The sequence below is a fragment of the Pseudomonas baltica genome, assembly GCF_014235765.1.
Lineage (GTDB): Bacteria > Pseudomonadota > Gammaproteobacteria > Pseudomonadales > Pseudomonadaceae > Aquipseudomonas > Aquipseudomonas baltica.
Genome location: NZ_JACMYH010000001.1, coordinates 856,355 through 971,697 on the forward strand (window position 1 = coordinate 856,355; position 115,343 = coordinate 971,697).

Sequence of the window (115,343 nt, forward strand, 5' to 3'; positions counted from 1 at the left end):
TATACCGACCGATGGTACTCTAGCACACGCCTTAGAACGCATTATATTGATAAGCGGGCGCAACGCTCCCGGAAAAATACTGAAACTTCTCAACGGTCAGAGCGATATAGGGAAGCTGTATTTCGAACCGCAAAGGAATTATACCAAGTTAATAAATGAACATACTATCAAGGTCTTGTCCTTCTACCTGCCGCAGTTTCACCCTATCCCTGAAAACGACGAATGGCATGGCAAAGGGTTTACCGAGTGGACAAAGGTCAAGACCTCAACGCCTTTATTCAGTGAGCACTACCAGCAGCATGTACCACATGACGACATCGGTTATTATCTACTGGACTCCCCTGCCATCCTAAAAAAACAGGCTGAGCTTATGAGACTGGCTGGCGTGCATGGCCAGATCTTCTATCATTATTGGTTCTCGGGAAAATTGATTCTGGAAGAGCCCGCACGCATGTTGCTTTCTAACAAAGATGTGGACATGCCTTACTGCTTTTGCTGGGCCAATGAGAATTGGACAAAGCGCTGGGATGGAAACGACTCCGAAGTCCTGCTATCGCAAAATTATTCCCAAGAAGATGCTGAAGCATTTATTCGTTATTTAGTGCCATTTTTGAAAGACAGTCGCTACATCACGATTGATGGTCGGCCAGTCCTTTACGTTTACCGCCCATCATCTATTCCAAATCCCGAGCAGTACATTACTACCTGGAACAAAGTATGTGCAGAACATGGCATACCTCCCCTGTACATTACGGCTATTATGACCAGAGGGGCTACTGATCCAAGAGACTACGGCATGGACGGTGCCTTGGAGAGGGTATTGCACGACTGGACCGCCGGTAATGCGCCAGAGATTAGAGATACACTGCATAAATATTGGCCAGTAAATGGCAGTGTTCTCAAGTATGATGACGTAGCTAGCTACTACATGGATCAGAACAGTGCAAAAGATTTTCAATATTTCAGAAGTCTTGTTCCTGCTTGGGATAATACCGCCCGTTATGGTTCGGAAGCCCATATTGTACATGACAGCACACCTGAAAAATTTCAGAACTGGCTTGAAAGTGCTATTTCCTACACCAAAGAAAATCTTCCAACTGACCGCCAGATAGTCGTCATCAATGCTTGGAACGAATGGGCCGAGGGTGCGCATTTAGAACCAGATGAAAACTTTGGATACGCGTATCTGAATAGTGTAGGCCGAGCATTGTCTAATATCTCATATTCAGGAGATAACGGGCATAGCTCCAATCCAAAAACCGTAACATGCATCGAAATTGAGATCCCTGATTATCTTATCCAAGAACTGGATTCTGATTCTCTGACCAAACTAAAATTCTTCAAACAACTCGCTGCTTCTATTCGCAAAAGCAAACTGAAAATTGTGCTAAGTAACAAGTTCGCTGCCGAAGAACTGAATAAATTGAAATGCCCGATCGTTCAGCTTTCACACCACAAGCCATCCTTCAAGTTACAGTTTAGGAAACTGGCACTGATAACTGAAAGCTTCATAAACGAGATGCAAAGGGCTCACTCAATCAATACCGGGTCCGTTATCATATCGAATGAATACGGCGTATCACAAGAGCTACAGAAAGATGTTGGCCATTGCTCCGTACATTCCGAAAGCGCTTACAACAATTCTGTCATCCTTATCCCCGTGGGCCACAGAGACAAAACATTTAAAATATGCCACAAAGCCCGGGTATTTCCAACGAAAGTTACGACGTCAGACCCAGCCCAGAGAGCTGAGGTGACAACTATTATTAGATTTCACAAAAATGACAATTTGAGTGAGCTCAGAAATGCGCTGTTAAGCCTGGCAGCCATTCATTCGTGCATAGTCAAGCCTTTGATATGCGCCCAAGATCTATCTCAGCAGCAACTCAAAGCATTAACGTCGCTGTGCAATAGCTTTAACTATTCTCCGTACAGCCAAACATCTATTATGAAATTCAGCTCGCACAACAACTCGCAAGATATTCGAGCTAGGCTTTTGCATGATGGATTAAATGCGGCCACCTCGCATTATGTGGCCTTCCTGGACCATGATGACTTGATGCTCAGCGACTCCTACAGCTACTTGATAAATAGGCTTCAAACAACCAACAGCAGAGCTACGTTTGGAAGAGTGTATGATACGACATATGAATCCGAGTCAGAACGCTTCATCAAAAGGAATAAAACATACGAATACGGTTTTACGTATGAAGAATTCCTAGAGACAAACCACGCCCCACTCCATAGCTTTATGCTGGACAAGTCAAAGTTTGATTCCAGCGCGCTGGAATACTTTCCAGACCAGAAATTCATGGAAGACTATTACCTCACATTGCAAATTTTTGATCAGACGACGACTGACTGGGCTTCCTTGAGCGAAAATTTCTACATCGGTGATTATCTTCACTGTACCGATAGAGCACACACGCTTGCTATTACGAACGCTGAATCTCGAGACTCTGTTATAACGAACGAGCTCTTTGAGAAATGCAAGAGCCGCCTTGATGAGCTGAAAGAACAGGTTCGACAACGCACCTTTGGGGATCATTAATTTATGGCTACCCTCCGAAATTTTGTCCCGAGCACGGCCGAAAGTGTCTCTGAACTATTGCATGCTTGGAACATCGAAGAGCCGGCACCTAGCTTCGAAGCCCCGGTGGATAGATCTCCCTTCACCATCAGTGGATGGGTTTTAAGCGTTCACGAAGCTACGCATATCTTAATAGACATCGCCGGTCGGCGATTTAGTAGCCCTATTGACATTGAGCGAACTGATGTCGTGCAAGCTCTCTCAGAGGGTTATGAAGGTCTCCACGATGTGGTGAAATGTGGATTTAGCATTGTCACTGACATCCCCTTTTCAGATGTATCTTCTTTTGATATTGCTGTTGGGCATGAAGATAGTCCATCTTGGTTGGGCACATTCTTTTTTGAGGAAGGTTCCAAGGTGCAAGTAGGGCGGGAGGGATGGCTGTTCTTAGATAACGATACAAACAATAGCGTAGAGCAGTACACTGGAGACATAGCTTTAGCTGATCAACTCAAGCTTGACTGGTTAAACTATATTGAACACTTTTCAGTGGATGCTGATCAACGTTGTTCTAAATGGCGATTTCTGCTTGCACCAGGGAAGGAATATATACTACCTGAGTACTATCCGCATACATCCAGCCCACAAAGCACACCCAACCAGTTCTTCGAAATTTTCAAAGCGAATCCTAGGTTTATCTATCCGATTGCCGAACTGACTAAACACAAAGCTCTTACCTATTGGAAAGGCGATACCCACTGGACCGATTATGGTGCTTATGTGGCGTTCACGCAGGTTGTTTCGGGCTTCAACTTGGACATAGAAGCCTTTGAGCGCCATACGAAAATTACTTATACCATTGATCATAGCACCGGAGATTTGGCAGAAAAGCTCGCTCCCCCACCGTTGCACCCTAAAATCGCTTTCAACACTGCTGATTCAACGTCAACAGTGACTTTCAGCAATCATATCAACAACAATGGTAAAATTGTCATATTCGAAAATTCATCCGCGTTAATACATAGCACCCTAGTCATCTTTGGCAGTTCATCTTCGGACAGCTTAGTTAAGCCATTTACACTATTGTTTAGTCGCGTGGTACAAGTTCACAGCAGTGCATCAGTGGATACATCAATACTGAATCACGAGTGTCCTGACTATGTCTTGCTTCAGTCAAACTCACGGTTCATCTTGGAATGCCCCCAAGTGTTTGGTACTTATTCAATCAAAAGCGTGATAGCCGACAAACTCCAACGGCTTACAGATCTTGAAAAACAGCGACTAAAGGTTAAAGTAGCTAGTTACCAATTCGGGGTATCTCACAAGAACAATTTCTATAGAGCACTAAGTACAATATGACAAACCGCTAACAAATAGGCCGATTCGAGTTTCTGAGCCACCTTCCGACAACGTTTTATGTCGGAAGCCCGGCCGGTAACCATCAGCTCATACCGAGCACTCGTGTCTGATAGACCTACCTCGGACCGTGCGCACGCCTCTTAACGATTTAGTCCTAGAGAGCAGAAAATATATGTTATTAGACGAGATTTACGCTCAACACACAGGGCGAGTTTCAGATAAGTGGCAAAGTTATCTACACCACTACGATAGATTATTTAGCCCTATCAGACACAAGCCAATCTCAATTCTAGAGATCGGAATTCAAAATGGTGGCTCACTTGAGATCTGGGACCAATACTTTCCAAATGCTACCTCCATTACAGGCTGTGACATTAACGAAAAATGCGCCTCGATAACCTACGACTCTACCAAGATAAATATTGTTATTGGTGATATAAAAAAACAAGATACGCAAAATACAATCCTGGGGATATCTCAATCTTTTGACGTTATAATCGACGATGGATCCCATACAAGCCTGGATATCATCCAAACATTTTCCGATATGTTCGCTCATATCAAAGAGGGTGGAATCTTCATAGCTGAAGATCTTCACTGCAGCTATTGGGCAGATTGGGAGGGCGGACTTAATTACCCACTTTCCGCGATGGCTTTTTTTAAAAAACTTGCTGACATAATAAACTTCGAGCACTGGCAGGTCCGTCAAACCAGAACTGAGTACCTCGCGGCTTATGGCCTAACTCCGGCGCTCAGCGAAGCTCTACTATCAGAAATCCACTCTATCGAATTTGTTAATTCAATTTGCATCATTAAACGCAAGCATGCCTCTGAAAACTCATTGGGTCATCGGAATGTTGCGGGACTACATGAGCAGGTAGTTTCTATCAAAGCATCTGGCGGAACACTGTCTAGCCCCCCTGATCTATCTACTGCCGATTATTCGACCAAGATGAAGCTTCTTGAGGCTTCCAGACAGCATACGGCCTCGCAGCTTAGGCTCATTGAAGTCGAAATTGAAGCTCTACAGAAATCGAAGAATCCGACGATATAGCGCACCCAGCGGCGCCCTAGCCAAGTAATTCTCACAGTTGTTTGATTACTCTTTGACCATGAAGATCTCCTATGAGATTGAACGTATTTACCTGCGAAGCCCAGCAGCAGCCGCTGGGCCCTTTCTTTTTCCTTAAACGTAACACTTGAACTCTCAGCAACCCCCTAGTGCCTCTGCATTCTTCGACAGTCCACATCTAGGGCCTATTTAACGTTCGTGTCTTGCACGTCCAGATCTAGGAACCGCTTTTAACAGAGTTGTGTTTTCGCCCGAATGGAGATTATTTTCTCGGCGCGAACCGGTCCGTCGAAGTACACCTTATCGTCTTGGTGTATCTGAACGATTTGTTAGGCGAAGCGCTTTACTTGCAAGGTGGCGTTAAGGCTGGCCATAGCAGCACAGAGCTTTGCCAGGTTGCACGATAGGATAAATGTGGCGTCAGCGCTGGACGAACGAGCCAGCAACAGTGTGGGCGTGACGTAACCCTAAGCGCGGATTTGGCAATTGCTGAACGACGTGATTACTGCAATCACATCGCGTTGAGCTGTTCCGTACGGTGTTTGAGACAACTCTTTTCGCGCAGAGCGTACTTCAAGTTCTCGTACAGCTAGGGTTACCAAGGGACGTACCCTTTTTATGACCGACTTCCCTCGTTCCAAACCGGTTGATTCGGACTTCGGCTCGTTCTTTATCACCTGCTCAGGCATCAAAGATTTGCTTTCGCACGCCCTAACGGCAGCGCCAGATCACCCGGAAAGCCTCCTCCAGCGTCGTCCACGTGTATTTCGTCGACTCGAGGAACACCCCCCTTCAGTCACGAGAAAGCATGCCGATAAGGTCATCAGGAATGGGCATCGTGTGTCGTCGGACGTGCCGTGACCTACCTTCGCAAATAGCAGCACCGTCATTAAGACCAAGGCCGGTCAGACGTACGCGAAACACAACGCCAGTTTTCAAGCCAGGCTCAGCGGCTTGAACTCATTACCGATTCTTGCGTTCTTGACACGGCCAGACATGCCTGCCCTGGAGTTTTTTACATGTGTTCGATGTGCGATGCGCTCACCCAACTCTGGGTTAACGGAGCGACCAGCCAGGGTGTGAGCACACAGACACCCACCTCCCAAGCCCAGCTTCAGCATCTGACGCTGGACCAGCAAGCCAGCTATCTCACCGATGGCTTTTGGCACGACGCCACTGGCGGCTCCCAGCACCATTTTGACGTGCACGCTGGTGGCTCACTCACCGTCAACCTGGCCAGGTTGAGCTCAACCGCGCAGGTTGTTGCTAAGTATGCGCTGCAAACCTGGACAAACGTCAGTGGCATCAAATTCGTGGAAACCGCCGCCGCCGGCGCGATCAATTTTAGCGAAAACAAAAGCGGTGCCTACTCCAGCTCCAACTATGCAGGCAGCATCATATCGAACAGCAGCGTCAACGTCGCTTCGGATTGGGTGAAGTACGGTTCGTATTACGTGCAAACCTACATTCATGAAATCGGCCACGCGTTGGGGTTGGGCCATGCGGGCAATTACAACGGCAGCGCGGCTTTTACCAACAATGCGTTTTACCAGGAGGACAGCTGGAAGTATTCGGTGATGTCCTACTTCAGTCAGGACGAGAATACGTATTCCAATGCTTCTTTCGGCTACGTCGTGACCCCCATGCTGGCAGACATCGTGGCCATCCAGTCGCTGTACGGCACCGCCGTCACCCGTACGGGTGATGATATTTACCGTTTCGACACGGCTGACGCCACAACCGGAACCGACTTCATGCTTGGCCGGGTAGCGACGATCTATGATTCGGGCGGCAACGACACGATCAACGTGAGCACCTATGTCGGCGCCCAGACAGTCGATTTGAGAAGCGAAGCCTTTTCCAGCGTATACGGCGGTCTATCGAATATTGCAATCGCACGGGGGACGGTCATCGAGAATGCCGTCACCGGTGCAGGCGCAGATACGCTGATCGGCAATGCAATGGGTAATTTTCTTGATGCGGGCGCGGGCAATGACCAACTGCAAGGCGGCGATGGCAACGATCGGCTAATGGGTGGGACTGGCTCGGACATGCTTAATGGTGGTAGCGGCACGGACACAGCGATATATGCCGAAGCAGGCGCCAGATACTTTGCAACTTACAAAGTCGAGCTTTTAAGCCAAGGCACCCTCAGCGTTCACGATGCGCCAACTTCCGACGTGGACACGCTTTCAAGCATCGAAAAGCTGGCTTTCATGGACCAAACCGCCACTCTCGACGAAGTGCTGATGGCTTTCCGTAGCCGATACGGGACTTTCAACGCCGACAGTGACGCCACTGTCTCGTTAAGCTTCGGCTCGGAGCTTCATCACATCGCGCTCACCGAGAGTCAGGCTGACGTTGCCAGGCTCTACACACTCTTTGGACGCACGCCTGATTACCAGGGCTTGAATCACTGGCTGACGCAACAGGCGATGGGCAGTTCGCAGGCAGAGATTCGTGATGCCTTTCTGAATTCTGCTGAAGTGGTGCAGCGCTACAGCGGGCTTGATAATCGAGACTTTGTGCTTGACCTCTACCAGACCCTTCTGCATCGCACAGGCGATGACTCAGGTGTGGCGTACTGGAACACGCTGCAGCAGGCTGGTTTGAGTCGAACAGCGGTCATTGATAGCTTCCTGAATTCGCGCGAGAGCCGCGACCTGTCGCAAGGCGAGACGGGATTTATAAAGATCGTGGCTCATAACGCCTGGAACAATCTGGATATGGTGGTGGGCAAAGGCTTGGCCACCGGCACGGTTGGCGATGATCAGGTCAGTGAGCAGGAAGTCAGGCTTGATAGCAATGGGGTTTCCCATCTGGTCGGCAACTCTGGTATCGACACCTTCATTTTCAACGACGTTGCATCCGCCTACACGATCAGCGCACTCGATACCGACACGCTATCAGTCAGCCGGTCCTCGGGATCTACTGCGCAGTTCAATCTTGATAGCTTCAACGTGCTCGATTTCGCAGATCGCGAGCTGTTCATTCTCGACGCAGCGCAGGCAAGCATTGGTCGTCTGTACACCATTCTGGATCGTATTCCCGATACCGAAGGCCTGAAGTACTGGCTGTCTCAAGGCGCCGCGAGTGAGACCGGTACCCAGGTTGCGAATGCATTTGTGCAATCTGCCGAATTTTCCCGGGGCCTGCCCGATGACAGCAACGCAGCCTTTGTCGACCATGTTTATCACAAGGTGCTAAACAGAGGCAGCGATGCTGACGGTTTGGCCTATTGGGTCCACTCGCTGGACACAGGTACAAGTCGCGGACAGGTGGCATTTGATATCGCCAACGTGGAAGAGTCCGTCGCACTGACCCAAGGGGATGCCGGGTTCATTCAATTGATTGGGCATGCTGATTGGGTTTGATGAACTTGCGCTAGAGATTGGGCAAATCCTCGCAAGATTTCATCCGATCTGGCTGATCGGAAAACGCATGTGCAGCCCTGATCGCGTTCTTCGGGCATTTATCATACATAGCCTAGCGTCAACGCTAGGCTATGTATCTTTCCTTAAGGCAACAGCTCAACTCCTCGCAACCCTACGCCCAGCCGCCGGGGATCATCCGACAGCCCTCGCTCAAGCGCTGACTTCGCATTCTCTACATGCACATCCAGTGTCAGGATCGGGGTTTTGCAGCTATCCACCTTCACCTTGACCGGGATCAAGCCATCCGCAGGCAAAGCCCCGTCGAACAGAACATTGCCGTCTTGGCTGATCTGTACAGGTTGATCTGCAAAGCTTTCGACGTGCAGGTTCAGGCTGAGGCTCTCTTTCCCTGCATAGGGTTGCGCCGGGTTGCACGGCAATACCAGCGTAGCGTTCGCGCTCGACCACCGTCCCCACGGCTCTGTAGCAAACCAGCCATCACCTATCATGGGTGAGCCGGTGCCATTGGTGCCTACCTGATAGCTACCGGGGGCAATTATGAATGCGGCAGAAGCGAGTTGGTCTTTGCTGAGTTGGACATACTGGTCTTCGGTAACTCCCGCAAAGTCGGTCTCTACCAGATTCTCCAGCTTTTTGAGGTCTAGGGTGCATAACGACGGTGCTGTGACCATGCGCTCGCGTTGGCCTGCGAAGACGAACAGCTTGTGGCAGTCAGGCCCAAGCACCGCACGCGGCTTCAACACCTTGATGGCTTCGCCATACCCGGAGTAGCGTTCGGTGAACACTTCGGCTGGCGGGTAGTAAATGCCTGGGACGTTGGTCTGAATGACGTTGGACAACCACGAAGGAGACGAATATTGCTCGGGCTTGACGGGATTGTTTTGCTGTATGCCATAGATCCCAAGAGCCAGTAGCATCAAGGTCCACAGCGCTGTCATGACGCGCCCGAAGGGTAGGCAGCGTGCGACGAAATAGACAACCGGGAAGAATGCCGGCAGGTACCACAGCGAGTAACGGGCGACACCTGGGGTGCCTGCGGAGTTGAGGTTTATGGTCGATGAATGAGCATAGAAGTTGATGAGGAAGAAGGCGCCCAGGAAAACATAGAAGGCCCTGTCGCCACCCTCCCCGGCTCTGGGTTTCGCCCATTTCAACAGCGCCACAGCGGTCAGGATGAAGAACACACCTACCGGCCAGTTCGGCAACAGGCCCAGGTCCGGATCGAGGATCCAGATATAGAACGTCGACAGATTACTGCCTAAGGAAGCGCCACCGGCGAGCAGTTGCGGTGTGATCACACCGAATCTTAGAAAGTAGTAGACCGGGTGCGCCATTACGGCAAAGGCGGTGCCGACTACCAGGCACACTTCGAATAGGGTGAAACGTTGCGTGCGCAACAGCACGAAGCGATAGGCGAACGGAATGAACGCTACCAGCGCGAAACTCGGGTTTTGCGTGGCGGCAATGCCGATGGCCAACGCACCCGCCAGGTACAGCCTGGAAAAGACGAACATGATGCCCATCAAGGTCAGACAGTAGGTCAGCACTTCTGTGTGAACCTTGTCTGTGAACCAAAGCATGGGAGAGAAAAGCGTAAGCACCGTGAAGACGCCGATGCCGCGCTTTCCATACAACCGGTAAGCGGTCATACCGGTAATGCATAGCAAGAGCCAGTGCAGCGCCAGGAACGCTTGGTGGGGCACAAGAACCAGCCCTACGAGGCTTACTGCCTTGCTGACGACAAAGGCCAGGAAGCTGTAGAACCAGAAGTGGTTGAAATCAGCCATGTCACCAAGTTGGAGTGCAGGAAACGCGGTCTGCAGCCACTCCAGCGTGACCAGATCGGCGATGCCGTGTTCCGAATAGAGCTGCTGGTAGGAGGCGAACGATGCGGGGTTCATCCAAGGTTGCAGCGTATCGCGCCAGGCCAGGTACATGGCGTAGTACTCCGAGCCATCACCCACGCGCACGGGCGCCAGGCGGCTCAACAGCAAATAGAGGAACAGCAGGGCCAGGCAAATGCCTACGTAGACGCCCATATGACGTTGTTGCGGCTGGTGAAGTACGGTTTTCGTGTCACGCATAAAGTCGACTTCCGTGCATGCTTACCGCTGGGGCTGTCAGGCCGGCAGCGGCGGGTTGGAAATGTTTAAGGCGATACCCCGTTCTATCTCGCCCACGATGGATGTCGGCAGGAGTTGGCGAAGGACTGCTGTTACTCAAACGTCAATTCCTTAACCGAGAAGCTCAATTCTCGAGTGTCTTCACTCAATCCCAGTGCCTTGGGTGAGATGGCGTCGGGCGCGTCGAACTCGACCACGTAGCCACGCTCGGTGGGTGCCGGGATTGCAACCTGAATGGGTTCTACCAAGCCTTCATAGAGAAACTCTCCTTCATACACGCGCTGGCCATTGACCTTGATCAACAGTCTTTGTCGCGGATGAGCGGCGCTCAGGAAAGGCGTGATTTTTACCTTCAGGGTATTGGGAGCAACGCTGGGTCGAAGCCAAGTAAAGCGCCCGCGTGGGGTCTGCATCCAGCGCCCGTGTGCCTCTGGAACGCTGAAACCGTCGATGCTGCCCACAGGCAAGGTGCTGTCGGAGGTGAAATCGAAGGAGGTCTGCTGCTTTTCAACCTCTTGCGCCAACGTCGCCAGGCACGCGGCCGAGTTGACTACCAGTAGACGGTTGCTGTTGCGCCGGCACTGGGGGCTGTCATAACGGGGAGTACCGGGCGCGGTGATGACATTGTCGTACTTGCTGAAATCGGTAATGGCGTGGGTGTAGAAGATTTCAGGTGTGGCGTACTTGCGTGAGGTACGAGCGATCGCCAAGGTAAACATGTAGTCGAAGGTCGGCTCCTTGCTCAGACCTATCACCACATCCTGCTTGGGCGACACTGCCGGTGTGTACTGGCTGGCCAGCAAGCCGGTCATGCTTTTTTCGAGCTGTACGAGCTCGGACACGTCGAAATCACTCTTGCGCGGCGTGGCGTTGGTTGCGATACAGAAGAACAGTACGGCCGCGCTGGGTGCAAACAGCCAACCCGGCAACTGCAACGCTCGGATTCGGGGCCGACGCAGGACCAGAGCGCCCAAGCCGACACTGGCAAGCACCAAAAATTGCGTCAGCAGCCCGTTTCCGTACTTCTTGACTGCGTAATCGGAGCCATAGCCAAACTGCGCCAGAACCATCTGCAACAGGCAGAGCGTGGCCATGGCCATGCCTAGCGCCGACAGGTACTTGAGCACGGGCCAGGCGTACTGGCCATGAGGTCGCAAGTAGGCCCACGCGGCCGTAATGGACATCGCCATTACAGCCAGGCAAACGGTGATCAAACCCACCGGGTAGCTGATTCGATCAAAGCCCAGGCCGCCGTTGTTATCCGCGATCTGGCGCATGGCAGCGAATGCCGGATTGATCAGTACGCCAGCCAACGCACAGGCCGGGACGATGAGTGCGGGCAGCAACCAGACCCTCAGTCGCGGGTCCGAACGGCGAACCTTGATGCCATCTACAAGTAACACAAAACCAAGCACACCCAGCAGCTCAAGGGTGGGCAACAGGTGTATGCCGGTGTTGATGAAGATGCCCATGACCAGAACGAAGTAGGCGCACCAGCGGCCGGCCTTGCGCTCGGACAGCAGACCGATCGCGATGACCAGCATGGTCACGCTTTGCGCCATCAACTGAGAGAAGAAGTAGTTGTCGACCAGCTCTGCGCCGTGCACTTCCAGGTGGAAGACCCGCTTGTTGAGAGATGAGAGCACGGCAAGGCAGACGATGCTCGCAACCGCCAACGCACGCGGCAGCGTGCCCAGCAGGTAGACGTAGCAAAACCAGATCAGGAAAAGTGAAAGCAGCGCGGTCAGGTGCAAGCCGAGCAACGGCGAACCCACTATGAAGCCTGCGACCGCAGCCACGATGTGGCTCAGCCGAGGGTAGAAATTCATCTCGCCCATGGAGGGATCGGTGGGATTACCGAGGTTGAATTGCTCGCCTATCCTGAACACCAGTACGTAGTGGTGGGCCAGGTCAACGGCATGCCCCCACAGCGCGTCGATGTTGAGCGCTACCAATAGCGCCAAAGCCACGAACATCAAACAGACCATCAGCTTTGACGGCACATTTCCTGCGTGCATTTGCTTCTCCAAGATGAGCGTACCCATCATCCTTTATGGGACCCTTCAAAAACGGCTCCGGGCGTCTGCACTGGTCAGACACCCGGAGATTTACCCTACCTGTGCAACCGTATTTACAGCCGCTTGGCGATCGCTCGGCCTTCACGGATGGCGTAATTGGTACCACGGTCTTCCGGATAAATCTGCGCCATGGTCGAGATCAAGGCATTGTCGTACGGCGTCGACGCGTCTGGCACGTACTGGGAGTAGTTACGCTCGGTCACCGGCTGCGCGTATTCGGAGCGCCATACCTTGTAGTCGACTACCCAGTCCTTCTCGAACTTGGGGAACATACGCTTGAGGTGGCCCAAGGCGAAGTCCAGGTACTGTTCGTCGTTATAGCCCCACACCGGATCCTGGGTTGCCAGGTAGCGCGACAGGTAAGCGATGTGCGTGCCCTTGTAGTTTTCAGGGGTGTCGAAGTTGGTGTGCTCGATCACGCCCACGAACGGGAAGCCCGGGTCGTTGACGTTCAGCCAATAGGTGTCGGACAGGCTGTGCTTTAAACGCAGCACCAGGCACATGTTGCCCAGGTACTTGACGCGGCGCAGCTTGGCCAGCCACTGGTCGTCGGCCTTGCCTTCGAACAGGTCGGCGATTAACGGGAACGACGGCGTGAACAGGAACTTCTTGCCGGCGATTTCGCCCTTGTCAGTGGTCACGGCGGTGATCTGCTTGCCTTCGGTGACCAGGCCCTGGACCTTGGTGTTCAAGGTCACTTCGCCGCCGTGCTCGCGGATGGCCGAGACCAGCGCTTCGGCCAGGCGACCGAAACCGCCCTTGAAGTAGGCCAGCTCTTCGCCGCCCTTGTCGTTACGGGTGCTGCCGCGCAGTACCAGCTTCTTCCACATCCACACGGCGTTGACCGCTTCGGCGTAGACGGAGAACTTGGAGTCGATCAACGGCTCCCAGACCACCTTGTACACCGACTTGCCGCACATGCCTTCCAGCCATTCACGAATGCTCAGGTGCTCGATGGACTTCCAGTCCTTGATCTTGCGCACTTGGAACACCAGCAGGCCCAGGCGAATACGGTCGACGAAGGACAGTGCCTTGAAGCGCAGCAGGTCCAGCGGCGTGGAGAGTTTCCACATGCGGCCGTTGAAGTACATGCCGGTACGGGTCGGCAGCAGAATCACGTCGCCTTCCAGACCCAGTTCCTTGACCAGCTCAGGTACAAACACGTCGTTGTTGAACCAGTGGTGGTAGAACTTCTCTACGCGCACGCCATCGTCGAATTCGAAAATACCGGCCAGGCCGCCAGGGGTGGAGTCCGCTTCGATGACTTGTACGCTCTTGCCTTGCTTGGCCAGCACATACGCTGCGGTGAGGCCGGTGAAACCGCCCCCTACAATCACTACGTCGTAGTTATTCATTGATGATTACCAGAATGGATAGGGTCTTGATCACTTGCGGGCGGCCTTGAACAGAGCCGGCCGGGACCAGATGGCCAGAGCACCGACGATGGTGGTCGGCAGCCAAAGCGCCAGGTGTACGATCACGGCGTAACTGCCCGCTTGCGCGGAGGTACCGCCGATCAGGGAAACTGCAGTGAATGCCGCGAGGTGGAACGGACCTACATAACCGGGTGAAGACGGCGCAAGCGTGGACAGCGTGGTGATCGCCATGACCAGCAGAGCCATCAACGGCGTCGCCTCGAGGCCAAGACCTTGCAGGGCGAAATAGAACAAGCCCGCCTCGCCCATCCAGACCAGTACCGACAACAGCAGCATCGAGCCCAGCACGCGCGGGCGCGACATCACGTCGAAGCTTTCGAACAGGCCAGCGATGGTGCGGAAGATCTGCTGCAGTTTGGCCGAGCCCCTGCTCGCTTCAGTGCCGCCGCCCAGCTTGTTGAACAAGCGCGCGAAACTGCCGGAGAAGAAGAAGCCTACGGCCAGGGCGATACCACCCAGCAATGCCAGCACCACTGCGCTTTCGCGCAATGCAGGCGGAACTTGCAGCGTCTGAATGGCGAGCACGCCCAGGGCGAGGCAGGCCAGCAGTGTGACCAGGTCGATCAGGCGCTCGACCACCAGGCTGGTCGCCGCTGCCGTTTTGGTTACGCCCATGGCACTTGGGAATACCAATGCGCGAACAACGTCGCCCAGACGTAGCGGCAGCACGTTGTTGAGCGCAATCGCACCCAGAAACGGTGCGGCGCAATTCTTGAAGCTGACCTTGCTGCCCGTAGCCGAAAGCATCACTGACCAGCGGAAGATCCGCACGCAGTAGCCGAACGCCAGGGACAGCACACCCAGGATCAGGTAATGCCATTCGAACTGCTTGAGGGCGTCAACTACTTCGGAGAACTTCACCAGACGGAAAATCGCCGCCAGACAGATGAGCGTGATGCCGCCCCCTATCAGGTGCTTGATCCAACGCCTTTCTTTTACCGCTGTCGCTTGAGTCATGTGTTTGCTCAGATCCGCCACGGGGCTTTGTTGGCGGCCCACAGGGCTTCGAGCTCGCGCTTGTCACGCAGAGTGTCGCAAGGCTGCCAGAAACCTGTGTGGTGGAATGCTGAGAGTTGTCCGTCCTTGGCCAGGTTTGTCAGCGGCTCGCGCTCCCAGGAAATGCTGTCGCCATCGATGTATTTGATGACTTCGGGCTCAAGGACGAAGAAGCCGCCGTTGATCCAGCCAATCTCGTCGCTTGGTTTTTCCTCGAAGCTCGACACGGCATTGTGGGCGTCGATGTTCAGCACGCCGAAACGGCCAGGGGGCTGGACCGCAGCAACGGTGGCCAACTTGCCGTGCTGGCGGTGAAACTCTACTTCGGCACTGATGTTGATGTCGGACAGGCCGTCACCATAAGTCAGGCAGAACGTTTCGTTGTTCAAATAGGGAGCAACGCGCTTAAGACGGCCACCGGTCATCGTTTCCGGGCCAGTGTCGACAAGTGTTATTTTCCAGTCTTCGGCCTGGCTGTTGAGGATCTGCGTATCGCCGGTGGACAGGTCGATAGTCATGTCCGACATGTGGCGGTAGTAGTTGAAGAAGAACTCTTTGATGACATAGCCCTTGTAGCCCAGGCAGATGACGAAGTCCTTGATACCGTGGTTGGCGTACGAACGCATGATGTGCCACAGCAGCGGCTTGCCGCCGATCTCGACCATCGGTTTTGGCTTGGTGTCCGACTCTTCTGCGATGCGAGTACCCAGGCCACCGGCCAGAATGACAGCTTTCATATTACGCTCCTTATAATTTGAGATCGGAGGGATCGAAATTGAGACTTTGCTGGATCACCGCGACAGGGTCAGCGCGCAGGACCAGATAGATACGCAGAATGTATTCGCCGATGATACCCAGCAGAAATGAATTCAAGCCGATACCGAACAACACCAGGATGTGGATGCTGGCAAGACCAGGCGGCAGTTCAGGATGGAATAACCTGAGGACCACGTAATAGAGGGCGCCAATCAGGCTCGCTGCCAGGATCAGACTGCCGACGAAGGAAGCGGCCCGCAGTGGCACGGTCGAATGGTTGAACACCGCCGTAAGACCCAGGCGAACCAGACGGTTGACGTTGAACTTGCTCTCACCAGCCACTCGCGCGTCGCGGTCATAGGCGATGCCAGTCTGGTTGAAACCTATGCCTGCGATCATGCCCCGCAGGTACGGGTTGGCGGTCTTGGTCTTGAGCAGTACGTTGACTACCTTGCGATCGATCAGGCGAAAATCGCCGACATCGCGAGGAATGGGATGCTCGCTGACCTTGTCGATTGCCCAGTAGCCCACACGACGGAAGTTGTTCAGCAGCCAGCTCTCGGGGCGCTTGCGGCGCACGCCATAGACGACGTCGAAACCTTCCTGCCAGCGTTCGAAGAACGCCTCCAGCAATTCGGGCGGGTCTTGAAGATCGGCATCGATCTGCATGACGGCATCACCGCTGGTATGCATGTAGTTAGCAAGAATCGAACGCTGGAAACCGTAGTTCTTGGAAAACCGGATGGCGCGAACCCGCGGGTCGGTTGCGGCCAGTTCGGTAAGCATGTCCCAGGTTGCGTCATCGGAGTGGTTGTCAGAGAACACGAACTCCAGGTCGCAGCGACTTTCCATCTTCGTGCCTAGTGCAACCAGGCGCTTGTAGAGGTTCGCGAGATTGCCCGACTCGTTGAGGACCGGGATCGATATCGAAACCAAAGGCTTTTTGTTTGATTCAAGCATGTGCGTATCGAAACCTTGCATTAACCATTCATCCTTGACTTCATGTATTCAACGACCGCTGGCAGCGTGTCTCTGAACGTATGGGTCTTGAGTGATGCAGGGACGCTGAAGACCCTGTCGAAATTGTCCTGCGCAGGTTCCGGTATGGCGCCTACCTGCAGAAGATGAGACTTGCCCTGGGAGTCGAAGACGGCCTGCGCGAGGCTGCGCAGGGTGACTGGTTGGCCATGGGCCAGGTCTACCGGACCGACAACGTCGTTGGATACCAAAGCCTTGATGGCCCTCGCGTCATCTTCGACATGGTGATATTCACGCAGTTGCTTGCCCAAGGTCATGGCAAAGACAGTGTCACTGCGCAGCGCAGTCAATATCTGCCCCAGGAACATGAACGAACTGGGCTCACCCTCACCGTATTGCGTGTGGATACGAACATGCGTCGCCCTCGCACCGGCCGCGTTGGCCTGCTCGACGAATTCGCCGAGCCTGACCTTGCTCTTGACATAGCGATTGTCGGTCAGGCCATGTTCCATGGCCGTACCGAACGTGACGACTTTCGTTCCGAGAGCTTCAACGCCTTCGATCACCGTGCGCGGCAGGTGATAGTTGACTGCCAGCAACGCTTCGTCGCTCAGGCGCGGGTCCAGCAGACCCGAACAGACGTAGATAACCGAGGGTGCAGATTTAACTTGGGAAAAGTACGACCTGACAGCGTCGGCACCTGCTGTTGGCCAAGCCTCATAATCCGCCCTGGCGAGGCAGACGAACTCGGTCGGCTCGTAGAGCGCAGACAAAGCCTGACCCAACCTGCCCCGTCCGCCCAGGATATAGATCACTCCTGAATGCCCGCGCGCCATTCGTTGACCTGGGCCAACGTGATCTCGCGGGCTTTTTCTGGATTGGCGTAGAAATCGCGATACCAGATGGCTGTCTGCCGAACGACTTCCTCGGTATCCCACACGGGAATCCAGTTCAGCTGGTTTCGCGCGATGGAGCTGTCCAGCGCCAGCGAGCCCGCCTCGGGCAGTGGGTTGTCCATGTACTTGAGGTCGGGGCGCTGCCAGTGCTCGCTCATGAGTTCCAGAACGCTTCTGACCGAGTACTGCTTGAGTTCCTGAGGACCGAGGTTCCAGGCCTTGGCGACGCGCTGCGGGTTATCTGATGCCAGTTCACCGAGGATCACCAGATAACCATGTACCAGCGCCAGGACGTGCTGCCATGGGCGAGTCGCGTCCGGGTAGCGCAGGGTCATCGGCTGACCTTCGATAGCGGCGCGGACGAAGTCAGGCACCAGGCGATCTTCCGACCAGTCGCCACCTCCGATGATGTTACCGCCGCGGGCGGTGGCAATCGCCGGCCCCTGCCCTTCGGAGAAAGGATAGGAAGCCGCATAGCTCTGAATGATCATTTCAGCTGCAGCTTTAGAGGCGCTGTACGGATCCTTGCCACCCAGCGGGTCGTTTTCGCGGTAGGGCCAGGCCCACTCGTTGTTCTTGTAGACCTTGTCAGTGGTGATGCACAGCACACCACGCACGCTTTTGACCAGGCGTGCCGCTTCCAGCACATGAGCGGTGCCCTGGGCATTGACGAGGAACGTCTGAACCGGCTCGCGATAGGATTTGCGCACCAAGGGCTGGGCGGCCAGGTGGAGAATCAATTCAGGCTGAAAGGCTTCGACGGCCTTGTGCAATGATTCGAAATCACAGATGTCGCCCAGCGTACTGTCGACGTCCTGATCCAGACCCATTTGCTCATAGAGCGAAGGGGATGTATCAGGAGCCAGAGAATAACCGGCAACTTTCGCACCGATAGATGTCAACCAAAGGCATGCCCAACTTCCGGTAAAACCGGTGTGTCCCGTTACAAGAATTTTCTTGCCAACAAGTTGGTTTTCGATCTTCAGGCTGGATGTCATCACACGTGCACCGTCAATGGTTTAGTTCGGTCCTGACCCACGAACGGGAGAACGCATATAGCCGCCAATAATACCTTGGAAACAGCCATTTGGGTATCACAGGGGCCGGCCGATAGCCGCCCCGGCGCCCTGCCATTGCCCTGGTCATTGGCTATGAACGCCACCAGGGCAATGCTTTGAAGGACTGCAAGGGGCAACATCAGCGCCCCCTTTGACACCTCAGCATTCCTGCCGAGTGCGCTCCGTTTCCTGCGCGGTATCGAGCGCGGCATCGGCATGGGCGATCGTCGACGGCGCTGTCTGTTCGATACCGAACAGCGCTTTCTTCAATTGCTCCGCACTTTGCTTCCAGGTCAGCCACGGCATCTCGTCGGAACGAATGGTGTTGCCCTCGGCATCGTTGCGGACCCACTGGTGCACGGCATCGGCCAAGGCCCGCGGCGTATCCCCTTCGAAGAAGGCGGCATGTTCCCCTGCTACCTCACGGAACACTGGCAGAGCGCGCGCGAGGATCGGCAACTCGTGCTGGGCGGCCTCGATCAATGGCAGACCGAACCCCTCTCCTTCCGAAGCGGCAAGCAGGCACGACGAAGACTCGTACAGCTTCTCGAGGTATTCGTCGCTGATGCCTTCCAGCCAGAACAGGCGCTTGTTCAGCTGTGGATGCTTGCGCAGACTGGCCGCGAGCTTCTCGACCATCCAACCTTCCTTTCCGACGAAGACCAAGTTCAGCTCCTCGCCCTCGCCCCACAACAGGTCGAATGCCGCCAGCGTTTGGGCGTAACCCTTGCGCGGCTCGATGGTGCCTACCGAAAGGAAGCTCGGTGCACTGCGCAGGCGTGCGAGAATCTCGGCTGCCCCGTCCGGCATACCGCTGCTGGGCACCGACGAGTTCAGGTCGGCGCCCAGGTGGAACCAACTGGTTTCCAGGCGTTTGTGATCCGGACGCGGGGCGCCGTGTACAGCCAGCCAATACTGAAGGTCGTGAGCAACGGCCGCAGAAATGCACAGGGCAGAATCGGCTTGGGTGATTTCATACAGCCACTGGGCATGGGCATCCTTGGTACCTGGCGGGAAGTGCTCCTCGAACAGGATGGGGATCAGGTCGTAGACAACGAACGACGTTCTTACGCCCCGCTCGCGCATACGAGCAAAGACCTTGGCCTTGCCGCCTTCCACGGTGTACGAGCCGCAGAAATCCAGGCCTAGGAACTGCTCTCCAGGCTGCATGTCAACCGGGTCATCGCGCAGCCATTCGTTGGCGCAGCCCATGAGCGTCATCATGAAGCTGCGCGCGTAGCGCCAGTGCCATGCACCACCCACGTTACTCAGCAGCACAGGCTCGAACAGGTAGCCTGGCGGCGGCGACTCGATCAGTGCCAGCAGTAACGCGCGTACCACGCGCTGAATGCCGGTGCGCAAATCAACGCGCGCCATGGCAGATACATCGACATAGATACGACGCAGGCCGATGGTCGGTGGCTGGTTGAGCGCGATGCACTTGGAGGTTTCAAGGATATCGACGTTGGCTTCGTCGCTGGCGACGACGTTGGCCACCGACGCCACGAAGGTCTTGTAGCGGCTGTGTTCTTCGTAGTGAGCTTCGATTCGCTCCATGTACAGCTTGGCGCACTGTGCCGGGGCGTGATCGGCATGCACAAAGGCGGCAGCCCGGTCGCCCAACTTACGGCAGAACTGGGGGTGACCGCGCAGTTGCTCAAGGGCATCGGTCAACTGGCTGTCGCTGAACTGGTCAGGCAGTTTGATCAATACGTCATCGGGCAGATCTGCCATTGCGCCGTTCGCGTTGACTATCGTACCTAAGCCGTAGTTGAAGCAATCAAGCACGGCCGCCGATGTTTCGCCGCGTGACAGCTCACGTAGCTGCACGCCCACGTCCGCCGCAGCCAGATACAGCTCGTAGGTCGAGTTGTCGGTCCAGCCGACGATATTCACGCCTGAAGCTTGCCTGCGCGCCTTGAGCTGTTTCTCGATGGCCTGGCCGTAATCGGACGCTTCGTTCTGACCTACGAAGAACAGCTTGCACTTGCGGTCCTGGCTCAAAACCGCAGAATCTTCCCACGCCGTGAGCAAGCGATGGTTGAGTTTGGTTTTGCCCATGAAACCGAAGGTGCACACCACGAAGTCGTCGGGCTTTAAGCCCAGTGCCTTACGTGCTCTGGCCCGGTCGGGTGCAGCCGCAGGAACACGCAGCAGAGGAATCATGGAGCAGTGTTCCGAGTTGCCATACCAGTGCCGCGCCAGCAACAGTGAGTATTCGGAATGCACGATCACGCCAAGCGCCTTGCTGAGCACGCCCAGGCTGCCCGGATAGCGGGGAAGCGTGTCATGCACGCCGTCCTCGAAGAAGTCCGCTACCGCCTTGTAACCATGGCCTTGATACAGCTCCTGTACCCATGCGCCGGGTTTGAGCCCATGAGCCTGGCGATACCAATGCACGTTGCCCAAATAGAAATCGTGCAACACCACGATGCCTGGAATGTCCTCGAGCAACTCGAACATGAAGGCATGCATCGGGTTGTTGCCTAGGTGATAGATAACCCGCTGATAACATGTGGCATTTTCCCGGAACCAATCAACGGTGCGCAGTGTGCAGTTGTCCAGCACCCACGCGTCGGTTACTTCCAGATGGCCCGTCACCACGTCGATATCATAGTAAGCGCTGAGCTCGGGAAGCAGCTCGGCGCTGTACCCGGCAATGCCACTTTTCTGTGGTGGCAAAGGCGAAACATAAGCCAGGCGATGACGCAACGCCGGCTTCTCCAATGGGGGAACGCCACTTCGCTCCAACAGCGCGAGCACTGTCAACGCGTCGCTACGCAGGTCTTCTTCGTTGAAGTCGGTAGCCGAATCGGTGGTCAGCGAAATGATCCGCCCGATAGGTATGTCCAACGCCTGGCTGACGGTTCCAGCTTCCAGCGGGCGCAGCAGCAAGATGCTGTGAGTCTGATCTTCCCGTTCGAACTGATGCACCCACTGCGGGCGCGGCACGCCATCTTCGAACTCGCTCGCGCTTTCGACGATCACGCCGATCGACATACCGCTGGGCAACGCACTTATTAGCGACGCAGCTTCAATGCTGGTAGTGGCGCATGGGTGGGACAGCAGCAACAGGTCCGGCTCGAGATTGGCCAGGAAGGTTTCCCGCACCAACTCGGCTACCTTGGCGCGCCCGCCGTTTTCGCCATGCTGCAGGTCAATAGGCCCAGGCGCCGACCAGACACGAATGTTCTCGCTGGGTAATATACCGTGAAACTTCGCACGAATGGCTTCGATGGTCCCGTCGAGCAGGCTGCTCAGGGCCAGGAATATTTCGTGCTCTCCGCAATTTTCGACCAGGCTTTCTACAAGGTCCATGACGTAGCAAGGCGACTCGGAGGTAGCGCAATGAACCTGAGCGCCCTGCATGTCTATAACAATCCGCATTAGCCCCGGTCCTTTTGATCAATAGCTTTTTTCAGGTCGTGATAAATCTGACGTGCTTCGACCGACAGGCCCTCCAGGTGCGCAGGCACTGAACTGTCCGAAGGAAGACTGGACGCCAGCGCGGCATCGGGCATCATTCCATGGTTGTGCACGACGCTCTTGAGTGCCATGTACAGGCGCGGAGAACGTTTGAGGGCGGTGTTGAGCCGCTGATGCAGCATCGGGCGGCCCAGCACGAACTGGACAGCCGCGCCCAAGACCTTGCGACCAGAGCCGCGCACGATCCCCACCGCTGCACCGGGGGCGGTGCGGACCGTATGGACCGACCAACGGGCCGGACTGGTAACGCGCCAGAAGGTACTGCTCTGCATCTCCTGTAGTTGCTGCTCGTAGGCCACGGCGCGCAGATACCAATGATGGGCATGCCCCAGCGAAGCGTTGAGTTCGCTGCGAACCTGCTCCAGTTCCTGCACCGCGTTACTGTGGTGCTCGTGGGCTTGCGCCAGGCTGTTCTGCAAGTGGAAGCAACGCTGTTGCAGCTCGATCACGCTTTCGCTGAACCGATGCTGGTGCGCCTCCACTCCCTGGCTGAATCTTTGCTCCTGCGCGAAGGACGCTTCGATGATGCGCTGTTCCTGTGCCCCTAGCGCATCAGTGAAGCGTTGCTCCTGAGCAATGACCAGATCCTGGAAGCGTTGTTCCTGCGCCAGTAAGGCTTCGGTGAAACGTTCTTCCTGGGCCAGCACCGCACCCGCGAAGCGTGCTTCCTGGGCCTGGGCTTCCTGACTGAAGCGGTCTTCGTGAACTTCGGCCGAATGCTGAAAATTCTCGTGCAGCAGCTTCAATTGCTCCGCGTGGTGGGCATGGATACGCTCAATCGCGTCCTGCAGACCTGGATAGCTAACATACTGCTCGCCGGGGTCCTGGCCGGGATTTTCCGCCAGCTTGGTTTCCATCGCGCTCAAGCGCTGCTCGATCGCATGGTCGTAACGCATTGCCAACTCGTGCAGCGCGACGCCATAGGCCACGTCGAACGCAGACGCAAAGGTCTCGAGCTGTTCGGCAGCAGCTGGCTTTTGCGCAACTACGGCGTAATCCGGGCTAGTGCCCGAAATCACGTCCCACACCCCGATTTTCTGGTCTTCGGCGCGCAGTTCGGAGCGCTCTTGAAGGCGGACGATTTTAGCGCGGGCAAACCCCGAATGCTCGGCCAGAAACGACAGCAGCAAACCCGGCAGTGGCCGTTCGTGGGTCGGGTCAAGATAGAACGTATTGGTCCCCACGACGAGACTTTCGGCATTCGGCGTTTCAAGGATCAGCAGCCCGGCTGGGCGCAATACGCGCTGGGCTTCGGCCACCACTTCCTGAAGAACGGGAAAAGGAATGTGTTCGGCAATGTGAAAGCCCGTCACGGCCACCAGGCTGTTGTCCGGCAGCTCCTTGAGCGCGGCAAGGGCATCTGCGTTACGCGCAGGCAAACCCAACGCCTGGCAGGCCTGCAGCATCCCCTCATCCAGGTCTACACCCACGGGAGCGTAACCTTCACGCTGAAGCAACTCTAGCCATTCGCCACGACCGCAGCCTAGATCCAGTATCGGATAATCTTGATAAAGGTCTTTGAGCGGGTCGAGAAATGGCAAATAGACTCGCAGTCGCTCGGTGATCAAATCCCGAGATCCGCGATAGCGGTCTTCGAAAGCGCGATAGAAACTGTCGTCCATCACTTGCACTCCACAGTCGGAGGTATCCAGGCCAAGCCGACGAAGCTGCCTTTGGACATGTTGACTACGTTGAACAGCAGCGCTAGATCGCGCCATTCGTAATTGTCGGCGATATGACTATCGGTGGCGTGCAGTGCGACGGCCACGGAATACGAACCCACACCCAACATGGCCGGGAAGCGAAATTCATATGTCAAGACTTCGCCTTCCTGCAGGTCGGTTCGCACGCACTTGAGATGGTGAGTGTTGGTGCCGAAGACATCCTGACCCAAGCGATCCTTGATCACATAGCCAACAACCAACTCTGGCAGTTCAACGTTGATCTTGACCTTGATGGTCAGGCACACCTCCTCGCCCACCGCTATGTACTCGACCGGGGCACCTTCGGTGTTGTAAAGCGTTACGCTGTCGATAGACGCCTTGCCACTACCAGATTTGGTCTGGCGACCGCCATCGGCCAGCGTGTTGACTTCGACCACCGAGTTTTCTTTCTGGGCAATGATCGCGTTGTAGTAGTCCATGACTTCTTCAGGCGGGCCATCCTTGATGATGGTGCCGCCATCCAGCAGGATCGCACGACTGCACAGCGCCTGAATCGAGCCCCTGTCGTGGGACACGATCAGCAAGGTTGTACCCGCTTTCTGGTACTCCTTGATGCGCCCGAAGCTTTTGTGCTGGAAGTAACTGTCACCAACGGAAAGGGCCTCGTCGATGATCAGAATTTCCGGGCGGAATGCAGTCGCTACCGAAAACGCCACACGCATCTGCATACCGCTGGAATATGTCCGTACCGCGTGATCGAAGTACTCGCCGATTTCGGCGAAAGCCTCGATGTCATCGATCGCGCCATTGATCTGGCTGGCATTGAACCCCATCAGACCTGCGGCGTGATAGACGTTCTGCCGCCCTGTCAATTCAGGGTTGAAGCCCATCCCCAGCTCCAGAATGGCAGCAATGCGGCCATTCACCTGGACCGTTCCCTCACTGGGCTGCAGAGTGCCAGTGATCATTTTCAGCAATGTGGACTTGCCCGCGCCGTTCTGGCCCACCAAGCCAATGGCTTCGCCAGCGCCCAGTTCGAAGCTGATGTGCTTGAGGACCCAATGCTCTTCGGTGGGTTTCACAGGAAGGTAGAACCAGCGCGCCATGCGCTGCCACTCCGAGCGATAGGTGCGATACGCCTTGCCCAGATTGGTGACGGCTAGAAGTGTCATAGCGAATCCACCATTTCTGCCGATGCGCGACGGAACAGGAACAAGCCCACCAACATCAAGGCAGAAGCGATCAAGACGGTGATGCCAATTTGTTGGATGTCAGGCGGCACTTTGTAGACCAGTACATTGTGGTAGGCGGCAACGATGGGATACATCGGGTTGGCGTCCAGCGTGCCACGCAGGTACTCGGGCACGATGTTTATCGAATAGACGATCGGGGTGAACCAGAACCACACCTGCAGAATGATCGGCATGACCTGACCGATGTCGCGGACGAATACGTTCAGTACGCCCAATATCAGGCCAATGCCGACGGCCAAGGCAACGACGGTCAGCGTCAGAGGGATCAACCAGAACATCTGCATGTTCGGCGCATGACCCAGCGCAGCGAATATGATCAACACAGCAGCGAACAGCAGCAGATTATTGAGGATGGCAGAGCCAACAACGATGATCGGCAACGCAATGCGCGGAAAGCGCATCTTCTTCATCAGGTTGCCCTGCTCGATGAACACCGTCAGGCAGCGCCCGACGATTTCCGCGAACAGGTTCCAGGCCAGGATGCCGGCAATCAGGTACAGCGCGTAGGCGTACTTGTTGTCGATGCCCGGCAAGCGGGCGCCGAGCACGTTGGACAGGATGAGCGCGTAGATGGCGACCTGGGCCAGCGGATGAATGATCATCCAGAGGCCACCCAGTTTGCTGCGCGCAAAGCGCGCAACGAACTCGTTCTTAATGGAAGTTACAATGAAGCCTCTGTAGTCCCAGATGCCTCTCAACATGCCAAACATAATTATCCTTTGATCAAACGCTCTATTTCAGCAACACGCTGGGCCACCAATTCTTCGCTGCCGCGGCTTTCCACGTTCAGGCGCAGCAGTGGCTCGGTGTTCGAACCTCGCAGGCTGAAGCGCCAGTCGGCGAACTCGACGCTGATGCCGTCGGTGCGGTCGACGTTGGGGTTCTGTGCGGTGTAGAACGCGAGGATCTTCTCGATCGAGCCTTTGACGTCGGCGACTTCGTAGTTGATCTCGCCGCTGCACGGGAACGCCTGGATGCGTTCGTCCACCAGTTGGGCCAGGGTCTTGCCGGTGACGCTCATCAGCTCGGCCACCAGCAGCCATGGGATATTGCCGCTGTCGCAGTAGGCGAAGTCGCGGAAATAGTGGTGGGCGCTCATCTCGCCGCCGTAGACGGCGTCTTCGGCGCGCATGCGCTCCTTGATGAAGGCGTGGCCGGTCTTGCTCTGGATGGCGACGCCACCGGCGGCTTCGACCTGTTCGATGGTGTTCCAGGTCAGGCGCGGGTCGTGGATGATCTTGCTGCCGGGGTGCTTCTTCAGCAGCATTTCAGCCAGCAGGCCGACCAGGTAGTAGCCCTCGATGAAGCGGCCCTTGTCGTCGAAGAAGAAGCAGCGGTCGAAGTCGCCGTCCCAGGCGATACCCATGTCGGCGCCGTTTTCCAGCAGGGCCTTGCGGGTCAGCTCGCGGTTTTCCGGCAGCAGCGGGTTGGGCACGCCATTGGGGAAGTTGCCGTCTGGTTCGCCGTTGATGACGATCAGTTCCAGTGGCAGCTTGGCCTTGAGCAGTTCGATGGTCGGGCCGACGGCGCCGTTGCCGGGGTCGGCCAGCACCTTGAGGGGCTTGAGCGACTTGACGTCGATGTAGGTGAGCAGGTGCTCGATGTAGGCGCTCTTGTCGAACACTTCGCGCACGTGGCCAGCGGTGGCGGCCTTGTCGTCGAAGCTGCCGGCTTCAACGCGGGCACGAATGGCGTCGAGGCCGGTGTCGCCGCTGATCGGCTTGGAATGCTCGCGCACCAGCTTCATGCCGTTGTAACCCTTGGGGTTATGGCTGGCGGTGATCATGATGCCGCCATCGGCCTTGAGGTGGCTGGTGGCGAAGTAGACTTCTTCGGTGCCGCACAGGCCCAGGTCGAGCACGTCGGCGCCGGCCTCGGTCAGGCCCTTGATGAGGGCGGCGGCCAGGCCTGGGCTTTCCAGGCGCATGTCGCGCCCGACGACATAGGCTTTGCCGTGCAGTTCGGACACCAGCGCGCGACCGATACGGTAGGCGATGTCGTCATTGAGGTCGGCGGGGACTTGGCCACGAATGTCGTAGGCCTTGAAGCAACGGGTCTGGAGAGGGGGATACATGGCAATCGCTCGCTCTATGTGGCCGACGCGCGATGAGCGCGGACGTCGGTAGATTGGACGGTCGCTGACGAACGACCAGCGCAGTTCGGCCCCTGCGCATGCATTGGAGGCACGCGCAGAGGCCGAAGCGGGGTTTATCGGTCAGGCCTTGTCAACGCGGCCGTAGACGTCTTCGAAACGGACGATGTCGTCCTCGCCGAGATAGTCGCCGCTTTGCACTTCGATCAGCACCAGGTCGATCACGCCCGGGTTCTTCAGGCGATGCTGGTGGCCGGCACGAATGAAGGTCGACTCGTTGGTGTTGAGCATCAGCTCGCGGTCGTCGTTGACCACCACGGCCATGCCGCTGACGACGATCCAGTGCTCGCTGCGGTGATGGTGCATCTGCAGCGACAGCGACGCCTGGGGCTTGACCACGATGCGCTTGATCTTGAAGCGCTCACCCTCTTCCAGGGTGGTGTAGGTGCCCCACGGACGGTGCACGGTGCGGTGCAGCTTGTGCAGGTGGTGGCCGCTGGCCTTGAGCTGGCCGACGATGTGCTTGACGTCCTGACCGTGATCCTTGTGACTGATCATCAAGGCATCCGGGGTGTCGATGACCAGCAGGTCTTCGACGCCGACCAGTGCGGTCAGGCGGTCTTCGCTGTGGACGAAGTTGTTGCGCGCATTGTGCGAGAGCACTTCGCCTTCGAAACGGTTACCGTTTTCGTCGGCGCCGGTCAGTTCACTGACGGCGTTCCACGAACCGATGTCGCTCCAGCCGATGTCGCACGGCACGGTGGCGACTTTGTCCGAGCGCTCCATCAGGGCGTAGTCGACCGAAATATCCGGGACCTGGGCGAACGCGTCGGCGTCCAGTGCCAGGCAGCGGTAGTTCGGTGCTTCGGTCAGGCGCGAGGCTTCCTTGACGGCAACGGCGGCGGCAAGAACGTCCGGCGCGTGTTTTTTCAGTTCTTCGAGGACGCTGCGGACCTGGAAGCAGAACATGCCCGAGTTCCAGAAGTAGTTACCGGCGGCAACGTAGCCCTTGGCGGTTTCCAGGTCTGGCTTCTCGACGAAGCGCGCGACTTTCAGGGTACCTTCCAGGCCGGTGCCGACGCCGGCCTCGATGTAGCCAAAGCCGGTTTCAGGGTACTGCGGCTGAATGCCGAACGTGACCAGCCAGCCTTCGGCCGACAGCTTGACGGCTTTGGCGACGGCGGCGGAGAACGCGGCTTCGTTCTGGATCAGGTGGTCGGCCGCCAGCACCAGCATGTGGGCGTCGGGACCGTGGGAATCGTTGAGTTGCAGCGCGGCCATGGCGACGGCGGCGGCAGTGTTGCGGCCGAACGGCTCGAGGATGAAGCCCTGGGCGTGGCCGGTCTTGTTGACGGTGCGGTATTCGTCTTCGGTCTTGAACAGCAGCTCGCGATTGGTGACGGTGAGCACTTCGGACACACCTTCGAGCTTGGAGGCGCGCAGGAAGGTCTTCTGGATCAGGTTCTGGCCGTCAGGCAGTGCCATGAATGGCTTGGGATGGGCCTCGCGGGAAACGGGCCACAACCGGCTGCCAACGCCGCCGGAAAGAATAACGGGGATCAGGTTCATGCGTATTGGATCCTTTGTTTGCCGGTGTAGCGGCACTGTGAAAATCGATCTGTAGACCAGCTGTACATGGGGTGGAAACCACCGCTGCGCATCGAAGATCTGGCGGCTCCCTGCGCCGCAGACAACATATACGTCAAACCCTGAAGCCGCTCGCTGCTGATGAGTCAAGGAAGTGGCGGCTAGAATATCAGGAAATCCGGGGCCAAGCGCAAATCGTTCGCGCTTGGACACCTGGCCTGGCCCAGTAGTTCAGCGATCATTGCTTGGTGCTGATCTCGGCCAGCATTCGCTTCACGCCCACTTCCCAATGCGGCAGCGTCAGGCCGAAACGCTCGGTCAGTTTGGTCGTGTCCAGGCGCGAATTCAGCGGGCGCAGGGCGGGTGTCGGGTAGGCACTGGTGGGAATGGCCTCGACCGTTTCCACGGCCAGCTTGGTGCCTTGGCGGCGGGCGTTTTCGATGACCAGCTTGGCAAAGGCGTGCCAGGACGTTTCGCCCGTAGCGGCGAGGTGGTAGGTGCCGGCCAGGTCAGGGTTCGCCACGGCCATGGGAATGGCATGGGCGACGACGTCGGCCAGCAGCTCGGCGCCGGTGGGTGCGCCGATCTGATCGCTGATGACGCTCAGGCTCTTGCGGTCCTTGGCCAGGCGCAGCATGGTCTTGGCAAAATTGTTGCCACGGGCTGCGTAGACCCAGCTGGTGCGGAAAATCAGATGCTTGCAGCCGGACTTGCGAATGGCTTCTTCGCCGGCCAGCTTGCTCGCGCCGTAGTAGTTGACGGGGACCGTGGTGTCGCTCTCCTGCCAGGGCTTCTCGCCCGTGCCATCGAACACGTAGTCGGTGGAGTAATGCACCAGCCAGGCGTCCAGATCGAGCGCTTCACGGGCGAGCACGGCGCTGGCCTGGTGATTGATCAGGTCGGCGGTGTCCTTTTCGCTCTCGGCCTTGTCCACGGCGGTATAGGCGGCAGCGTTGACGATAACGTTCGGCGCGATGCGCCGCACCGTTTCGGCCAGCCCTTGAAGCGATGCCAGGTCTCCGCAGAGACCGGCTTCATCGATGTTCCTGCCCAGTGCGACTACCTTGCCCAGCGGCGCCAAGGCACGCTGCAGCTCCCAACCCACCTGACCGTTCTTGCCCAGGAGCAATATTTTCACAGTTCACGCCCTTGATAATTCGTATCGATCCATTGCTGGTAGGCGCCGCTCTTCACGCGGTTGACCCATTCGGGATTATCCAGATACCACTGCACGGTCTTGCGAATACCGGACTCGAACGTTTCTACCGGCGTCCAACCCAGCTCGCGCTGGATCTTGCTGGCGTCGATGGCGTAGCGAACGTCATGGCCGGGGCGATCTTGTACGTGGGTGATCAAATGCGCATGAGGACGATGGGGTGACTGCGGGCAGAGCTCGTCGAGCAAGGCGCAGACCGTGTGCACGACTTCGATGTTCTGTTTCTCGTTGTGGCCGCCGATATTGTAGGTCTCCCCTACCTCACCTTCGGTCACCACTTGATACAGCGCACGTGCGTGGTCTTCGACATACAGCCAGTCGCGAATTTGATTACCTTTGCCATAAATGGGCAAAGCCTTGCCTTCCAGGGCATTGAGGATGATCAACGGAATGAGTTTTTCCGGGAAATGGCACGGCCCATAGTTGTTCGAACAGTTGGTGATCAACGTCGGCAGCCCGTAGGTGCGCTGCCAGGCACGGACCAGGTGATCGGAGCTGGCCTTGCTCGCGGAATACGGCGAGCTGGGCTGGTAAGGCGTGGTTTCGGTGAAGAGGTCTTCCGGGCCTTCGAGGTCGCCATACACTTCATCGGTGGAGATGTGGTGGAAGCGGAAGGCGGCCTGGGCCTCGGCGTCGAGTTGCGACCAGTATTGGCGCGCGGCTTCGAGCAAGGTGTAGGTACCGATCACGTTGGTTTCGACGAACGCGGCAGGCCCGGTGATCGAGCGATCGACATGGGATTCGGCAGCCAGGTGCATGACCAGATCCGGCCGGTGCTCGGCGAACACTCGATCCATCTGCGCGCGGTCGCAGATGTCGACGTGCTCGAAGGCGTAGCGCGGTGTGCGCTCGCTGCCCATGAGCGAATCCAGATTACCGGCGTAGGTCAATTTGTCGACATTGACCACGGCGGCGTCGGTATTTGCCAGGATATGGCGAATGACTGCCGAGCCAATGAAGCCTGCACCACCGGTTACGAGGATTTTCACGTTAAACGACACCATCGAGTTAAAGAAGAGACGCGCTGGATCGATTCAGGGCGCGTCTGACGCATGCATGATTTTCAAAGGCCGGATGATACCAAACCACCCAAGGCCTGTCCCCACGGCACATACGGGCCGACAGCGAGGTTTGTAACACCGGTTGAACACACTGCCAAAAAAGTTGTTACGAGAGGTAACCGATCTTTCACATCTGGCGTATGGATACCGAGCCTGTTCGATTTGCGAGGCAATGGACAACGCATTTCGTCTTTTCGTAAATGACAGTTCCCTTCATCTGACGAAAGGCGCAACACGACCCTGGCGAAACCGGTTGATGGAAACGGTTATAGTGCCGATCTCACACAAGGAGTGGCAGGAATGAAAGCGTTGATAGGCGTCGTTGTCGCGGGACTGCTGGCGGGTTGCGGCACGATCAATACGGTGTTTCGCGATGATGTGGTGACCAGCGACAACTTGAAGGAAGCCGAGTCGTTCTGCGGTGCTGTGCCTCGGGTGTACAGCGGCGTGGTCTATGACTTCTGCCTGCTGCATGGCCAGGCGCCCAAGCCCGGCCACTCGCGCAGCGGACCGCAGATGAGTTTCGTCGCGCTGGACATCGGCGTCTCGGCAATCCTCGACACGCTGATGCTGCCCTATACGCTGTATCGGCAACACAACGATGGCGGCATCGAGGTGGTGGGTCGCTGACCGCTGCCCTTGGGAACCCTAGGGATTGAGGAAGCCGTCGAGGCAGGTCACAGAGGCACCGGTGACCTTGATCGACTGGTCGCTGATCGACAGCTGCATCTTGCCAGCGCGACCCAACGCAGCGCCCTGGGCGACTCGCAGCTGGGAGCCCAGCGAGGCGGTCTGCCCGGTGGCACGGATGAACGCGGCGACCGCCCCGCCGCCGCTGCCGCAGGCTGCATCTTCTGTGATGCCGCAGGTGGGCGCGAAGGTGCGGACTTCTATGTGCTCGTTGCTGCCTTCGGGGTGCGGGCCGAAGATCACCACGCCGGTGGTGCTGGTGCGGTGGTCGTTGATGGCCATGCGCGCCAGGTCAGGGATGACCGCCAGCACGGTTTGTGCGTCGCGCAGTTGCACCACCAGCCAGCGCGGGCCAACGGTCACGAAGCACGGCCTGCGGTCGCGCACCACGCTTACCCCCAGCACAGCCTGCAGCTCGCGATGATCACTGTCGTTGACTGGCTGGATCGTTGCGGGCGGCAATTCGAAGGTGATCAGCTGCGAGCCATCGGGCTGGCGGACCACATCAAGGTCGATCAGACCCAATGCACACTCCTGCACCAGACGGCCGTTGCGCGGCTCGATCAGGCCGGCTTCCATCAGGGCGTGGGCGCTGCCGAGGGTGGCGTGGCCGGCGAAGGGTAGCTCGGAGTTCGGGGTAAAGATGCGGACGCGGTAGTCCGCTTCAGGGCGAGTGGCGGGCAGCACGAAGGTGGTTTCGGAGAGGTTGTTCCAGTGGGCGATTTCTTGCATCTGTTCGCGCGTCAGGCTTTCGGCCTGCAGGATGACCGCCAGCGGATTGCCCTTGAAGCGCTGGGTGGTGAAGACATCGACTTGCTTGAACGCTAGACGGTGCATGGTCGGCCCTGGAAATGGAGGTGTAGAGACGTGACACAGGTTCGCATGTTTTATGTAGCAGCGGCGCAAGCCGCGTCCGGCAGCACCGCGATTGTTCCGACCTACCGCGTGTACCGCCGACGCGGCTTGCGCCGCTGCTACAGGGGTGTGTGGCGCAGGTTCGCATGTTTTCTGTAGCAGCGGCGCGAGCCGCGTCCGGCAGCACCGTGATCTTCCCGGCCCACCGTGTGTGCCGCCGACGCGGCTTGCGCCGCTGCTACACGGGTGTATGGCACAGGTTCGCATGTTTTATGTAGCAGCGGCGCGAGCCGCGTCCGGCAGCACCGTGATTCTTCCGACCCACCGCGTGTGCCGCCGACGCGGCTTGCGCCGCTGCTACAGGGGTGTGGGTTGGTTAGAGGGTGATGGGTCTGCGGCCGGCGAAGGAATGGGCCAAGGTACCGCCGTCGACCAGTTCCAACTCGCCACCCAAGGGAACGCCGTGGGCGATGCGTGAAGCCACCAGGCCTTTCTTCGCCAACAGCTGGGCGATGTAATGAGCTGTGGCTTCGCCTTCGACAGTCGGGTTGGTCGCCAGGATGACTTCGGCGAAGGTGCCCTGCTCGTCTATACGGCTCATCAGTTGCGGGATGCCGATCGCCTCCGGGCCCAGACCGTCGAGGGGCGACAGGTGCCCCTTGAGCACGAAATAGCGGCCGCGGTAGCCGGTCTGCTCAACAGCATAGACGTCCATCGGCCCTTCCACCACGCACAGCAGCGTATCGTCGCGACGTGGATCACCGCATTGCGGGCAAAGTTCTTCTTCGGTGAGGGTGCGGCACTGGCGGCAATGGCCTACGCCTTCCATGGCCTGGCTCAACGCCTGGGCCAGCCGACTACCGCCGCTGCGGTCGCGTTCGAGCAGCTGCAGGGCCATGCGCTGGGCGGATTTCTGGCCAACGCCGGGCAAGGTGCGCAGGCTGTCGATCAGTTGACGGATCAGTGGGCTGAAGCTCATGGAAGGCGGCCTGACGTAACGACGAGACGCGGTTTATACCCGCGCCTCCGGGTCACGTCAAATGCTCAGGCGTCGGAAACCTTGACCACCAGCTTGCCGAAGTTATGCCCTTGCAGCAGGCCAATGAACGCCTCCGGCGCTCGCTCCAGACCGTCGACCACGTCCTCGCGGAACTTGATCTTGCCGTCACGAACCCACGGCACCATGGCAGAGAAGAATTCTGCATGGCGATCGCCAAAGTCGTCGAACACGATGAAGCCCTGCATGCGGATGCGCTTGGTGAGCAGGGTGCGCGGCAACAGCGCGAAGCGGTCCGGACCCTCTGGCAGGTCGGTGGCGTTGTAGCCGGCGATAAGGCCGCACACCGGAATGCGCGCGCGAGCATTGAGCAACGGCATGACGGCGTCGAAGACTTTGCCGCCAACGTTTTCGAAGTAGATGTCGATGCCCTGGGCGCAGGCTTTGGCCAGGTCGTCGGCGAAGGTTTCGCTTTTGTGATCGACACAGGCATCGAAGCCCAGTTCTTCAACGACGTAGCGGCATTTTTCCGGCCCGCCGGCAATGCCGACGACTTTGAGGCCTTTGATCTTGCCCACCTGCCCCACTACCGATCCGACTGCGCCGGAGGCGGCTGCGACCACCAGGGTTTCGCCTTCCTTGGGCTGGCCGATGTGGGTCAGGCCCATGTAGGCGGTCATGCCGGGCATGCCCAGAACGCCAAGTGCCATTGAGGGGCTGGGGATGCCGGCGGGCAGCGGCGTGAGATTGCTGCCGTCGGAAATGCAGTGGGTCTGCCAGCCGGTCATGCCGACGACCAGGTCACCTTCGCGGAACTTGGGGTGCTTGGAAGTTTGCACGCGGCTGACGGTGCCGCCGGTCATGACCTCGTCGATTTCCACCGGTGCGGCGTAGGACGGTGCGTCGCTCATGCGGCCGCGCATGTAGGGATCCAGGGACAGGTACAGCGTGCGCAGCAGGACTTGCCCGTCTTCGAGATCCGGCAGGGCTTCGCGCTCCAGGCGGAAATTCTCCGGCGTCGGCGCCCCGGTTGGACGGGAAGCGAGAACGAAGCGCTGGTTGAGGGTCAGGTCTTGGGACATTGCGGAGTATTCCTTCAGCAAGTGGCTATAGGAAAAGGACAGCATGGGGTGGCGGGATGTTCAACTGGGTGCTTGGCAAACAGCCGGCGGCGTGGCTTTCGCGGCCGATGACCGCTCCTACGGGGGGATTGGATTGCGCGCGTATCCTGTAGGAGCGGTCTGTGGCCGCGAAGGGGGCACACGATGTGTCTGGTAGACCGCAGTGTAGCTTTCGCGGCCGATGACCGCTCCTACGGGGGGATTGGATTGCGCGCGTATCCTGTAGGAGCGGTCTGTGGCCGCGAAGGGGGCACACGATGTGTCTGGTAGACCGCGGTGTAGCTTTCGCGGCCGATGACCGCTCCTACGGGGGGATTGGATTGCGCGCGTACCCTGTAGGAGCGGTCTGTGGCCGCGAAGGGGGCACACGATGTGTCCGGTAGACCGCGGTGTAGCTTTCGCGGCCGATGACCGCTCCTACGGGGAGGCGCTTCCACTTGGGTCACTCAGATACAAAAATGCCAGGCTTGGGGCCTGGCATTTTTGGGTCAGAACGGCATCTTGAAGCCGGGCGGCAGTTGCATGCCGGAGGTCATGCCGGACATCTTGTCCTTGCTGTTGGCTTCGATCTTGCGCACGGCGTCGTTGACGGCGGCGGCAATCAGATCCTCGAGCACGTCCTTGTCTTCCTGCATCAGGCTGTCGTCCAGGCTCACGCGCTTGACGTCGTGACGACCGGTCATTACCACGCTCACCAGACCTGCGCCCGATTGGCCGGTCACTTCCGCCTTGGCCAACTCTTCCTGCATCTCGGCCATTTTTTCCTGCATCTGCTGGGCCTGCTTCATCAGGCCGGCCATGCCACCTTTCATCATGGGGTTCACCTCAAAGGTCAATGGGTATGACCGCGCAGTGCCGAAGGCGTCCTGCGCGGGCTTGGGTAAGAGCACTTAACGCGTTGGGCCGGCCACCGCCTCGACTGGTTCAATCGTATCGTCGCGAATGATGGCACCGAACTGTTGCAGCATTTGTTGAACGTACGGGTCTTGTTGAATCGACTGTTCGGCATCGGCCTGGCGATTCGCACGCCAGCGCGCGGCGGCCTGCGCCGGGGTTTCCTGTTCCGGGCGGATCAGCTCGATGGTCAGATTGAGCGTGCGCTGATGATACTGGTTCAGCGCATCGTTCAAGCGCCGCTGCTGGGTGCTGTTGAACAGCGCGCTGTGCGCCGGGTCCAGGTGCAGCAGCCAGTCGTCGCCCTCCACGGCGATCAGGGTACAGTTGGCGGCGATGCTGCCAGTCATCCCCGAGATCGGCAGTTTCGGAAACAGCTCGAGCCATTGCAGAGCCAGCCCGCTCGCCGGCTGTGCGGCAGGCAGCACTTCGGGCTCGGCTTCGACAGGCGTGTCGTGGACGGTTTCACTGGCCAGCTCGTCGAGGTAGCTGTAGGCGGCGCCGTCGGTTTCCGGGGCGTAGTAATCTTCGTCCAGCGGCGGCTCGTCGTCGCGGTCCATGCCGGCTGGTGTGTAATCGGCGGGCTCGGCATCGTCGGCAGGCGGGGCTGTCTGGGTTTCCGGGGCGTCCGGCACGGCACTGGCAGGCGTGGGCGCCGGCATTGGAGTCAATGCGGGCTGCTCGGCGACGACGTCCAGGATCGGTTCCTGGGTGGGCGCAGTTGCGGGCGCGACCGGGTCGTTCCAGGGCAGATCGATAACGGGATCAGGGGCTGCCTGGGAATGCGCGGGGGATTCTTCGCGGCCGGTGACCGCTCCTACGGGGGGATTCGAGGGCGCGGGCATCTCGTAGGAGCGGTCCGTGGCCGCGAACGGCGCGTCGCGGTCTGTCTGGGTATCCGCGGTGGGGCCTTCGCGGCCGCTGACCGCTCCTACGGGGGGATTCGAGGGCGCGGGCATCTCGTAGGAGCGGTCCGTGGCCGCGAACGGCGCGACGCGGTCTGCCTGGGTATCCGCAACAGGGCCTTCGCGGCCGCTGACCGCTCCTACGGGGGGATTCGAGGGTGCGGGCATCTCGTAGGAGCGGTCCGTGGCCGCGAAAGGCGCGACGCGGTCTGCCTGGGTATCCGCAACAGGGCCTTCGCGGCCGCTGACGGCTCCTACGGGGGTTGGAGCTGCCACGGAGTGGGTGGAATCAACTGTGGCCGCGCTGATCCCCACTGTCTTTAGCGGTTGACTGGGCCCATCGCTGCTGCCTGCGGGGCGGAAAGCGAGCATGCGCAGCAGCACCATCTCGAAACCGCCACGCAGCTCCGGGGCCAGTGGCAGGTCGCGGCGGCCGATCAAGCCCATCTGATAATAGAACTGCACGTCTTCGGCCGGCAGCGCCTGCGCCAGCGCCAGCACCCGTTCGCGATCACCCTGGCCATTGTCTACCGCCTCGGGCAGCGCCTGGGCGATGGCCACGCGGTGCAGCACGTTGAGAATTTCAGCCAGCACGCCATTCCAGTCCGGCCCCTGCTCCGCCAGATGGCGCACGGCCTCGAGCACACCGCGGGCGTCACCTTCGAGCAATGCCTCCAACACGCCGTAAACCTGACCGTGGTCCAGTGTACCCAGCATCGCCCGAACATCGGCTGCCAGCACCTTGCCTTCGCCAAAGGCAATGGCCTGGTCGGTCAGGCTCATGGCGTCGCGCATGGAGCCATCGGCGGCGCGGCCGAGCAACCACAGCGCGTCGTCCTCGAAGGGTACGTTCTCGACACCCAGCACATGGCTCAAGTGCTCGACCACCCGCTCCGGCGTCATGTTCTTCAAAGAAAACTGCAGGCAGCGCGACAGAATGGTCGCTGGCAACTTCTGCGGATCGGTGGTGGCCAGAATGAATTTGACGTAGGGCGGCGGCTCTTCCAGCGTCTTCAGCAACGCGTTGAACGAGTGCGTGGACAGCATGTGCACTTCGTCGATCAGGTAAACCTTGAAGCGCCCACGGCTGGGGGCGTACTGCACGTTGTCGAGCAGCTCGCGGGTGTCTTCGACCTTGGTGCGGCTGGCGGCATCGATCTCGATCAGATCGACGAAGCGACCCTCGTCGATCTCGCGGCAGACCGAACACTCACCGCACGGCGTTGACGTGATGCCCGTCTCGCAGTTGAGGCACTTGGCGATGATCCGCGCGATGGTGGTCTTGCCCACGCCCCGAGTGCCGGTGAACAGGTAGGCGTGATGCAGCCGCTGGTTGTCCAGCGCATTGATCAATGCCTTGAGCACATGGGTCTGGCCGACCATTTCGCGGAACGAGCGCGGACGCCATTTACGTGCAAGAACCTGATAACTCATCGAAAACCGTCGCGACATGAAAGCGGAAGACCGCCAATGCTAATGGAGCAGCACCGAAATTGCATCCGTGCCCTGCTCTATTACATGCTTCACTGGAAAACCGGGCGCTGTGCATGCCTGCGCTGGCATCGTTGCAGACCGTACCTACCAAGGCAGCTAACATTGATATCTGCTACGCAAACTTTCATCAGGGCAAGGGAAAGTCAGCTTCCGCAGCGGCGACCTGGGCAGGGTAAATGCTTGGGCGAAGCCTGGTATGGTCACCCCCGTGCACCACACCGACTACGCCTTGGCCGACAATGATAGGCCCACCGCTATGGCCACCCGTCACTCCGCAATTGGAAGCGCCCAAGCTACCAGCTTCAGCATTCCTCCCACCGACCCCATAGGGCAGGTTGTCTAGCGCGGTCTTGCAATAGTACTGGCTCTGCCCTCCGTATTGCGCCGAGGGATAGCCGACCGTCAAAGCGTTCGGAAAACTCTCGCTCTCGGAGACGACAGGTTGCAGCGCGCTGCCCACCACTTCCTGCAGTCGGCGACCCTCCCCATTGGGATGCACAGACGCCACTGACAAGTCGAACTGCGAACCGATGATGATTATCGGGTTTTGCGCCACATTCTCGCTCACATAGGCGCGACTGACAGGCCACATTCCGTAAGGCGCCATCTCAGCAACATTTCGACCTGGCGACCCATCGTAGGCCGGCACGAACAGCATGTGCCGCGAAAAGGTTTCACCTCCTGGATTCGGAAAAATCGTGCAGTGGGCCGCCGTTATGATGAGGCTACGCGTGCTGGATTGAAGGACGGACGCCGAGCAATGCGTATCCGCGTTCATCCTGGCATTGTGATAGAACAAAATGCCCGTTACCCGCGACTCCATATTGTTGACATAAGGACTGCCCATCTTGAGGTAACCCTTGTCATCTCCCCCCAGCGGCGGCTCGAAAGGAGTGAGATCGGCAGGATCCTGGATGTGCGCGGCACTGCGCATGCGCTCGGGCGTCCAATAACGCAGTACCTGTTCGGGATCCTGTTTCGTGCTGCCCACGGCGGGCAACTCGACTGTGCGGCTTATGTTGGCACAGGAACTACTGGCCAATATCAGCAAGAGCAAAGCGCTTTTGCGCGATGGAAGATCGAGCGAACGAAGCAAAATCATGATGCAATTCCCCCGTGATGACTTTCAACTAGGGTAGAAGCTGTATCGGAAAACGAATGAACCACACCGAGCATGAGGTCGCCGGTCGGTGGCAGATTGGCGCCCTTGAATCACGCCAAGCGCCTGATATGGAATGCATTGCGAGGGTGAGCTGAATACGACCTTTCACAGACCCGAACAAGTATATTTCTGTTCAGATGAACGGAGTGCCGAAACAAGAATTCAGACTTTGAAAAATGAGGGCGGGCGCGATTGAGTTACAGCTGAAGGGTGCATTGCGAGGTTGCGGATGAATCGAGGGATGCTGCGGAAACAGGTGGCAACCCTACCAGCCACACCCCGGCACACAATGTTCCCGCTGTGGCTGCTTCCTTCCGGATCTGACCAGGTCGCATGCAAGCATGCTCGGGTATCGTTGCAGACCTTATGGAATAAGGGTTTCAGGCCGATAAGGTTGCCAGATTTCTGCCGTGCGGAAGTGTTGCACGGGCGCTCAAAAACGAGAGGTGTGGCCAGCATTGTTCCACTTAGCTGTTCCACTTTGGTGTTCCACTCATGGCTTACGTCGTACGTCGTCAATCGGTTTACTACCTGAATCTTCGATTGCCCAAGCACTTGTTTCCGCATCGCCACACACTCCGCATAAGCCTCGGCGTGCGAGAGCGTAGGACCGCACTATACCTAGCCGCCTCGCTTGTCCAGCGAGTCCACGCATATTTGAACGAGCACCCCCTAGCGGACCTCGCGACGCTTCAAGCGCTTTGTTACCAGTGGCGCGAGGCAACCCCTACCCCTCTACTTCGGCCCACCTCTACGAGGCGCATAGAGGGCACCACGTATTCCCGTCGCGACAGTCCATCCCTTGCCAACCTCACCAAGCTATATATAGAAGAAGGGAAACGCGGTAGCACATGGCGGGAGGGCAGCCTCGGGGAGGTCGAGCGTGCTTTATCTGATCTGCTCGAATTAATGGGTGACATGCCCGTAGCAACGTTCGACGCTCATCAAGCCCGTCTGTTGAAAGACCGGCTAAGCCGATGTCCCCAGTACTTCGGTCTGCGTCCCGAATTCAAGGGGCGAACGCTCAGAGAGGTGGTCGATTCCGCCGTGAGCTACAAAACCATTACTGCGGTGACTGTAAACAACAGGTTACGCAAGCTTTCAGCTTTCCTGAACTGGTGCAAGTCGAACAGCTACTTAACGGAAAATCCTCTGGCGGGAATGAAGGTGATGGTCGGGTCTGCTAAGGAGGCGCGACTGTCTTTCGATAAGCACGACCTGGTGGCGCTGCTTGACCAAGCATCCCTAGGAAAGGAAGCACGGAAGCACCCATGGCGCTATTGGCTGCCTTTGCTTGGCCGAGCGACTGGTGCACGTTTGGAAGAATTGTGCCAACTGCGTACAGATGACTTCATTGAGCAACAGGGCATCCAATGCATCCGCATTGACGACAGCCGTGAAGACCAGAAGCTCAAGAATGCTAGCAGCCGACGGATTCTCCCGCTGCACCCGGCACTAATCGAGCTGGGGCTATTGAGATACGTCGAGTCAACCAGAGCAACTGGCGCAGATCGCCTCTTCCACGACCTGGTAGCAGTTAGGGGCAAGCTAGGACATGCACCCTCGAAATGGTTCGGTCGCTACAAGCAGGGGATGGGGATCAACAACCCTAGGAAGACCTTCCACAGCTTTCGCCATACGTTGATTGACGATCTACGTGATGCAGGGGTACAGGATTCCCTGATCAAACGAATTGTGGGTCACGAAGACGCCTCGGTAACCTTCAGCATTTATGGGAGTAGGAACCCGCTGAAAGCGATGGTTGACGCCCTCCAGCACATTCATCTACCAGCTTGACCGCCGCCGTGTAAGGCCTAAGCAAATTTGCGTCCTTGCTTGTATAGACAAGTGGGTACTTGGGTACTTGGGTACCTGGGTACCTGGGTACCTGGGTGAATGGTTGTATATACATCTACGCAGTTACGCAGTTACGCAGTTACGCAGGTACGCAGGTACGCAGGTACGCAGGTACGCAGGTACGCGGGTACGCAGGCAGGTAGGTAGGTAGGTAGGTACGCACGCACGTAGGTAGGTAGGTAGGTAGGTAGGTAGGTAGGTACGTAGGTACGTAGGTACGTAGGTACGTAGGTACGTAGGTACGTAGGTACGTAGGCAGGTACGTGCGTGGGCACTCAAGTAACCAAGCGAACAATTAACTACTTAAATACTTAAATAAGCAGTTAACCAAGCAACTAAATACTCAAGTATACAAGCCCAATTAAATCGATAAAACTTTAACTATGGCTGTTGACAATGGCTTTTAAACCTATAAGCTTCTGGTCATCTCCGAAACATTTGCAATGCTCCAAGCAATCCCAGACCTGCATGACAGTTTACGAGCGGACCATTTTCGAAAATCGCTATTCTATTGACCAAGCCTTAATAACAATACAAGCTGCGAACCGAGGCTTTAACCAAATGCAGAAAAACCATTACGACAGATCAGGCTAATCCAAACACTACAGGTCAGCACATGGATTTCATTTCATCATGACAGGCTATCGAGCTAGGTACTGCCGCCCTACTGCAATCAATTAGCACCCACACACTCGGAGACCCGAATAGACAGTCCGCCACTTCCTTAGAGAACCATTAAAACCGCCGCACGCCTTACACAAGCATAATGCTTTGTGAGCACATAAGAGGTATTACTTCATGAAACGTAACACACCATTCCCATCAGCAAATCACAAAGATCACTTCATCTATGAAAACTTGCCTTTTATCAACCCTGAACATGGCAAACTTCATCAAATTGAGTGGGCCACTGTTATAGATACAAGTCAAATTAAGCTGAACGACTACAACATCGATGAGTACATAACCCCTCCACGCTATTATCTCCAGATCACCTCAAATGGTGAGTTGAGAGGTGTGAGCCATGATTACGATGATCATGAGGACTATTTCTCAGTAACTGCGGACGAGTCCGATGTTGTATTTCTCAAACTATTCGCCGACCAACACCCAAAACTCGCACCTACATTGACATCACTACTTATCTATCGCAAAGAGAGAGCAGCCAGATTCATGCAAGAGGTTATTGATGAAAGCAATCGAAAACAGTGAACTACTAATTCAATCTTGTTCAATAAGTCTGAGTTAATTGCTAGCACGGTGCTCAATCGATAGCTGAGCCCCGATACATCAACCGCGATTGACTACAAACAACGAGCATCAGCAATAACTGCAAGAGTGTTGTAAAGTCGTCTCATACCTCACTTCCAGATAAACTTCGTTCTTGCAGTAAATTGTCGAGCCTCAAAACCAGTCAGATCAATCGCCACGGTGCCATTTCAAGTTCGAAAAGCTTATGAAATTCATATACACATTAATTGCACCGCCCGGTGCCGGAAAGACGTCGTGGCTAATCAATCAGCTTGTCAAACCGGATGCTCGACACTCTATACTCGCATTTCCAACCAAAATACTATCAGCCGAAGTACAGAAGCGAATCGAGCAACTGGAATTGAATTTCATTGCCATTGATAGCAATACGGTAGAAGGATCTGTAACAAAAGCTCTGGAGGAAAGACTTCTCATTCGTACACATAAGATTGTTATCTGTACTCACGAATCCCTTCGAATGATAAACCCGGAGGCTTTGTACGAATGGACGCTGTACATAGATGAAGTCCCAACAACTTGGAACTGCTCAACACACAGTTTCACAGAGCTCTCCTATCGCAGAGTTTTTGATAACATCACTGAAGTAACTAAAGTCGGCGACAAGAACAGAGTTACTGCAAAGGAAGATTGCCGAGAACTAATTGAGGGGCTAGCAAGTGGCAATAACTCCGCCCTTACACCTGACGCACGCACCATTCTGAAGGCGCTACTAGATCGCAGGAGTGTCGTTGAGGTTGAAGACCTCGACGCAAAGCTGAAGCGAACCGTAAGAATTGTCGGTATCAAACATTATACTCAGGCATTCGAAGCAGCCGAGAAAGTTCTGGTCATGGGGGCCGAAGTCGGCAAAACGCTGCTTGGAATCACCCTCAAAGGCGCAGGTTGGAGCATCCAACCCGTCGAGGCAGATATCGACTTTGCAGGGTACGGCAATAAGGTAGAAATTCATCCTTTCTTCAGGAACAGGTCTTACTCAAAGAGCGCAGCGCTTATGAAGGGAGGTAAGCTTTATCCAGACTATCAAAAGGATTGTCTGCTTGACGCTTGGCTAAAGGTTGATGTATTTAGAATTATCGGGAATAGAAGAGCGATTCTCGTGGCGCATCAGTGGTGCAGAGCTGAGCTACCAGTTCCTCCACACCAAGACGATAGCAATATAAGATTTATCCCTATCGATAACAGAGGTATTAATGAGTACTCCGAATACACTATTGCTATCTGTTTACAGCACGGAAACATAACCCCGATAGAAGGTAGAAGTTTGCAAACCCTCGCAGGGTTACTGTCTATCACACAGACAATTTCCTCAGACGAGATCAAGAACGCAGTAAAGTATGAAAGATTTTTTGAGTCAACTCTCCAATCGGTCTGCAGAACCGCACTGAGATCAAGAACCAGCCAAAGCAGAATCTTGCTATTTGTGCAAGACTTAGACATCGCAAATTTTCTTGCAGAAAAAATAGGCAATTGCGAAATTAACGAAACCTATGCTGAAGATTACATATCACCCGAATCAGCATTAAGAAAGAAGAGAGAAAATCTGAAGCTGAAAGCGATCACCTTATGGGAGCAAAACTACAGCATAGAGAGTATAGCCAAAGAAGTTGGAAAGACAAGAAGAACAGTGAGTAGCTGGATCAAACCCTACCGACAGATACCGCAGAAAGACGTATAGGAAATTTTCTCTTAGAGTCTCTTTAAGCGATTTCTTCCAGAATCAACAACCAGCATTATCTCATGTCATCAACTCTTAGGGTTATTACTTGTGACGCTACCGTCACGGATGAATAACTGTGCCTATGGCACCAGGTTAACCCTGTAAGGTTAAAGGGAGAGATGGGCAGCCAAGCCCCTTCCTGCCTTTGATCTTTATTATAAATGGATATCTTGTGGCTTTGGCCACGGCTAGCCAACACAAAAGGGTAAGGTATGACTATGGTCATCAGCGCCTAGCTGGATGAGTTCATTTCGAAAATTCAAAGCAACGTAGGGAGGGGTTTGCCCCCGCCCTCCCCTGGGCTATGTACAGATATACAATGTGCCCAAAGGCACGGCGGTAAACTTTGAGAAGTTGATTATGCGTGACGAAGTCCGTCACAAGACATAAGATAGATAAGAAATATGTTTTCTATGACCTTGCCACGTTCCGCTTGTCACTGCTGCTTTGAGATAGAAGTTATTGTACCCAGTCCGGAGCAAGACATCCGTCCCTTCCACACCTACCAACCGATGCAGAGAGATTAAGCAGTTATATGTTACGTTGGCAAGCATGCCATGGCTCAGTCCATCGTAAGACATTAGTGCCGCATCATGTGAACATATACTGCTTACCTTTGAGAACTTGAGCGTGCCTGTGCTCTACCTCCGCAGGTCACAGGGCAGGCGCTCTCATTGAACAGGATTAGCTTACAGCGACCGTTGGCTCAAGGGGTGACCCTTTAACTTCTTGCTGCTGGTCCATTGCGGGACGATGCTTTTGGTTTTGCTTGCCTTCGGCAGTTAGGGCTGGTCGGACTATCGTTCCAGACGGAGCGGGGATGATCATGACGAAAGGTTCGTTCTGATCATCAACAAGTGCCCATTTACTCCCTTCAGCATCAAATGGCACTAGCTGGATTTTCGCACCGTAGAACTTGCCTCCTGGCCGGGTTGTTGACCACATCCTGGATGCGTCAGCGACAGCTTCAGCCACCCGCTCGGGAGTAATTTCACCTTCAATCTTCAGTTTCATGCTGCGAGTTCCTCAGTGTCTGATAACTGGTGCTATTTGCCTCTTCCGAGCCCTGTCTCTGCATCGAACCTATCGATACGAAGATCTGCTATGGCGGAACAGCCACCCTTTTGCTAGTCGATCACTGCACTTGCCGACGGTCGTATCCCTTCGCAGTCATGCATGCCAAGTACACCTGCTGCTGCTTGGACTTGATATTGGCACCTTCCATGATCGTGCCTCTGTACTCCCAGTCCGCCATCTGCACGTTGGATGTCTGGACTCCACAAGCTGCGTCGTCTTGGGAAAATTCTCGTTGCGTGCTGCCATCCTTGAAGAACTGGTACCGAGGTTGAGCACAACCGGCTACAAGAAGCACAACACCTGCCACCACCAAACCCTTCGATCTGACCTTCACCCGTACCTCTCCTATGCCTCACGCCCGCTCTCCGAGCGGTTCGATGATGATGGAGGCGTGTTCTGTCCCACCTCCAGGGAAGGCAATCATGCCACGAACAATGAGATATTCACAGTATACTGTGAAGACTCGGCTTGCCGATCCATCGACAGTGCACCCTCACGTAGAGGATGTACGGTTTGGACGAAGGGTTGGCATTTGGGAAGGTTCTCCGCGATCGCAGGAAAAGCGCATGTCTCACACAAGAGCAATTGGCGCTTGAAGCTGGTGTGCAACGCAACTACATCAGTCTGATCGAGAGGGGCGTGCACCAACCGACCCTGCCCATGATCTTCAAGCTGGCGGCAGCGTTGAAATGCCAGCCCTCTGCACTTGTAGTAGACGTAGAAGCCCTGGTGAACCGCACGATCGGTCCATCCTGATCTAGTTAGCAGGTGCAAAAAAACTAATCGCTTATCCAATTCGCCGCCATAAATCGATGATCGTAGTGGCAACGTGAAGCACACCATAGCCTCTGTTTTGCTGGGATACAGCGGTGGGGAGTCAAGCCGGTTACCACACAGAAAGCTTGTCGACGGAAATTCAGCACCGTAGTCCGTCTTCGGTCTTCCCAGGCCTCACCATTGCTCATCAGGATCTATGCTATCTGACAGCACGAGAGCTGCTCTATGGTGCAGCCACGATCTGGCTGAACTCTGGGGTTGGACGAGAGCCTGGGTCAGCTTGTTGGACTATACGTGTACAAGCTTCGCCGCAGCACGGAGCACGGAGCACGGAGCAGACTGGACCTGAACCGACACTGTCAAGGAGACTACTATGGACTTTCAAGTACCTCACACCCCCGCATTACTTCAGCTAGCAAGCGAAGGGAAGCCTCTCCCCCTCCACGGCGAATGTCTCTTTCTCGTTCAGACACTGCTCAGGGCTGGTTATGTACGAGCCAAGATAGTGCCGAGCGAAGACGCTACAGAGTTGGTATGTGTTCTGACTCCTGAGGGAGATGCCTTTTTGAAATGGATCAGTGAGTAGAGCGCTCGACTGTCCGAAGTTTGCCCACCTGGACTTCTGAAATCTCGCACGACCTAGACTGCACGGCATGGCATGGGTAGCAAGACCCTCATCCATTGGATAGCGCAATGAAACCAATGCAGAAGCCGAATGCGGCCGCCCCGATGAATAAGCACGCAATGAGCACCTTATGGAAAGGTCCTAACGTCGATTTCTCACAATAGGCTGGACCGACGCGTCTTGCGAGAGCCCCACAGCTTGGGCAAGCGAGGGCGGTGTCGCTGACTTGCTTTCTACACTCGTAACAATCAATCAATGCCATCACCGCTGCTCCGTTCATAGTCATGATCGGCAGATTGCCACCGCAGCAACTGCACACGCAATGGACGCTTAGCAAAGCTACCCAACTTGAAAAGTCTCTATTTTGTGAGATTTGTCAACTGGTTTTGTTGGGCCAGGAAGTAAGCCTATCAAAGGACTAGACCTAATCGGTAGCTGCCCAACTAGTACCTAATCGGTCTCAGATAACCATTGCAGATAGACATATGAGCGAATTATCATATAGCTATCCAAAACCACGTCAAAGGATAGAAACCCATGGATGCCCATCTCTACTTACGAGCATCGACAAAAGACCAAGATGCCAACCGGGCAAAGGCAGCCTTGGAGCAATTTGCCGCTGAAAAGGGACTGAGCATCATCGGCGTGTACGCGGAGAACATCAGCGGGACGAAACTCAACCGACCTCAGTTGATAGCTCTGCTCAACGCTGCTGCCTCGGGCGAAGTTCTATTAGTCGAGTCTGTTGACCGCCTGAGCCGTCTTTCGCAGACCGACTGGGACACTTTGAAGGCAACTATCAAGGCCAAAGGCCTGCGCCTAATTGTGGCTGACTTGCCCACCAGCCATGTGCTCCTTCAGGACAGAGGGACCACAGGCCAAATAATGGATGTGATCAACGGAATGCTTATCGACCTGATGGCAACCATGAGCCGCCTGGACCAAGAGAAGCGTATTGAACGTATCCGCCAAGGTCTGCAAAACAAACGTAATGCTGAGCCTGAATGGAGGCCCACCGGGAAAGGGAGGAACGTAGCTAAGTGGGAAGCCGTTCAGCGGCTGATGGAGAAGCATCCGAAGATGTCTGCGGATGAGGTCGCGATTCTGGCCAAATGCGGCGTAGCCACCGTGTACCGTATCAGACGAGAGCTGAGTTTGGCGCAACGCACACCCGCATAAAAAGAAGGATCCTCATAACATCAACCATTGAGGGACTATGGTGCGTGCCTGGCAACGATGCGTAAACATCTGTGGACCCTTGGATATTTGAGAATCGTGGTTGTCAGCGATCTAGTAGCCCCAAAAGGGGTTAGGGAGGCCGCCACACTAAGTTGAAGAAGGCCACCCCGCCAGAGCATGACCACACCATATTTTGGTCCGATTCTTACTATCGCTTCCAAAGGCCCAAAAAGCGTCAACCCGAAGTTTCACGGCCTGGCGATGTTGATGCGTCCTGCGACACCCTCAAGCAAATATCCAGCTGGGATATAAGGAAATCCGAATGCCATCTTCGTTCGGAGAAATTCTCTAGACCCAACATCGGCGATGATCGAAGATCTCCCACGGCACCTACGACATACCTAACAAGCCGTTAGCGACCATTCGGAGGTGCGAATGCCCGTGGCAAATCTGCACCTGCCGATACTTTTTGCGATGGAGACGGCGGGCACTGTCGATACACTCACTGTGCAATGCGGTATCTGTGGACCTACCGTCGACGGCATACTGGTCGATCCAACAATACAACCTTAAACAGCAGTGAGAAATTCAGCCTATGAGATTCCATCCCGATGGCCCCTCGATACCAGATACCCTTTTGGAGCGCTGTGACGCTGGCCGCGTCGTGTTTCTGTGCGGTGCTGGAGTTTCGTTACCATCTGGAATGCCTACTTTCGTCGGCCTTACTAGGCACGTTATAGAATTCTTTGAACCGCCAGCCGACTCAGACATCATGGTCGCGTTTCGGCCATGGCTGGAGGGCCAGTCTGCAGCGAATGTCCCGCTCGACCAAATTTTCAACCTCCTCCACCTTGAGTACGGCAAGGATGAAGTTAACGCTCTGGTCACAGAGCGACTGAGTGCCGCTCTGCCAATTAAAGATGCTGGACGTGAGCACGATCTGATCAAACGGATTTCTTCGAGTCAGAGCGGCGTGCCACAAATTGTCACGACGAACTTCGACCGGTTGTTCGAGGCAGGACAAACGGGAGGGAGTCTTGCCTGGCATGTGCCACCTGCTTTTCCTGATCTGAACTTCGGATCGACGATAGAAGGGATCACGTATCTTCACGGGCGACTGGTAGGTCCAGCCTCCGAAACTCATCCCTACGTGCTGAGCAGTGCGGACTTCGGACGTGCTTACCTCTCAGAAGGATGGGCCACCAATTTCATCAGGCACCTCCTCGAACGTCATACCGTCGTTTTAGTTGGGTATAAGGCGGAAGACCCTCCCGTCAAATATCTTCTTCAGGGCCTCAACCATGACGGCCAGTATGATCGGTCACGACTCTATGCTTTTGACCGTGGGCTTCCTGAGGACATCGAAGCCAAATGGCGTGACCGAGGGGTTACAGCCATAGCCTATTCCGATCACTCGGACCTATGGACGAGCATGGAAGCTTGGGCAGAACGGGCCGATGACCCGCGCAGGTGGCGTGCATCCACAATCGCGCAAAGCCACCGGGACCCCAAGATTCTTACCCCTCATGAGCGTGGCCAAGTTGCTCATGTCCTTCGCTCGGTTCAGGGAGCGAGATTGTTCGCGGAAGCTGTTCCGGCGCCTCACCCTGAATGGTTATGTGTGATGGATGCGTATGTTCGGTCCGACAAACCAAGTCGCGGCCATGGCGCGGATGCAGAGGGCTTTGACCCTATGGGCGCTTACGGTCTTGATGACGATCTGGGCGATATATCTGAGGATGACCGTAGACAAGGTGTCAGCAACGACAATCTCTTAGTCTGGCGCGACGGAGACGACTATCCGCATGAGTTTCATCGGTTGGGTGGGCGACAGGCAGAAGGTTTCGAGGCGACGCCGACTAGGCTAGGCCACCTTATCTCGTGGATCAGTAAGGCCATCGAAAGCCCTGTGCTTGCCTGGTGGACCATTCGTCAGAGCGGTCTCCATCCACGACTTCTGCAGCAGATCGAGTGGCAATTGGATCATTCGAAGGTTCTTAACGATCGAGCTCGTCATATCTGGAATCTCATCCTTGAATACCATCGAGATCCTCGCACTCGTCAATGGAGTGGCGAATGGTTTGGCTTGATGGCACGAATTGATACAGAGGGATGGACGGCTGTTGTACTGAGAGAGTTTCGGAAAATTGGGACACCGCGATTGGATATCAAGCGATCATTCGGCTTGGGGCAGACGAGGCCTCCGTTGTTATCTTGGGAGGACATTCGCCTCGGCGATCTCGGACAGTTCGAAGTAAGGTTCCTAGATAAGCACAACGAAAAATTAGACATCCCCGACGAACTACTACCACAGGTATTTGGCATCCTGCAGGAACAACTTGCGGTTGCCTCAGGGCTATTAGGGGATATCGGAACCACCTACTTTCGTACACCCACATGCTATCCGAAACGGCAGGTCGACGGGAAAGCTTACATCACGAATACTTCGCAGGCCGTGGCTTGGTTTGTGCAGCTTTTTGACCAGATGACCAGTAGATGGCCAGAACTGGCAAAGGCACACGCAACGACTTGGCCAGCCACGGAGCGATTTTTCTTCCGAAAACTCAAACTCTATGCTTACAGTAAAGTAAACCTCTTCGAGGCCGACTCGGTTGCCGAGCAACTCTTGTTCTTAGATCAGGAGGTATTCTGGGACATCAATGTGGCCCGAGAGCTTCTTTTCCTGCTCGTGGACCGATGGGGAGAATTCTCTCAGGACAGCCAGAGTCAACTCACCAACCGCATCTTGACGGGCCCCGATCAGCCGTCTCACTGGTCTGATGAAGAGTTCCATAAGCTGCGGGTTAACATAGCCGCCAAATACGCCCGGTATCTCGAACTACAGGGTTGTGAACTCACGGCAGCTTGCAGTGAGCGGCTAGCCGAGATGATCGGAGGTATTTTTGGTTGGAGCGACGCTTGGGCGAACTCGACGGTGGTCGAACGGGGCATTCATACGGGCTGGGTCGGTACGGATGAGAAACCAGATGCAGTTTTGGACCTTCCCGTTAACTTGGTAGTCTCCAGGGCAAAGGAAGAACTGAACCGTGATTTTGGTAGCTTGACCGAGAACCGGCCTTTCACTGGTTTGGTGAAAGCCAATCCGCGCAAAGCGTTGTCTGCTCTGACAATTGCAGGAAAAGATGACGACTACCCAGAGGCGTTCTGGTCGTCCATGATCAATGAACTTCCTGAAGACATTACGCCCAGGTTGAGACGGGTATTCTTGAACCGACTAGCGCGACTACCACATGAAGTGATCGCCAAGCTGAGCCTTACCATGAGCCAATGGCTCGAAAAGAACCTGGTCGCAGTCCTTGCGTTTGATGATGATCTCGGCTGGGCAGTCTACGATCATATCGTTGATGGCATCCTGAGCGGTGCGGTAGAGGCCGCGAAAAGCGGTCTTGGCGAAATGCGCCAAGGTGGAAAGCTCATTGAGCAGTCCAGGCGTACATATATGCATGCAATCAACAGCCCTGTCGGCATGTGCACTAACGCCCTTTTCCACGCAGTGCCCGGAGAGAAACAGAAGGCATGCTCAACAATCCCAGATCACATCAAGTCTCGTGTCGAACGCCTCTTTGCGGCGCCAGGTGAGGGATCAGATCATGCCGTGTCAATAGCGAGCAATAAGTTGAACTGGCTCATGTTCGTAGACCCAGCCTGGTCCGGGAATCACCTTATTCCAATGTTGGTGTTCGAGCATCCGGCTTCGGAACCAGCATGGAACGGGTTTCTTAGTAGCGGGAGCGTTCCTTTGCCGCCGTTGCTAGAGATCATCAAACCGCTCCTGCTTGACCTATTCCCGTGGATCGAAGGATTTTCATGGGATCGCGATCTTTTAAGTGTAGCCGCCGCATGGCTGGGCTTCATGCGCATGTTTTACCAGGATGAGCCGAGTGGTCTTGTAAAAGGCGAAATGCGTTCTGTTTTTCGAGCAATGTCTGATGATATCCGGAGCAGGTTCATTTCCTGGTTAGGCCAGTTCGGACAGGAAAACGAGAGTGGCTGGACCAGACACGTCATTCCCTTAATCAACGAGGAGTGGCCGAGAGAACGCCGATACAGGACCTCCGCATCGATGAGAGCCTGGATAAACCTACTTGATGACACCGGCGATAGTTTCCCCGCGGTATATGAAGCGGTAAAGAAATTCTTGGTACCGGTGGAGACAAATGAGTATCCATTCTATCGATTTACTCGAGAGCTGAACGATCAAAAGCCGATTACCGTTTTGTTCCCTGAAGCAACGCTAGATTTGATGAATAGAGTAACGCCGCAGATTCTTACCCGTCCGCCATATGAGTTACCGAAGGTGCTAGCTCTGATATTAGAAACCGAGCCTAGCCTGATGTCAGACTCGCGCTATTTACGCCTTATAGATCTTGTTGAGCGGAGCTAGATCTTGATATGCCTGACTGAGAGCTCAGCGAGTTTTGCCTGAAATCCAGGCCAACCGATCACTTGGCTCGGCTATCAGCGATCCCATACGGGGGGCTGCTTTGGATGGGAGGCTGCCGAACGCCATTTAGTATAGTAAACTGAATGGCGCCGGTCTGTAGCGCCGCGGCGTAAGAGAACGCAGCTAACACGATGTGATCGAATTAATGGCAAATAGACAGGCGCGGATGGACAAGGCACACTCCCCTGAGCCAAACAGCTCGAAAGGATAATATAATGCCTTCTGAACCTAATTTCCACGGAAGGAACTGTAATAGACTCACACAGATATCTGTAAGCTAGCGGGCGAGACCATGAGAGTGAATGGGAAGATCCGTGAGCCCTTTCTGGTACGTAGATCCTACCCTACTGCACATGAGGATTTATTAGTGCAATAGGCGTCACCACTTGAAGTGCTCTGACGTGCGTCCGCCAGCGCCCTTAACATAAATATTCTGCCGTGAGAGCTGCGAAAGACAGGATTGCATACAGCTGTCGACCATAGGACCTACGACAAATAGCAGGACCATACACGGGTGGCGCAAATTCCTACCCGACTGGTAATTAGCGGTGATTTTCATCGCGGCTTGCGTGACGTTGAACGAAGCAGCGGAGACAGTCGTACGCATCTATTCGGTTCAAGACTGCGAGACAGGTTCAATAAGCTATCTACAAAGGCCTTGCAGGCGGAAGCACGCGATCAATTACACACTATATGCGTGATCGTCTACGCAGCGGGTGTATGGCGGAGCGGCTACGACGATCAAGAACAGTCTCCTGTCAAAGCCAAGTCTACCTGTGAAATTCAAAACCTTACGCCAGACACGGTCTTGACACGTCGAGAATGGCATCCGTAGATTGAGACGATCCGGCAGTGCTGGCCAAACCTCCGACCCGTTCTGCAGGTTACAAATCAAATTAATCAGCCTAGGGCTCCAACTTTTCCAGCAATTTTCTTAGTTTGATTTGGATATCGGATCCAACGTGCAACCCTTTGAAAAATCAGAGTTAGCCTGTATTGAATATGTCCTCGCGTAGTTTTTCATAGACTACCATCCCGGGTTTGACCAGCTTCGATAAAGTGTTTCGCGCGAATGCCAGTGCATCGTTTCCAGCCTGCGTTAGAGAAAGAATTTTCTTTGCCGAATTGTATATGCTGCCCGCAGCCTTCTTAACGTCATCTGCAGAATGCCCTTGGCTTACTACGCTCTCGATCGCTCTAGCTTTCGCCGCAATCAAGTCTGCGGCCATTCCTGGTTTCCCTTGGGACTCACAAAGGGCGATTAATACCTCGTCGTCATAGAGATAAGCCTCGAGGTGCCGGAGACTTAAGACACGTATACCTTTGCTTTTGAATTCCGCAACGTCATCTGGAGCATGATCGTCCAAGTCAATCAGGCGGTTTATTTGGATGCCAGGGGCGAGTTTTGGTAAAACTGTGGCAAGTCCGATGAAATCATTCTGCACTTCCTTCGAGTTCCCCGCAGAAATGAACATAGTGTCGGGCATCTCATCATTGAAGATCGAATTATAGATCCGAGCGTCATGGTCGGTATTTTTTCCAGCTATCATACCCTTTGGGTTGCCTTCACAGATGACGACTAGCTTGGGCGCGACAAGTGCAGTGAGATCGTCGAGGGCAACATGCATTACCCCTTCCCAAAAGGCACGTGTGGGCCTGCTCGGAGTCAATGTAATAGCTTGGTCAAAATCGTGACCACTAAAATCTACGAACGCGACCGAAGAAGGGGCAGCGTCGTACATCTCGCGTGCTTTTCGCATCATCCCGATAGAGTGGGACGCGATCCAGAGCTGGGAGTTATCAGGGAGCAGATTGATGAGCTCTTGGAGCAATGCACCCTGCAACCGCGTATTCATGTGGATTTCTGGTTCGTCTATGCAATACACAGCATCTACATAGCTGCGACGTTTGACGACTAGATCAAGAATCATGTCAAAAGAGGCCTTTTCACCCCCAGAAAGATTCTTGTAGTCGAAGCCCGTCGAGGTACCTTTACTGAACTGGAACGACCCGTCTGCAAGAGGATTACCAATGCCGGTAAAGGTTAAATCGGGGAACAATCGCTTGAACGGCTTTTGTACTTCTCCAATCAACTTCTCGCGATAATCTCCCATAGTCGTAGCAGATGACTCGTTGACGAATATGTCCTCCATCGCCTGCGAGGCAAGGCGCTGGTAGTTGACACTTACCGTAGCGTCCGGCTCAATTAGCCGTGCCAGATTTAGGCTTGCGAGCACGGGTCCCTGTCGTTGGAGAGAGTAGATAGAAAACTCATGGTCGCTCCTATACGCACTGCGTACGTAAAGGTTTCCCTGACTGAATCCATTGCCGGAGTCGGTGGTTAGCGAGATCCTGGAATGTAAGTTAACGAGCTCTTCCTGAGGCCGATTGTAGTATTTAGCGTCCTCGGTCCAACCGTATTGACTATCTATTCGATACTTTAGCAGTAAAGCATCGAAGAGAGACGACTTGCCTGAACCGTTTGGCCCAGTCAAAACCACTAATTTGGCGGTTGACGGAATCTCAGTAATAGTTAGATCACAAAATTTCCGGAAATTTCTTACTCTGATGTCGAGCAGACGCATAGTGCCCTCTAAGTATCCAGTACTGATTCTCGACGCATTGATTGAGCAACTATGGGCAGATGGGCACGTCCGATCTCTCGCCTTGCGCAACCGCGACCTGAGTTATTATCTCTCGCTTGCTTAGGCTAAGCACGCATTTTTTTCCTATACTAGTTATAGCTACCATAAGCACAACCTTGCATAGCAGAGCTGCAGTCGATAACTGCAATTGACGAAGTAGGCTTGATAGTGGCCATCCCAGTCGACAGGTACAAATTTTTGGTGATACCGGAATCGAGCAAGGCCGAGTTGATCCCTAACTAGCTGTTCCCAAGTAGGAGCGGCGCGGTCAGATCAGACGCCATCGTTACAGTTAACGTGGTGATTAATGGAAATAAGTCCGCCCCCCGCAGTTCCTAAGAGACCATGCCGTAGCACTACGCCATCTCTGATCAACATCCAATACATCTTGTTCCCTGTGTATCCGCCGTATGAGTTCTTGGCGTTGATCGTGGCGCAAACAGTATATCCAAACACCGGCTTACGCTGTGCATATATGAACTCTTTGCGGGGTTTGCTAATGCCTTTGAACACCGCAGACTGCGGATCTTTGAGGCTATCACTGGCCCAGTTCTTTACAATTTCTTCATAATTCTGCGGATATTTACCCGCGTCCGCTGAGGCCAGTTCTGCAGCCGTTGGGTCTACCAGCTCGGTCATGCCTGCCGTGGAACTGTAGACAACACCGGCACGATTTTGAGGGGCTGATACGCAGCCCGAAATTGCTAGCGATAGAAGGATTATAGTCGAAAATTTCATTATTCAAGTCCTTTTGAGCTGAACGTGTAGCTGGGGTAACAATGTGCCACTCCGACTGTTAGTCGTCAATTCCATTCAATCCACCGACGCCGTCCCCGAGCCGCCAAGGCGTCTTTTGCCCGCGAAATACGAAGACTGCAATCATGGCTCGAAAAATGCAGAAGTTTCAGCGTAGTGCGAATCTGCTTAGAATATGGTGAGCGAGATGCGCAGTTCTGCCCTCCCCGCATATATGAATGAAAGCTGCGTGCAACATAGGGCTTCGCTCTTGTAGCGCGTTGGCATTTTGCCAGTAGTGCTGACTTCATCTCAATACCAGCGAATCCAACCACCGCACTAGCATGCCGTTCCGAAACCTAAAGGTTAGCCAGGGCAAATCAAAATAACCATGGGCGACCGATCAAGAGTTGAAACAAAGACTTTGGAGGGGGGAGTAAATCCGCTAAAATGCTCGGTATAGTGCGCCACTTAGGTGTACCTAAACGCTGTCACACTTCGAGATTTCTTACTGATAAATCCTTGAAAATTCAAGAATTTAGAGATAGGTGGCAACCCTACCAGCCACACCCCGGCACACAATGTTCCCGCTGTGGCTGCTTCCTTCCGGATCTGACCAGGTTCACGGGTAATCGTTGCGGGGGGACCGGCAGGGTCACCATAACGACACTCGCTTGGTAGCGAGCGGGGGCCATTGTACCGGTCCTGACAGAAGTTACAACCCGTTGCGCGAGATAAAATTTGTAGGGCTGTCAGGGACTTGGCGTGGACTGGTTTGTACGGTACAGCGTAGGCGCGGATTGCTTGCGCGCAAGACAAGCGACAGCCGTGATGTGAATTGGTAACGTCGCAACATGTCCCCTGCCTGGTGCTTGCGATGAATGTTCTGACGCCCTACCCCGACTTGTCGCCTACACAGCTGCAGCAATTGATGGATATCGAGATTCGCCCGGAGCAGAGGCAGTATGCCGGGGATGTGGACATGGCGCTGTATACCTTGCTGGGCTGCACCGATGGTGAGATCCAAGGTTTCGCGCTGCTGGTGGATGAGGTGCCGAAAGGATTTCTGCTGCTCAAGCATGGACGATTCGTGCCGGAATGGGCGCATCCGCAGGCGGCGACCTTGCATGCATTGCAGGTGGATCGGCGCATGCAGGGACGTGGGCTGGGGCGGGCTTGTCTGCAAGGCCTGCCTGATGCAGCGCGCGGTGCGTGGCCTGGGGTGCAACAGCTGGAGTTGTCGGTGGATGCTGACAATGTGGCGGGCATTGGGTTGTACAAGGCGCTGGGGTGGGTGGATCGCGGTGAAGCGTACCGTGGACGGATTGGTTATGAGCGCAGGTTCGTGCTTGCGCTCTAGAGACAGCAGCTCTCTTTGCAGCAGCGCTACCCCGCCTTCGTGGGAGCGGGCCCTGCCCGCGAAAGCGTATGAATGGGCGGTGCACATTTCGGATCAGGCGGTGAATGTGCGGGCCTCTTCGCGGGCAGAGCCCGCTCCCACAGGGGGGGTGTGCGGGCATCGGCCGGTTTGTCACACCTGCAGGACGTCGTCGGCGCGGCCGCCGGCTTCCTGGACGACGACGTGGATGAAGTGCAGCTTGGCGATCACGGCCGGTGGCAGCACGAAGGGGTAGAAGTCGGGCTGGCCCATGGCGCGGGAAAGTTCGTTTAGCATGCCGGCCAGTTCGATCCAGGCGTTGACGAACGCGAGGAATGCCGGGCCGCTGGTGTGGTCCGGGTCGTACAGGGTGGCCAAGGGGAACGGCGTGTAGTCGAGGTCCATTTCCTTGGCGCTCATGCCGAAGCCCAACGCGGTGTCCACCGCGTCCATCATGTGCAGGTAGTGAGCCCAGGTTTCCGCCCAGTCTTCCCATGGGTGCATGGTGGCGTAGGCACTGACGAAGTTCTGTTGCCAATCGGCCGGGGCACCCTGGTCGTAATGGCGCTGCAGCGCGTCGGCGTAGCTTTGGCTTTCATCGCCGAACAGGCGGCGGTAGTCGGCCACCCAGTGAGTGTCGGCGATCAGCCGGTCCCAGTAGTAGTGCCCTACTTCGTGCCGGAAGTGTCCGAGCAGCGTGCGGTACGGTTCGCGCATCTGCACGCGGACCTTTTCCCGGTGGGCGTCGTCGGCTTCCTTGATATCCAGGGTAACCAGGCCATTGGCGTGGCCAGTGGTGGGCGCGTTGCCATTGAGGTCGGTGCCGATGAAGTCGAACGCCAGGCCGGTGGCTTCGTCTTCGGTCTTGGCGATGACCGGCAGGCCGAGGTTGATCAGTTGCGCGATCAGACGGCGCTTGGCTGTTTCAACCTTGCGCCAGTGTTCGGGGTTTTCCGGAATGCTCAGGTCGGGGATGGTCCGGTTCAGGTTGCAGGCGGTGCACAGGGCTGCGGGCCCCTTCTCTGCCGGTACCAGCCAGTTGCAGGCTGCGGGGGTATCGAGGTTGGCGCAGCGGCGGAACAGGCCTGCGTCGGGGGCGGCATGCAGGCGCCAGCTGCCTGCTTCGGGGCCGGCGTCGAGCGTGGACAGCACGTTCTTGGCCGGCCAGAAACCGAGCAAGGCATCACATGCCAGGCACTGGCTGTTGCGGAAGAAGATCGACTGTCCGCAGGTGCATTCCCATACCTTGCTGTGACGGTTTTCCGGTTTGGCGAATGGTGCGGTGATTCGGGTGCTGAGTTGTTCGAAAAAACGATACATGGCGATCTCCGGTGGCCTGCCATGACTAGAGCTTGCCGGCGTGGGAAAGGTTTCATTTGCGGTGGAGGTTGGGCGGAAATGCGGATGGGAGGTTGAAGAAGGTCATGTAGCAGCGGCGCGAGCCGCGTCGACGGTGGCCGCAGTCAGTCTGAATGAACGCGGTAGAACCGGACGCGGCTTGCGCCGCTGCTACAGGGGGGGGTGGCCCTGGGCTCTGATTGCTGGGGTGCATCGCAGTTTGGGGCAAACTTGGGGTGCGTCATGTCATGATGTTACATATTGTCAAGAAACTTCAGGAACTGCTCTTCGTCGAGGACCTTGATGCCCAGTTCGCTGGCTTTGGCCAATTTAGAGCCGGCGCCGGGGCCTGCCACCACGGTGTGGGTCTTGGCGGAAACCGAGCCGGAGACCTTGGCCCCAAGGGCTTCGAGCTTCTGCTTGGCTTCGTCGCGGCTCATCTGCTCCAGCGAGCCGGTCAGTACCCACGTCTGCCCCGCCAGGGGCAGGCCTTCGACGACTTTTTTCTCGCTCGCCCAGTGCATGCCGAAGGCTTGCAACTGCGCTTCCACGGCCTTGGCCGTCTCGGCGTTACGCGGCTCCTTGAAGTACTCGCGCACCGCCTCCGCCTGCCGGGCGTTGAGCGCCTGGCGCAGGTCGATGCCGTCGGCGGCGATGATCTGGTCCAGGCTGCCCAGCTTGGCCACCAGCTTCTCGGCGCCAGTCGGCCCTACCGAATTGATCTCCAGCTTGGCGATCATGCCGGCCAGGGTGGTGCTGGCGGCGTACTCGGGGTGTACGTCGCCCTCCTCCTGCAACTGCAGGCCGCGCTCGAGCAATTGCTGGATGACGCTGCGGTTGTGCGGATCTTCGAAGAAGCTGTGGATCTCGAAGGCCACTTCCAAACCGACGTCCGGCAGATAAGTCAGCACCTGCGGCAGCGCTTCGCTGACGCGCTGCAGCGAGCCCAGGGAGCGCGCCAGCACCTTGGCCGTTTCCTCGCCCACGTCGGGGATGCCCAAGGCATAGATGAAGCGTGCCAGGCTCGGCTGCTTGCTGTCGGCGATGGCCTTGAGCAGGTTGTTGCTGGACACCTCGGCGAAGCCGTCCAGCTTGACCACGTCGTCGAACTGCAGCGTGTAGAGGTCGGCGGGCGAACTGACCAGGCCTTCGTCGACCAACTGCTCGACGCTCTTTTCACCGAGCCCGTCGATGTCCATCGCCCGCCGCGAGACGAAATGTATGATCGCCTGCTTGAGTTGCGCACCACAGGCCAACCGCCCGACACAGCGATAGACCGCGCCTTCGCTGACCGTCTGCTTGCCCTTGCTGCGCTTGACCAGCTGGGTGCGCTCGACATGGGAGCCGCACACCGGGCAGGTTTCCGGCACCTGAACCGCACGGGCGTTGTCCGGCCGACGTTCGACCACCACCTGCATGACCTGGGGAATGACGTCACCGGCGCGACGGATGATCACGGTATCGCCGATCATCAGGCCCAGGCGCGCCACTTCGTCCATGTTGTGCAGGGTAGCGTTGGCCACCGTGACGCCGGCCACCTTGACCGGCTTGAGCCGCGCCACGGGTGTAACGGCGCCGGTGCGGCCCACCTGAAATTCCACGTCGAGCAGTTCGGTGAGCTCTTCCATGGCGGGGAATTTATGGGCAATGGCCCAGCGCGGCTCGCGCGCGCGAAAGCCCAGCTCGCGCTGAGAGGCCACACTGTTGACCTTGAACACCACACCGTCGATTTCATAGGGCAACTGGGTTCGGCGGGCGCCGATGTCGTGGTAGTACTCCAGGCACTGCTCGATGTTTTCCGCGACCTTGAGTTCGCGACTGATCGGCATGCCCCACTGCTTGAGCTGTTCGAGGTTGCCGGTGTGGGTGGTGGCGATGTCTTCGGTAACTTGGCCGATGCCGTAGCAGCAGAACTCCAGGGGACGGCTGGCGGTGATCTTCGAGTCGAGCTGACGTAGGCTGCCGGCCGCAGCGTTGCGCGGGTTGGCGAAGGTCTTGCCGCCGACTTCCATCTGGCTGGCGTTGAGCCGCTCGAAGCCGGCCTTGGACATGTACACCTCGCCGCGCACTTCCAGCACCGCTGGCCAGCCACTGCCGTGCAGCTTGAGCGGGATATTGCGGATGGTGCGCACGTTGACACTGATGTCTTCGCCGGTGGTGCCATCGCCGCGGGTGGCGCCGCGAACCAGGGCGCCGTCCTGATACAGCAGGGAAACAGCCAGGCCGTCGAGCTTGGGTTCGCAGCTGTAGTGGATGGCCGCGCCGCTGCCGAACAGATCACCGGTGGGCAGGTCGAGGCCTTCGGTGACGCGGCGGTCGAATTCACGCAGGTCGACCTCTTCGAAGGCGTTGCCCAGGCTGAGCATGGGGATTTCGTGGCGCACCTGGGAGAACGCTGTCAGTGCAGCGTTGCCGACGCGCTGCGTGGGCGAGTCGGGCGTGACCAGCTCGGGATGGGCGGCTTCGAGCGCTTTCAGTTCATGGAACAGACGGTCGTATTCGGCGTCGGGGATGCTGGGTTCGTCGAGCACGTGGTAACGGTAATTGTGCTGGTCGAGTTCGGCACGCAGTTCGAGGATACGGGTGGCGTCGGTCATGATCGGTTCTCGCTTGAAGCAAAAGAGCAGCCTGGGCTGCTCTTGGGTTGGATCTGGGGGTTCGGCGGCGCTCCGTTCGCGGGCACTGCCCGCTCCTACAAGGGCACGGGCTGCGGCAGTATCGGACTTAGCGCTTGTGAGTCATGGCGCGGCGTTCGAATTCGACGATGCGCTGGCGGTAGTGCTCGATGGTCTGCGCGGTCAGCACGCTGCGCTGATCGTCCTTCAACTCGCCGTCCAGTTCATGGGCCAGCTTGCGCGCCGCAGCCACCATCACGTCGAAGGCCTGCTTGGGATGACGCGGGCCTGGCAGACCGAGGAAGAAGCTCACGGCACGGGTGCTGAAATGGTCGATATCGTCCAGATCGAAGATGCCCGGCTTGACCGCATTGGCCATGGAGAACAGCACTTCGCCATTGCCGGCCATGCTTTCGTGACGATGGAAAATGTCCATTTCGCCGAAGCGCAGGCCGCTTTCCAGGATGTTCTGCAGCAGCGCAGGGCCGCGGAAGCCGCTCTCGCTGCGCGAGATGACGCTGATCACCAGCACCTCTTCGACCGGTGGCAGGTCTTTCTCCACGGCCGGGGCACCGCTGCTGGAAAAACCCTTGCCCTCGCTGGCGAAATCGTCGTGGGCGTCACGCGCCGCTTTCATCGCAGGCTGCGGTTTGGCCGGCTTGGGCTCGCGTGCAGGCTTGGTCGGCCGGGCCTCGCGAGGCTCCTTGATCTCGTCCGGCTCCACGGCCAGGTTGAGATCAGCGTGGTCGGCCGACGGCTCGCGCTTGGCGCGCTGGTTGCCGCCGTCGCGCTGGGCGCTCATGGACGGCAGGTCATGCTCATCCAGTTGCGGCTCTTTATGAGCATCGAGTACGCGAGGCGGACCGAGCACTTCGGCGCCCGTGTCTTCCTCGGGAAGGTTGTTGATGTTGCGATCCAGGCGAAACTTGAGCTTGCCCTTGCCGCCACGCATCCGGCGCCAGCCGTCGAAAAGAATACCGGCAATGACAATGATGCCGATGAGGATCAGCCACTCGCGCAGACCGATTTCCATGTAATCCCGTGCCTCTATAAAAATGCTGAAAAATAAAGGGTGTGAACCCTCTTTAAGACGTGGCGCCAACTGTATGTTCTGACAGGCGTTTTCCCACGCGTAAACAAGACTTTGGTAAAACTAGCACGACCAGAAACAACTTTACACCGTCTGTCGCATTTGGCTCGATTTTAACGCCATGATAAGGGTTTTTCAGGCCTCGACCATGGCCAATGCCTCTTCCACGTCCACGGCCACCAGTCGCGAGCAACCGGGTTCGTGCATGGTCACCCCCATCAACTGATCCGCCATCTCCATGGCGATCTTGTTGTGGGTGATATAGATGAACTGCACCGTCTGCGACATCTCTTTCACCAACCGCGCGTAACGACCGACGTTGGCGTCGTCCAACGGTGCATCGACTTCGTCGAGCATGCAGAACGGCGCCGGATTCAGTTTGAAGATAGCGAAAACCAGGGCCAGTGCGGTCAAGGCTTTCTCTCCACCGGAGAGCAAATGAATGGTGCTGTTCTTCTTGCCGGGCGGACGCGCCATGATCGTCACCCCTGTATCGAGTAAATCTTCGCCCGTCAGTTCCAGATAAGCACTGCCACCACCGAAAACTTTTGGAAAAAGTGCCTGCAAACCGGCATTGATCTGGTCAAAGGTGTCCTTGAAGCGGCTGCGGGTTTCCTTGTCGATCTTGCGAATGACGTTTTCCAGGGTGTCCAGCGCTTCGGCCAGGTCGGCGTTTTGCGCATCCAGATAGCGCTTGCGCTCGGATTGCTGCTGGTATTCGTCGATGGCCGCGAGGTTGATCGCGCCCAGGCGCTGGATGCGCCCGTCGATACGCTGCAGTTCTTCCTCGGCCTCCTGCTCGCTGGCCAGCACGTCGAGGGTGGCGAGCACGCCGTGCAGGTCGTAGCCGTCGGCCTGCAGCTGCTCCTGCAGGGTCTTGCGCCGCACGCTGAGCCCCTGCCACTCCAGGCGATGCTGTTCCAGCTGGCCGCGCAACAGCTGGCTCTGCTGCTCGGCCTGGGTGCGACGTTTTTCGACCTCGCGCAGCTCACGATCGGCATCGTCCAGTGCCAGCCGCGCGTGACGCATTTCTTCGTCGACGGCCATGCGCTGCTCGAGCAGGCCTTCGAGGTCCAGGCGCAGTTCTTCGAGCGGGGCTTCGCCCTCCTCCAGGTTCAGACTCAATTGTTCGCGTTTCTCGCCCAAACGCTCGGCCTGCAATTGCAGGCGTTCCAGCGCCTGGCCAGTGGAGTCGTGCTGGGCGCGCAGCGAGCCCAGGCGAACCGCCAACTGATGCGCGCGATCCTTGTGCTGGCGGGCGTCCTGGCGAATGCGCTCCAGGCCTTCGCGCAGGCTGTCGCGCTGCGCCATGAGCTGTTCGCGCTGTTCGGTGTCGGTGGCCATGGCGTCGAGCGCGTCCTGCAACTGCAGGCGCGACTCACCAAGCTGCTCGTGTTCCAGGGCGCGCTGTTCGGCCAACTCGCCGAGTTCTTCGTCGAGGCGCCGACGACGCAGCGCCAACTGCTCGGCCCTGGCCCGGCTCGCCGAGAGCGTGGCCTTGAGTTCGCCCTGCTGGCGATTTTCATCCTGGATGCGGCGGCGCAGCTGTTCGCGCAGCTGTTCCTGGGCATCCTGCTGTTCACGGCAGGCCGCAAGCTGTTCCTGAAGTTGCGCAAGGGTCGCTTCGCGCGACTCGACGTCCAACTGCAGGGCCTGCAGCTCCTGCCCACGGGCCAGAACTCCGCGGCTGGCGTCGTTGCCACGGCTGACGCGCAGAAAGTGCCGACCCAGCCAATAGCCGTCCTGGCTGACCAGGCTTTCGCCGGGGGCCAATTGGCTGCGCAGGGCCAGCGCGGTGTCGAGGTCGGCGACCGTTCGCACCCCCGCGAGCCAGGGGCTCAGGTCGACCTGGCTGTGAACCTTGTGCAGCAGACTGTCTGGCAAAGCTACGGCGCCCGCAGCCGCGCTGATCAGGCGCAGTTCGCCCTGATCGAAGCCGGCCAGGTCGAGGCCTTGCAGATCATCGACCAGCACTGCCTGGAGATCGGCGCCCAACACGGTTTCCAATGCCAGCTCCCAGCCGGGCTCGACGCGCAGCCCTTCGGCCAGGCGCGGATGGCGGGCCAGCCCCTGTTGATCCAGCCACTGCGCGGTGCCCGTGCCCGGATCCAGCGCGGCCTGCTGCAAAGCCTCGAGGGAAGCCAGGCGGCCGTTGAGCCGCTGCAGCTCGCCCTGGGCCTGTTGCTGGGCCTGGGTCGCCTGTTGCAGTTGCTGACGGGTAGCGTCCAGCTGTTCGGCCTGCTGCCGTTCCTCGGCGGTCCACTCTTCGATGAGCATTTCGCTGCTGGCCAGCTGTTCGGCCAGTTCGAGGATGGCGGCGTCTTCAGGGTCGGCCGCCAGCAGTTCGCGCTCTTCGCTGTGGCGCCGCTGCCGCTCGGCCAGGCGCTGCATCGACAGTTCGAGCTGGGCGATGCGCGCCTGCTGAACTTCGGCCAGGCGCCGTGGCTCGGCCGAGTCAGTGTTGAACCGGTCCCACTGCTCCTGCCAACCGTGCATGCGGGTTTCCGCTTCTTCCAGCGCCGCCGCCGCTTCTTCGGCGGCGGCACTGCTGATTGCCTGCTCGGGCTCGAGCATGTCCAGCTCTTCGCCCAGGGTCGCCAGCAGGGTCTGGTCGTGGCCCAGGTGCGATTCGGTTTCCAGGCGAGCGCGTTCGGCTTCCTTGAAATCGTCCTGCAGTTGGCGCAGGCGCTGCTGGCCGTGCTGGATGTTCTGCTCGACACGGGCGATGTCACCGCCCACGGAATAGAAGCGCGCCTGCACGGTATTGAAGCGTTCGGACAGCTCGTGATGGCCATCGCGCAGGCGCTCGATGCCCGCATCGGCGTTGCGCTGTTCCGCCACCAGCGCTTCGAAGGCCACCTCCTGATCGGCAATGACCGCTTCGCGCTGGCCCACCTGCTCGTTCAGGGTTTGCCAGCGCAAGGCCGACAGCTGCGCCTTGAGCTGGCGTTCCTCGGCTTTGTACTGCTGGTATTTCTCGGCCGCCTGGGCCTGGCGGTGCAGGCGTTCGAGCTGGCGTTCCAGCTCTTCGCGCAGGTCGGTCAGGCGCGCCAGGTTCTCATGGGTACGGCGAATGCGACTTTCGGTCTCGCGGCGGCGCTCCTTGTACTTGGAAATGCCGGCGGCTTCCTCGATGAAGTTGCGCAGGTCTTCGGGCTTGGCCTCGATCAGCTTGGAGATCATGCCCTGCTCGATGATCGAGTAGCTGCGCGGGCCCAGGCCGGTGCCGAGAAAGATGTCGGTGATGTCGCGGCGCCGACACTTGGTGCCGTTCAGGTAATAGGTGTTCTGGCTTTCGCGGGTGACCTTGCGCCGGATCGAGATTTCCGCGTAGGCCGCGTACTCGCCCACCAGAGTGCTGTCGCTGTTGTCGAACACCAGCTCGATGCTGGCCTGGCTGACCGGCTTGCGGCTGGTGGAGCCGTTGAAGATGACGTCGGTCATCGACTCGCCGCGCAGGTTCTTCGCCGAGCTCTCGCCCATGACCCAGCGCACGGCGTCGATGATGTTGGACTTGCCACAACCGTTGGGCCCGACCACGGCAGCCATGTTGCTGGGGAAGTTGACTGTGGTCGGGTCGACGAACGACTTGAACCCGGCCAGGCGAATGCACTTGAGGCGCATGCTCAGCGCGCCGCCAGGGCGCTGAGCACCAGTTCACAGCTGCGCTGGCAGTATTCGCCGAGAACCTTGCGGATGAGTTGCGGATCGCGCGCGGAAACCGCCTGCAGCAGCCGCCCGAACAAGGCCAGGTATTCGCTCATCGAGGCCTTGCGCTGCTCCAGCGCCAGGTAATAGGTGCGGTTCATGGCCGGCTGGAGGTTCTCGATGGTTTCTTGCAGGTACGGGTTGTTGGCGAACGGATAGGCGGCGCGCATGACGTTGAAGCTGTCCTCGACGAAGGCGTTGATGTCCTGGCGCTCGTAGCTGGTCTGCAGGCGTTGCTGGATGACCAGGAACGGTGCGAGGTCGGCCTCGGTCTGCCAGCGCTGGGCCACGGCGTCGCCGAGCATGATGTACATCTCGCCCATCAGGGCACAGAGGCTGCGCACCTTGTGCTCGGTGAGTTCGCTGACCTGGGCACCGCGCCGCGGCAGGATCTCGACCAGGTGGCGGCGCTCGAGAATCAACAGGGCTTCGCGCACCGAGCCGCGGCTGACGTTCAGCGCCTGGGTGACCTTGAGTTCCTGAATGCGCTCGGCCGGCTTGAGCTCACCGCTGATGATGCGCTCGGCCAGATGATGGGCAATTTGCTCGGCGAGGCTGTCCGGCGCCTTGAACGTCATGGGTTTCCTTCGACAATCGGTAATCGGCAAGCTGTGATCAAAGCATGCGGCGCAGTGTACTCCAATTGAACGGCAAAGGCGGCAGTTGGCACGGATGTGGCTTGGCAAAGGCATGACTGCCGGGGTGCAGGCAACGGGTTCGCGAAACTTCCTGACCCGCAGGTCAGCTAATCGTTGACCCCTTCCCGGCCGCCGCATAGATTCTGCTCAAGGCAGACCCAAGAATCAGGTGTCGTGAGGCCATCCGTGATCCAGTTTCTCTTGAATCAACAGCTGCATACCGAGCACGCCCTGGACCCGAACCTGACCGTGCTCGACTACCTGCGCACCGATCTGGCGCGTCCAGGCACCAAAGAGGGGTGCGCCAGCGGCGATTGCGGTGCGTGCACGGTGGTCATCGGCGAACTGGTAGAAGACGGCGCGCAGGCGCAGATGCGCTATCGCAGCAGCAACGCCTGCCTGACCTTCGTCGCCAGCCTGCACGGCAAGCAACTGCTCAGTGTCGAGGACCTCAAGCATCAGGGCCGCCTGCACAGCGTGCAGCAGGCCATGGTCGACTGCCATGGCTCGCAGTGCGGGTTCTGCACCCCTGGCTTCGTCATGTCGCTGTTTGCCCTGCAGAAGAACCAACCCCAGGCCAGCCGCGAGCAGGCCTGCGAAGCACTGGCCGGCAACCTGTGTCGCTGCACCGGCTACCGGCCGATTCTCGACGCCGCGGCCCAGGCCTGCGGCGGACCTGCGCTGCCCGATCAGTTCGACAGCCAGCAGGCGCAGACCATCGCCAGGCTGAAAACCATTGCACCGGCGCACACCGACGAGCTGCACGGTGGCAACAACCGTTGCCTGATGCCCTTGACCGTGGCCGATCTGGCCGAGCTTTACAGCGAGCAGCCCGAGGCACGGCTGCTGGCCGGGGGCACCGACCTGGCGCTGGAGGTGACCCAGGCGCACCGGGTGCTGCCGGTGATGATCTACGTGGGCCACGTGGCCGAGATGAAGCGCATCGAGACGTTCGACGACCGCCTGGAGATCGGCGCGGCCACGCCGCTGACCGACTGCTATCAGGCACTGGCGCACGAGTACGCGGATTTTGGCCACCTGCTGCACCGCTTCGCCTCGTTGCAGATCCGCAACCAGGCCACCCTGGGCGGCAACATCGGCAATGCGTCGCCGATCGGTGATACTCCGCCGCTGCTGCTGGCCCTGGGCGCGCAGGTGGTACTGCGCAAAGGCTCGCGCAGCCGCACCCTGCCCCTGCAGGACTATTTCATCGACTACCGCATCACCGCTCGCGAAGACGGCGAGTTCATCGAGAAGGTCATCGTGCCGCGCGCCGACCCGCGCCGGGCTTTCCGCGCCTACAAGGTGTCGAAACGCCTGGACGATGACATTTCCGCGGTTTGCGCCGCGTTCGACCTGTTGATCGAAGACGGTGTGGTGCACGAGGTGCGCGCCGCCTTTGGCGGCATGGCGGCAATTCCCAAACGCGCTGCGGCCTGCGAATCGGCACTGCTCGGCAAGCCCTGGAACAAGGCCAGCGTCGAGGCCGCCTGTGCCGCCCTGGCCGAGGATTTCACACCGCTGTCGGATTTTCGCGCGAGCAACCATTACCGCCTGCTGACCGCACAGAACCTGCTGCGCAAGTGTTTCCTCGAGCTGCAGTCGCCACACATTCAAACGCGGGTGAGCGCCCATGTCTGAGCATCCAGCGCCCGACAGCCAGGCACGCATGGCTGAACTGTTCGCCCAGGGCCTGACCACCGGCGTTGGCCGGGGCGTCAAGCACGACAGCGCCGACAAGCACGTCACCGGTGAGGCGGTGTACATCGACGACCGCCTGGAATTCCCCAACCAGCTGCACGTGTACGCCCGGCTTTCCGACCGTGCCCACGCGCGCATCGTGCGCATCGATACGTCGGCCTGCTACACCATTCCCGGCGTGCGCCTGGCGATCACCCACGAGGACATTCCCGGCCTCAAGGACATCGGCCCGCTGTTGCCGGGCGACCCGCTGCTGGCGATCGACAAGGTAGAGTTCGTTGGCCAGCCGGTGCTGGCCGTGGCGGCGCGCGACCTCGACAGCGCCCGCCGCGGGGCGATGGCCGCCGTGATCGAGTACGAAGATCTGCCGCCGGTGCTGGACGTGGTCGAGGCGCTGCGGCAGAAGCATTTCGTGCTCGACAGCCACACCCACCAGCGCGGTGATTCGGCGACCGCTCTGGCCAGCGCCACCCATCGCCTGCAGGGCAGCCTGCACATCGGTGGCCAGGAGCATTTCTACCTGGAGACGCAGATCAGCTCGGTGATGCCCACCGAGGACGGCGGCATGATCGTCTACTGCTCGACGCAGAACCCCACCGAGGTGCAGAAGCTGGTGGCCGAAGTGCTGGGCGTGTCGATGAGCCAGGTGGTGGTGGACATGCGCCGCATGGGTGGCGGCTTCGGCGGCAAGGAAACCCAGGCGGCCAGCCCGGCCTGCCTGTGCGCGGTGGTGGCGCACCTGACCGGGCAGCCGACCAAGATGCGCCTGCCGCGGGTCGAGGACATGCTCATGACCGGCAAGCGCCACCCCTTCTACATCGAGTACGACGTCGGTTTCGACGACAGCGGGCGCCTGCACGGGATCAATCTGGATTTGGCCGGCAACTGTGGCTACTCACCCGACCTGTCGGCATCAATCGTCGACCGGGCGATGTTCCATGCCGACAACGCCTATTACCTGGGCGACGCCACCATCAATGGCCACCGCTGCAAGACCCACACCGCGTCGAACACCGCCTACCGCGGCTTCGGCGGCCCCCAGGGCATGGTCGCCATCGAGGAAGTGATGGACCGCATCGCCCGCCACCTGGCCCTCGACCCGCTGGCGGTGCGCAAGGCCAACTACTACGGCAAGACCGAGCGCAACGTCACCCACTACTATCAGACGGTGGAGCACAACCTGCTCGAAGAGATCACCGCCGAGCTCGAAGCCAGCTGCGACTATGGCGCGCGCCGCGAGGCGATCTGCGCGTTCAACGCCGACAGCCCGATATTGAAGAAAGGCCTGGCACTGACGCCGGTGAAGTTCGGTATCTCGTTCACCGCCAGCTTCCTCAACCAGGCCGGGGCGCTGATCCATATCTACACCGACGGCAGCATTCACCTGAACCACGGCGGCACCGAAATGGGCCAGGGCTTGAACGTCAAGGTCGCGCAGGTGGTGGCCGAGGTGTTCCAGGTCGACATCGGCCGCATCCAGATCACCGCGACCAATACCGACAAAGTGCCCAACACCTCCCCCACCGCGGCTTCCAGCGGGGCCGACCTGAACGGCAAGGCGGCGCAGAACGCGGCGCTGATCCTCAAGCAGCGGCTGGTGGAGTTCGCCGCCCGGCACTATCGGGTCAGTGAAGAAGACGTGGCGTTCAGCAACGGCCACGTGCGCGTACGGGACCAGTTGCTGACGTTCCAGAGCCTGGTGCAGCAGGCGTGGATGGGCCAGGTGTCGCTGTCCAGCACCGGTTATTACAAGACGCCGAAGATCCACTACGACCGCAGCCTGGCGCGTGGCCGACCGTTCTACTATTTCGCCTACGGCGCGGCGTGCTGCGAAGTGGTGATCGACACGCTGACCGGCGAGTACAAGCTGTTGCGCACCGATATCCTGCATGACGTCGGCGCCTCGTTGAACCCGGCCATCGACCTCGGCCAGGTGGAAGGCGGCTTCCTGCAAGGAGTGGGCTGGCTGACCTGCGAGGAACTGGTGTGGAGTGACCAGGGCAAGCTGCTGACCAGCGGGCCGGCCTCGTACAAGATTCCGGCGGTGGCCGACATGCCACAGGATCTGCGCGTGCACCTGGTTGAGAACCGCAAGAACCCGGAGGACACGGTGTTCCATTCCAAGGCCGTGGGCGAGCCGCCGTTCATGTTGGGAATCGCCGCCTGGTGCGCAATCAAGGACGCCGTGGCGAGCCTGGGTGATTACCGCCTGCAACCGAACATCGACGCCCCCGCCACCCCGGAACGGGTGCTCTGGGGCTGCGAGCAGATACGCAAGGCGACCGAGGGGAGCACTGCCCATGACTGACTGGATCGGCGCGCTGGCCGAGCATCAGGCCCGCGGCGATGCCTGCGTGCTGGTGACCATCATCGAAGAAAAGGGCTCTACGCCGCGCAACGCCGGGGCCAAGATGGTGGTCAGTGCCACCGCCCTGTACGACACCATCGGCGGCGGTCATCTGGAGTACAAGTGCCTGCACATCGCTCGACAGATGCTCGCCGAAGGCACCCGCGCCACGCGCCTGGAACGCTTCAGCCTGGGCGCCAGCCTGGGCCAATGCTGCGGCGGTGCCACGGTGCTGCTGTTCGAGCCCATGCTGCAGGCGCAGGCCCAGGTGGTGGTGTTCGGCGCCGGCCACGTCGGCCGCGCGCTGGTGCCCCTGCTGGCGAGCCTGCCGTGCCGGGTGCGCTGGGTCGATTCGCGGGCCGACGAGTTTCCGCCGAGCCTGCCCGACGGGGTCTGCCAGGTGATCACCGACGACCCGGTGGATGAAGTGGCGAGCCTGCCGGCGGGCAGCTACTGCATCGTCATGACCCACGACCACTCGCTCGATCTGGAGTTGACCCGGGCCATTCTCGAACGCAACGACTTCACCTGGTTCGGCCTGATCGGCTCGGCCACCAAACGCGCCCGCTTCGAGCATCGCCTGCGCGACCGCGGCATCGCGCCCAGTGTAGTGCAGCGCATGCGCTGCCCCATGGGCCTGGCGGCAGTCAAAGGCAAGCTGCCGATGGAAATCGCCGTTTCCATCGCCGCCGAGATCATCGCCACCTACAATGCGCACTTTGGCGCCCGCGCCGAGCCGGGGACAGCCAGCTCGCCGGAGGTCGCCCAACTGCTGCCGCGCTCGCGCCGCAGCCCCGTTACCTTGAGAGATGCACCATGAGCCTTACCCGCAAAGCCTATCGCGCCGCGATCCTGCACAGCCTCGACGACCCTGCCCTGGTCGGTGTCCAGGCCTCCTACCAATACTTCGCCGATGGCGTGCTGGTGGTGGAGGACGGTCGCATCCTGGCGCTGGGCGCGGCCGACGAGGTGCTGCCGACCCTGCCGGCCACCGTCGAGGTCACTCATTACCCGGATGCCTTGATCACCCCCGGTTTCATCGACACCCACATTCATTTTCCACAGACCGGCATGGTTGGTTCCTATGGCGAGCAACTGCTGGACTGGCTGAACGAGTACACCTTCCCGTGCGAAGGCCAGTTCAGCGACAAGGCCCATGCCGACCAAGTGGCCGATATCTTCCTCAAGGAACTGCTGCGCAACGGCACCACCACCGCGCTGGTGTTCGGCAGCGTTCACCCTGAATCGGTCGACGCCCTGTTCGAGGCCGCCGAGGCCCTGGACCTGCGCTTGATCGCCGGCAAGGTGATGATGGACCGCAACGCCCCGGACTACCTGACCGATACCGCCCAGAGCAGCTACGCCCAGAGCAAGGCGCTGATCGAGCGCTGGCACGGCAAGGGCCGCCTGCACTACGCGGTGACGCCACGCTTCGCGCCGACCAGCAGCGAGGCGCAGTTGACCCTGGCCGGGCAATTGCTGCGCGAATACCCGGACGTCTACCTGCAGACCCACATCAGCGAGAACCTCAAGGAAATCGAGTGGGTCAAGGCGCTGTTCCCCGAGCGGCGCAACTACCTGGATGTGTACGACCATTACCAACTGCTCGGCGAGCGCTCGGTGCTGGCCCACGGCGTGCACCTGTGCGACGAGGAATGCCAGCGCCTGGCCGAGACCGGCTCGGCCATCGCCTTCTGCCCCACCTCTAACCTGTTCCTGGGCAGCGGCCTGTTCAACCTGCCCCAGGCCGAGCGCTTCAAGGTCAATGTCGGCCTGGGCACCGATGTCGGTGGTGGCACCAGCTTCTCGCTGTTGCAGACCCTGAACGAGGCGTACAAGGTCATGCAGTTGCAGGGCGAAAAGCTCAACCCGTTCAAGTCGCTGTACCTGGCGACCCTGGGCGGCGCTCGCGCACTGCGCCTGGAAGACCGTATCGGTACGCTGCAACCAGGCACCGACGCCGACTTCGTGGTGCTCGACTACCATGCCACGCCGCTGCTGAGCTATCGCATCGGCCAGGCCAAGACCTTCGAGGAAGTGCTGTTCGTGCTGATGACCCTGGGCGACGACCGCGCGGTGCTGCAGACCTACGCCGCAGGGCGCCAGGTGCATTGCCGCGACTGAGCGTCCGTACACATTCGTATGGAACTTTTGCAGGAAAATGCCCCCTCAATCGGGTACCCTGCCCACTTTTTCAGAAAGGAGAATCATCATGGCTAAAGCCACTGCCCGCCACATCCTGGTCGCCGACGAAGCCAAGTGCATCGACCTCAAGTCCCAGATCGAAGGCGGCGCCGATTTCGCGGAGATCGCCAAGGCCAACTCCACCTGCCCCTCCAGCCGCCAAGGTGGCGACCTGGGTTCGTTCGGCCCAGGCCAGATGGTCAAGGAATTCGACACCGTCGTGTTCAGCGCGCCGATCAACGTCGTGCAGGGCCCGGTGAAGACCCAGTTCGGTTACCACCTGCTGGAAGTCACCAGCCGCCAGGACTGATCAGTCCACGGTCTGCGTTACACCCGAACGGCCCGTCTATCGCGGGCCGTTCTGCATTTGCAATGCCACCGGGCCATGATGTTAGGCTGCACCCTTCGCTCTTCGAATCAGGCAGATAATGCGCGCAGCTTTCCTCTCATTCGTTCTTTGTGCCCTGTTCACCACCGCGAGCAATGCCCAGGCTGCGCCGCAGCACGCATTGACCGTCTACGGCGAAGCGCCCCGCTACCCTGCCGACTTCCAGCATTTCGACTATGTGAATCCCGATGCGCCCAAGGGCGGCAGCCTGCGTCGCTCGGCGGTGGAGATCGGCCAGTACGACCACATTCTGCCGTACATCGACAAGGGCATTGGCGTCAGCCAGGTCGACGGCCTGCTCTACGCCCCTCTGGCGGTGCGCTCGCTGGACGAGCCGTACACCGTGTACGGGCTGGTGGCCGAGCGCATGGAGCGCAGTGAAGACGGCCTGTGGCTGCGCTTCTACCTCAACCCAAAGGCGGTGTTCGCCGACGGCCAGCCGATCACCGCGCAGGACGTGCGCTACACCTTCGAGCTGTTGATGCGCGAAGGCAGCCTGGGCTACCGCACGCAGTTCGCCAATGTGGCGGACGTGCAGGTCGAGGGCCCGCGCCAGGTGCGTTTCAACTTCAAGAGCGCCGAAAGCCGCACCCTGCCGCTGGACCTGGCGACGCTGCCGGTGCTGCCCGAACACTGGTGGAAAACCCGCGACTTCGCCAACGGCGGCGGCTTCGGGGCACCGCTGGGCAGCGGCCCGTACCGTATCGACAAGATCGACAACGGCCGCAGCATCACCTTCCAGCGCAACCCCGACTGGTGGGGCAAGGACCTGCCCGAAGCACGCGGCATGTACAACTTCGACCGCTTCAGCATCGAGTACTTCGGCGACACCGACGTGGCCCGCCAGGTGCTGCGCGGCGGCGGTTACGACTACAACCGCGAGTTCTCCGCTACCGCCTACACCATCGGCTACAACGGCCCGGCGCTCGACGATGGCCGCCTGCAACGCGCGCACCTGGCCAAGCAGGGCCTGCAATCGGCCCAGGGCTTCATTTTCAATCTGCAGCGACCGGTGTTCCAGGACCGCCGCGTGCGCCAGGCGCTGGCCATGCTCTGGGACTTCGAATGGAGCAACCGGCAGATGATGCGCGGCATGTACATCCGGCAGCAGAGCTTCTTCTCCAACAGCCCGCTGGCCGCCCGTGAATTGCCCAGCGACGGCGAATTGCAGATTCTGGAAAAACTGCGTGGCCAGGTGCCGGATGAAGTGTTCAGTAAAGTCTTTCATGCGCCCGTCAGCGACGGCTCCGGGGTGATCCGCGACAAGCAGCTGCAGGCGCTGCGTTTGCTGCAACTGGCCGGTTGGCATGCGGACGGCGACCGTCTGGTGAACGCCGAAGGCCAGCCGCTGAGCTTCACCTTTCTCAATACCCAGAACGGTCTGGAGCGCTTGCTGCTGCCGTGGAAACGCAACCTGGCGCAGATCGGCATCACCATGGAGATTCGTCGCATCGATTCCTCGCAGTACGTCAACCGCTTGATGGCGCGCGACTACGACATGATCATCAGCGGCTACCCGGTGACCCCGACGCCGGGCATCGAGCTGTACAACTTCTTCGGCTCGAGCGTGGCCACCGACCCCGGCTCGAACAACCTGATGGTGCTCAAGGACCCGGCCGTGGACCAGTTGATCAATGGCCTCGGCGCGGCCAGCACGCAACCGCAGATGCGCGACTACGCGCACGCCCTCGACCGGGTGCTGCAGTGGAACTACTACTGGGTGCCCAACTATTACCCGCCGGGCACCTCCACGGTGTGGTGGAACCGCTTCGGCATGCCCGCCTCGCCAGCGCCCAATGACCCGGCCATCGAAACCTGGTGGGAGGTCAGCCCGACGGCGCTGACCACCGAACAGATGCGCGACCGCCTGACAGGGAAGACTCACTGATGCTGGGTTACACGCTACGTCGCCTGCTGCTGATCGTGCCGACCTTGCTGGCGATCCTGCTGGTCAATTTCGCCATCGTCCAGGCCGCGCCGGGCGGCCCGGTCGAGCAAGCCATCGCGCGCCTGCAGGGCGTAGGCGGCGCCAGCGTCACCGGTGGCGGCGGCGACACGCTGCAGGGCGGCTCGCGGGCCAGCCGTGGCCTGGACCCGAAACTGATCAAGGACATCGAGCGCCAGTACGGTTTCGACAAACCGGCCCACGAGCGCCTGTGGCTGATGATCAAGAGCTACGCGGTGCTGGATTTCGGCAGCAGCTTCTTTCGCGGCGCCAAGGTCACCGACCTGATCCTGGACAAGATGCCGGTGACCCTCTCGCTGGGCTTCTGGGCCACCTTGATCACCTACCTGGTGTCGATCCCGCTGGGCATTCGCAAGGCGGTGCACCATGGCAGCCGCTTCGACATCTGGAGCAGCAGCCTGATTATCATCGGCTATGCCATGCCGGCGTTCCTGTTCGCCATGCTGCTGATCGTGGTGTTCGCCGGCGGCACTTCGTTGAACTGGTTTCCGGTGCGCGGGCTGGTCTCGGACAATTTCGCCGAGCTCAGCGTGCTGGGCAAGGTCGCCGACTACTTCTGGCACCTGGTGCTGCCGGTCACCTCGCTGGTGATCGGTGGTTTCGCCACCTTGACCATTCTTACCAAGAATTCCTTCCTCAACGAGGTCACCCGGCAATACGTGGTGACGGCGCGGGCCAAGGGCCTGAGCGAGCAACGGGTGCTGTACGGCCACGTGTTCCGCAACGCCATGCTGCTGGTGGTGGCCGGCCTGCCACAGGCGTTCATCAGCGTGTTCTTCGCCGGTTCGTTGCTGATCGAGGTGATCTTCTCCCTCGACGGGCTCGGTCGCCTGAGCTATGAGGCCGCCGTGGCGCGGGATTATCCGGTGGTGTTCGGCTCGCTGTTCATCTTTACCCTGCTGGGGCTGCTGATCAAACTGATCGGCGACCTGTGCTACACCCTGGTCGATCCCCGCATCGACTTCAGCGCGAGGAATGCCTGATGCGCCTGTCGCCCCTGGCCCGTCGTCGCCTGGACCGCTTCAAGCAAAACCGTCGCGGCTGGTGGTCGCTGTGGCTGTTCCTGGCCCTGTTCGCCCTGACGCTGGGCGGCGAGTTGGTCGCCAATGACAAACCGCTGGTGCTCAAGTACGACGGCGAGCTGTATTTCCCGGTGTTCAAGCGCCATACCGAGATGGAATTCGGCGGCCAGCTGCCGTTCCAGGCCGACTACCGCAGCGAGTATGTGCGGCAGTTGATCGAGGCGCGCGGCGGCTGGATGCTGTTTCCGCCGATTCCGTTCAGCGCCGACACGCCCAACTACGACCTGAGCCAACCGGCTCCCAGCCCGCCGTCGACCACCAACTGGCTGGGCACCGACGACCAGTCGCGCGATGTGCTGGCGCGGGTCATCTTCGGCGCGCGGGTGTCGATCCTGTTTGCCCTCGCATTGACCTTGATCAGCTCACTGATCGGCATCGGCGCCGGTGCTCTGCAGGGCTACTACGGCGGTTGGGTGGACCTGTTCGGCCAGCGTCTGCTGGAGGTCTGGTCGGGGCTGCCGGTGCTTTACCTGCTGATCATCCTGTCGGGCTTCGTCGAACCCAATTTCTGGTGGTTGCTGGGGATCATGGCGCTGTTTTCCTGGTTGGCGCTGGTGGACGTGGTGCGCGCCGAGTTCCTGCGCGGGCGCAATCTGGAATACGTCAAGGCAGCGCGAGCGCTGGGGCTGTCGGACCGCAAGATCATTCTGCGGCACATTCTGCCCAACGCCATGAACGCGACCCTGAGCTTTCTGCCGTTCATTCTGACCGGGGCGATTTCCACGCTGACGGCGTTGGATTTCCTCGGTTTCGGCATGCCGGCCGGCAGCGCTTCGCTGGGGGAATTGATTGCCCAGGGCAAACAGAACCTGCAGGCACCCTGGTTGGGGTTTACCGCGTTTTTCACGCTGGCGCTGATACTGTCGCTGCTGGTGTTCATTGGAGAGGGGCTGCGCGATGCGTTCGATCCGCGTGCTTGACTGGGGATTTGTGGGGGTTCATTCGCGGCCGCTGACCGCTCCTACAGTGGATGCAGGCACTTCACCAATCCCTGTAGGAGCGGCCAGTGGCCGCGAACGCGGTATCCCAGTCCCCGCAGAAGGCCCTGCCCATGACCGCTGAAAACCTCATCGAAATCCGCGACCTGAGCGTGGCGTTCAATGGCCATTCGGTAGTCAAGGACGTGAGCTTCGACATTCCCGTCGGCCAGTGCGTGGCCCTGGTCGGGGAATCGGGTTCGGGCAAGTCGGTGACGGCCCATTCCATCCTGCAACTGTTGCCCAACACCGCTTGCACGAGCAGCGGCAGCGTGCGCTACCTGGGGCAGGAACTGATGGGCGCCGATGCAGCGACCCTGCGCCGCATGCGCGGCGATCGCATCGCCATGATTTTCCAGGAGCCCATGACTTCGCTCAATCCCTTGCACACCGTGCACAAGCAGATCGGTGAAACCCTGCTGGTGCACAAGGGCATGGGTGGCAAGCAGGCCGAGGCACGCATCCTGGAATTGCTCGAGATGGTCGGCATCCAGAACCCGCGCAAACGCCTCAAGGCCTACCCGCACCAGTTGTCCGGTGGCCAGCGCCAGCGCGTGATGATCGCCATGGCATTGGCCTGCGAGCCACAGCTGTTGATCGCCGACGAACCCACCACCGCCCTCGACGTGACGGTGCAACGGCGCATCCTGCTGTTGCTGCAGTCATTGCAGAAGCGCCTGGGCATGTCGCTGCTGCTGATCAGCCACGACCTCAACCTGGTGCGCAGCATTGCCCAGCATGTCTGTGTGATGCGTGCCGGCGAAATCGTCGAGCAGGCCGCTTGCGAGCAGCTGTTCAGTGCACCGCAGCACCCCTATAGCCAACTGTTGCTGGACGCTGAACCGGCCGGCGCGGTGCTGTGCCAGGAGAATCGGCCGGAACTGTTGCAGGTCGACGGCCTGAAGGTCTGGTACCCGTTGGACGGCGGCCTGTTCCGCAAGCCGCGCGAGTTCGTCAAGGCAGTGGACGGCATCAGCCTGAGCGTGCAGCAGGGCAAGACCCTGGGCATCGTCGGCGAGTCCGGTTCGGGCAAGTCGACCCTCGGCCAGGCGATCCTGCGCCTGCTCGACTCCCAGGGCAGCATCCGCTTCCAGGGCCAGGCACTCGATGGTCTGGATCAGAAGCAGATGCGGCCGTGGCGCAAGCAGATGCAGGTGGTCTTCCAGGACCCCTTCGGCAGCCTCAGCCCGCGCATGTCGGTGGCGCAAATCATCAGCGAAGGTCTGGAAGTGCACAGCGGCGCCAACGCCCGGGCCTGCGACGAGCAGGTCGTCCAGGTGCTGCGCGAAGTCGGCCTGGACCCCGCGGCGCGGCACCGCTACCCCCATGAATTTTCCGGTGGCCAGCGTCAGCGTATCGCCATCGCGCGGGCACTGGTGCTGCGCCCGGCGCTGATTCTGCTGGACGAGCCGACCTCGGCCCTCGACCGCACGGTGCAGAAGCAGGTGGTGCAACTGCTGCGCCAGTTGCAGGAGCGCCACGGCCTGACCTACCTGTTCATCAGCCATGACCTGGCGGTGGTGCGGGCGCTGGCCCATGATGTGATCGTGGTCAAGGACGGCCAGGTGGTGGAGCACGGCCCTACCGACCGACTGTTCACCGACCCTCGGCATCCCTACACCCAGGAATTACTGCAGGCGGCGCTGGTGTAGCGTGGTATAGATTGCAGGACAACCCCAGAGGCAATGCATATGGCACTCGACGGCAAGACGGCTTTGGTTACCGGCTCCACCAGCGGCATCGGCCTGGGCATTGCCTCGGTGCTGGCCCGCCACGGCGCCAACGTGGTGCTCAACGGTTTCGGCGATCCGGCGGCGGCCCTCGCGGAAGTACGCCGGCATGGCACCCAGGTCGCCCACCACGGTGCCGACGTGAGCGACCCGACGCAGCTGGCCGAGCTGTTCGAGTACGTGCAAGCGACGTTCGGCGGTGTCGATATCCTGGTCAACAACGCCGGCATCCAGCACGTGGCGGCGGTCGAGGCATTTCCCGTTGAGCGCTGGGATGCGATCATCGCGATCAACCTGTCCTCGGTGTTCCACGGCACTCGCCTGGCGCTGCCGGGCATGCGTGAGAAAGGCTGGGGGCGGATCGTCAATATCGCTTCGGTGCACGGTCAGGTCGGCTCGGTCGGCAAGGCCGCCTATGTCGCCGCCAAGCATGGCGTGATCGGCCTGACCAAGGTGGTCGGCCTGGAAACCGCGACTACGCAGATCACCTGCAACGCCATCTGCCCCGGCTTCGTGCTGACTCCGCTGGTGCAGAAGCAGATCGATGATCGTGCAGCCAAGGGTGGTGACCCGGCCGACGCCCAGCGCGAACTGCTTGCGGAAAAACAGCCCTCGCTGGAATTCGTCACGCCCGAGCATCTGGGCGAACTGGTGATGTTTCTGTGCAGCGAGGCCGGCAGCCAGGTGCGCGGTGCGGCGTGGAACATCGACGGTGGCTGGCTGGCGCAATGACGCGGGGAACCGCCCCGTGCCGGCAAAGTCGGAGTAAGGACATTACCATGTGCAAGGAGCTTCTGTGACCATCGCTCCCCCCAGCGAACCGCTCGGCCCGCAAGCGCCGGACCAGACCCGTGAAGTGCATCGCCTGCGGGTGCTGACGGTGAATACACACAAGGGTTTTACCGCATTCAACCGCCGTTTCATCCTGCCCGAATTGCGTGAGGCGGTGCGCAGCACCAGCGCCGACCTGGTGTTCCTGCAGGAAGTGCTGGGCGGCCACGACGGCCATGCGTCGAAGTTCTCCAACTGGCCGCAGATGTCACAGTACGAGTTTCTCGCCGACAGCATGTGGAGCGATTTCGCCTACGGGCGCAACGCGGTGTACCCGGACGGCCACCATGGCAACGCTGTGCTGTCCAAGTACCCGATCCTGCGCTACAGCAACCTCGACATCTCGATCACCGGGCCCGAGCGCCGCGGCTTGCTGCATTGCGTGTTGCAGGTACCGGGGCACGACGAGGTGCATGCGATCTGTGTGCACTTGTCGCTGCTGGAAAGCCACCGGCAACAGCAATTGGCGCTGTTGAGCCAGCTGCTCGATTCGTTGCCCGAGGATGCGCCGGTGATCATTGCCGGCGATTTCAACGACTGGCAGTTGCGCGGCAACGCTACGCTGGCCAAGCGCAAGGATCTGCACGAGGCGTTCGAACGGCACAACGGGCAGTTGGCCAAGACCTACCCGGCGCGCTTTCCGCTGCTGCGCCTGGATCGGATCTATGTGCGCAACGCGACCAGCCACGGGCCGATCATTCTGGGCAACAAGCCGTGGACGCACCTGTCGGACCATTTGCCGTTGGCGGTTGAGATTCATCTGTAGCGCAGACCCTTGTAGCAGCGGCGCGAGCCGCGTCCGGGTGCGCTGCGGTGTATCTGTAAAACCGCGATGAGGCCGGACGCGGCTCGCGCCGCTGCTACAAGGATCATTGGCGGGTCACTGCGGGCTTTCGGGGTCGTCGCTCACCAGGCCCCAATCTGCGCTTTTGCGGTCGGATGCAGGCGTGGGCGGGGCGGGCGCCGAGGTGTGCTGCACGCCTTCCTCGCCATGCAGCTTCAAGCGCAGGCGCAGGTTGTTCACCGAATCGGCATTCTTCAACGCTTCTTCCTCGCTGATCGCCCCCTCGATGGCCAGCTCGTACAAAGCATGGTCGAACGTCTGCATGCCCAGGTTCACCGATTTCTCCATGATGCCCTTGAGCTCGGAAAACTCGTTGCGGTGAATGAAGTCGCGAATCGTCGGCGTGCCCAGCATCACCTCGACCGCGGCGCGGCGCTTGCCGTCGGTGGTGCGTACCAGCCGCTGCGAGACGAACGCCTGCAGGTTGTTGCCCAGATCGTTGAGCAACTGCGGGCGGCGGTCTTCGGGGAAGAAATTGATGATGCGGTCCAGCGCCTGGTTGGCGTTGTTGGCGTGCAAGGTGGAAATCGCCAGGTGGCCGGTGTCGGCGAATGCCAGTGCGTGTTCCATGGTTTCGCGGTCGCGGATCTCGCCGATCAGGATCACGTCCGGCGCCTGGCGCAGGGTGTTTTTCAGGGCGGCCTGGAAGCTGCGCGTGTCGACCCCCACTTCACGCTGGTTGATGATCGACTTCTTGTGCCGGTGGATGAACTCCACCGGGTCCTCGATGGTGATGATGTGCCCGCTGCTGTTGCGGTTGCGGTAGTCGATCAATGCGGCCAGCGACGTCGACTTGCCGGAACCGGTCGCGCCGACGAACAGCACCAGGCCGCGCTTTTCCATGATCACGTCGAGCAGCTTGCGCGGCAGCTTGAGGTCTTCGAAGCTGGGAATGTCGAGCTTGATGTTGCGTGCGACAATGGACACTTCGTTGCGCTGCTTGAAGATATTGACGCGAAAGCGCCCTACCCCGTGGATCGACAACGCCAGATTCATTTCCAGCTCACGCTCGAAGTCGATACGCTGCTCGGCGTCCATGATGCTGGCCGCGATCGCGGCAATGTCGCCTGGTTTCAAGGCTTCGGCGCTGAGCGGCTTGAGCACGCCGTTGAACTTGGCGCAGGGTGGCGCGCCAGTGGACAGGTAGAGGTCGGAGCCGTCCTGACTGGCCAGGAGCTTGAGCAATGCCTGGATTTCCATAGGCTTGGGGTCCTGTAAAGGCGGTCGATAGAAAGTACGCTATAGCTTGGCTGGATAAGCAGCCGCGGTAAATCAAAGGATAACGCAATGAATGCCTCACCTGTGGGCGGCAAGGTCGCGACATTGATCGCCAACATGGACTGGACCGACAGCCCCCTGCCCGGCCCCGATGCCTGGCCACAGAGCCTGCGCACGGCCGTGGACATCGTCACCCACTCGCCCATGCCGATGCTGCTGCTGTGGGGCACGCAACTGTGCCAGCTGTACAACGACGCCTTTGCCTTGCTGGTGGGCAGCAACCACCCCCGCGCCCTGGGCCAGCCGGTGGACCGCATCTGGCCCGAGCTCAAGCCATTTTCCGATCCCATCTACGCCGCGGTGATGCGCGGCGAAGTGCGTGCCTTCACCGAGAAGGGCTTCAATCTGCCGCGCGAAGGGCACTCGGCGCGGGTCTGGCTGGACCTCACCTACAGCCCGATTCGCGACGAAAACGAGCGCGTCGCCGGCATTCTGGTCACGGCCATCGAGGCCAACGAGCGCCGTGAAGTGAGCGCGGTGGGCAAACGCACCGAGCAGGAGCTGCGCGACAGCGAGGCGCATTTCCGCATGGCCATCGAGCTGTCCCCGGCGGTGCACTGGACCGCCGATGCCAATGGCCGCACCGACGGCGAAAGCCAGACCGAGCGCTGGCGCCAGCTGACCGGCATGCGCAGCCTGCGACCGGACGACGATTGGGCGCAACTGGTGCATCCTGACGATCACCTGCCAACCCTCGACGCCTGGCACCTGGCGGTGAGCACTGGTCGCCCCTACGATGCCGAGTACCGTCTGCGCATGGCCGATGGCAGCTACCACTGGATGCACGCCCGTGCGCTGCCCCAATTGGATGCCGACGGCGTGATCCGGCAATGGTTCGGCATGACCGAAGACGTACATAATCGCCGCCAGGTGGAGCAGGCGCTGCGCGAGCTCAACGAGCACCTGGAAACCCGGGTCAGCGAGCGGACCCAGGCCCTGGCCGAGGTCAACCTGCGCCTGCAGAACGAAATGCAGGAGCGCGAACGCGCCGAAGAGGCGTTGCGCCACGCGCAGAAGATGGAAGCGCTGGGGCAGTTGACCGGTGGCATCGCCCACGACTTCAACAACATGCTCACCGGCATCATCGGCAGCCTCGACCTGATGCAGCGCTACATCGACGCCGGGCGCAGCAGCGAAATCAAGCGCTTCAGCGAGGCGGCGGTCAGTTCGGCCCATCGCGCCGCCGGTCTGACCCATCGCTTGCTGGCGTTTTCGCGACGGCAGTCGCTGGACCGCAAGCGCCTGGCGCCCAACGCGCTGGTGCATTCGCTCGAAGAGCTGTTCAGCCGCACGCTCGGCGAACATCTGCAGTTGCAGCTGCAACTGGCGCCCGACGTCTGGCCAGTGAACACCGATGCCAGCCAGCTGGAGAACGCCCTGCTCAATCTGGTGATCAATGCCCGCGACGCGATGCCGGACAGTGGTGTGCTGACCATCGAAACCGCCAACTGCGAGCTCGACGCCACCCCGGAAGGCGCTACGCTGGAGCCGGTCAAGCCGGGTGCCTACGTGATGTTCCGGGTCAGCGACAACGGCAGCGGCATGAGTGCGCCGGTGCTGGCCAAGGCATTCGATCCGTTCTTCACCACCAAGCCCATCGGTCAGGGCACCGGCCTGGGCCTGTCGATGATCTATGGCTTCGCCCAGCAGTCGGGCGGACAGGTAACGCTGCAGAGCCGTCCCGGCGAGGGCACCTGCGTGCGCCTGTACCTGCCGCGGCACAGCGAACCGTCCGATGCGCTGGCCGAGCAGCGCGCTCCGGCCGTGTTGCCCATGGCCCGGGACGGTGAAAGCGTGCTGGTGGTCGAGGACGATCCAGCGGTGCGGATGCTGGTGCTCGATGTGCTCGACGAACTGGGCTACGCCGCGCATTCCGCCGGCGAGGCCACGGCGGCGCTGGCCTTGCTCGACGCGGGATTGGACATCGACCTGCTGGTGACCGATGTGGGCCTGCCAGGGCTCAACGGCCGGCAGTTGGCGGAGATTGCACGGCAGCAGCGGCCGGGCTTGAAGGTGCTGTTCATCACCGGCTATGCCGAGAAAGCGGCGGAACGCTACGGTTTTCTTGCCGAGGGCATGGACATGATCACCAAGCCGTTTTCCATCGAGCGCCTGGGCAGCAAGATCCGCGACATGATCAACCTGGCGTGATTTGCGGCATAATCAGCGGCTTTTTCCAGCGAGCATCGGGCAATGAAGGCACAAGCAAGGCACATTCTGGTCAAAACTGCCGAGGAGGCGGAGGCGCTGCGCCTGCGGATTGCCAAAGGTGAGGCGTTCGATGTGCTGGCGAAAAAGTATTCGACCTGCCCGTCAGGCAAGCGCGGCGGTGACCTGGGTGAAGTGCGACCGGGGCAGATGGTCGGTGCCATCGACCAGATCATTTTCAAGAAACCGCTGCGTACGGTGCACGGGCCGGTGAAAAGCAAGTTCGGTTATCACCTGGTGCAGGTGTTCTACCGCGATTGACGAACATCCGTAGGAGCGGTCATCGGCCGCGAAGGCCCACCGCGTACCGGTGGATGCACCGCGGTGTCTGGTTCGCGGCCACAGACCGCTCCTACAGCGAAAAAAGGCCGCTGCTACGGGGTCAAAGGTACTCGCCAACCGCCTTGGGCCTTTGGTGCTGCAATTTGAGGTCGGTGCGCATGCCTGCGATGAGGTTCGAGATCGCGCGGCTACTGGTCAATTGCTCGGTGCGAATGCCGCTGAGCATGTAATCCACCTTGTGCGAAGTACGGTCGAACACGCGCACAGTCAGCGAACGGTCATGGGCCTGGGTACATTGGCAGCGGTGCGGCAGGAAACTGCTTTCAATGATATTGCGCAGTTCAAGGGTGGACAACATGATGACACTCCATTCTTGGTCTTATCCCTGAGATCGGGCTTGCCCGAATACAGTGCACGTTCCATGCCCCACGCCTCGCCATACACTCGCCATACAAATCAAACACTTAACCCCTAAAGCACCTAAACGTATCGTGCATTGTGCAAGATCCAGGTGCAACAGCGTTGCAAATTGCATCGCACCCAGCCCATTGAAACTTAGCGGGCGGCTGCAAGGTCACCTGCAAACACACCGCGCAGGAGCATCCTTCACCATGGCACGAGCAATCTGGAAAGGCGCGATCAGCTTCGGGCTGGTTCATATTCCCGTAGCGCTGGTATCGGCCACTGCCTCCCAGGGCGTCGACTTCGACTGGCTGGACAAACGCAGCATGGACCCGGTCGGCTACAAGCGTATCAACAAGAAAACCGGCAAGGAGATGGACAAGGAAAACATCGTCAAAGGTGTTCAGTACGAAAAAGGTCGCTACGTAGTCTTGAGTGAAGACGAGATCCGCGCCGCGCACCCTGTTTCAACCCAGACCATCGATATTTTCTCCTTCGTCGACCGCAACCAGATCCCCCTGCCCAATATCGACACACCCTACTTCCTGGCACCTGACCGACGTGGCGAGAAAGTCTACGCGCTGTTGCGCGAAACGCTGATCAGTACCAAGAAAGTTGCACTTGCGTTGGTGGTATTGCACACCCGCCAGTACTTGGCGGCACTGATGCCATTGGACGGCGCGCTGGTGATGGTCAAGTTGCGCTGGCCTTCGGAAGTTCGCGACCTGGACATACTCGAGCTGGGCAAAGAGGTGAAGAAACCCGAACTGACCAAGAAGGAACTGGACATGGCCAAGCGCCTGGTCGAAGACATGAGTGGCGACTGGCAGCCTGACGAGTACGTCGACAAGTTCGAGCAGAAGATCATGGCGCTAGTGGAGAAAAAGGCCAACAAGGGTGAGATCGAAGACGTGGAAACCGAGGTCGGCCAGGAAGCGCGCAAGACTGCGGATGTCATCGACCTGACCGAACTGCTCAAGCGCAGCCTCGCTGGCAAATCACCCACCACGTCGAAGGCCAAGCCTGCCAAGGAAAAATCCGCGACGAAAAAAACGCCTGCACGTCGCAGCCCGCGCAAGGCTTCTTGAATATCGATAGACAGCAACAATGCGCTCACTGCCAACGGTATTGATGAATAGATATTTTCATCAATACCGTTATTGAATAACTTGATATAAAGCTGCTTTTAATACCAACTTTAAAAACCTCTCGACTACACTCGTTGCATTGCAAGTCTGCATTGACCACCTGATCGCCCACCGCGCCTTGTTTAATCCGCGCGCTTGGCTGTGGGAGTTGCCAATGAATACCAACGAGTTGTTGATACGCACCAGTCTACTGACCGCACTGGCCGTACCGTGCGAATACGCCCGGTCCGATTGCACCTTCAGCCCCGGCGTCGGCAATGACGCCTACGTGTGCGACAGCGGAACGGCGCCGGGGCTTTCCGACCTGCTGGGCAACAACAGCCTTACCCTGCCCGCCGACGGCACGGGCACCATCACCGGCGCGGTCGAGTTCGGCCCTGGCCAGGACAGCTTGTTGATACGCTCGGGCACTGTGGGCGGCGCACTGAACACCGGCGCGGGTGCCGATACCGTGTTCATCAGCGCCGGGCGCCTGTTGTCCCTGACCCAAGGCGATGGCGCCGATACGCTCGAAGTCGTTGGCGGTACCGTCAGCGGTACGGTTAACCAAGGCAGCGGCATCGACAACTTCATCATGCGCGGCGGGCAGATCCAGGCTCTGGGGCAAGGTGACGGGCTGGATACCTTTCTCATGACCGACGGCACTATCGTCGGCGCCTTCGAGGACGGCGACATCGCGCGGATGAGCGGCGGCACCATCGGCCGGGTCGACATGAAGCTCGACAACAACCTGTTCGAGCTGTCCGGCGGGCGCATCAACGGCAACCTGGTTGCCGGCTTCGGCAATGACACCATCGCCGTTTCCGCAGGCAGCATCGGCGGCAACATCAGCGTCAGTGGCGGCACCGACCAGGTGACGGTAAGCGGTGGTGATATCGGCGGCAACGTCTTGCTCAGCTTCGGCGACGACCGCTTCATCTGGCGCGACGCGGGCCTGATCCACGGCGCCATCAGCCTGGGCCCAGGCAACGATACGGCGCTGCTGAGCAACCTGGGCGAGACACAACTGGCCTCCCCCAGCCTGGTCTACGGTGATGCCGGGGTCGATACCCTGACCCTGGACAACAGCCGCACTACCGGCGGCGCGCGCTACAGCTACTGGGAAACCATCAACCTGAACAACGGCTCGGTGCTGGACCTGCCCGACCGGCTGAGCCTGGCCGATGACTCGACGCCGCTGGACAGCGGTCTGCTCAACCTTGACCGCACCAGTACGCTGGGCGCCACCCAGGGCTGGGTCGGGCCGATAGTCGCCGGGCAAACGGTGACCCTGAACAACGCCGGCCTGATCGATCTGACCCGCAGTGGCGCCGACGCGAGTGACCGGCTGACCGTGATTGGCAACTATGTGGGCAATGACGCGCGTTTGCGCTTGCAGAGCGTGCTGGGTGGTGACGACGCGCCTGCCGACCGGCTGATCGTGGCGCGCGGCACCGTCAGCGGCAGCACGGCGATCACGGTGGACAACCTCGACGGCCAGGGCGCGCTGACCCTTGCCAACGGCATTGCCGTGGTCGAGGCCACGCAGGGCGCGACCAGCACTGACGGCGCTTTCAACCTGGCGCAAGACTTGTCGGTCGGGGCCTATCAGTATTACCTGTTCAAGGGCGGCGTGACCGCAGGCAGCGAGAACAGCTGGTTCCTGCGATCTTCCGTGGTGGCAGCGCCGCCGGTGACACCGCCTGTGGTCGAACCGCCGATCATCGCGCCCCCGGTGGTCGAACCCCCGATAGCCGAACCACCGATCATCGAGCCGCCCGTTGTCCAACCTCCGGTGACGCAACCCCCGGTCGATGAGCCGCCACCGGTAACACCGCCGGACGCCGAACTGCCCGAGGAGACCCCGGTCGAGCCATTCGTGCCGCCGGCGCCCGTGCAGCCGGAAACACCTGTGGCCGAACCGGCACCAACGGAACCGGCTCCAGCCGCCCAGACACCCGTTGCTGCGGTCGGCACGCCGACCTTGCCGCAGGCCACTCCGGGCCAGCGTATCGTGCTCTATCGGATCGAGGTGCCGGCCTACAGCGTCGTACCTCCGGCCGCCGCCTTGCTGGCGCTGGACAGCCTGGGCAGTTTCCACGAGCGGCAGGGCGAACAAAGCCTGCTCGGTGAGCGCGGCGCCCTGGCGGCGGGCTGGGCACGCACATTCGGCAGCCACGGGCGGCAGAAATGGGCCGGGGCCGCAGCGCCAAGCCTCAAAGGCAACACCCGCGGCTACCAGGTCGGTCACGACTTGTTCGCCACCCTCGGCGACGGCGGCTATCGCCAGCATGCAGGACTGTTCGCTGGGCATTCACGTGTGGACGGCCAGGTGCGTGGCTTCGCCCTGGGGTTCGACGACACCGCCTCGGGCGACATCCGCCTGCGCGCCGACAATCTAGGTGCCTATTGGACCCTGGTGGGCCCGGCCGGCGGCTACGTGGACGTGGTGGCCATGGGCACCCGGTTCACCGGACGCAGCCGCTCCGAACGCGGCTATAGCCTGGATCTCGATGGACACGGCATCACCCTTTCCGTGGAAGGCGGCTATCCGATTGCTTTATCCGGGGACTGGACACTGGAGCCGCAGGCGCAACTGATCGGCCAGAGGGTCACGCTGGACACGGCTCGTGACCCGGTATCGAAAGTGGACTTCGACAGCGAAGACTATTGGCGCGCCAGATTGGGCGCGCGCTTGAAGGGCGAGTACCGTGTCAGCGGTACGCCGGTCGAGCCCTACGTACGGGCCAACCTGTGGCACACCTTCCAGGGCGAAGACGCAGTGACGTTCGATGACAGCGACACCTTGCGCACCCAGCATCGCAGCACGCAGGCTCAGCTCGGGTTGGGCATCGCAGCCCGATTGAGCAGCGATGTCAGCCTGTACCTCAATGCCGACTACGCCCGCAGCCTGGACTCACAACCCCAGGAAAGCCTGCAAGGCAGCCTGGGGGTGCGCATCAGTTGGTAGCTTCAGGCGGGATCGTCAGGGCTCATGTCAGCATCACCGGTCTGGGTGCGGACCTCACGCGGATCCATCTCCCGATCGCGGTCCATCGGTACGGGCGAAAGATTCTCGTCGCCGGGACGTGGGTCTTCGGCAGGCTTGCCCTCGGCAAACGGCTCGGGTTCGATCGGATCGTTGGGACGATCCAAAGGGTCGGGAATCTGCGTCGAACTGCTGGGTGCCATATCGTCCTCGCTGAAAGCACATGGGGTTCAGCGCATATGACGCCGTCGCAGCGCCGAGGTGCAGATTACTTTGCAGCGCAAGGCCTTGCGCTCAGAGGCAGGTGGCCAGGGAGGCCAGGCGACGTGTGGCCACCTCGCCCTGCTCGCGGGCATAGAAGCTGACCAGACTGCCGGCGCCGCGCGGGCGGATGTCGGCGAAATAGGTCGCCGCAGGTGTGAACACCGTATACCCGCCGTCGCTGGCCTCCGAAGAGGCATCGGTCATGACACCGAACATGGCTTCGTCCTGCCAGCTGAATTGAACGCACTGGGCTATTTTCTGCGCGGTTTTTTCCGAGCTCATGGTTTGCACCGGCGCTGCGCTGCGCGCCTGTTTCATGTTCAGGCCCGTGCAACCGGTGAGTACACACAAGCCCAGTGCTGCTGCGATGATCCGCATCGTCGTTTCCATTCGAAATAAACCGCGAATGTATCACTGCCACGGGATGCCGGCATCACCGACTCATCACTGACAAAGATGCATGGCCATGAGGAACAGAACGAAAGCGCCAAGCACCTCGAAATGACCCAGCACCCAGGCGCCCAGGCGTGAACGCCGAGGGGCGCCGTACACTCCGTACAATTGCGGCCACAAAGCGGCCGAAGTCGCCAATACGGCGCCTGCCAACAGCAACAACACATAGGCCATCGCAAGGTCCCGCGGTGATGAATGAAGATAGGCCTTAGTGCCCTCGCTGCAGGGCTCGTTCCAAAGCGTTGCGTGCACTTCGTCACAAAAGCGCGCATCAGTAGCATTGCCTGCCGGCATCCGTGGCTGCACAATCCGTGCTCTCTCATTACCCATCGAAGGCCCCATGGCAGAACCCGATCCGCGTCACCAGGCCGCGCTGGACCGCTTTCTCGAAGCGCGTCCCGAGCTGCAAACCGAACTGGACACTCTCAACCCGCTGGCCGCACGTGCAGCCGGGCTCAGCGTCACGGAATACCGTGCGGAGCGCCTGCACGAGGCGTTCGAGGAATTCGCTGATGCGCAAGGCATGTTTGCCTGGGAATTGACCCTGCAACTCACCGCGGCTACACCGCAGGAGTTCGAAACCCAGCGTCTGGAAGTGCACAAGGAAGTGGCCGAAATGGCGGGCATGCCGTGGGACGAATACATGCAGCTCAACGGGCTGAAAGAGAGCTGACGAATCACGCCGCACAAGGGCACCCTGCACTCGGCAGGGTGCAGGTGTGCCTGATAGTCAAACGTGTGGCTTACAGGCTGTTGCCGAGGGAATGTTCTTCGTCTTCATCGACAGGCGCGTTGCGGCCTGGTTCATCTACCGCCTTGTTGCCCGGCGAGCCGTCCTGATCATCGTCGTGCTCGTCGTGCTTCTCGTCCTTCTCGTGAATATCAGGGTAGCCCTCTTCCCCGCTGCCGGGCTCGGCCGGCCCTTGATAGGGGTTATCCGGGTGGTTGTTGTCTTGGACCATGATATGTCTCCTTTCGTGGCACGGTTCATCCGCGCCTGATAGTGGGAGACGGCAACCGCGCTGGAAGTGCCGTCGGCTTGACGAGCGGCATCCTGACGTCGACCAACCACGCGTCGCCTTGTCTTCTGTCGATTCTTTGCTATAGCTAAAGGCCTCGCTGATGATCCTGGCAATGGAGTGGCCGTCATGAAGAAGATGAGTGTAAGTCAGCTGACCATGTTGACAGCCGTCAACATGCTGGGGTCCGGCATCGTTCTGTTACCCACCAAACTCGCCGAAGTCGGCGGCATCTCGATTCTCTCCTGGCTGATCACGGCCACCGGCTCCCTCGCCCTGGCCTATGCCTTCGCCCGCTGCGGCATGCTCAGCCGCAAGACCGGCGGCATGGGTGGCTATGCGGAATATACGTTCGGCAAGTCGGGTAACTACATCACCAACTACACGTATGGACTGTCACTGCTGATCGCCAATGTGGCCATCAGCATTACCGCCGTTGGTTATATCCAGACGTTGTTCGATATTAAACTCGATTCGCTGCAAGTGGGCCTGGCGACCATTGCGCTGCTGTGGATCACCACCTTCGCCAATTTCGGCGGGGCCAACATTACCGGCAAGATCGGTGCGATCACGGTGTGGGGCGTGATTGCCCCGGTCGTATTGGTATCGACGGTCGGCTGGTTCTGGTTCGACAGCAGCACCTACGCGGCAGGTTGGAACCCCCATGACATGCCCTGGTATGAAGCGGCCGGCGCCTCGGTGGCGATCACGCTGTGGGCGTTCCTGGGCCTGGAGTCGGCCTGCGCCAACGGCGATGCTGTGGAAAACCCGGAAAAGAACGTGCCCATCGCCGTGCTCGGCGGGACCCTGGGCGCGGCGGTGATCTACATTGTCTCCACCAACGTCATCGCGGGTATCGTCGGCAATGCCGAGTTGGTGTCCTCTACCGCACCGTTCGGCCTGGTGTTCGCCACGATGTTCACGCCGATGATCGGCAATCTGGTCATGGGCCTGATGGTCCTGGCCTGCATCGGCTCGCTGCTGGGCTGGCAGTTCACGGTCGCACAGGTGTTCAAGAGTTCTGCCGACACCGGTTACTTTTTGCCGATCTTCGCCAAAGTCAACCAGCACGGTGTGCCGATCATCAGCATGCTGGTCCTGCTGGCGATCCAGACGGCCCTGGCCCTGCTGACCATCAGCCCCGACCTGGCCAAGCAGTTCGATACCCTGGTGAACCTGGCGGTGGTTACCAACCTGGTGCCCTACATCCTGTCGATGGCCACCCTGATGACCTTGCAGAAGGTGTCGAACGTGCCGGCCAACAAAGCCCTGGTGACCAACATCGTCGCCTGGATCGCAGCGGCCTACAGCTACCTGGCGCTGTATAGCTCGGGCGCCCAGGCGCTGATGCTTGGCGGTGTGGCGACCATCGTCGGCTATACGCTGTTCGGTTTCGTCAACAACCGCCTGATCCGCCTGGAAGCGGTCAACAACAGCGCCCCGACCCAGACCGTCGCCGCCCAGCACATCGTCGGCGAGCCGATTCCCGTGAACGGCCTGCCCCACTCGACATTGAAGACCCCTGAACTGGAGGCACGACCATGACGGAACATAGAAACCTGCTGGGGATGCTGGCACTGCTGGTCAGCAACCAGCCCGACAAACGCACGGTATTCGGCCGGGCGCTGATCCAGCTCATCGCCGATGTGGAAGAGCGCGCGGTCAGCGTGATCACTTCGGAAAGCGTGCGCGACGCCAAGGCCATCCTGAGCACCGACCCGGCGATCCAGTGCGTGCTGCTGAGTTGGGAAATGGACGAGAGCGATCACCACCAGCAATGCATCGACCTGCTCGTCACCCTGCGCGAACGCAATACTCGGGTCCCGGTGTTTCTGATCAGCGATCGCAGCACTGCCGCCAATGTGCCGCTGATCGTCATGCAACACGCCGACGATTTCATCTGGCTGCCGGAAGACACCAGCCGCTTTCTCAGTGGGCGGATCATGGCCGCCATCGAGCGCTATCGGCAGGCGGTGTTGCCGCCGATGTTCGGCGCGCTGCTCAAGTTTGCCCGCAGCTATGAATACTCCTGGCATACGCCAGGGCATGCCGGCGGCACGGCGTTTCTGAAGAGCACGGCGGGCCGGGCGTTCTATGAGTTCTTCGGGGAAAACCTGTTGCGTTCCGACCTGTCCATCTCGGTGGGCGAGCTGGGCTCCCTGCTCGACCACAGCGGGCCCATCGGCCAGGGCGAGCGCTACGCGGCCAAGGTGTTCGGCGCGCATCGCACCTACTACGTCACCAATGGCTCGTCGATGTCCAACCGGGTGATCCTCATGGCCAGCGTCACCCGCGACCAGATCGCGCTGTGCGACCGCAACTGTCACAAGTCTGCCGAGCACGCGATGACGCTCTCGGGGGCGATTCCGACCTACCTGGTGCCAACGCGCAATCGCTTCGGCATCATCGGTCCGATCCTGCCGCAGACCTTGAGTGCCGACGGGGTGCGCGCGGCGATTGCAGGCAACCCGCTGGTCAAGAGTCACATCGACCCTACGCCGGTGCACGCCATCGTCACCAATTCCACCTACGACGGCCTGACCTATAACGTGACGCGCGTGGAGGAATTGCTCGGGCAAAGCGTCGACCGCCTGCACTTCGACGAGGCCTGGTACGGCTATGCGCGGTTCAACCCGTTGTACAAGGACCGCTTCGCGATGCACGGCAGCCCCGACGATCACGACGCGTCCAAGCCCACGGTGTTCGCCACGCAGTCGACCCACAAGTTGCTCGCAGCATTGTCCCAGGCGTCGATGATCCACGTGCGCAACGGGCGCAACCCGATCCCCCACGGACGCTTCAACGAGTCGTACATGATGCACGCCTCGACCTCGCCCAACTACGCGATCATGGCGTCGTGCGACGTCAGTTCGGCCATGATGGAGGCGCCCAGCGGGCAGATTCTCACCAACGAATCCCTTGAGGAGGCCATCGCTTTCCGCCAGGTGATCTCGCGCATGCACAGCGACATGCTCGCCAACGGCGACTGGTTCGTGTCCTGCTGGCAGCCGCCGTCGATAGCGGTCGGCGGTGCCGCCATCGCGTTCCATGAAGTCGACCCGATCAAGCTCAAATCCGACCCCGACTGCTGGGTCCTGCACCCCAACGAAGTCTGGCACGGTTTCGGCGACATCGAAGACGGCTACTGCATGCTCGACCCGATCAAGGTGTCGATCCTGAGCCCGGGCATGGGCGACGACGGCGAGCTTCTGGATTTCGGCGTACCGGCGTGCGTGATCAGCGCGTATCTGGGCCGGCAGGGCATCGTGGTCGAGAAGACCACCGACTTCACCCTGCTCTTCCTGTTCTCCATCGGTATCACCAAAGGCAAGTGGGGCACCTTGGTGAATGCGCTGCTGGACTTCAAGCGCGATTACGATGCCAACCTGGAGCTGGAGTTGTGCCTGCCCGACCTGCTTGCTGCCACCCAACAGCGCTACAGCGGCATGGGCCTGCGCGATCTGGCCGAAGAAATTTTCGCGGCAATGAAGGAAACCCGCACCACTGCAGCCATGGCCGCGGCCTTTGGCATGCTGCCCAAGGCCGAATTCAGCCCGGTGGAAGCCTACGAGAAGCTGGTCAGGAACGAAGTGGAACAGGTCACTCTGGAGAACGCAGCCGGACGCATCGCCGCCACAGGCATAGTGCCCTACCCGCCTGGCATTCCGTTGCTGATGCCTGGAGAAAACACCGGCGCCGCCGATGGACCGCTGCTGGCCTACCTGCGGGCCCTGGAGAGCTTCGACCGGTCATTCCCCGGGTTTACCCATGACACCCATGGCATTGAAAGCGATGGGGGGGAGTATCGGTTGTTGGTGCTCAAGTGAGGATGCATCTGCTGGGGGAATTGACTGTCGGGCGCCGTACAACTGCTGCCATACCTATGCGACAATACGCACAATGTCCGGTTTGAATTCCCCGCGTATCGCCCAGCAGTTCGGCCACCGAAACCATCGCTCCCCCAGTTATTGATAGGTAAGCTCCTTGATCTCCACCGCTAACATCACCATGCAGTTTGGCGCCAAGCCGCTGTTCGAGAACGTTTCCGTGAAATTCGGCAACGGCAACCGCTACGGCCTGATCGGCGCCAACGGCTGTGGCAAGTCGACGTTCATGAAGATCCTGGGCGGCGATCTGGAGCCGTCGGGCGGGCAGGTCATGCTCGAGCCGAACGTGCGCCTGGGCAAGCTGCGCCAGGACCAGTTCGCCTACGAGCACTTCACGGTGATCGACACGGTCATCATGGGCCACGAGGAGCTGTGGAAGGTCAAGGCCGAGCGTGATCGCATCTACTCGCTGCCGGAAATGAGCGAGGAAGACGGCATGGCCGTCGCCGAGCTGGAAACCGAGTTCGCCGAAATGGACGGCTACACCGCCGAGTCCCGTGCCGGCGAGCTGTTGCTGGGCCTGGGCATTCCACTGGAACAGCATTTTGGCCCGATGACCGAAGTGGCGCCGGGCTGGAAGCTGCGGGTGCTGCTGGCGCAGGCGTTGTTCTCGGATCCGGAAGTGTTGCTGCTGGACGAGCCGACCAACCACCTGGACATCAACACCATTCGCTGGCTGGAAAACATTCTCACGGCGCGTAACAGCACCATGATCATCATTTCCCACGACCGGCACTTCCTCAACAGTGTCTGCACCCACATGGCCGACCTGGACTACGGTGAGTTGCGCCTGTTCCCCGGCAACTACGACGAATACATGACCGCTGCGACCCAGTCGCGCGAGCAGTTGCTGTCGGACAACGCCAAGAAGAAAGCCCAGATCGCCGAGCTGCAGACCTTCGTTTCGCGCTTCTCGGCGAACGCCTCCAAGGCCAAGCAGGCCACCTCGCGGGCCAAGCAGATCGACAAGATCCAGCTGGCCGAGGTCAAGCCCTCGAGCCGCGTCAGCCCGTTCATTCGTTTCGAGCAGAACAAGAAGCTGCACCGCCAGGCGGTCACGGTCGAGCGGATGTCCAAGGGCTTCGACGGCAAGCCACTGTTCGAGAACTTCAGCTTCGTGGTCGAAGCGGGCGAGCGTGTAGCGATCATCGGCCCGAACGGGATCGGCAAGACCACCCTGCTGCGCACCCTGGTCGGCGAGCTGACCCCGGACGCGGGCGCGGTGAAGTGGACCGAGAGCGCCGAGCTGGGCTATTACGCCCAGGACCACGCACACGACTTCGAAGACGACATGAACCTGTTCGACTGGATGGGCCAGTGGACCCAGGGCGAGCAGATGGTACGTGGCACTCTGGGCCGGATGCTGTTCTCCAACGACGAGATTCTCAAGTCGGTGAAGGTGATTTCCGGTGGTGAACAGGGCCGCATGCTGTTCGGCAAGCTGACCTTGCAGAAGCCCAACGTGCTGCTCATGGACGAACCGACCAACCACCTGGACATGGAGTCGATCGAGGCACTGAACCTGGCGCTGGAGAACTATCCGGGCACGCTGGTCTTTGTCAGCCATGACCGCGAGTTCGTGTCGTCGCTGGCCACCCGCATCATCGAGCTGAGCGCCGATGGCGTGATCGATTTCAGCGGCACCTACGATGATTACCTGCGCAGCCAGGGTGTGGTTTTCTAAGGGTTCAACGCATTTCGACCCACATACCCCCGGACGCGGATCACGCGATCGCCGTAGCAGCGGCGCGAGCCGCGTCCGGGGCACCGCGTTTATCCTGACCCACCGCATGTGCCGCCGACGCGGCTTGCGCCGCTGCTACAACGGTTGCGGGCGGCCGAGGAGGAAGCCTTGGGCGTTGGCGGCGCCCAGGCGTTTGAGTTGCGCCAACTCGGCTTCGGTTTCCACGCCTTCGGCAACGATCACACTCCCCGTCTCGCGGGCGAACGCGATCAACGCCGACGCCATGGCGCGTCGCTGGAAATCCTGGTCGATGCCACGGGTCAGGCTCATGTCGAGCTTGATGATGTCCGGACGCACCTGCAGGATGTGCCGCATGCTGGCATAGCCGGCGCCGGCATCGTCGATGGCCACGCGCACACCCCGCAGCCGCAGCGGCTGCAGGGCCACTTGCAACGACGCATAGTCCTGCACCACCGCATGCTCGGTGATCTCCAGCACCAGGCGCTCGGCCGGGTAGTTCTTGAACAGACCCAGCAATCGTCCGCTGAGCACCAGCTCGGGTGAGCAGTTGATGCTCAGGTAGGTGCCCGGCGCCAGCCGCGCCAGACCGGCCAGGGCCACAGCAATGGCCAGGCATTCCAGTTCCTTGCCCAAACCGACTTCGGCGGCCTCCTTGAACCACACGTCCGGGGTGCGCGCCGGTTGGCCGTTGAAGCGCGACAGGCATTCCCAGCCTGCCACGTGCATGGTGTGCAGGTCGTAGATCGGTTGATAGACCACGCGTGGCTGCTGTGACTCGATCACGTCCAGCACGCGCAGCGTCTTGTCGTCATGATCGCGGACCATTTGCAGGTCGGACTCCAGGCGCTCGGCAATCAGCTCGGCGAACACCTTCATCATCTTCAGGTCGCGTTCGGTCAACCCCGGATCCGGTGCGTGACTGAAGCAGCAGAACGTCCCGTACAGGCGTCCATCACTCAAATGAATGGGCACGCTCATGTGCGCACCGATTGGCAGGCCGGGGGTCTGCGGTATGGCCATCGCAGCCGGCAATTGACCGGTATCGCGGATAAGCCCGGGCAGTTCGCCGCTGACCACGCCGCGACAGTAGCCGGCGCTCATCTCCAGCACATCGCCGGGGCTCAGGGGTACCAACGCCGCCGCATCGACGTGGGTGAACACGCGGTCGGTCTGGCGGAAATGAGAAACGAACGCTACATCCATGCCCAAGTGCGTGCGCATGGCGCGCAACACGCGATCCACACAGCCTGCCTCGGTGGCAGACAACGGCTTCAGCGCAACCAGGTCCATCAGGTTATTGGCTGTCATGACACACTATCGCCTCCTAATGTGATAGTGCCATCAGTGTAGATGCAGCTCCCCCCCTGCATTCAAGTAAAAAACGACGAGTTGCCCAACGGTAGGTCCGCGTCGAGAGTTGGGGTGTGGCCAATTGCGCCGACCCGGCGCAACTTGCCGTGCCACGGGTGGCGACGCTGCTACACTGGGGCTTCCAACAGTCCACAGGACACAGCACCCGATGCTCGCAATCTTCAACGTCGCCTTTCCAGTGTTCGGGTTGATTCTGGTAGGTTTCGTCTGCCGTCGGCGCAACGTCCTGGGGCCCAATGCCTCGATCGAGCTCAACCGTTTCGTGATCTACCTCGGCTTGCCGGCCCTGTTATTCGAGGCCATGGCGCGGCTGGGCACACTGCACGGGCTGGACATGGGCTATGTGGTGGCTTTCGGCCTGGGCATGGGCATCGTGTTTCTGTTGACGCTGTGGCTGCGCGTGCGGGCCCGTGCGCACTTTCTCGATGCCACCATCGATGCCCTCGGGGCGGGTTATCCGAACTCCGGGTTTCTTGGCATCCCGCTGTGCCTGCTGACGTTCGGCGACCCCGGTATCGCCCCGGCGGTGATCGGCGCGGTGATGACCGCCTGCCTGCTGTTCGCTGTCGCCATCATCATGATCGAGACCTTCCAGCAAACCGAGAAACGCCTGGGGCGTACCCTGCTCAAAGTCGGCAAATCGCTGCTGCGCAATCCGATCATGGTCGCCCCGGTGCTGGGTTCGCTGGTCGCCTACAGCGGGTTGGTGCTGCCGGTGGGCGTGCGCCAGCTGTTCCAGTTTCTCGGCGCGGCGGCCGGACCCTGTGCGCTGGTGTCGATCGGTCTGTTCCTGGCGGCGGAAAAATCGCACAAGGCCGATGGCAAGACCTTGGCCATGCTGGTGGCGATGAAGCTGCTGGTGCAGCCGGCGCTGACCGCCTGGTTGGCGTTCTGGGTGTTCGACATACCGGCGATGTGGGCCTGGGCGGCACTGCTGGTGAGCGCCCTGCCCATCGGCAACGGGCCGTTCATGCTGGCTGCGCTGTATGGCCGTGAGGCCGACACCATGTCGCGGGCGATCCTGGTCTCGACCCTGTTGTCGCTGGTCACGGTGTCGCTGATCCTGGCCTTGATACCGGCCGGGGTGCAGCGCTAGTCGCGCATGTAGCCGCCGTCGACGTCCATGATCTCGCCGGTGACGAAGCTGGCCGCGCCACTGGCCAGGAAGCACACCGCTGCAGCGATGTCGCGTGGCGAGCCGGCACGGCCGAGCGGCATGTCGGCGAGCACCTTGGCGCGTGCCTCGGTGCTCAGGGCGCGGGTCATGTCGGTGTCGGTCAGCGCCGGCGTGATGGCATTGGCGGTGATATTGAACGGCCCGGCTTCACGGGCCAGGCCCTTGGTCAGGGCTATCACTCCTCCCTTCGCCGCTGCATAGCAGCTGTTGCCCAGCAAGCCGCCACCGCGCTTGCCGGCCACCGAAGCGATATTGATGATGCGTCCGGCGCGCCGGGCCATCATGCCCGGCAACACGGCCTTGGCGCAGAAGAACACGCTGGTGAGGTCGATGGCCATGACCCGGTTCCATTCGGCGGCGCTGACTTCCAGCAGCGGTCCGGTGGAGACGATCCCGGCATTGTTGACCAGGATGTCGATGCCGCCCAGCGCCTGCTCGACGCTGTCGACCATCGCTTGCACCTGGGCTTCGTCGGACACATCCACCGCCACACCGATAGCGTCGATGCCCAGTTCGCACAACTGCCCGGCAGCGGCGCGCGCGGCCGCGCCGTCGAGGTCGGCAATTGCCACCCGGGCACCGCATTGACCCAGCGCCTGGGCGATGGCAAGGCCGATACCGCGCGCGGCACCGGTCACCACCGCCACCTGGCCGGTGATGGCAAGACTGATAGGGGCATTCATTATTGTTGTTCCCTTGGTTGAAGATCAGGCAATACAGAGGCGGCGTCAGGCTGGCAGGTAGGCGCCCTGGGCCAGTTGGTCCTTGAGCGGCGGGATGCCCAGGCGGCGCAGGACGCGGTACAGCGATGGCCGACAGATGCCCAGGGCACGCGCCGCCGCCGACATGTTCCAGCGGCAGGCGTTGAGCACATCGAGCACGTCGGCACGCTCGTCCACCGGTGCGGCCAGAACGACCGGACGACGGATCGGCGTCACGTTGGCAGGCGACACGGCGGGCGCACTGCCCTGGGCGATGAAGTCCACCGGCAGGTCGGCGCGCTGGATGCGGGTACCTTCCATCACGGCACAGGCATAGCGAATTACCGCACGCATCTGCCGCAGGTTGCCTGGCCAGGGATGATTGAGCAGCAGTGGCCAGACATCCGATGCGATGAGTTGCCGAGGGTCGCAGCCGGGCAATTCGCTGGCCACCATGCGGCAGACCAGTTCGGCGCGGTCGGTGCGCTCGCGCAGCGGCGGCAATTGCACCACACCGGTGGCGATGCGATAGAACAGGTCTTCGCGAAACGTGCCTTGTTGCACCAGGCCAGTGAGGTTCTGGTGAGTCGCGCAGATCAGGGCGAAGTCGACCTTGACGCTGCGCTCGGCGCCCAAGGGTGTGACTTCGCGTTCGGCGATCACCCGTAGCAGGCGCGTCTGCTGTTCGAACGGCATGTCGCCGATCTCATCGAGGAACAGGGTGCCGCCGTCGGCCTGCTGGACCTTGCCTTTCTTGCCGCAGGGCAGCGCGCCGGAGAAGGCGCCGCGCGAGTAGCCGAACAGTTCGCTTTCGATCAGGCTTTGTGGAATGGAGGCGCAATTGAGCGCCACGCACTGCGCCCGATGGCGTTGGCTGTGGGCGTGCAGGGCGCGGGCCAGCACTTCCTTGCCGGTGCCGGTTTCGCCCTGGATGAGCACGGCAATGCCACGCTCCATCAGGCGCAGGGCGCGACGAAAGGCCTGGCGGACCTGCGGATCGCTGTCGTTGGCAATATCGGAATCGCACGCGGCGGGCGAAGAAAGTGCGGGCGAAGAAGTCGAAGCATGTGCGGTGTGTTCGCATACAGAAGACATCGGCGTCACCTTTTATTGTTCTATAGCTTGTGACTATCTCGAGGTCTGGCGCTCGTGACGCAAGCCTCGACGCTGTGGCCATTTCACAATACGGCAGGCAGAGTTATGTTTTCCAATCCATAATCAGGCACCCACTGATACCTTTGCGAGCATCAATGATCGAGCTCAGGCATTTACAATACTTTCGTGCGCTGGCCGAAACCCTGCACTTCGGCCGCGCGGCCGAGCGGCTGCACATCTCCCAACCGCCGTTGTCGCGGCAGATCGCCTTGCTGGAAGACGAGTTGGGGGTAAAGCTGTTCGACCGCTCGCGGCGGCAGGTGGAGTTGACCGATGCCGGCCAGCGTTTCTATCTGGACACCGGAACGGTATTTGCGGCGTTCGAGCAGGCCAAGCGCAATGCGCTGGCAGCGGCTCGCGGGGCGGCCGGGGAATTGTCGGTGGGGTTCATGATGTCGACGGCCTACAGCGTGACGCCCGCGATCACTCGGCGTTACGCGGCGCAGTATCCGCAGGTGAATCTGAAGCTCACCGAAACACTGCCCATGGACCTGGCCCAGGACATCAGCAGCGGCCACAAGGATGTGGCGATCATGTACCGCCCGCAGGATTGCAGTGGGTTGGAAACGGTGACGATCTACCGCGAGGAGATGACGGTGGTGCTACCGCCTGGGCATCGGTTGCTGGAGCAGCCGTTGATCGATCCGCGTGATCTGGCTGCAGAGACTTTCATCATCGTGCCGCGACGCATCGCCCCGGCCCTGCATGACATGATCGTCAACTATTGCCTGCAGCATGGCGTGACGCCCAACGTGGGGCTGGAAATCAACATGCAGCAGACCATCGTCAATCTGGTGGGTGAAGGGCTGGGCATCGCCATCGTTCCGCGCTCGATGCGCAACATGCGCTTGACCACCACCACCTTTCGGCCGCTGGTGGCACCGCCGGTGATCGAAGTGGTCGCGGTATGGAAGGCCGACAACCACAACCCCTGCATCGCCACGTTCGTGGAAAGCGCCATGCGCGCCGGGGAAGAGGCGACACTGCAGGATCAGTGAATCCCTGAGGTATCGCGGCGCCCCTTTCGCGGCCGATGACCGCTCCTACAGGGGGGCCTTGCGATCGTGCAGGGCCTGTGTAGGAGCGGTCAGCGGCCGCGAAGGATTGACGCGGTATGCCTGACACACCGCCCTGAACTTTTACCTGGCAGTCAGATTTCGAGGATGCCGGAGGCCATGTAGCCGCCGTCCACCGGGATGACGTGTCCGCTGATGTAGGAGGCGTCGTCGGATGCCAGGAAGGCCACTGCGCCGGCCATTTCCGCGGGGGTGCCGTAGCGGCGCATGGGCACGGCGCGGGCGTAGGACTCGCGGGTGGCACTCGAGTGCAGGCGTTGGGTCAGCGGCGTGTCCACCGGCCCCGGCGCGATGCCGTTGACAGTGATCCCGTACTCGGCCAGCTCGATCGCCATTTGCCGGGTGAGGCCAATGACCGCTGCCTTCGACGTGCCGTACGCGGTGCGCCCCGCGCTCGCGCGCATGCCGCTGATGGAGGCGACGTTGATGATCCGCCCCCAGCCCTGCGCCTTCATCAAGCGTGCCGCGTGCTGACCGCACAACAGTGCGCCGGTCACATTGATGTTGAGTACCCGCTGCCAATCGGCGAGGTCGCAGTCCAGGAAGGCTTGCGTCCTGGCGATGCCAGCGTTGTTCACCAGCACGTCGCAGCGCGGCAGGCACGCGAACACCTCGGCGATCGACGCGGCATCACCGATGTCGATCATCGCCGCCTCGGCATCGATCCCCTGCGCGCGCAGGCCGGCGACCATTTCCTCGGCGGCGCCGCGGTTGATGTCGGCGACCACCACGCGGTGGCCGTCCTCGCCCAGGCGCTGGGCGATTGCCGCGCCAATGCCCATGGCCGCGCCGGTGATGAAGGCTACCCGACCTGCGCCCATGCTCTTCACGCCAATGTTGCTTGAAAGCTGTCTGACTGCTTGGCTCATGACCAGGACTCTCTTAAAGGAAACCGATGGAAATCCACGGGAAACAGGCAACGATGACCAAGGCCACCACCAGTGCCGCCAAGTACCCCCAGACACGCCGGATGACGTGGTCGGACGACGTCTTGCTGATGGCACAGGCAGCGTAGAAACCCACCCCCAACGGCGGCGCGAACAGACCGATGCCCATGGCCAGGATCACCACCATGGCGTAGTGCACCGGGTGGATGCCGAGCATTTCGGCCAACGGGAACATCAAGGGGCCGAACAGCACGATGGCCGGAATGCCTTCGAGCACGCTGCCCAGGATGAGGAAGGTGACGATGGTGACGAACATGAAGCCGATCGCCCCGCCCGGTATCTCGCTGATCAGGTCGACCAGGTTGGCCGAGAACCCCGACTGGGTCAGTGCCCAGGCCATGGCCGAAGCCATGCCGATGATCAACAGGATTGCCCCGGACAGTGCCGCAGCCTCGATCATCATCGGATAGACCTTGCGGAACTCGATGTGGCGCATGAACAGGTGCATCACCAGCCCCACCAGCACCACGTAGGCCACACCGATGGTCGACACCTCGGTGGCGGTCGCCGCCCCTTCGAGCACGGCCACGCGGATCAGCAGCGGCAACGCCAGGGCCGGCAAGGCGATCATGAACGTCTTGGCGACCACCGACATCGGTGCGCGCTTGACGGTGGGCATGGCTTCCTTGCGCGAGCGCCACCAGCAGACGATGGCGATGACTACGGTGGCGACCACCGCCGGCATCAGCCCGCCGATGAACAACGCGGTGATCGAGACACTGCACACCGCACCGATGGTGATCAGCACCAGGCTGGGCGGAATGGTCTCGGTCATGGCGCCGGTGGCGGCCAGCAAGGCGGCCAGTTCTTCCGGCTCGGAGCCGCGCTTCTTCATTTCCGGGAACAGCGCCGGCGCCACCGCGGCCATGTCGGCCACCTTGGAACCGGAGATTCCCGACACCAGGAACATCGCGCCGAGCAGCACGTATTGCAGGCCACCGCGCACATGCCCCAGCAGCGAGGCCATGAAATCGATCAAGGTGCGGGCCATGCCCGACAGCTGCAACACCACCCCCAGCAAGACGAACAGCGGCACGGCGAGCAGGACCATGTGCGACATGCCCTCGTCCATGCGCCCGACCACGATGGACAAAGGTGCATGGGTGGCCAGCGCCAGATAGGCCATGGTCGCGGTGCCGAAGGCGAACGCGATCGGGATGCCACCGAACACGCAGGCGCCCAGCAGCACCAGGAAGAACACCACCAGGTTGTAGTTGCCGATCTCCGCCAGCAGCGGCTGGGACAGCCACAGCGTGCCGCCGACTACCGCGACCACGGCGACGCCGGCCACGAACTGGCGCAGCGTGGAGTAGCGCGCCATGCGTGACACCGCTGCCAGCAGCATGAGCATGGCGCCGACCGGCAAGGCTGCCGCGCGCACCCCGTCGGGGATGCCCAGCGCCGGGGTGGTGATCGCCATCTGCTCGTGGGAGTGGACCATCGCCGGGGTGATGATCATGGCCACGAACAGCACCACGATCAGCGCCGACAGGGTTTCGCTGAAACCACGCCAGGCCGGTGGCAGCTTGTTCACCAGCGCCGACATGCGCATGTGCTCGCCCCGATCCAGGGCCAGCACGGCGCCGAACATCGCCAGCCAGATGAACAGCGACGAGGCCAGCTCATCGGTCCACACCAGCGGGTTGTGAAACACGTAGCGCGAGACCACGCCGGCCAGCAGTACACAGGTCTCGACCAGCATCAAGGCTACGGCAAGCACCTCGACCACGCGCATGGCGCCGCGGTTGAGGCAGATGAGCGCCCGGGCCGGCAGGGGCATGGCAGCGTTTTCGACCGGCATCGCCTCGGCGCTCATCATGCCAGCTTCCCGGAGTATTTTTCGAGGATGGCCCAGGCCGCTTCACCGAACTTCTCGTGCCAGTCGGCGTAGTAGTTGGCGCTGCGCAGCTTCTCGCGGAACGCCTGCGGCTCGGTGTCGGCCAGCTCCAGGCCCTTTTCCTTGAGGGTGTCGCGGATGCTGCCCTGCAAGGCCGCCAGGTCGGCGCGCTGGCTCATCACCGCGGCATCGACGTGCTTGCGCACCACGGCCTGCATGTCCGCCGGCAGGCGGGCGAACGACTTGCTGTTGCCGAGCATCCAGAAGCCGTCCCACACGTGGTTGGTCAGCGAGCAATACTTCTGCACTTCATAGAGCTTGGCCGACGACACCAGAGTCAGCGGGTTTTCCTGACCCTCGACGATGCGGGTCTGCAGGGCCGAATACACTTCGGCGAAGTTAATGCTGGTGGGCGCCGCATCGAACGCCTTGAAGATCGACATGATGATCGGGCTGGGCGGCACGCGCAGCTTCATGCCGACCAGGTCTTCGGGCTTGAGCACCGGACGGGTGCTGGTGGTGGTGACGCGGAAGCCGTTGTCCCAGATCTTGTCGAAGGCGAACAGGGTCTCGGTCTTGGCGATCTCGCCGCGGACATGGGCGCCGAGCTCGCCGTCCATCGCACTCCAGACCTGATCGTAGTCCTTGAAGGCAAAGCCTACGGCGCTGATCTGTACCGAAGGCACCAGGGTGCCGAGGATCACCGGCGACAGGGCGAACATGTCCACCGCGCCGGAGCGCACCTGGGCCAGGGTGTCGGTGTCGCTGCCCAACTGGCTGCTGGGGAACACCTGGATCTGCACCGCGCCGTCGGTCTCTTCCTTGATCGCCTTGGCCATTTCCCGCGCCCGGACGTTCATCGGGTGAATCATGGGCAGGTTGTTGGCGAACTTGAGCTTGAAGTCCGCCGCCTGGCTTTTCGAGCTGTACAAGCCCAGGCCAGTGGCTGCGACCGCCGCCGATGCGAGGGTGGCGGTCTTGATGAAACTGCGGCGCGAGAAATCACTCATGTAGCTCTCCTGACCTTCTTGTTTTTATTGACCGGTTTGATGACCGGGCTGCCGTGGCTGGCGCTGGGGATGCAGGGTGAGAAAGCAAATCGGGTGCCACCCCTGCCCCGTCGGCGCAAAAAGCGTATCCAAGGGCGCCCGCCGGCAAGCAAGCCCCTGTTTTTCTTGAACAAAACTGTAGCGACTCGAATGTATCCGCACGTGTCACGGCTCAAGCGCCGTCCAGCCCGATGTAACAGGTGTCTCCCGCAGGTGTCGCCTGCCGCGAGCGAAGCGACACCTGTGGCGACACGACACCTCGCCACGGTAACAGCCAGCCCGCCACGGGCCGGCGTTTCAAGCCCTTGGCACCGCTCTTGCTATCGACCTTGGCAAACAACATCAATCCAGATTTCATTCGAGGAAAGACCTCATGGGTTCGCCAGTCATCAGCGGTTGGTACCACTCCCCCTTCGGCAAATTCGACCAGCTCGACCCCGAGCAGATGATGGCCGATGCGGCCGTGGCTGCGCTCGAGCATGCCGGGCTGGACGCCGAACAGATCGATTCGGTCCACGTCGGCCATTTCAACGCCGGCTTTCTGTATCAGGATTTCCCCTCCGCCCTGCTCGCCAACCACATCCCGGCCCTGCGCTTCACCCCTTCGGTGCGCGTGGAGAACGCCTGCTCCACTGGCTCGGCGGCGATCCATTCGGCGTTGCAGGCAGTGCTCTCCGGCCAGTCGCGCCACGCGCTGGTGGTGGGCTTCGAGAAGATGAACACGCTGCCCACCGAGGAAGTCGGCAAGATCCTGCTCAAATGCTGCTACGCCAAGGAGGAAGCACAGATCGAGGGTGGCTTCGCCGGGGTGTTCGGCACCATCGCCCAGACCTACTTCGACCGCTACGGCGACCAGTCGGACGCGCTGGCGATGATCGCCGCGAAGAACCACGCCAACGGCGCGTTGAACCCCTATGCACACATGCGTCGCGACCTGGGCTATGAATTCTGCCGCGAGCCGTCGGCAAAGAACCCGTTCGTGGCCGGGCCACTCAAGCGCACCGACTGCTCGCTGATAACCGACGGCGCCGCCGCCCTGGTCATCAGTCGCGACGACCATGCGCCCGGCCGTGGCCAGGCGGTGAGTTTCCGCGCGGCAGTGCAGGTCAATGACTACCTGCCGCTGTCGCGCCGCGACCCGACTTTCTTCGAAGGCGCGGCGCGCGCCTGGCAGCAAGCGCTGGGCACCTCTGGCCTGAGCCTGGCCGACCTGTCGCTGGTGGAAACCCACGACTGCTTCACCATTGCCGAACTGCTCGAATACGAAGCCATGGGCCTGGCCGAACGCGGCCAGGGTGCACGGGTGATCGCCGAGGGCATCAGCCGCAAGGACGGCCTGCTGCCGATCAATCCTTCTGGCGGGCTCAAGTCCAAGGGCCACCCGATCGGCGCCACCGGCGTGTCGATGCACGTGATGGCGGCCATGCAGCTCAGCGGCCAGGCCGGCGACATGCAACTGGCCAAGGCCGACCGCGCTGGCGTGTTCAACATGGGCGGCGCCGCGGTGACCAACTACGTGAGCATTCTGGAGCGCGTGCAATGACCGGCATCGACAATGTGATGAACCTGGGCGAACTGCTCAACCAGATTGCCCGCCGCTACCCGGATGCACCGGGGTTCATCCGCGGTGACCAGGTGCACACCTGGCGCAGCATCTCGCAGCGGGTCGACAGCGTCGCCGCCGCACTGCGCGCGCGCGGGCTGGGCAAGGGCGACAAATTGCTGGTGCATTCGCGCAACAACCTGCCGCTGTTCGAGAGCGCCTGGGTGGCGTTCCGCCTGGGCGCGGTATGGGTACCGACCAACGTGCGCATCACTCCGCCCGAGGCTGCCTATCTGGGCAGTTCCAGCGGCGCGGTGGCCATGTTCTACGACGACGGCCTGGCTCACTACGTGGATGCCGTGCGCGCCGAGTCGCCGGCCCTGGTGCATGTGATCGCCCTTGGCGAACCCCGCGAAGGCGAACTCAGCTACGGGCAGTTGCTGGACGAAGGCGCGCCGCACGCCAGCGCTTTCCGCCCCGCCGACGTCAACTACCATGACCCGTTGTGGTTCTTCTACACCTCGGGCACCACCGGCCACCCCAAGGCCGGGGTGCTCACCCACGGGCAGATGGCCTTCGTCATCAACAACCACATCGCCGACCTGATGCCCAGCCTGACCCAGCACTCGCGCTCCCTGGTGCTGGCGCCGTTGTCCCATGGCGCCGGCATCCATGCGCTGGTCAACGTCGCACGCGGCGCCGCCTGCGTGTTGCCGGCCGGCGATCGACTGGACTGCGACGAAGCCTGGCGCCTGGTACAGGAACACCGGGTCGACAACCTGTTCACCGTGCCGACCATCGTCAAGATGCTTACCGAAGACCCCGCCGTCGACCGCTACGACCACAGCAGCCTGCGCCAGGTGATCTATGCCGGCGCGCCGATGTACCGCGCCGACCAATGTCACGCCCTGCGCAAGCTGGGCAAGGTGCTGGTGCAGTATTACGGGCTGGGCGAAGTCACCGGCAACATCACCGTGCTGCCCGCCGATTGCCACGATGCCGAGGATTCCCCGGCCGCCAAGGTCGGCAGTTGCGGCTATCCGCGCACTGGCATGCAAGTGGCGATTCTCGACGAGTCGGGCCAGGAACTGGCGACCGGCCAGGACGGCGAGATCTGCGTGCGCGGCCCGGCGGTGTTCAGCGGCTACTACAACAACCCGGAGGCCAATGCCAGCTGCTTCAAGCACGGCTGGTTTCACACCGGCGACCTGGGCCATGTCGACGAGCACGGCTACCTGTTCATCACCGGCCGGGCCTCGGACATGTACATTTCCGGCGGTTCCAACGTCTACCCGCGCGAGGTCGAGGAAGCCCTGCTGACCCACCCTGCTGTCAACGAAGTGGCCGTGCTGGGCATGCCGGACGCGAAATGGGGCGAATGCGGCTGCGCGGTGATCGTCACCACCGGCCCGGTCAGTGACGAGCAGTTGCTGGCCCATCTGGAACCGCGCCTGGCTCGCTACAAATGGCCCAAGCACTTCGTGCGTTGGGACGACATGCCCAAGTCCGGCTACGGCAAGATCGTCAAGAAGCAGATCCGCGCACTGCTGCAGGAACGCGAGGAGGTGGCCTGATGAACCCCCATTTCGAACAGCGCGATGGCGTACGGGTATTCGTCCACGGCGGGCCGGCGCAGCAGCCGCGGCGCCTGGACCGCAGCGTGGCCCAGGGTGAAGAGTTGCGCATCGTGTTGCCCTTGGCGTGCAACGTTGCCGAAGGCTTGCTGGCCGCCCTGCGCGGGCGCCGCTACGGCAGCGCGGTGGGGCGCATCCTCTGTGGCGGCGCGGCGCACCTGAGCTACCACCGCATGGTGGTCACCGACAAGGCCGAGCGCCCCTACGACTACGGTGCGCCGGTGGTACTGGACGGCTACATCACGTTCATCAGCGGCGCCATCACCGTCGGCCGCGATGCGCAGAACATGCCGTTGCTGCATTGCCACGCCGGGTTCCTGGACCGCGACGGGCAGCAGCACGGTGGCCATCTGGTGCTCGACAAACTGATTGTGGGCAGCGAAAACCTGGTGATCCGCCTGTGCCTGTTCGATCAGGTCGCCTATCAGGCACAGCCCGATGCCGAAACCCACTTCAATCTCTTGCACCCGATCGACCAGGAGGCCTCATGAACGCCAGCGCCGTACTCGAACCCGACCTGTCCGCTTCCAGCATCCAGACCGGCCGCCTGGGCCGACTCGTGGTCGCCCGGCTCAAACCCAACGAAGACATCGTTGAAAGCGCCGAAGCGCTGTGCGCCAGCCACGGGATTGCACTGGCCGTGATTCGTGGCGGGCTGGGCAGCTTGATCGATGCACAGCTGGGCTATCTGGGCCGACACGGCATGAAGATCCTGAACGTGCCGGGACCGGGAGTGGAGATTCTGAGCATCAGTGGCGAGATCGTCATCGGCGAGAGTCGCCTGCAGGCCGTGGTTGCGGACGCCGACGGCAACATCTTCGCCGGACGACTGGAGCGCGGCCGCAACCTCTCGTTCATCACCGTCGAGTTGACCCTGCAGGAGTGGCTGCCGGACTGACGCCCCCCCCCGTGGCCCTCACGTAGGAGCGGTCAGCGGCCGCGAAAAAGCTATCGCGGTGGATCAGGCCGACCGCGTCAACCTTTCGCGGCCACGGACCGCTCCTACAGGGTCGTGCACAATCTCGTATTGCCCGCTCTATCATTCCTGCCAGTGGCGACATTTGGACGTCTGGCCGACACCCGGGTTGAACGCGTTGCAAGGGTCCAGCTGCTGGTAGAACGCCTTGAGCGCCGGCTTGGCCGGGTACAGATGGCCGACGTTGTGCTCTGCCGGGTACTCGGCGCCGCGCTCGTCGAGCAGTGCCCACATGCGATGCTCCACCGCCAGGCAATCACTGCCCTTGCGCAGGATGTAGTCCTGATGGAACACGTGGCAGAAGAAATGCCCGTAGTACAGCTTGACGATCATCTGCTGCTCGATGTCGTCGGGCAGCGTCTCGAACCACTGCCGATCGTTGCGCGCCAGGGCGATGTCCAGGGCCACGATGTCCTCCACCTCGCGGTCATGCACCGCGCGGTAGCGAACCGCCGCACCGGCAGCGGCAAACCGATGCAGGAAGGCCTTGCTGCCCTCCTCTGCGGTACAGCGGAAGAAGTCTCCCTCGCGCCCGGCGAACAATCCTTCGAGCAGCTTTTGGGTCGGTGCCACCGAGCCGGCTGACACCTTGAGCATCAGGTAATGCTCGTAACGCTGCCGGAAATCGCGGATGCGTGGTGGCAGGTGATCGGGGAAGCAGCGCGCGGCGACCTGCAGGACCCGGTCGGCGAGGTTGGCGCGCAGCCAGGGAAAGCGCTTGAGAAAGGTGTCGGCGCGGCTCTTGAGGGCAAACATCCTGGGCAGGCGCTGCGTCCCCAGGTGATGGATCATCAGGAAGGTGTCCTTGCCGTACTCGGCAGCCACGTCGTAGGCGTCGCGGTGCATGTACTCACCGGCAATCGGCAGTTCGTCGAACTGCTCGAGCATGTGCCGGCGAATCTGCGTGAGGTCGGCGGTGTCGTTGCTGCCGATGTAGAACACGGCGGTGTCGCGCTCGGCGGCGAAGGTGTCCAGGCGCACGGCGAACACCGCCAGCTTGCCGGCACTGCCGCTGGCCTCGTGCAGTCGCTGGTGGTCGGCATTGAACCGTGCGGGCGTGGGCGCGTCGACTTCGCGCACATAGGCGGCGTAGCCATGGTCGGAGCCCAGCCCGGCATCGGCCTTGATATCGGTGGCGGTGTAGCGCTGGGCGTCCAGGTTGCCGAGGATCTGCTCGGGCGTATCGCCCAGTTCGACGCCCAGGTGGTTGACCAGTTGCAAGGTGCCATCGGCGCCGAGCTGGGCGTACACCGCCATCTGCGTGTAGGCCGGTCCGCGACGCACCAGCGAGCCACCTGAATTGTTGCAGACGCCGCCGAACACCGACGCGCCGATGCACGAGGAACCGATCACCGAATGGGGCTCGCGGCCCAAGGGTTTGAGGACCTTCTCCAGCTGATCGAGGGTCGAGCCGGGGAAGCAGATGACCTGACGGCCCTCCTCGATCACGTGCACCGTGCGCATGCGCAAGGTACTGATGATGACCACTTCGCGGTCGTAGCCGCCGTCGGGCGTGGAACCACCGGTCAGGCCGGTGTTGGCCGCCTGCATGATGACGATGACGTCCGCCGCCACGCAGGCCTTGACCACCTGCCACTGCTCCAGCAGCGAGCCGGGGCGGACCACGGCCAGTACGTTGCCGCTGCCGAAGCGGAAGCCCTGGCGGAAACGTTCGGTCTCGGCCGATTCGGTCAGCACGTGGGTGGCGCCGACGATGCCGCGCAGGGCGCTGATCAACTCGTTCATTGCGGCACCACCGCGACGGCATCGACTTCGATGAGCATGCCGTCCAGGGCCAGGCGCGGCACCGGGATCAACGTGCAGGCAGGGGTCATTTCGTCGCCCCACGCCTCGCGCAGGGTGTCGCTCCAGATGGCCAGGCGCTCGTGGTCGTGATCGACCACCAGCACGGTCAGCTTGGCGACATGGCAATAATCGGCACCGACCGAGGCCAGTGCGGTGCGCAGGTTGGCCAGGGCCTGCCCGGCCTGCAGCTGGAAGTCCGGGGAGATGCTGCTGTCCAGGCTTTCACCGCCCTGGCCTGCGATGAACAGCAACTTGCTGCCAGCGGCGACCTCGGCCACATGGGAGTAGCCATAGGGCGCCGGGTCGAAAAGGCCGGGCGGGTTGCTGAGCGTGAACGGGGCGAGGTCGGGCATGGGCAGGCTCCTGTTGGCTGACAGACCTTACCCTAGCACGGCTGGCCGGGCACATCGCGGCTTCTTCAGGCGTCTTTCGGCCATCCTCCGCCAAGGGCCCGATACAGACGCACACGGTCGATCGCCGCCGCGGTGGCGCTGTCGACCAGCTGGGTTTGCGTGGCCAGCAGCGCGCGCTGTACACCCAGTACGTTGATGAAGTCGGTGGCGCCCTGGTTGTAGCGGTCGCGGGCAGTGCCCAGGGCCACGGTGTTCTGCCGCACTGCCTCGCCCAGCGCCGCGTGGTGCTGCTGTTCGGCGGCATAGTCGCTCATGGCATCGTCAACCTCGTGCCAGGCCGCCAGCACCACCCGTTGGTAGTCCAGCGCCGCTTGCTGCTGCTGGTGCTCGCGCAGCTCGAGGGTGCCGGTCAGTCGCCCGCCCTGGAAGATCGGCAGGTACAGGCTGGGGCCGAACGACCAGCTGCGCGAATCCCAGCCGCCCAGGTCCGAGCCGGCCAGCGCCTGAAAACCGAAGCTGGCGCCCAGGCTGACCCGCGGATAGAAATCCGCCTTGGCCACGCCGATGGCTGCCGTGGCGCGATGCAGGGCGGCTTCGCTGCGCTGGATGTCGGGCCGGCGCCGCGCCAGCTCCGAGGGCACCCCCATGGGCACGTCCGGGGCGGGGTTGGGAATGGCCTGCGGGGTGCGCAGTTCGTCGGCCAGGGCCCGGGGCGGCTCCGCCAGCAAGTAGCTCAGGGCGTTGATCAAGCGGTCCTGTTGCGCCTGCAGCATCGGCAGCGAGGCTTCGATGGTTGCCACCAGTGCGGCGGCGTTGGCGGTGTCCAGGTTGGTGGTGACACCGTTCTCGTACCGGGTCTGCGTCAGGCGCTGGCTTTGCCGGGCTATTTCCAGGTTCTGCCGCGCCACCGCCAGACGTGCCTGCACGCCACGCAGGCGGATGTAGTCGGTGGCGGTGCGCGCCGCGATACTCAAGCCGACCGCATCGCGCTCGGCCTGGCTGAACCGGACGTCGGCCTCGGCCATCTCCACGCTGCGCTGGACATGGCCCCACAGGTCCACTTCCCAACTGGCGTCGAGCGCCCCGCTCCACAGTTCGAAAGGCGCCCGGCCGTTCTGGCCGGACGGATCGTTCAACCCCTCGCCACTGTTGCGCTCGCGCTGGTAGCCGCCACGCGCGCTGAGCCCGGGCAATTGCTGGCTGCCGCTGACCTGGCGCAGGGCCTGGCTTTGCTGCACGCGGTTGCTCGCCGAGCGGATGTCCAGGTTGGCCTTGGCCGCGCGGGTGACCAGCGCGGTCAGTTGCGGGTCGCCCAGCTGCTGCCACCAAGCGGCGTCCAGCGCCGCATCGGCGCGCGTCCCGGCGCTGTCCTGCCACTGGGTTGGCAACGCTGCCCGAGGACGCTGGAAGTCCGGGCCGACGCTGCAGGCGCCCAGGCTGCTCAAGGCTAGAACCAGCAATGCACGTTTCATTTCAGGGCTCCTGGGTGGTATCGACCGACGCGACCACCGACAGGCCCACCCGCAGACGGTCAAGGTGCGGTTGGTCGGCCTCGAACACCACCTTAACCGGGATACGCTGCACCACCTTGGTGAAGTTGCCGGTAGCGTTGTCCGGGCTGATCGGCGCGAACGACAGGCCGGTGGCCGGTGCCACGCTGTCGATATGGCCGCGGAAAACCTGGTCGGGAATGCTGTCGACACGAATGTCCACACGCTGCCTGGCGTGCATGTGCGCCAACTGGGTTTCGCGGAAGTTGGCGACCACGAACGCCTGGTGCAGCGGCACCAGGGCCAGCAGGGGTCGGCCGGGCGCGACGTAGGCGCCCACACGCACCGAACGCTGGCCGATCATGCCATCGGCGGGTGCCAGAATCTGCGTGTACGACAGGTTCAGCTCGGCCTGCTGCAACGCGGAGCGGTCCTTGTCCACTGCTGCCTCGGCCACTTCCAGTTCGGCCTTGAGCACGTCCAGGGTGCGCTGGGCCGCGACCCGCGAGGCCGCATCGCGGTCGCGAGAGGCTTCCCAGCCCTGCAGTTCGGCCTCGGCCTTCTGCCGCTCTTCCTGGGTGCCGGCGCCGGCCTGGGACAGGTTGCGGTAGCGCTGGGCGTTGGCCTGGGCAAACTTCAGCGAAGCGGCAGTGGCACGGGTCGCGGCGCTGGCCTGGTCGATCACGGCCGCCTGACGCTCGATGCTGGCGCGCAGATTCTTCACCTGTGCCTGTGCGGCACTGACATTGGCGTGGGCGGCCGCGACCGATGCCGCGTAGTCGCGCTCGTCCAGACGCGCGAGCAACTGCCCGGCCTGGACCGATTGGTTGTCCTGCACCAGCACCTCGGTGACCACTCCGGCCACACGTGGCGCCACCAGCACCGAGTCGGCGCGGATGTAGGCATCGTCGGTGCGCTGCACACCATCGCTGTGCAGCACGTGGTAAAGGCCATAGGCCGCGCAGACGAGGATAGCGGCGCCGATGAGGGATACAGCGGTTCGGTTGTTCATAACGGATTTCATGACGGTACCGGGGGTTGCGGTGGATAGGCGCGTTTGGGCAGGGTTACCAACACCACCAGCAGCACGGCGATGAAGGCCAGCAGCGCGAGGAACGCGTCGCTGTAGCTGAGCACGAACGCTTGCGCGCGCACGCGACCGGCCATCTCGGCGGCCGGTTCGCCGTAGAGCGGCATCAGGCTCTGGTAGCTGTTGCCGAGCTGGTCGAGCAAGGTGTTGGAGTGCAGGTGCTCGCGGGCGGTGACGAAATTCTCGAGCACCACGCCGGCCACCACCGAAGACAGCCCGCGCAGGGTGTTGACCATGGACGAGGCGAACGGGCCCTCCAGCGGATGAATCACGCCGGTGGCGATCATCAGCAACGGCACCACCACCATCGGTTGGCCAAACGTGTGCAAAGCCTGCAACAGATAGAAGTCGTCGCGGATCCACTCGCCGGTGATCTGCGAGCCGCCGAGCAGGGCCAGGGTCAGCAGGCCGAAACCGGCCGCCATCACGTAGCGCGAATCCACCCAGTTGCGGTTGATGACGAACGCCACCAGTGGCGCGACGAGCAGCTGCGGCAAGGCGATGCACAGCGCGGTGGGCATGGTCTGCAGCGGCCGGTAGCCCTGGATGTGGGTCAGGTAGCCTGCCGGAATCGCGCTGCCGGCCATGCCGACGAACAGGAACAGGCACAGCGTGGTGATGCCAAAGGCGAAGTTGCGCCGGCCCAGCAACTGCAGCTTGAACAGTGGCAGCGGGTGGAACCACTCGTTGAGCAGGAACAGCGGCAGGCAGACGCCGGCGCCGATCAGCAGCAAGGCAATCAACGGCGAGTCGAGCCAGTCGAGCCGCTCGCCCTGGGTCAGGCCGATGATCAGCATGCTGATGCCCGCGGTCCCGAGCAGGGCACCGCGCCAGTCGGCCTGCTTGAAGCGCTCCAGGCGCAAGGGATCCTGGGGCAGGCCATAGGCAATGCAGGCGGCGCCGATGAGGCACGCTGGAATGATCTGCCAGAACACCATGCGCCAGTCACCGCCCTCGGTCCACAGCGCGGCAAGCGGCATCGCCAGGTTCGGCCCGAAGGTGGCGGTAAGCGCATAGGCCGACAGCCCGTACAACTTGATGTGCCAAGGCAGAAAACGCAGCGCGGCGGTCATCAGCAGCGGCGGCAGCGCCCCGCCGGCGAGGCCCTGAAGCACGCGCAACAGCAGCAGGCTTTCCAGATTGGGCGCGAACGGGCACAGTGCGCCGAAACCGGCGAAGGCCACGGTGACCACGATGGCGAAGC

Annotated in this window: 83 protein-coding genes and 1 other RNA gene (2 of these 84 running past the window's edge); 37 read left to right on the forward strand and 47 right to left on the reverse strand. The window is 60.1% G+C overall.

The features are described 5' to 3' along the window. From H7993_RS03820 to H7993_RS03835, 4 genes are all read left to right on the forward strand, one after another. Positions 1 to 2,551: the 3' portion of a glycoside hydrolase family 99-like domain-containing protein gene (locus tag H7993_RS03820; protein WP_185793492.1), read on the forward strand. The gene continues 1,229 nt to the left of window position 1, outside the view; only the last 2,551 of its 3,780 coding nucleotides appear in the window; its start codon lies beyond the left edge, outside the window; it ends in the stop codon at positions 2,549 to 2,551. 3 nt (positions 2,552 to 2,554) lie between these two features. Then, positions 2,555 to 3,889 (forward strand): alginate O-acetyltransferase AlgX-related protein, encoded by a 1,335-nt coding sequence (locus H7993_RS03825; protein WP_185793493.1) that lies wholly within the window; start codon positions 2,555 to 2,557, stop codon positions 3,887 to 3,889. Positions 3,890 to 4,061: 172 nt separating this feature from the next. Then, positions 4,062 to 4,943: a class I SAM-dependent methyltransferase gene (locus H7993_RS03830; RefSeq protein ID WP_185793494.1), complete on the forward strand. Its 882-nt coding sequence runs from the start codon at positions 4,062 to 4,064 to the stop codon at positions 4,941 to 4,943. A gap of 1,037 nt (positions 4,944 to 5,980) precedes the next feature. After that, positions 5,981 to 8,335 carry a DUF4214 domain-containing protein gene (locus tag H7993_RS03835; protein ID WP_185793495.1) on the forward strand — a complete coding sequence of 785 codons (2,355 nt, stop codon included), beginning with the start codon at positions 5,981 to 5,983 and terminating at the stop codon, positions 8,333 to 8,335. 143 nt (positions 8,336 to 8,478) lie between these two features. On the opposite strand, the gene H7993_RS03840 is transcribed toward H7993_RS03835, so the two are convergent. From H7993_RS03840 to rfbB, 16 genes are all read right to left on the reverse strand, one after another. Next, entirely contained in the window at positions 8,479 to 10,440 is a 1,962-nt protein-coding gene (locus H7993_RS03840) for a hypothetical protein (protein WP_185793496.1), read from the reverse strand. 131 nt (positions 10,441 to 10,571) lie between these two features. Next, a complete protein-coding gene (locus H7993_RS03845; protein ID WP_185793497.1) occupies positions 10,572 to 12,455 on the reverse strand; it encodes a hypothetical protein in 1,884 nt (627 codons plus the stop codon). A gap of 155 nt (positions 12,456 to 12,610) precedes the next feature. Further along, entirely contained in the window at positions 12,611 to 13,912 is a 1,302-nt protein-coding gene (locus H7993_RS03850) for an NAD(P)/FAD-dependent oxidoreductase (protein ID WP_185793498.1), read from the reverse strand. Positions 13,913 to 13,942: 30 nt separating this feature from the next. After that, positions 13,943 to 14,950: a lysylphosphatidylglycerol synthase transmembrane domain-containing protein gene (locus H7993_RS03855; RefSeq protein WP_185793499.1), complete on the reverse strand. Its 1,008-nt coding sequence runs from the start codon at positions 14,948 to 14,950 to the stop codon at positions 13,943 to 13,945. Between the two features lie 8 nt (positions 14,951 to 14,958). Continuing rightward, complete coding sequence (rfbF, locus tag H7993_RS03860; protein WP_122714167.1) at positions 14,959 to 15,726, reverse strand: glucose-1-phosphate cytidylyltransferase; 768 nt, start codon at positions 15,724 to 15,726, stop codon at positions 14,959 to 14,961. Between the two features lie 10 nt (positions 15,727 to 15,736). Next, positions 15,737 to 16,705, reverse strand: a complete 969-nt coding sequence (locus tag H7993_RS03865; protein ID WP_185793500.1) for a glycosyltransferase family 2 protein — start codon at positions 16,703 to 16,705, stop codon at positions 15,737 to 15,739. 20 nt (positions 16,706 to 16,725) lie between these two features. Beyond that, positions 16,726 to 17,538 (reverse strand): NAD-dependent epimerase/dehydratase family protein, encoded by an 813-nt coding sequence (locus tag H7993_RS03870; RefSeq protein WP_185793501.1) that lies wholly within the window; start codon positions 17,536 to 17,538, stop codon positions 16,726 to 16,728. Next, positions 17,535 to 18,617, reverse strand: coding sequence for a CDP-glucose 4,6-dehydratase (rfbG, locus tag H7993_RS03875; protein ID WP_185793502.1), 1,083 nt, complete (start codon positions 18,615 to 18,617; stop codon positions 17,535 to 17,537). Before rfbG ends, H7993_RS03870 begins: the two co-directional genes overlap by 4 nt. A gap of 219 nt (positions 18,618 to 18,836) precedes the next feature. Further along, on the reverse strand, positions 18,837 to 21,995 hold the full coding sequence (locus H7993_RS03880) for a glycosyltransferase (protein WP_185793503.1): 3,159 nt from the start codon (positions 21,993 to 21,995) through the stop codon (positions 18,837 to 18,839). Positions 21,996 to 22,063: 68 nt separating this feature from the next. Next, the gene (locus tag H7993_RS03885) at positions 22,064 to 23,785 is read right to left on the reverse strand and encodes a class I SAM-dependent methyltransferase (protein WP_185793504.1); all 1,722 of its coding nucleotides are present in this window, start codon (positions 23,783 to 23,785) and stop codon (positions 22,064 to 22,066) included. Further along, the gene (locus H7993_RS03890; protein ID WP_185793505.1) at positions 23,785 to 24,999 is read right to left on the reverse strand and encodes an ABC transporter ATP-binding protein; all 1,215 of its coding nucleotides are present in this window, start codon (positions 24,997 to 24,999) and stop codon (positions 23,785 to 23,787) included. The genes H7993_RS03885 and H7993_RS03890 overlap by 1 nt, the downstream gene beginning before the upstream one ends. Further along, on the reverse strand, positions 24,996 to 25,790 hold the full coding sequence (locus tag H7993_RS03895) for an ABC transporter permease (RefSeq protein WP_185793506.1): 795 nt from the start codon (positions 25,788 to 25,790) through the stop codon (positions 24,996 to 24,998). The genes H7993_RS03890 and H7993_RS03895 overlap by 4 nt, the downstream gene beginning before the upstream one ends. Before the next feature lie 2 nt (positions 25,791 to 25,792). Next, positions 25,793 to 27,154, reverse strand: a complete 1,362-nt coding sequence (locus H7993_RS03900; RefSeq protein WP_185793507.1) for a phosphohexomutase domain-containing protein — start codon at positions 27,152 to 27,154, stop codon at positions 25,793 to 25,795. Positions 27,155 to 27,295: 141 nt separating this feature from the next. Continuing rightward, complete coding sequence (locus H7993_RS03905) at positions 27,296 to 28,741, reverse strand: mannose-1-phosphate guanylyltransferase/mannose-6-phosphate isomerase (protein WP_122478398.1); 1,446 nt, start codon at positions 28,739 to 28,741, stop codon at positions 27,296 to 27,298. Between the two features lie 256 nt (positions 28,742 to 28,997). Then, positions 28,998 to 29,897, reverse strand: a complete 900-nt coding sequence (gene rfbD, locus H7993_RS03910; protein WP_185793508.1) for a dTDP-4-dehydrorhamnose reductase — start codon at positions 29,895 to 29,897, stop codon at positions 28,998 to 29,000. Next, complete coding sequence (rfbB, locus tag H7993_RS03915) at positions 29,894 to 30,964, reverse strand: dTDP-glucose 4,6-dehydratase (protein WP_185793509.1); 1,071 nt, start codon at positions 30,962 to 30,964, stop codon at positions 29,894 to 29,896. Before rfbB ends, rfbD begins: the two co-directional genes overlap by 4 nt. Positions 30,965 to 31,336: 372 nt before the next feature. Here rfbB and H7993_RS03920 point away from each other — a divergent pair, with 372 nt between their 5' ends. Continuing rightward, positions 31,337 to 31,666, forward strand: a complete 330-nt coding sequence (locus H7993_RS03920) for a YceK/YidQ family lipoprotein (RefSeq protein ID WP_122478402.1) — start codon at positions 31,337 to 31,339, stop codon at positions 31,664 to 31,666. Positions 31,667 to 31,684: 18 nt separating this feature from the next. On the opposite strand, the gene H7993_RS03925 is transcribed toward H7993_RS03920, so the two are convergent. The 6 genes from H7993_RS03925 to H7993_RS03950 all read right to left on the reverse strand — a co-directional run bounded on the left by H7993_RS03925 (position 31,685) and on the right by H7993_RS03950 (position 39,094). Then, complete coding sequence (locus H7993_RS03925; protein WP_185793510.1) at positions 31,685 to 32,563, reverse strand: PhzF family phenazine biosynthesis protein; 879 nt, start codon at positions 32,561 to 32,563, stop codon at positions 31,685 to 31,687. A 394-nt stretch (positions 32,564 to 32,957) separates the two neighbouring features. Continuing rightward, positions 32,958 to 33,560: a recombination mediator RecR gene (gene recR, locus H7993_RS03930; RefSeq protein ID WP_185793511.1), complete on the reverse strand. Its 603-nt coding sequence runs from the start codon at positions 33,558 to 33,560 to the stop codon at positions 32,958 to 32,960. A gap of 65 nt (positions 33,561 to 33,625) precedes the next feature. Next, entirely contained in the window at positions 33,626 to 34,660 is a 1,035-nt protein-coding gene (locus H7993_RS03935) for an NADP-dependent oxidoreductase (protein WP_185793512.1), read from the reverse strand. 527 nt (positions 34,661 to 35,187) lie between these two features. Then, the gene (locus H7993_RS03940) at positions 35,188 to 35,514 is read right to left on the reverse strand and encodes a YbaB/EbfC family nucleoid-associated protein (RefSeq protein WP_122478410.1); all 327 of its coding nucleotides are present in this window, start codon (positions 35,512 to 35,514) and stop codon (positions 35,188 to 35,190) included. A gap of 75 nt (positions 35,515 to 35,589) precedes the next feature. Beyond that, on the reverse strand, positions 35,590 to 37,932 hold the full coding sequence (gene dnaX / locus H7993_RS03945; RefSeq protein WP_185793513.1) for a DNA polymerase III subunit gamma/tau: 2,343 nt from the start codon (positions 37,930 to 37,932) through the stop codon (positions 35,590 to 35,592). A 187-nt stretch (positions 37,933 to 38,119) separates the two neighbouring features. Next, the gene (locus H7993_RS03950; RefSeq protein WP_185793514.1) at positions 38,120 to 39,094 is read right to left on the reverse strand and encodes a trypsin-like serine peptidase; all 975 of its coding nucleotides are present in this window, start codon (positions 39,092 to 39,094) and stop codon (positions 38,120 to 38,122) included. 555 nt (positions 39,095 to 39,649) lie between these two features. On the opposite strand from H7993_RS03950, the gene H7993_RS03955 reads away from it, so the two are divergent. The 3 genes from H7993_RS03955 to H7993_RS03965 all read left to right on the forward strand — a co-directional run bounded on the left by H7993_RS03955 (position 39,650) and on the right by H7993_RS03965 (position 43,958). Then, positions 39,650 to 40,951 (forward strand): site-specific integrase, encoded by a 1,302-nt coding sequence (locus H7993_RS03955; protein WP_185793515.1) that lies wholly within the window; start codon positions 39,650 to 39,652, stop codon positions 40,949 to 40,951. Between the two features lie 858 nt (positions 40,952 to 41,809). Beyond that, positions 41,810 to 42,223 carry a hypothetical protein gene (locus tag H7993_RS03960; protein ID WP_185793516.1) on the forward strand — a complete coding sequence of 138 codons (414 nt, stop codon included), beginning with the start codon at positions 41,810 to 41,812 and terminating at the stop codon, positions 42,221 to 42,223. Positions 42,224 to 42,467: 244 nt separating this feature from the next. Then, positions 42,468 to 43,958: a helix-turn-helix domain-containing protein gene (locus H7993_RS03965; protein ID WP_185793517.1), complete on the forward strand. Its 1,491-nt coding sequence runs from the start codon at positions 42,468 to 42,470 to the stop codon at positions 43,956 to 43,958. A gap of 726 nt (positions 43,959 to 44,684) precedes the next feature. Here H7993_RS03965 and H7993_RS03970 read toward each other — a convergent pair. Further along, on the reverse strand, positions 44,685 to 45,014 hold the full coding sequence (locus tag H7993_RS03970; protein ID WP_185793518.1) for a hypothetical protein: 330 nt from the start codon (positions 45,012 to 45,014) through the stop codon (positions 44,685 to 44,687). 576 nt (positions 45,015 to 45,590) lie between these two features. On the opposite strand from H7993_RS03970, the gene H7993_RS03975 reads away from it, so the two are divergent. The 3 genes from H7993_RS03975 to H7993_RS03985 all read left to right on the forward strand — a co-directional run bounded on the left by H7993_RS03975 (position 45,591) and on the right by H7993_RS03985 (position 52,063). Next, positions 45,591 to 45,833, forward strand: a complete 243-nt coding sequence (locus H7993_RS03975; RefSeq protein WP_206682956.1) for a helix-turn-helix domain-containing protein — start codon at positions 45,591 to 45,593, stop codon at positions 45,831 to 45,833. A gap of 1,183 nt (positions 45,834 to 47,016) precedes the next feature. Further along, a complete protein-coding gene (locus H7993_RS03980) occupies positions 47,017 to 47,658 on the forward strand; it encodes a recombinase family protein (protein ID WP_185793520.1) in 642 nt (213 codons plus the stop codon). A gap of 772 nt (positions 47,659 to 48,430) precedes the next feature. After that, positions 48,431 to 52,063, forward strand: coding sequence for an SIR2 family protein (locus H7993_RS03985; RefSeq protein WP_244646836.1), 3,633 nt, complete (start codon positions 48,431 to 48,433; stop codon positions 52,061 to 52,063). Positions 52,064 to 53,109: 1,046 nt separating this feature from the next. Here the strand turns inward: H7993_RS03985 and H7993_RS03990 are convergent. The 3 genes from H7993_RS03990 to ffs form a co-directional block, all read right to left on the reverse strand. Further along, entirely contained in the window at positions 53,110 to 54,708 is a 1,599-nt protein-coding gene (locus H7993_RS03990; protein WP_185793522.1) for an AAA family ATPase, read from the reverse strand. 333 nt (positions 54,709 to 55,041) lie between these two features. Continuing rightward, positions 55,042 to 55,506 (reverse strand): hypothetical protein, encoded by a 465-nt coding sequence (locus H7993_RS03995; RefSeq protein WP_185793523.1) that lies wholly within the window; start codon positions 55,504 to 55,506, stop codon positions 55,042 to 55,044. 552 nt (positions 55,507 to 56,058) lie between these two features. After that, positions 56,059 to 56,155: signal recognition particle sRNA small type (ffs, locus tag H7993_RS04000), an RNA gene on the reverse strand. 225 nt (positions 56,156 to 56,380) lie between these two features. On the opposite strand from ffs, the gene H7993_RS04005 reads away from it, so the two are divergent. Further along, positions 56,381 to 56,863 (forward strand): GNAT family N-acetyltransferase, encoded by a 483-nt coding sequence (locus H7993_RS04005; protein ID WP_185793524.1) that lies wholly within the window; start codon positions 56,381 to 56,383, stop codon positions 56,861 to 56,863. A 171-nt stretch (positions 56,864 to 57,034) separates the two neighbouring features. Here the strand turns inward: H7993_RS04005 and H7993_RS04010 are convergent, their stop codons facing one another. The 5 genes from H7993_RS04010 to H7993_RS04030 all read right to left on the reverse strand — a co-directional run bounded on the left by H7993_RS04010 (position 57,035) and on the right by H7993_RS04030 (position 66,210). After that, positions 57,035 to 58,201 carry a zinc-binding metallopeptidase family protein gene (locus H7993_RS04010; RefSeq protein ID WP_185793525.1) on the reverse strand — a complete coding sequence of 389 codons (1,167 nt, stop codon included), beginning with the start codon at positions 58,199 to 58,201 and terminating at the stop codon, positions 57,035 to 57,037. A 272-nt stretch (positions 58,202 to 58,473) separates the two neighbouring features. After that, positions 58,474 to 60,816: an NAD-dependent DNA ligase LigA gene (gene ligA, locus H7993_RS04015; protein WP_185793526.1), complete on the reverse strand. Its 2,343-nt coding sequence runs from the start codon at positions 60,814 to 60,816 to the stop codon at positions 58,474 to 58,476. A gap of 127 nt (positions 60,817 to 60,943) precedes the next feature. After that, a complete protein-coding gene (gene zipA, locus H7993_RS04020; protein ID WP_122478420.1) occupies positions 60,944 to 61,867 on the reverse strand; it encodes a cell division protein ZipA in 924 nt (307 codons plus the stop codon). 192 nt (positions 61,868 to 62,059) lie between these two features. Next, on the reverse strand, positions 62,060 to 65,548 hold the full coding sequence (smc, locus tag H7993_RS04025; RefSeq protein WP_185793527.1) for a chromosome segregation protein SMC: 3,489 nt from the start codon (positions 65,546 to 65,548) through the stop codon (positions 62,060 to 62,062). 2 nt (positions 65,549 to 65,550) lie between these two features. Continuing rightward, positions 65,551 to 66,210 carry a GntR family transcriptional regulator gene (locus tag H7993_RS04030; RefSeq protein WP_122795688.1) on the reverse strand — a complete coding sequence of 220 codons (660 nt, stop codon included), beginning with the start codon at positions 66,208 to 66,210 and terminating at the stop codon, positions 65,551 to 65,553. 246 nt (positions 66,211 to 66,456) lie between these two features. On the opposite strand from H7993_RS04030, the gene xdhA reads away from it, so the two are divergent. The 11 genes from xdhA to H7993_RS04085 all read left to right on the forward strand — a co-directional run bounded on the left by xdhA (position 66,457) and on the right by H7993_RS04085 (position 80,242). Then, positions 66,457 to 67,911 (forward strand): xanthine dehydrogenase small subunit, encoded by a 1,455-nt coding sequence (gene xdhA / locus H7993_RS04035; protein ID WP_185793528.1) that lies wholly within the window; start codon positions 66,457 to 66,459, stop codon positions 67,909 to 67,911. Further along, positions 67,904 to 70,279, forward strand: a complete 2,376-nt coding sequence (gene xdhB / locus H7993_RS04040) for a xanthine dehydrogenase molybdopterin binding subunit (protein ID WP_185793529.1) — start codon at positions 67,904 to 67,906, stop codon at positions 70,277 to 70,279. The genes xdhA and xdhB overlap by 8 nt, the downstream gene beginning before the upstream one ends. Beyond that, positions 70,272 to 71,138 (forward strand): xanthine dehydrogenase accessory protein XdhC, encoded by an 867-nt coding sequence (gene xdhC / locus H7993_RS04045; protein WP_185793530.1) that lies wholly within the window; start codon positions 70,272 to 70,274, stop codon positions 71,136 to 71,138. Before xdhB ends, xdhC begins: the two co-directional genes overlap by 8 nt. Continuing rightward, positions 71,135 to 72,442 (forward strand): guanine deaminase, encoded by a 1,308-nt coding sequence (gene guaD, locus H7993_RS04050; RefSeq protein WP_185793531.1) that lies wholly within the window; start codon positions 71,135 to 71,137, stop codon positions 72,440 to 72,442. The genes xdhC and guaD overlap by 4 nt, the downstream gene beginning before the upstream one ends. An 88-nt stretch (positions 72,443 to 72,530) precedes the next feature. Beyond that, positions 72,531 to 72,812 (forward strand): peptidylprolyl isomerase, encoded by a 282-nt coding sequence (locus H7993_RS04055; protein WP_122714191.1) that lies wholly within the window; start codon positions 72,531 to 72,533, stop codon positions 72,810 to 72,812. 118 nt (positions 72,813 to 72,930) lie between these two features. Beyond that, positions 72,931 to 74,778: an extracellular solute-binding protein gene (locus H7993_RS04060; RefSeq protein WP_185793532.1), complete on the forward strand. Its 1,848-nt coding sequence runs from the start codon at positions 72,931 to 72,933 to the stop codon at positions 74,776 to 74,778. Beyond that, on the forward strand, positions 74,778 to 75,839 hold the full coding sequence (locus H7993_RS04065) for a microcin C ABC transporter permease YejB (RefSeq protein ID WP_122478436.1): 1,062 nt from the start codon (positions 74,778 to 74,780) through the stop codon (positions 75,837 to 75,839). The genes H7993_RS04060 and H7993_RS04065 overlap by 1 nt, the downstream gene beginning before the upstream one ends. After that, entirely contained in the window at positions 75,836 to 76,858 is a 1,023-nt protein-coding gene (locus H7993_RS04070; RefSeq protein WP_185794163.1) for an ABC transporter permease, read from the forward strand. Before H7993_RS04065 ends, H7993_RS04070 begins: the two co-directional genes overlap by 4 nt. A 131-nt stretch (positions 76,859 to 76,989) precedes the next feature. Next, positions 76,990 to 78,567, forward strand: a complete 1,578-nt coding sequence (locus H7993_RS04075) for an ABC transporter ATP-binding protein (protein WP_185793533.1) — start codon at positions 76,990 to 76,992, stop codon at positions 78,565 to 78,567. A gap of 39 nt (positions 78,568 to 78,606) precedes the next feature. After that, positions 78,607 to 79,377 carry a 3-hydroxybutyrate dehydrogenase gene (gene hbdH, locus H7993_RS04080; RefSeq protein WP_185794164.1) on the forward strand — a complete coding sequence of 257 codons (771 nt, stop codon included), beginning with the start codon at positions 78,607 to 78,609 and terminating at the stop codon, positions 79,375 to 79,377. Positions 79,378 to 79,447: 70 nt separating this feature from the next. Further along, entirely contained in the window at positions 79,448 to 80,242 is a 795-nt protein-coding gene (locus H7993_RS04085; protein ID WP_122714227.1) for an endonuclease/exonuclease/phosphatase family protein, read from the forward strand. A gap of 114 nt (positions 80,243 to 80,356) precedes the next feature. On the opposite strand, the gene H7993_RS04090 is transcribed toward H7993_RS04085, so the two are convergent. Beyond that, the gene (locus H7993_RS04090; protein ID WP_185793534.1) at positions 80,357 to 81,520 is read right to left on the reverse strand and encodes a PilT/PilU family type 4a pilus ATPase; all 1,164 of its coding nucleotides are present in this window, start codon (positions 81,518 to 81,520) and stop codon (positions 80,357 to 80,359) included. A gap of 87 nt (positions 81,521 to 81,607) precedes the next feature. Between H7993_RS04090 and H7993_RS04095 the strand changes: the two genes are divergently transcribed. Both H7993_RS04095 and H7993_RS04100 read left to right on the forward strand, forming a co-directional pair. Continuing rightward, positions 81,608 to 83,749, forward strand: a complete 2,142-nt coding sequence (locus H7993_RS04095; RefSeq protein WP_185793535.1) for an ATP-binding protein — start codon at positions 81,608 to 81,610, stop codon at positions 83,747 to 83,749. Positions 83,750 to 83,791: 42 nt separating this feature from the next. Then, on the forward strand, positions 83,792 to 84,067 hold the full coding sequence (locus tag H7993_RS04100; RefSeq protein WP_043189034.1) for a peptidylprolyl isomerase: 276 nt from the start codon (positions 83,792 to 83,794) through the stop codon (positions 84,065 to 84,067). A gap of 121 nt (positions 84,068 to 84,188) precedes the next feature. Here the strand turns inward: H7993_RS04100 and H7993_RS04105 are convergent, their stop codons facing one another. Beyond that, complete coding sequence (locus H7993_RS04105; RefSeq protein ID WP_185793536.1) at positions 84,189 to 84,446, reverse strand: DUF1652 domain-containing protein; 258 nt, start codon at positions 84,444 to 84,446, stop codon at positions 84,189 to 84,191. Between the two features lie 253 nt (positions 84,447 to 84,699). Between H7993_RS04105 and ku the strand changes: the two genes are divergently transcribed. Together ku and H7993_RS04115 are read left to right on the forward strand one after the other, a co-directional pair. Continuing rightward, positions 84,700 to 85,578 (forward strand): non-homologous end joining protein Ku, encoded by an 879-nt coding sequence (ku, locus tag H7993_RS04110; RefSeq protein WP_185793537.1) that lies wholly within the window; start codon positions 84,700 to 84,702, stop codon positions 85,576 to 85,578. A gap of 214 nt (positions 85,579 to 85,792) precedes the next feature. Then, on the forward strand, positions 85,793 to 88,588 hold the full coding sequence (locus H7993_RS04115) for an autotransporter outer membrane beta-barrel domain-containing protein (RefSeq protein ID WP_185793538.1): 2,796 nt from the start codon (positions 85,793 to 85,795) through the stop codon (positions 88,586 to 88,588). Between the two features lie 2 nt (positions 88,589 to 88,590). On the opposite strand, the gene H7993_RS04120 is transcribed toward H7993_RS04115, so the two are convergent. Further along, entirely contained in the window at positions 88,591 to 88,809 is a 219-nt protein-coding gene (locus tag H7993_RS04120) for a hypothetical protein (RefSeq protein ID WP_185793539.1), read from the reverse strand. Positions 88,810 to 88,900: 91 nt separating this feature from the next. Beyond that, positions 88,901 to 89,248, reverse strand: coding sequence for a hypothetical protein (locus tag H7993_RS04125; protein ID WP_185793540.1), 348 nt, complete (start codon positions 89,246 to 89,248; stop codon positions 88,901 to 88,903). Positions 89,249 to 89,663: 415 nt separating this feature from the next. Between H7993_RS04125 and H7993_RS04130 the strand changes: the two genes are divergently transcribed. Then, complete coding sequence (locus tag H7993_RS04130; RefSeq protein ID WP_185793541.1) at positions 89,664 to 89,996, forward strand: DUF6388 family protein; 333 nt, start codon at positions 89,664 to 89,666, stop codon at positions 89,994 to 89,996. 70 nt (positions 89,997 to 90,066) lie between these two features. Here the strand turns inward: H7993_RS04130 and H7993_RS04135 are convergent, their stop codons facing one another. Beyond that, positions 90,067 to 90,285, reverse strand: a complete 219-nt coding sequence (locus H7993_RS04135) for a hypothetical protein (RefSeq protein WP_185793542.1) — start codon at positions 90,283 to 90,285, stop codon at positions 90,067 to 90,069. A gap of 177 nt (positions 90,286 to 90,462) precedes the next feature. On the opposite strand from H7993_RS04135, the gene potE reads away from it, so the two are divergent. The 3 genes from potE to H7993_RS04150 all read left to right on the forward strand — a co-directional run bounded on the left by potE (position 90,463) and on the right by H7993_RS04150 (position 95,913). After that, on the forward strand, positions 90,463 to 91,887 hold the full coding sequence (gene potE, locus H7993_RS04140; RefSeq protein WP_185793543.1) for a putrescine-ornithine antiporter: 1,425 nt from the start codon (positions 90,463 to 90,465) through the stop codon (positions 91,885 to 91,887). Beyond that, positions 91,884 to 94,169 carry an Orn/Lys/Arg family decarboxylase gene (locus tag H7993_RS04145; protein ID WP_185793544.1) on the forward strand — a complete coding sequence of 762 codons (2,286 nt, stop codon included), beginning with the start codon at positions 91,884 to 91,886 and terminating at the stop codon, positions 94,167 to 94,169. The genes potE and H7993_RS04145 overlap by 4 nt, the downstream gene beginning before the upstream one ends. A 157-nt stretch (positions 94,170 to 94,326) precedes the next feature. After that, positions 94,327 to 95,913, forward strand: a complete 1,587-nt coding sequence (locus H7993_RS04150; RefSeq protein WP_122478465.1) for an ABC-F family ATPase — start codon at positions 94,327 to 94,329, stop codon at positions 95,911 to 95,913. Positions 95,914 to 96,048: 135 nt separating this feature from the next. Here H7993_RS04150 and H7993_RS04155 read toward each other — a convergent pair whose 3' ends face one another. After that, positions 96,049 to 97,242, reverse strand: a complete 1,194-nt coding sequence (locus H7993_RS04155) for a sensor domain-containing phosphodiesterase (protein WP_185793545.1) — start codon at positions 97,240 to 97,242, stop codon at positions 96,049 to 96,051. A 211-nt stretch (positions 97,243 to 97,453) separates the two neighbouring features. On the opposite strand from H7993_RS04155, the gene H7993_RS04160 reads away from it, so the two are divergent. Further along, positions 97,454 to 98,401, forward strand: a complete 948-nt coding sequence (locus tag H7993_RS04160; protein ID WP_185793546.1) for an AEC family transporter — start codon at positions 97,454 to 97,456, stop codon at positions 98,399 to 98,401. Here the strand turns inward: H7993_RS04160 and H7993_RS04165 are convergent. Together H7993_RS04165 and H7993_RS04170 are read right to left on the reverse strand one after the other, a co-directional pair. After that, positions 98,398 to 99,165 carry an SDR family NAD(P)-dependent oxidoreductase gene (locus H7993_RS04165; RefSeq protein ID WP_185793547.1) on the reverse strand — a complete coding sequence of 256 codons (768 nt, stop codon included), beginning with the start codon at positions 99,163 to 99,165 and terminating at the stop codon, positions 98,398 to 98,400. The two genes, H7993_RS04160 and H7993_RS04165, sit on opposite strands and share 4 nt — an antisense overlap. 45 nt (positions 99,166 to 99,210) lie before the next feature. Continuing rightward, complete coding sequence (locus H7993_RS04170) at positions 99,211 to 100,278, reverse strand: sigma-54-dependent Fis family transcriptional regulator (protein WP_185793548.1); 1,068 nt, start codon at positions 100,276 to 100,278, stop codon at positions 99,211 to 99,213. A gap of 155 nt (positions 100,279 to 100,433) precedes the next feature. Here H7993_RS04170 and H7993_RS04175 point away from each other — a divergent pair, with 155 nt between their 5' ends. After that, positions 100,434 to 101,336 (forward strand): LysR family transcriptional regulator, encoded by a 903-nt coding sequence (locus H7993_RS04175; protein ID WP_122714213.1) that lies wholly within the window; start codon positions 100,434 to 100,436, stop codon positions 101,334 to 101,336. A 152-nt stretch (positions 101,337 to 101,488) separates the two neighbouring features. Here H7993_RS04175 and H7993_RS04180 read toward each other — a convergent pair whose 3' ends face one another. The 3 genes from H7993_RS04180 to H7993_RS04190 are packed head-to-tail and all read right to left on the reverse strand — an operon-like array spanning position 101,489 to position 105,208. Next, the gene (locus H7993_RS04180) at positions 101,489 to 102,283 is read right to left on the reverse strand and encodes an SDR family NAD(P)-dependent oxidoreductase (protein ID WP_244646838.1); all 795 of its coding nucleotides are present in this window, start codon (positions 102,281 to 102,283) and stop codon (positions 101,489 to 101,491) included. 13 nt (positions 102,284 to 102,296) lie between these two features. Beyond that, positions 102,297 to 104,180: a TRAP transporter large permease gene (locus tag H7993_RS04185; protein WP_197975690.1), complete on the reverse strand. Its 1,884-nt coding sequence runs from the start codon at positions 104,178 to 104,180 to the stop codon at positions 102,297 to 102,299. Further along, complete coding sequence (locus H7993_RS04190) at positions 104,177 to 105,208, reverse strand: TRAP transporter substrate-binding protein (RefSeq protein WP_122478479.1); 1,032 nt, start codon at positions 105,206 to 105,208, stop codon at positions 104,177 to 104,179. Before H7993_RS04190 ends, H7993_RS04185 begins: the two co-directional genes overlap by 4 nt. A 412-nt stretch (positions 105,209 to 105,620) precedes the next feature. Here H7993_RS04190 and H7993_RS04195 point away from each other — a divergent pair, with 412 nt between their 5' ends. Genes H7993_RS04195 through H7993_RS04210 form a run of 4 tightly spaced genes read left to right on the forward strand, consistent with a single transcriptional unit; the run spans position 105,621 to position 109,322 of the window. Next, the gene (locus H7993_RS04195) at positions 105,621 to 106,790 is read left to right on the forward strand and encodes an acetyl-CoA acetyltransferase (RefSeq protein WP_185793549.1); all 1,170 of its coding nucleotides are present in this window, start codon (positions 105,621 to 105,623) and stop codon (positions 106,788 to 106,790) included. Then, entirely contained in the window at positions 106,787 to 108,364 is a 1,578-nt protein-coding gene (locus tag H7993_RS04200; RefSeq protein ID WP_206682959.1) for an acyl-CoA synthetase, read from the forward strand. Before H7993_RS04195 ends, H7993_RS04200 begins: the two co-directional genes overlap by 4 nt. Continuing rightward, positions 108,364 to 108,915 carry a PPC domain-containing DNA-binding protein gene (locus tag H7993_RS04205; RefSeq protein WP_122478483.1) on the forward strand — a complete coding sequence of 184 codons (552 nt, stop codon included), beginning with the start codon at positions 108,364 to 108,366 and terminating at the stop codon, positions 108,913 to 108,915. Before H7993_RS04200 ends, H7993_RS04205 begins: the two co-directional genes overlap by 1 nt. Beyond that, on the forward strand, positions 108,912 to 109,322 hold the full coding sequence (locus H7993_RS04210; RefSeq protein ID WP_185793550.1) for a PPC domain-containing DNA-binding protein: 411 nt from the start codon (positions 108,912 to 108,914) through the stop codon (positions 109,320 to 109,322). Before H7993_RS04205 ends, H7993_RS04210 begins: the two co-directional genes overlap by 4 nt. A 141-nt stretch (positions 109,323 to 109,463) precedes the next feature. On the opposite strand, the gene dld is transcribed toward H7993_RS04210, so the two are convergent. From dld to H7993_RS04235, 5 genes are all read right to left on the reverse strand, one after another. Then, positions 109,464 to 111,146 (reverse strand): D-lactate dehydrogenase, encoded by a 1,683-nt coding sequence (gene dld, locus H7993_RS04215; protein ID WP_185793551.1) that lies wholly within the window; start codon positions 111,144 to 111,146, stop codon positions 109,464 to 109,466. After that, the gene (locus H7993_RS04220; RefSeq protein ID WP_185793552.1) at positions 111,143 to 111,559 is read right to left on the reverse strand and encodes a RidA family protein; all 417 of its coding nucleotides are present in this window, start codon (positions 111,557 to 111,559) and stop codon (positions 111,143 to 111,145) included. The genes dld and H7993_RS04220 overlap by 4 nt, the downstream gene beginning before the upstream one ends. A 65-nt stretch (positions 111,560 to 111,624) precedes the next feature. Continuing rightward, positions 111,625 to 113,031, reverse strand: coding sequence for an efflux transporter outer membrane subunit (locus H7993_RS04225; protein WP_185793553.1), 1,407 nt, complete (start codon positions 113,029 to 113,031; stop codon positions 111,625 to 111,627). 1 nt (position 113,032) lies between these two features. Further along, the gene (locus tag H7993_RS04230; protein ID WP_244646840.1) at positions 113,033 to 114,061 is read right to left on the reverse strand and encodes an HlyD family secretion protein; all 1,029 of its coding nucleotides are present in this window, start codon (positions 114,059 to 114,061) and stop codon (positions 113,033 to 113,035) included. 8 nt (positions 114,062 to 114,069) lie between these two features. Continuing rightward, positions 114,070 to 115,343 carry the 3' portion of an MFS transporter gene (locus tag H7993_RS04235; protein WP_342214324.1) on the reverse strand. It continues 250 nt past the right edge of the window, so 1,274 of the gene's 1,524 nt are visible here — the last part of the coding sequence; its start codon lies beyond the right edge, outside the window — the gene reads right to left on this strand; the stop codon is at positions 114,070 to 114,072.

Bases quoted from the DNA above. Each gene is read 5' to 3' on its own strand.
- H7993_RS03935 (WP_185793512.1), bottom strand. From the start codon at position 34,660: ATGTCCCAAGACCTGACCCTCAACCAGCGCTTCGTTCTCGCTTCCCGT.
- H7993_RS03885 (WP_185793504.1), bottom strand. From the start codon at position 23,785: ATGGACGACAGTTTCTATCGCGCTTTCGAAGACCGCTATCGCGGATCT.
- H7993_RS03940 (WP_122478410.1), bottom strand. From the start codon at position 35,514: ATGATGAAAGGTGGCATGGCCGGCCTGATGAAGCAGGCCCAGCAGATG.
- H7993_RS03825 (WP_185793493.1), top strand. From the start codon at position 2,555: ATGGCTACCCTCCGAAATTTTGTCCCGAGCACGGCCGAAAGTGTCTCT.
- H7993_RS04105 (WP_185793536.1), bottom strand. From the start codon at position 84,446: ATGTTGTCCACCCTTGAACTGCGCAATATCATTGAAAGCAGTTTCCTG.
- H7993_RS04100 (WP_043189034.1), top strand. From the start codon at position 83,792: ATGAAGGCACAAGCAAGGCACATTCTGGTCAAAACTGCCGAGGAGGCG.
- H7993_RS04005 (WP_185793524.1), top strand. From the start codon at position 56,381: ATGAATGTTCTGACGCCCTACCCCGACTTGTCGCCTACACAGCTGCAG.
- H7993_RS04010 (WP_185793525.1), bottom strand. From the start codon at position 58,201: ATGTATCGTTTTTTCGAACAACTCAGCACCCGAATCACCGCACCATTC.
- H7993_RS03890 (WP_185793505.1), bottom strand. From the start codon at position 24,999: ATGACACTTCTAGCCGTCACCAATCTGGGCAAGGCGTATCGCACCTAT.
- H7993_RS03925 (WP_185793510.1), bottom strand. From the start codon at position 32,563: ATGCACCGTCTAGCGTTCAAGCAAGTCGATGTCTTCACCACCCAGCGC.
- H7993_RS04200 (WP_206682959.1), top strand. From the start codon at position 106,787: ATGACCGGCATCGACAATGTGATGAACCTGGGCGAACTGCTCAACCAG.
- H7993_RS03985 (WP_244646836.1), top strand. From the start codon at position 48,431: ATGGTCGCGTTTCGGCCATGGCTGGAGGGCCAGTCTGCAGCGAATGTC.
- H7993_RS04190 (WP_122478479.1), bottom strand. From the start codon at position 105,208: ATGAGTGATTTCTCGCGCCGCAGTTTCATCAAGACCGCCACCCTCGCA.
- H7993_RS03990 (WP_185793522.1), bottom strand. From the start codon at position 54,708: ATGCGTCTGCTCGACATCAGAGTAAGAAATTTCCGGAAATTTTGTGAT.
- smc (WP_185793527.1), bottom strand. From the start codon at position 65,548: ATGCGCCTCAAGTGCATTCGCCTGGCCGGGTTCAAGTCGTTCGTCGAC.
- H7993_RS04055 (WP_122714191.1), top strand. From the start codon at position 72,531: ATGGCTAAAGCCACTGCCCGCCACATCCTGGTCGCCGACGAAGCCAAG.
- H7993_RS04115 (WP_185793538.1), top strand. From the start codon at position 85,793: ATGAATACCAACGAGTTGTTGATACGCACCAGTCTACTGACCGCACTG.
- rfbG (WP_185793502.1), bottom strand. From the start codon at position 18,617: ATGACATCCAGCCTGAAGATCGAAAACCAACTTGTTGGCAAGAAAATT.
- H7993_RS03865 (WP_185793500.1), bottom strand. From the start codon at position 16,705: ATGCTTGAATCAAACAAAAAGCCTTTGGTTTCGATATCGATCCCGGTC.
- dld (WP_185793551.1), bottom strand. From the start codon at position 111,146: ATGAACGAGTTGATCAGCGCCCTGCGCGGCATCGTCGGCGCCACCCAC.
- H7993_RS04170 (WP_185793548.1), bottom strand. From the start codon at position 100,278: ATGTCTTCTGTATGCGAACACACCGCACATGCTTCGACTTCTTCGCCC.
- H7993_RS04130 (WP_185793541.1), top strand. From the start codon at position 89,664: ATGGCAGAACCCGATCCGCGTCACCAGGCCGCGCTGGACCGCTTTCTC.
- H7993_RS04090 (WP_185793534.1), bottom strand. From the start codon at position 81,520: ATGGAAATCCAGGCATTGCTCAAGCTCCTGGCCAGTCAGGACGGCTCC.
- H7993_RS04060 (WP_185793532.1), top strand. From the start codon at position 72,931: ATGCGCGCAGCTTTCCTCTCATTCGTTCTTTGTGCCCTGTTCACCACC.
- H7993_RS03845 (WP_185793497.1), bottom strand. From the start codon at position 12,455: ATGTTCGTGGCTTTGGCGCTATTGGTAGCGCTCAACATCGACGCGCTG.
- H7993_RS03905 (WP_122478398.1), bottom strand. From the start codon at position 28,741: ATGAACCTGATCCCCGTTATTCTTTCCGGCGGCGTTGGCAGCCGGTTG.
- H7993_RS04225 (WP_185793553.1), bottom strand. From the start codon at position 113,031: ATGAAACGTGCATTGCTGGTTCTAGCCTTGAGCAGCCTGGGCGCCTGC.
- hbdH (WP_185794164.1), top strand. From the start codon at position 78,607: ATGGCACTCGACGGCAAGACGGCTTTGGTTACCGGCTCCACCAGCGGC.
- H7993_RS04205 (WP_122478483.1), top strand. From the start codon at position 108,364: ATGAACCCCCATTTCGAACAGCGCGATGGCGTACGGGTATTCGTCCAC.
- H7993_RS03895 (WP_185793506.1), bottom strand. From the start codon at position 25,790: ATGTTTGGCATGTTGAGAGGCATCTGGGACTACAGAGGCTTCATTGTA.
- recR (WP_185793511.1), bottom strand. From the start codon at position 33,560: ATGAGCTTCAGCCCACTGATCCGTCAACTGATCGACAGCCTGCGCACC.
- H7993_RS03920 (WP_122478402.1), top strand. From the start codon at position 31,337: ATGAAAGCGTTGATAGGCGTCGTTGTCGCGGGACTGCTGGCGGGTTGC.
- H7993_RS03965 (WP_185793517.1), top strand. From the start codon at position 42,468: ATGAAATTCATATACACATTAATTGCACCGCCCGGTGCCGGAAAGACG.
- H7993_RS04155 (WP_185793545.1), bottom strand. From the start codon at position 97,242: ATGACAGCCAATAACCTGATGGACCTGGTTGCGCTGAAGCCGTTGTCT.
- H7993_RS03830 (WP_185793494.1), top strand. From the start codon at position 4,062: ATGTTATTAGACGAGATTTACGCTCAACACACAGGGCGAGTTTCAGAT.
- H7993_RS04095 (WP_185793535.1), top strand. From the start codon at position 81,608: ATGAATGCCTCACCTGTGGGCGGCAAGGTCGCGACATTGATCGCCAAC.
- H7993_RS03835 (WP_185793495.1), top strand. From the start codon at position 5,981: ATGTGTTCGATGTGCGATGCGCTCACCCAACTCTGGGTTAACGGAGCG.
- H7993_RS04175 (WP_122714213.1), top strand. From the start codon at position 100,434: ATGATCGAGCTCAGGCATTTACAATACTTTCGTGCGCTGGCCGAAACC.
- H7993_RS03995 (WP_185793523.1), bottom strand. From the start codon at position 55,506: ATGAAATTTTCGACTATAATCCTTCTATCGCTAGCAATTTCGGGCTGC.
- H7993_RS04220 (WP_185793552.1), bottom strand. From the start codon at position 111,559: ATGCCCGACCTCGCCCCGTTCACGCTCAGCAACCCGCCCGGCCTTTTC.
- H7993_RS04135 (WP_185793542.1), bottom strand. From the start codon at position 90,285: ATGGTCCAAGACAACAACCACCCGGATAACCCCTATCAAGGGCCGGCC.
- H7993_RS04030 (WP_122795688.1), bottom strand. From the start codon at position 66,210: ATGACGTTCAAGGCGCCGGACAGCCTCGCCGAGCAAATTGCCCATCAT.
- H7993_RS03950 (WP_185793514.1), bottom strand. From the start codon at position 39,094: ATGATTTTGCTTCGTTCGCTCGATCTTCCATCGCGCAAAAGCGCTTTG.
- H7993_RS03850 (WP_185793498.1), bottom strand. From the start codon at position 13,912: ATGAATAACTACGACGTAGTGATTGTAGGGGGCGGTTTCACCGGCCTC.
- H7993_RS04120 (WP_185793539.1), bottom strand. From the start codon at position 88,809: ATGGCACCCAGCAGTTCGACGCAGATTCCCGACCCTTTGGATCGTCCC.
- H7993_RS04180 (WP_244646838.1), bottom strand. From the start codon at position 102,283: ATGAGCCAAGCAGTCAGACAGCTTTCAAGCAACATTGGCGTGAAGAGC.
- H7993_RS03880 (WP_185793503.1), bottom strand. From the start codon at position 21,995: ATGGACCTTGTAGAAAGCCTGGTCGAAAATTGCGGAGAGCACGAAATA.
- dnaX (WP_185793513.1), bottom strand. From the start codon at position 37,932: ATGAGTTATCAGGTTCTTGCACGTAAATGGCGTCCGCGCTCGTTCCGC.
- H7993_RS04230 (WP_244646840.1), bottom strand. From the start codon at position 114,061: ATGAACAACCGAACCGCTGTATCCCTCATCGGCGCCGCTATCCTCGTC.
- H7993_RS04165 (WP_185793547.1), bottom strand. From the start codon at position 99,165: ATGAATGCCCCTATCAGTCTTGCCATCACCGGCCAGGTGGCGGTGGTG.
- H7993_RS04210 (WP_185793550.1), top strand. From the start codon at position 108,912: ATGAACGCCAGCGCCGTACTCGAACCCGACCTGTCCGCTTCCAGCATC.
- H7993_RS03955 (WP_185793515.1), top strand. From the start codon at position 39,650: ATGGCTTACGTCGTACGTCGTCAATCGGTTTACTACCTGAATCTTCGA.
- ku (WP_185793537.1), top strand. From the start codon at position 84,700: ATGGCACGAGCAATCTGGAAAGGCGCGATCAGCTTCGGGCTGGTTCAT.
- H7993_RS04125 (WP_185793540.1), bottom strand. From the start codon at position 89,248: ATGCGGATCATCGCAGCAGCACTGGGCTTGTGTGTACTCACCGGTTGC.
- H7993_RS04065 (WP_122478436.1), top strand. From the start codon at position 74,778: ATGCTGGGTTACACGCTACGTCGCCTGCTGCTGATCGTGCCGACCTTG.
- H7993_RS04075 (WP_185793533.1), top strand. From the start codon at position 76,990: ATGACCGCTGAAAACCTCATCGAAATCCGCGACCTGAGCGTGGCGTTC.
- ligA (WP_185793526.1), bottom strand. From the start codon at position 60,816: ATGACCGACGCCACCCGTATCCTCGAACTGCGTGCCGAACTCGACCAG.
- guaD (WP_185793531.1), top strand. From the start codon at position 71,135: ATGAGCCTTACCCGCAAAGCCTATCGCGCCGCGATCCTGCACAGCCTC.
- xdhB (WP_185793529.1), top strand. From the start codon at position 67,904: ATGTCTGAGCATCCAGCGCCCGACAGCCAGGCACGCATGGCTGAACTG.
- H7993_RS04195 (WP_185793549.1), top strand. From the start codon at position 105,621: ATGGGTTCGCCAGTCATCAGCGGTTGGTACCACTCCCCCTTCGGCAAA.
- H7993_RS04185 (WP_197975690.1), bottom strand. From the start codon at position 104,180: ATGATGAGCGCCGAGGCGATGCCGGTCGAAAACGCTGCCATGCCCCTG.
- rfbF (WP_122714167.1), bottom strand. From the start codon at position 15,726: ATGAAAGCTGTCATTCTGGCCGGTGGCCTGGGTACTCGCATCGCAGAA.
- H7993_RS03840 (WP_185793496.1), bottom strand. From the start codon at position 10,440: ATGCGTGACACGAAAACCGTACTTCACCAGCCGCAACAACGTCATATG.
- xdhC (WP_185793530.1), top strand. From the start codon at position 70,272: ATGACTGACTGGATCGGCGCGCTGGCCGAGCATCAGGCCCGCGGCGAT.
- H7993_RS03980 (WP_185793520.1), top strand. From the start codon at position 47,017: ATGGATGCCCATCTCTACTTACGAGCATCGACAAAAGACCAAGATGCC.
- H7993_RS03900 (WP_185793507.1), bottom strand. From the start codon at position 27,154: ATGTATCCCCCTCTCCAGACCCGTTGCTTCAAGGCCTACGACATTCGT.
- H7993_RS04160 (WP_185793546.1), top strand. From the start codon at position 97,454: ATGCTCGCAATCTTCAACGTCGCCTTTCCAGTGTTCGGGTTGATTCTG.
- H7993_RS04145 (WP_185793544.1), top strand. From the start codon at position 91,884: ATGACGGAACATAGAAACCTGCTGGGGATGCTGGCACTGCTGGTCAGC.
- H7993_RS03970 (WP_185793518.1), bottom strand. From the start codon at position 45,014: ATGAAACTGAAGATTGAAGGTGAAATTACTCCCGAGCGGGTGGCTGAA.
- zipA (WP_122478420.1), bottom strand. From the start codon at position 61,867: ATGGAAATCGGTCTGCGCGAGTGGCTGATCCTCATCGGCATCATTGTC.
- H7993_RS03960 (WP_185793516.1), top strand. From the start codon at position 41,810: ATGAAACGTAACACACCATTCCCATCAGCAAATCACAAAGATCACTTC.
- H7993_RS03855 (WP_185793499.1), bottom strand. From the start codon at position 14,950: ATGACTCAAGCGACAGCGGTAAAAGAAAGGCGTTGGATCAAGCACCTG.